This is a genomic window from Klebsiella grimontii (genome assembly GCF_042137965.1).
Taxonomy (GTDB): Bacteria; Pseudomonadota; Gammaproteobacteria; order Enterobacterales; family Enterobacteriaceae; genus Klebsiella; species Klebsiella grimontii.
Genome location: NZ_CP169721.1, coordinates 1,418,699 through 1,532,371 on the forward strand (window position 1 = coordinate 1,418,699; position 113,673 = coordinate 1,532,371).

Annotated in this window: 103 protein-coding genes, 7 tRNA genes and 1 pseudogene (2 of these 111 only partly in view); 68 read left to right on the top strand and 43 right to left on the bottom strand. The window is 55.9% G+C overall.

Annotation, left to right across the window (positions count from 1 at the left end):
• On the top strand, window positions 1-188 hold the final stretch of the coding sequence (locus tag ACE3MN_RS06855) for an EAL domain-containing protein (RefSeq protein WP_049131347.1). The gene continues 2,035 nt to the left of window position 1, outside the view; only the last 188 of its 2,223 coding nucleotides appear in the window; its start codon lies beyond the left edge, outside the window; the stop codon is at window positions 186-188.
• Between the two features lie 37 nt (window positions 189-225).
• On the opposite strand, the gene ppx is transcribed toward ACE3MN_RS06855, so the two are convergent.
• Both ppx and ppk1 read right to left on the bottom strand, forming a co-directional pair.
• Window positions 226-1,767 (bottom strand): exopolyphosphatase, encoded by a 1,542-nt coding sequence (gene ppx / locus ACE3MN_RS06860; RefSeq protein WP_004136480.1) that lies wholly within the window; start codon window positions 1,765-1,767, stop codon window positions 226-228.
• Between the two features lie 3 nt (window positions 1,768-1,770).
• Complete coding sequence (ppk1, locus tag ACE3MN_RS06865) at window positions 1,771-3,831, bottom strand: polyphosphate kinase 1 (protein ID WP_004123499.1); 2,061 nt, start codon at window positions 3,829-3,831, stop codon at window positions 1,771-1,773.
• A gap of 177 nt (window positions 3,832-4,008) precedes the next feature.
• Here ppk1 and ACE3MN_RS06870 point away from each other — a divergent pair, with 177 nt between their 5' ends.
• Complete coding sequence (locus tag ACE3MN_RS06870; RefSeq protein WP_024359338.1) at window positions 4,009-5,682, top strand: hypothetical protein; 1,674 nt, start codon at window positions 4,009-4,011, stop codon at window positions 5,680-5,682.
• 3 nt (window positions 5,683-5,685) lie between these two features.
• On the opposite strand, the gene ACE3MN_RS06875 is transcribed toward ACE3MN_RS06870, so the two are convergent.
• Together ACE3MN_RS06875 and ACE3MN_RS06880 are read right to left on the bottom strand one after the other, a co-directional pair.
• On the bottom strand, window positions 5,686-6,783 hold the full coding sequence (locus ACE3MN_RS06875) for a glycoside hydrolase family 105 protein (RefSeq protein WP_064410780.1): 1,098 nt from the start codon (window positions 6,781-6,783) through the stop codon (window positions 5,686-5,688).
• Window positions 6,758-8,212 (bottom strand): MFS transporter, encoded by a 1,455-nt coding sequence (locus tag ACE3MN_RS06880; protein WP_049088330.1) that lies wholly within the window; start codon window positions 8,210-8,212, stop codon window positions 6,758-6,760. Before ACE3MN_RS06880 ends, ACE3MN_RS06875 begins: the two co-directional genes overlap by 26 nt.
• A 422-nt stretch (window positions 8,213-8,634) precedes the next feature.
• Here ACE3MN_RS06880 and ACE3MN_RS06885 point away from each other — a divergent pair, with 422 nt between their 5' ends.
• Entirely contained in the window at window positions 8,635-9,993 is a 1,359-nt protein-coding gene (locus ACE3MN_RS06885; protein ID WP_024359335.1) for a glycoside hydrolase family 28 protein, read from the top strand.
• Between the two features lie 43 nt (window positions 9,994-10,036).
• Here the strand turns inward: ACE3MN_RS06885 and purN are convergent, their stop codons facing one another.
• Window positions 10,037-10,678: a phosphoribosylglycinamide formyltransferase gene (gene purN, locus ACE3MN_RS06890; protein WP_004853109.1), complete on the bottom strand. Its 642-nt coding sequence runs from the start codon at window positions 10,676-10,678 to the stop codon at window positions 10,037-10,039.
• A complete protein-coding gene (purM, locus tag ACE3MN_RS06895; protein ID WP_024359334.1) occupies window positions 10,675-11,712 on the bottom strand; it encodes a phosphoribosylformylglycinamidine cyclo-ligase in 1,038 nt (345 codons plus the stop codon). The genes purN and purM overlap by 4 nt, the downstream gene beginning before the upstream one ends.
• A 265-nt stretch (window positions 11,713-11,977) precedes the next feature.
• Between purM and bglK the strand changes: the two genes are divergently transcribed.
• From bglK to ACE3MN_RS06920, 5 genes are all read left to right on the top strand, one after another.
• Complete coding sequence (gene bglK, locus ACE3MN_RS06900) at window positions 11,978-12,871, top strand: beta-glucoside kinase BglK (protein ID WP_004136493.1); 894 nt, start codon at window positions 11,978-11,980, stop codon at window positions 12,869-12,871.
• Between the two features lie 9 nt (window positions 12,872-12,880).
• Entirely contained in the window at window positions 12,881-14,311 is a 1,431-nt protein-coding gene (locus tag ACE3MN_RS06905; protein ID WP_004136494.1) for a 6-phospho-beta-glucosidase, read from the top strand.
• Between the two features lie 182 nt (window positions 14,312-14,493).
• The gene (gene upp / locus ACE3MN_RS06910; protein ID WP_004123492.1) at window positions 14,494-15,120 is read left to right on the top strand and encodes a uracil phosphoribosyltransferase; all 627 of its coding nucleotides are present in this window, start codon (window positions 14,494-14,496) and stop codon (window positions 15,118-15,120) included.
• Between the two features lie 95 nt (window positions 15,121-15,215).
• On the top strand, window positions 15,216-16,505 hold the full coding sequence (uraA, locus tag ACE3MN_RS06915) for a uracil permease (RefSeq protein WP_024359333.1): 1,290 nt from the start codon (window positions 15,216-15,218) through the stop codon (window positions 16,503-16,505).
• A gap of 95 nt (window positions 16,506-16,600) precedes the next feature.
• The gene (locus ACE3MN_RS06920) at window positions 16,601-17,302 is read left to right on the top strand and encodes a DnaA inactivator Hda (protein WP_212739160.1); all 702 of its coding nucleotides are present in this window, start codon (window positions 16,601-16,603) and stop codon (window positions 17,300-17,302) included.
• Window positions 17,303-17,330: 28 nt separating this feature from the next.
• Here ACE3MN_RS06920 and arsC read toward each other — a convergent pair whose 3' ends face one another.
• The gene (gene arsC, locus ACE3MN_RS06925) at window positions 17,331-17,690 is read right to left on the bottom strand and encodes an arsenate reductase (glutaredoxin) (RefSeq protein WP_004136504.1); all 360 of its coding nucleotides are present in this window, start codon (window positions 17,688-17,690) and stop codon (window positions 17,331-17,333) included.
• Window positions 17,691-17,699: 9 nt separating this feature from the next.
• The gene (bepA, locus tag ACE3MN_RS06930) at window positions 17,700-19,163 is read right to left on the bottom strand and encodes a beta-barrel assembly-enhancing protease (RefSeq protein WP_148866027.1); all 1,464 of its coding nucleotides are present in this window, start codon (window positions 19,161-19,163) and stop codon (window positions 17,700-17,702) included.
• A gap of 229 nt (window positions 19,164-19,392) precedes the next feature.
• On the opposite strand from bepA, the gene ACE3MN_RS06935 reads away from it, so the two are divergent.
• Entirely contained in the window at window positions 19,393-20,460 is a 1,068-nt protein-coding gene (locus ACE3MN_RS06935; protein WP_004123481.1) for an AI-2E family transporter, read from the top strand.
• A gap of 78 nt (window positions 20,461-20,538) precedes the next feature.
• On the opposite strand, the gene bcp is transcribed toward ACE3MN_RS06935, so the two are convergent.
• Together bcp and ACE3MN_RS06945 are read right to left on the bottom strand one after the other, a co-directional pair.
• The gene (gene bcp / locus ACE3MN_RS06940; protein ID WP_004104423.1) at window positions 20,539-21,009 is read right to left on the bottom strand and encodes a thioredoxin-dependent thiol peroxidase; all 471 of its coding nucleotides are present in this window, start codon (window positions 21,007-21,009) and stop codon (window positions 20,539-20,541) included.
• Between the two features lie 3 nt (window positions 21,010-21,012).
• The gene (locus tag ACE3MN_RS06945) at window positions 21,013-21,582 is read right to left on the bottom strand and encodes a glycine cleavage system transcriptional repressor (protein ID WP_004123480.1); all 570 of its coding nucleotides are present in this window, start codon (window positions 21,580-21,582) and stop codon (window positions 21,013-21,015) included.
• 153 nt (window positions 21,583-21,735) lie between these two features.
• Here ACE3MN_RS06945 and dapA point away from each other — a divergent pair, with 153 nt between their 5' ends.
• The 6 genes from dapA to ypfH all read left to right on the top strand — a co-directional run bounded on the left by dapA (window position 21,736) and on the right by ypfH (window position 28,266).
• Entirely contained in the window at window positions 21,736-22,614 is an 879-nt protein-coding gene (gene dapA, locus ACE3MN_RS06950) for a 4-hydroxy-tetrahydrodipicolinate synthase (protein WP_004136508.1), read from the top strand.
• Between the two features lie 16 nt (window positions 22,615-22,630).
• Entirely contained in the window at window positions 22,631-23,665 is a 1,035-nt protein-coding gene (bamC, locus tag ACE3MN_RS06955) for an outer membrane protein assembly factor BamC (RefSeq protein ID WP_049130683.1), read from the top strand.
• A 108-nt stretch (window positions 23,666-23,773) separates the two neighbouring features.
• The gene (purC, locus tag ACE3MN_RS06960; RefSeq protein ID WP_024359332.1) at window positions 23,774-24,487 is read left to right on the top strand and encodes a phosphoribosylaminoimidazolesuccinocarboxamide synthase; all 714 of its coding nucleotides are present in this window, start codon (window positions 23,774-23,776) and stop codon (window positions 24,485-24,487) included.
• Window positions 24,488-24,607: 120 nt separating this feature from the next.
• Entirely contained in the window at window positions 24,608-25,477 is an 870-nt protein-coding gene (locus ACE3MN_RS06965; RefSeq protein ID WP_024359331.1) for a neutral zinc metallopeptidase, read from the top strand.
• Between the two features lie 12 nt (window positions 25,478-25,489).
• Complete coding sequence (locus ACE3MN_RS06970; protein ID WP_102649908.1) at window positions 25,490-27,490, top strand: tRNA(Met) cytidine acetyltransferase TmcA; 2,001 nt, start codon at window positions 25,490-25,492, stop codon at window positions 27,488-27,490.
• A 77-nt stretch (window positions 27,491-27,567) separates the two neighbouring features.
• Entirely contained in the window at window positions 27,568-28,266 is a 699-nt protein-coding gene (ypfH, locus tag ACE3MN_RS06975) for an esterase (RefSeq protein WP_004136522.1), read from the top strand.
• A 232-nt stretch (window positions 28,267-28,498) separates the two neighbouring features.
• Here the strand turns inward: ypfH and ACE3MN_RS06980 are convergent, their stop codons facing one another.
• From ACE3MN_RS06980 to ACE3MN_RS06990, 3 genes are read right to left on the bottom strand one after another with little or no spacing between them, the layout of a single operon-like run.
• Window positions 28,499-28,702 (bottom strand): YpfN family protein, encoded by a 204-nt coding sequence (locus ACE3MN_RS06980; RefSeq protein ID WP_004123464.1) that lies wholly within the window; start codon window positions 28,700-28,702, stop codon window positions 28,499-28,501.
• Window positions 28,703-28,729: 27 nt separating this feature from the next.
• Entirely contained in the window at window positions 28,730-29,857 is a 1,128-nt protein-coding gene (gene dapE, locus ACE3MN_RS06985) for a succinyl-diaminopimelate desuccinylase (RefSeq protein ID WP_004136523.1), read from the bottom strand.
• Between the two features lie 3 nt (window positions 29,858-29,860).
• The gene (locus ACE3MN_RS06990; protein ID WP_004136525.1) at window positions 29,861-30,214 is read right to left on the bottom strand and encodes an ArsC family reductase; all 354 of its coding nucleotides are present in this window, start codon (window positions 30,212-30,214) and stop codon (window positions 29,861-29,863) included.
• Between the two features lie 385 nt (window positions 30,215-30,599).
• Here ACE3MN_RS06990 and ypfM point away from each other — a divergent pair, with 385 nt between their 5' ends.
• Window positions 30,600-30,659, top strand: coding sequence for a protein YpfM (gene ypfM / locus ACE3MN_RS06995; RefSeq protein ID WP_100181659.1), 60 nt, complete (start codon window positions 30,600-30,602; stop codon window positions 30,657-30,659).
• Between the two features lie 137 nt (window positions 30,660-30,796).
• Here the strand turns inward: ypfM and acrD are convergent, their stop codons facing one another.
• Window positions 30,797-33,910, bottom strand: a complete 3,114-nt coding sequence (gene acrD, locus ACE3MN_RS07000) for a multidrug efflux RND transporter permease AcrD (protein ID WP_375364319.1) — start codon at window positions 33,908-33,910, stop codon at window positions 30,797-30,799.
• Window positions 33,911-34,282: 372 nt separating this feature from the next.
• Here acrD and aegA point away from each other — a divergent pair, with 372 nt between their 5' ends.
• The 3 genes and pseudogenes from aegA to ACE3MN_RS07015 all read left to right on the top strand — a co-directional run bounded on the left by aegA (window position 34,283) and on the right by ACE3MN_RS07015 (window position 38,036).
• Window positions 34,283-36,247, top strand: a complete 1,965-nt coding sequence (gene aegA / locus ACE3MN_RS07005; RefSeq protein WP_024359327.1) for a formate-dependent uric acid utilization protein AegA — start codon at window positions 34,283-34,285, stop codon at window positions 36,245-36,247.
• A gap of 58 nt (window positions 36,248-36,305) precedes the next feature.
• Window positions 36,306-36,903 (top strand): annotated as a pseudogene (gene nudK / locus ACE3MN_RS07010) (GDP-mannose pyrophosphatase NudK).
• A 65-nt stretch (window positions 36,904-36,968) separates the two neighbouring features.
• Complete coding sequence (locus tag ACE3MN_RS07015; protein ID WP_024359326.1) at window positions 36,969-38,036, top strand: DUF1176 domain-containing protein; 1,068 nt, start codon at window positions 36,969-36,971, stop codon at window positions 38,034-38,036.
• On the opposite strand, the gene tkt is transcribed toward ACE3MN_RS07015, so the two are convergent.
• Window positions 38,005-39,999, bottom strand: a complete 1,995-nt coding sequence (tkt, locus tag ACE3MN_RS07020; RefSeq protein WP_004136533.1) for a transketolase — start codon at window positions 39,997-39,999, stop codon at window positions 38,005-38,007. The genes ACE3MN_RS07015 and tkt overlap by 32 nt on opposite strands.
• 289 nt (window positions 40,000-40,288) lie before the next feature.
• Here tkt and maeB point away from each other — a divergent pair, with 289 nt between their 5' ends.
• From maeB to eutR, 18 genes are all read left to right on the top strand, one after another.
• Complete coding sequence (gene maeB / locus ACE3MN_RS07025; RefSeq protein WP_004136534.1) at window positions 40,289-42,568, top strand: NADP-dependent oxaloacetate-decarboxylating malate dehydrogenase; 2,280 nt, start codon at window positions 40,289-40,291, stop codon at window positions 42,566-42,568.
• A 159-nt stretch (window positions 42,569-42,727) separates the two neighbouring features.
• Window positions 42,728-43,063, top strand: coding sequence for an ethanolamine utilization microcompartment protein EutS (eutS, locus tag ACE3MN_RS07030; RefSeq protein ID WP_004123425.1), 336 nt, complete (start codon window positions 42,728-42,730; stop codon window positions 43,061-43,063).
• 12 nt (window positions 43,064-43,075) lie between these two features.
• Window positions 43,076-43,555 (top strand): ethanolamine utilization acetate kinase EutP, encoded by a 480-nt coding sequence (eutP, locus tag ACE3MN_RS07035; RefSeq protein ID WP_064343087.1) that lies wholly within the window; start codon window positions 43,076-43,078, stop codon window positions 43,553-43,555.
• Window positions 43,533-44,225, top strand: a complete 693-nt coding sequence (gene eutQ, locus ACE3MN_RS07040; RefSeq protein WP_024359324.1) for an ethanolamine utilization acetate kinase EutQ — start codon at window positions 43,533-43,535, stop codon at window positions 44,223-44,225. Before eutP ends, eutQ begins: the two co-directional genes overlap by 23 nt.
• Entirely contained in the window at window positions 44,222-45,025 is an 804-nt protein-coding gene (gene eutT, locus ACE3MN_RS07045) for an ethanolamine utilization cob(I)yrinic acid a,c-diamide adenosyltransferase EutT (protein WP_024359323.1), read from the top strand. The genes eutQ and eutT overlap by 4 nt, the downstream gene beginning before the upstream one ends.
• A complete protein-coding gene (gene pta, locus ACE3MN_RS07050) occupies window positions 45,022-46,038 on the top strand; it encodes a phosphate acetyltransferase (protein ID WP_024359322.1) in 1,017 nt (338 codons plus the stop codon). Before eutT ends, pta begins: the two co-directional genes overlap by 4 nt.
• Before the next feature lie 36 nt (window positions 46,039-46,074).
• Complete coding sequence (gene eutM, locus ACE3MN_RS07055) at window positions 46,075-46,365, top strand: ethanolamine utilization microcompartment protein EutM (RefSeq protein WP_000387720.1); 291 nt, start codon at window positions 46,075-46,077, stop codon at window positions 46,363-46,365.
• Window positions 46,366-46,478: 113 nt separating this feature from the next.
• Window positions 46,479-46,766 carry an ethanolamine utilization microcompartment protein EutN gene (eutN, locus tag ACE3MN_RS07060; protein WP_004123418.1) on the top strand — a complete coding sequence of 96 codons (288 nt, stop codon included), beginning with the start codon at window positions 46,479-46,481 and terminating at the stop codon, window positions 46,764-46,766.
• An 11-nt stretch (window positions 46,767-46,777) separates the two neighbouring features.
• Window positions 46,778-48,181 carry an aldehyde dehydrogenase family protein gene (locus ACE3MN_RS07065; protein WP_049088214.1) on the top strand — a complete coding sequence of 468 codons (1,404 nt, stop codon included), beginning with the start codon at window positions 46,778-46,780 and terminating at the stop codon, window positions 48,179-48,181.
• A 10-nt stretch (window positions 48,182-48,191) separates the two neighbouring features.
• Window positions 48,192-49,031: an ethanolamine utilization protein EutJ gene (eutJ, locus tag ACE3MN_RS07070; protein ID WP_049133136.1), complete on the top strand. Its 840-nt coding sequence runs from the start codon at window positions 48,192-48,194 to the stop codon at window positions 49,029-49,031.
• Window positions 49,021-50,208, top strand: a complete 1,188-nt coding sequence (gene eutG, locus ACE3MN_RS07075) for an ethanolamine utilization ethanol dehydrogenase EutG (RefSeq protein WP_375364320.1) — start codon at window positions 49,021-49,023, stop codon at window positions 50,206-50,208. The genes eutJ and eutG overlap by 11 nt, the downstream gene beginning before the upstream one ends.
• Window positions 50,209-50,378: 170 nt before the next feature.
• Complete coding sequence (eutH, locus tag ACE3MN_RS07080) at window positions 50,379-51,611, top strand: ethanolamine utilization protein EutH (RefSeq protein WP_375364321.1); 1,233 nt, start codon at window positions 50,379-50,381, stop codon at window positions 51,609-51,611.
• On the top strand, window positions 51,608-53,011 hold the full coding sequence (gene eutA, locus ACE3MN_RS07085) for an ethanolamine ammonia-lyase reactivating factor EutA (protein ID WP_049085972.1): 1,404 nt from the start codon (window positions 51,608-51,610) through the stop codon (window positions 53,009-53,011). The genes eutH and eutA overlap by 4 nt, the downstream gene beginning before the upstream one ends.
• An 11-nt stretch (window positions 53,012-53,022) precedes the next feature.
• Window positions 53,023-54,384, top strand: a complete 1,362-nt coding sequence (gene eutB, locus ACE3MN_RS07090) for an ethanolamine ammonia-lyase subunit alpha (RefSeq protein ID WP_004870740.1) — start codon at window positions 53,023-53,025, stop codon at window positions 54,382-54,384.
• A 20-nt stretch (window positions 54,385-54,404) separates the two neighbouring features.
• Window positions 54,405-55,298 carry an ethanolamine ammonia-lyase subunit EutC gene (eutC, locus tag ACE3MN_RS07095; protein WP_004870743.1) on the top strand — a complete coding sequence of 298 codons (894 nt, stop codon included), beginning with the start codon at window positions 54,405-54,407 and terminating at the stop codon, window positions 55,296-55,298.
• Between the two features lie 9 nt (window positions 55,299-55,307).
• Window positions 55,308-55,967 carry an ethanolamine utilization microcompartment protein EutL gene (gene eutL, locus ACE3MN_RS07100; RefSeq protein WP_004123400.1) on the top strand — a complete coding sequence of 220 codons (660 nt, stop codon included), beginning with the start codon at window positions 55,308-55,310 and terminating at the stop codon, window positions 55,965-55,967.
• A gap of 10 nt (window positions 55,968-55,977) precedes the next feature.
• Window positions 55,978-56,469 carry an ethanolamine utilization microcompartment protein EutK gene (gene eutK, locus ACE3MN_RS07105; RefSeq protein ID WP_004870745.1) on the top strand — a complete coding sequence of 164 codons (492 nt, stop codon included), beginning with the start codon at window positions 55,978-55,980 and terminating at the stop codon, window positions 56,467-56,469.
• Window positions 56,470-56,517: 48 nt separating this feature from the next.
• Window positions 56,518-57,570 (top strand): HTH-type transcriptional regulator EutR, encoded by a 1,053-nt coding sequence (gene eutR / locus ACE3MN_RS07110; RefSeq protein ID WP_004870747.1) that lies wholly within the window; start codon window positions 56,518-56,520, stop codon window positions 57,568-57,570.
• A gap of 133 nt (window positions 57,571-57,703) precedes the next feature.
• On the opposite strand, the gene hemF is transcribed toward eutR, so the two are convergent.
• Both hemF and amiA read right to left on the bottom strand, forming a co-directional pair.
• On the bottom strand, window positions 57,704-58,603 hold the full coding sequence (gene hemF, locus ACE3MN_RS07115; protein ID WP_004870749.1) for an oxygen-dependent coproporphyrinogen oxidase: 900 nt from the start codon (window positions 58,601-58,603) through the stop codon (window positions 57,704-57,706).
• Window positions 58,603-59,478: an N-acetylmuramoyl-L-alanine amidase AmiA gene (gene amiA / locus ACE3MN_RS07120; RefSeq protein ID WP_004870750.1), complete on the bottom strand. Its 876-nt coding sequence runs from the start codon at window positions 59,476-59,478 to the stop codon at window positions 58,603-58,605. Before amiA ends, hemF begins: the two co-directional genes overlap by 1 nt.
• 211 nt (window positions 59,479-59,689) lie before the next feature.
• Here amiA and ACE3MN_RS07125 point away from each other — a divergent pair, with 211 nt between their 5' ends.
• The 9 genes from ACE3MN_RS07125 to cysM all read left to right on the top strand — a co-directional run bounded on the left by ACE3MN_RS07125 (window position 59,690) and on the right by cysM (window position 67,244).
• On the top strand, window positions 59,690-60,115 hold the full coding sequence (locus ACE3MN_RS07125; RefSeq protein ID WP_004853033.1) for a GNAT family acetyltransferase: 426 nt from the start codon (window positions 59,690-59,692) through the stop codon (window positions 60,113-60,115).
• A complete protein-coding gene (locus ACE3MN_RS07130) occupies window positions 60,102-60,551 on the top strand; it encodes a DUF2919 domain-containing protein (RefSeq protein ID WP_004870752.1) in 450 nt (149 codons plus the stop codon). Before ACE3MN_RS07125 ends, ACE3MN_RS07130 begins: the two co-directional genes overlap by 14 nt.
• A 63-nt stretch (window positions 60,552-60,614) precedes the next feature.
• Window positions 60,615-61,190, top strand: a complete 576-nt coding sequence (locus tag ACE3MN_RS07135) for an RpoE-regulated lipoprotein (RefSeq protein WP_004870754.1) — start codon at window positions 60,615-60,617, stop codon at window positions 61,188-61,190.
• A 96-nt stretch (window positions 61,191-61,286) separates the two neighbouring features.
• Window positions 61,287-62,186 (top strand): Dyp-type peroxidase, encoded by a 900-nt coding sequence (locus ACE3MN_RS07140; protein ID WP_004870755.1) that lies wholly within the window; start codon window positions 61,287-61,289, stop codon window positions 62,184-62,186.
• 219 nt (window positions 62,187-62,405) lie between these two features.
• Complete coding sequence (gene cysP, locus ACE3MN_RS07145; RefSeq protein ID WP_004870758.1) at window positions 62,406-63,422, top strand: thiosulfate/sulfate ABC transporter substrate-binding protein CysP; 1,017 nt, start codon at window positions 62,406-62,408, stop codon at window positions 63,420-63,422.
• Complete coding sequence (gene cysT, locus ACE3MN_RS07150; protein ID WP_004123378.1) at window positions 63,422-64,255, top strand: sulfate/thiosulfate ABC transporter permease CysT; 834 nt, start codon at window positions 63,422-63,424, stop codon at window positions 64,253-64,255. Before cysP ends, cysT begins: the two co-directional genes overlap by 1 nt.
• The gene (cysW, locus tag ACE3MN_RS07155) at window positions 64,255-65,130 is read left to right on the top strand and encodes a sulfate/thiosulfate ABC transporter permease CysW (RefSeq protein WP_004870763.1); all 876 of its coding nucleotides are present in this window, start codon (window positions 64,255-64,257) and stop codon (window positions 65,128-65,130) included. The genes cysT and cysW overlap by 1 nt, the downstream gene beginning before the upstream one ends.
• Window positions 65,120-66,214 carry a sulfate/thiosulfate ABC transporter ATP-binding protein CysA gene (gene cysA, locus ACE3MN_RS07160; protein ID WP_049088208.1) on the top strand — a complete coding sequence of 365 codons (1,095 nt, stop codon included), beginning with the start codon at window positions 65,120-65,122 and terminating at the stop codon, window positions 66,212-66,214. Before cysW ends, cysA begins: the two co-directional genes overlap by 11 nt.
• Before the next feature lie 118 nt (window positions 66,215-66,332).
• Entirely contained in the window at window positions 66,333-67,244 is a 912-nt protein-coding gene (gene cysM / locus ACE3MN_RS07165; RefSeq protein ID WP_024359313.1) for a cysteine synthase CysM, read from the top strand.
• On the opposite strand, the gene ACE3MN_RS07170 is transcribed toward cysM, so the two are convergent.
• Genes ACE3MN_RS07170 through ptsJ form a run of 3 tightly spaced genes read right to left on the bottom strand, consistent with a single transcriptional unit; the run spans window position 67,241 to window position 69,711 of the window.
• The gene (locus tag ACE3MN_RS07170; RefSeq protein ID WP_004870769.1) at window positions 67,241-67,645 is read right to left on the bottom strand and encodes a YybH family protein; all 405 of its coding nucleotides are present in this window, start codon (window positions 67,643-67,645) and stop codon (window positions 67,241-67,243) included. The genes cysM and ACE3MN_RS07170 overlap by 4 nt on opposite strands.
• 45 nt (window positions 67,646-67,690) lie before the next feature.
• Window positions 67,691-68,398, bottom strand: coding sequence for a GMP synthase (locus tag ACE3MN_RS07175; RefSeq protein ID WP_004870773.1), 708 nt, complete (start codon window positions 68,396-68,398; stop codon window positions 67,691-67,693).
• Between the two features lie 14 nt (window positions 68,399-68,412).
• Entirely contained in the window at window positions 68,413-69,711 is a 1,299-nt protein-coding gene (ptsJ, locus tag ACE3MN_RS07180; RefSeq protein WP_049085971.1) for a transcriptional regulator PtsJ, read from the bottom strand.
• Window positions 69,712-69,793: 82 nt separating this feature from the next.
• Here ptsJ and pdxK point away from each other — a divergent pair, with 82 nt between their 5' ends.
• Window positions 69,794-70,660, top strand: a complete 867-nt coding sequence (gene pdxK, locus ACE3MN_RS07185) for a pyridoxine/pyridoxal/pyridoxamine kinase (protein WP_375364322.1) — start codon at window positions 69,794-69,796, stop codon at window positions 70,658-70,660.
• Window positions 70,657-70,896, top strand: coding sequence for a hypothetical protein (locus ACE3MN_RS07190; protein ID WP_004104337.1), 240 nt, complete (start codon window positions 70,657-70,659; stop codon window positions 70,894-70,896). Before pdxK ends, ACE3MN_RS07190 begins: the two co-directional genes overlap by 4 nt.
• 42 nt (window positions 70,897-70,938) lie before the next feature.
• Here the strand turns inward: ACE3MN_RS07190 and crr are convergent, their stop codons facing one another.
• The 5 genes from crr to cysZ all read right to left on the bottom strand — a co-directional run bounded on the left by crr (window position 70,939) and on the right by cysZ (window position 75,794).
• Window positions 70,939-71,448: a PTS glucose transporter subunit IIA gene (crr, locus tag ACE3MN_RS07195; protein WP_000522253.1), complete on the bottom strand. Its 510-nt coding sequence runs from the start codon at window positions 71,446-71,448 to the stop codon at window positions 70,939-70,941.
• Between the two features lie 42 nt (window positions 71,449-71,490).
• Complete coding sequence (gene ptsI / locus ACE3MN_RS07200) at window positions 71,491-73,218, bottom strand: phosphoenolpyruvate-protein phosphotransferase PtsI (RefSeq protein ID WP_004870786.1); 1,728 nt, start codon at window positions 73,216-73,218, stop codon at window positions 71,491-71,493.
• Window positions 73,219-73,262: 44 nt separating this feature from the next.
• Window positions 73,263-73,520 (bottom strand): phosphocarrier protein Hpr, encoded by a 258-nt coding sequence (ptsH, locus tag ACE3MN_RS07205; RefSeq protein WP_002913505.1) that lies wholly within the window; start codon window positions 73,518-73,520, stop codon window positions 73,263-73,265.
• A gap of 381 nt (window positions 73,521-73,901) precedes the next feature.
• Window positions 73,902-74,873, bottom strand: a complete 972-nt coding sequence (gene cysK / locus ACE3MN_RS07210; protein WP_004870789.1) for a cysteine synthase A — start codon at window positions 74,871-74,873, stop codon at window positions 73,902-73,904.
• A 159-nt stretch (window positions 74,874-75,032) separates the two neighbouring features.
• The gene (cysZ, locus tag ACE3MN_RS07215; RefSeq protein ID WP_004870791.1) at window positions 75,033-75,794 is read right to left on the bottom strand and encodes a sulfate transporter CysZ; all 762 of its coding nucleotides are present in this window, start codon (window positions 75,792-75,794) and stop codon (window positions 75,033-75,035) included.
• A gap of 230 nt (window positions 75,795-76,024) precedes the next feature.
• On the opposite strand from cysZ, the gene zipA reads away from it, so the two are divergent.
• The 3 genes from zipA to ACE3MN_RS07230 all read left to right on the top strand — a co-directional run bounded on the left by zipA (window position 76,025) and on the right by ACE3MN_RS07230 (window position 79,330).
• Window positions 76,025-77,020: a cell division protein ZipA gene (gene zipA / locus ACE3MN_RS07220; RefSeq protein ID WP_082236898.1), complete on the top strand. Its 996-nt coding sequence runs from the start codon at window positions 76,025-76,027 to the stop codon at window positions 77,018-77,020.
• A 74-nt stretch (window positions 77,021-77,094) separates the two neighbouring features.
• On the top strand, window positions 77,095-79,119 hold the full coding sequence (gene ligA / locus ACE3MN_RS07225; RefSeq protein WP_049099598.1) for an NAD-dependent DNA ligase LigA: 2,025 nt from the start codon (window positions 77,095-77,097) through the stop codon (window positions 79,117-79,119).
• Window positions 79,112-79,330, top strand: coding sequence for a DUF3820 family protein (locus ACE3MN_RS07230; RefSeq protein ID WP_004870796.1), 219 nt, complete (start codon window positions 79,112-79,114; stop codon window positions 79,328-79,330). The genes ligA and ACE3MN_RS07230 overlap by 8 nt, the downstream gene beginning before the upstream one ends.
• Here ACE3MN_RS07230 and ACE3MN_RS07235 read toward each other — a convergent pair.
• The gene (locus ACE3MN_RS07235; RefSeq protein WP_004870798.1) at window positions 79,327-80,325 is read right to left on the bottom strand and encodes a bile acid:sodium symporter family protein; all 999 of its coding nucleotides are present in this window, start codon (window positions 80,323-80,325) and stop codon (window positions 79,327-79,329) included. The genes ACE3MN_RS07230 and ACE3MN_RS07235 overlap by 4 nt on opposite strands.
• A gap of 89 nt (window positions 80,326-80,414) precedes the next feature.
• Here ACE3MN_RS07235 and ACE3MN_RS07240 point away from each other — a divergent pair, with 89 nt between their 5' ends.
• The 4 genes from ACE3MN_RS07240 (at window position 80,415) to ACE3MN_RS07255 (ending at window position 84,595) form a co-directional block, all read left to right on the top strand.
• Window positions 80,415-81,341: a LysR family transcriptional regulator gene (locus ACE3MN_RS07240; RefSeq protein ID WP_024359306.1), complete on the top strand. Its 927-nt coding sequence runs from the start codon at window positions 80,415-80,417 to the stop codon at window positions 81,339-81,341.
• A 122-nt stretch (window positions 81,342-81,463) separates the two neighbouring features.
• Window positions 81,464-82,297 (top strand): xanthosine phosphorylase, encoded by an 834-nt coding sequence (gene xapA, locus ACE3MN_RS07245; protein ID WP_024359305.1) that lies wholly within the window; start codon window positions 81,464-81,466, stop codon window positions 82,295-82,297.
• A gap of 60 nt (window positions 82,298-82,357) precedes the next feature.
• Window positions 82,358-83,614: a nucleoside permease gene (locus ACE3MN_RS07250; RefSeq protein ID WP_004870802.1), complete on the top strand. Its 1,257-nt coding sequence runs from the start codon at window positions 82,358-82,360 to the stop codon at window positions 83,612-83,614.
• A gap of 96 nt (window positions 83,615-83,710) precedes the next feature.
• Window positions 83,711-84,595 (top strand): LysR family transcriptional regulator, encoded by an 885-nt coding sequence (locus ACE3MN_RS07255; protein WP_024359304.1) that lies wholly within the window; start codon window positions 83,711-83,713, stop codon window positions 84,593-84,595.
• An 89-nt stretch (window positions 84,596-84,684) separates the two neighbouring features.
• Here ACE3MN_RS07255 and ACE3MN_RS07260 read toward each other — a convergent pair.
• From ACE3MN_RS07260 to ACE3MN_RS07275, 4 genes are all read right to left on the bottom strand, one after another.
• Window positions 84,685-84,760 (bottom strand) — tRNA-Lys (locus ACE3MN_RS07260).
• A gap of 4 nt (window positions 84,761-84,764) precedes the next feature.
• A tRNA-Val gene (locus ACE3MN_RS07265) sits at window positions 84,765-84,840 on the bottom strand.
• Between the two features lie 46 nt (window positions 84,841-84,886).
• Window positions 84,887-84,962: transfer RNA gene (locus ACE3MN_RS07270), tRNA-Val, on the bottom strand.
• A 44-nt stretch (window positions 84,963-85,006) separates the two neighbouring features.
• A tRNA-Val gene (locus ACE3MN_RS07275) sits at window positions 85,007-85,082 on the bottom strand.
• Window positions 85,083-85,341: 259 nt separating this feature from the next.
• Here ACE3MN_RS07275 and gltX point away from each other — a divergent pair.
• A complete protein-coding gene (gene gltX, locus ACE3MN_RS07280; protein WP_102649903.1) occupies window positions 85,342-86,760 on the top strand; it encodes a glutamate--tRNA ligase in 1,419 nt (472 codons plus the stop codon).
• Window positions 86,761-86,817: 57 nt separating this feature from the next.
• Here the strand turns inward: gltX and ACE3MN_RS07285 are convergent, their stop codons facing one another.
• Window positions 86,818-87,213, bottom strand: coding sequence for a YfeC-like transcriptional regulator (locus ACE3MN_RS07285; protein WP_024359302.1), 396 nt, complete (start codon window positions 87,211-87,213; stop codon window positions 86,818-86,820).
• A gap of 4 nt (window positions 87,214-87,217) precedes the next feature.
• Window positions 87,218-87,571 (bottom strand): YfeC-like transcriptional regulator, encoded by a 354-nt coding sequence (locus tag ACE3MN_RS07290; protein ID WP_004123321.1) that lies wholly within the window; start codon window positions 87,569-87,571, stop codon window positions 87,218-87,220.
• Between the two features lie 219 nt (window positions 87,572-87,790).
• Between ACE3MN_RS07290 and ACE3MN_RS07295 the strand changes: the two genes are divergently transcribed.
• From ACE3MN_RS07295 to ACE3MN_RS07305, 3 genes are all read left to right on the top strand, one after another.
• Window positions 87,791-87,866, top strand: a tRNA-Ala gene (locus ACE3MN_RS07295).
• A 41-nt stretch (window positions 87,867-87,907) separates the two neighbouring features.
• A tRNA-Ala gene (locus ACE3MN_RS07300) sits at window positions 87,908-87,983 on the top strand.
• Window positions 87,984-88,184: 201 nt separating this feature from the next.
• Window positions 88,185-90,365, top strand: coding sequence for an EAL domain-containing protein (locus tag ACE3MN_RS07305; protein ID WP_102649902.1), 2,181 nt, complete (start codon window positions 88,185-88,187; stop codon window positions 90,363-90,365).
• Between the two features lie 30 nt (window positions 90,366-90,395).
• Here the strand turns inward: ACE3MN_RS07305 and ACE3MN_RS07310 are convergent, their stop codons facing one another.
• Window positions 90,396-91,598: a NupC/NupG family nucleoside CNT transporter gene (locus ACE3MN_RS07310; protein WP_004104312.1), complete on the bottom strand. Its 1,203-nt coding sequence runs from the start codon at window positions 91,596-91,598 to the stop codon at window positions 90,396-90,398.
• Window positions 91,599-91,946: 348 nt separating this feature from the next.
• Between ACE3MN_RS07310 and ACE3MN_RS07315 the strand changes: the two genes are divergently transcribed.
• Window positions 91,947-93,182, top strand: a complete 1,236-nt coding sequence (locus tag ACE3MN_RS07315) for an Nramp family divalent metal transporter (RefSeq protein WP_004870823.1) — start codon at window positions 91,947-91,949, stop codon at window positions 93,180-93,182.
• A gap of 48 nt (window positions 93,183-93,230) precedes the next feature.
• Here the strand turns inward: ACE3MN_RS07315 and ACE3MN_RS07320 are convergent, their stop codons facing one another.
• Window positions 93,231-93,578, bottom strand: a complete 348-nt coding sequence (locus tag ACE3MN_RS07320) for a DUF2502 domain-containing protein (RefSeq protein WP_102649901.1) — start codon at window positions 93,576-93,578, stop codon at window positions 93,231-93,233.
• A gap of 130 nt (window positions 93,579-93,708) precedes the next feature.
• The gene (mgrA, locus tag ACE3MN_RS07325) at window positions 93,709-94,701 is read right to left on the bottom strand and encodes an L-glyceraldehyde 3-phosphate reductase (protein WP_024359299.1); all 993 of its coding nucleotides are present in this window, start codon (window positions 94,699-94,701) and stop codon (window positions 93,709-93,711) included.
• A 176-nt stretch (window positions 94,702-94,877) separates the two neighbouring features.
• Between mgrA and ACE3MN_RS07330 the strand changes: the two genes are divergently transcribed.
• A complete protein-coding gene (locus ACE3MN_RS07330) occupies window positions 94,878-96,539 on the top strand; it encodes an alpha-keto acid decarboxylase family protein (protein WP_203259920.1) in 1,662 nt (553 codons plus the stop codon).
• On the opposite strand, the gene ACE3MN_RS07335 is transcribed toward ACE3MN_RS07330, so the two are convergent.
• The gene (locus ACE3MN_RS07335) at window positions 96,536-97,771 is read right to left on the bottom strand and encodes an ion channel protein (protein WP_004870829.1); all 1,236 of its coding nucleotides are present in this window, start codon (window positions 97,769-97,771) and stop codon (window positions 96,536-96,538) included. The genes ACE3MN_RS07330 and ACE3MN_RS07335 overlap by 4 nt on opposite strands.
• Window positions 97,772-98,025: 254 nt before the next feature.
• Between ACE3MN_RS07335 and glk the strand changes: the two genes are divergently transcribed.
• Window positions 98,026-98,991 carry a glucokinase gene (gene glk / locus ACE3MN_RS07340; RefSeq protein ID WP_004870830.1) on the top strand — a complete coding sequence of 322 codons (966 nt, stop codon included), beginning with the start codon at window positions 98,026-98,028 and terminating at the stop codon, window positions 98,989-98,991.
• Window positions 98,992-99,036: 45 nt separating this feature from the next.
• Here the strand turns inward: glk and ACE3MN_RS07345 are convergent, their stop codons facing one another.
• The gene (locus tag ACE3MN_RS07345; RefSeq protein ID WP_203259922.1) at window positions 99,037-99,780 is read right to left on the bottom strand and encodes a LytTR family DNA-binding domain-containing protein; all 744 of its coding nucleotides are present in this window, start codon (window positions 99,778-99,780) and stop codon (window positions 99,037-99,039) included.
• An 11-nt stretch (window positions 99,781-99,791) separates the two neighbouring features.
• On the bottom strand, window positions 99,792-101,471 hold the full coding sequence (locus ACE3MN_RS07350; RefSeq protein WP_162685387.1) for a sensor histidine kinase: 1,680 nt from the start codon (window positions 101,469-101,471) through the stop codon (window positions 99,792-99,794).
• A 397-nt stretch (window positions 101,472-101,868) separates the two neighbouring features.
• Here ACE3MN_RS07350 and alaC point away from each other — a divergent pair, with 397 nt between their 5' ends.
• Complete coding sequence (gene alaC / locus ACE3MN_RS07355; RefSeq protein WP_004123291.1) at window positions 101,869-103,107, top strand: alanine transaminase; 1,239 nt, start codon at window positions 101,869-101,871, stop codon at window positions 103,105-103,107.
• Window positions 103,108-103,148: 41 nt separating this feature from the next.
• Here the strand turns inward: alaC and ypdK are convergent, their stop codons facing one another.
• From ypdK to ACE3MN_RS07375, 4 genes are all read right to left on the bottom strand, one after another.
• Complete coding sequence (gene ypdK / locus ACE3MN_RS07360; RefSeq protein ID WP_077777854.1) at window positions 103,149-103,220, bottom strand: membrane protein YpdK; 72 nt, start codon at window positions 103,218-103,220, stop codon at window positions 103,149-103,151.
• Between the two features lie 1,011 nt (window positions 103,221-104,231).
• A complete protein-coding gene (locus ACE3MN_RS07365; RefSeq protein WP_004870838.1) occupies window positions 104,232-105,005 on the bottom strand; it encodes a hypothetical protein in 774 nt (257 codons plus the stop codon).
• A gap of 483 nt (window positions 105,006-105,488) precedes the next feature.
• Window positions 105,489-105,560, bottom strand: a tRNA-Arg gene (locus tag ACE3MN_RS07370).
• A gap of 73 nt (window positions 105,561-105,633) precedes the next feature.
• On the bottom strand, window positions 105,634-106,530 hold the full coding sequence (locus ACE3MN_RS07375; protein WP_098362887.1) for a formate/nitrite transporter family protein: 897 nt from the start codon (window positions 106,528-106,530) through the stop codon (window positions 105,634-105,636).
• Between the two features lie 257 nt (window positions 106,531-106,787).
• Between ACE3MN_RS07375 and mlaA the strand changes: the two genes are divergently transcribed.
• Window positions 106,788-107,549 (top strand): phospholipid-binding lipoprotein MlaA, encoded by a 762-nt coding sequence (gene mlaA / locus ACE3MN_RS07380; protein ID WP_004870841.1) that lies wholly within the window; start codon window positions 106,788-106,790, stop codon window positions 107,547-107,549.
• 62 nt (window positions 107,550-107,611) lie between these two features.
• Here the strand turns inward: mlaA and fadL are convergent, their stop codons facing one another.
• Window positions 107,612-108,976 (bottom strand): long-chain fatty acid transporter FadL, encoded by a 1,365-nt coding sequence (gene fadL, locus ACE3MN_RS07385; protein ID WP_375364323.1) that lies wholly within the window; start codon window positions 108,974-108,976, stop codon window positions 107,612-107,614.
• Window positions 108,977-109,348: 372 nt separating this feature from the next.
• On the opposite strand from fadL, the gene ACE3MN_RS07390 reads away from it, so the two are divergent.
• The 4 genes from ACE3MN_RS07390 to sixA form a co-directional block, all read left to right on the top strand.
• Window positions 109,349-109,633, top strand: a complete 285-nt coding sequence (locus tag ACE3MN_RS07390; protein ID WP_004870845.1) for a YfcZ/YiiS family protein — start codon at window positions 109,349-109,351, stop codon at window positions 109,631-109,633.
• 160 nt (window positions 109,634-109,793) lie between these two features.
• Window positions 109,794-111,104 (top strand): acetyl-CoA C-acyltransferase FadI, encoded by a 1,311-nt coding sequence (fadI, locus tag ACE3MN_RS07395; RefSeq protein WP_375364324.1) that lies wholly within the window; start codon window positions 109,794-109,796, stop codon window positions 111,102-111,104.
• Entirely contained in the window at window positions 111,104-113,248 is a 2,145-nt protein-coding gene (gene fadJ, locus ACE3MN_RS07400; protein WP_375364325.1) for a fatty acid oxidation complex subunit alpha FadJ, read from the top strand. Before fadI ends, fadJ begins: the two co-directional genes overlap by 1 nt.
• Window positions 113,249-113,457: 209 nt before the next feature.
• A protein-coding gene (gene sixA / locus ACE3MN_RS07405; protein ID WP_004870849.1) for a phosphohistidine phosphatase SixA crosses the window boundary here: on the top strand, window positions 113,458-113,673 show its 5' portion. 270 nt of this gene lie beyond the right edge of the window; only the first 216 of its 486 coding nucleotides appear in the window; it begins with the start codon at window positions 113,458-113,460; its stop codon lies off the right edge, out of view.

The window sequence follows — 113,673 nt, forward strand, 5'->3', positions numbered from 1 at the left end:
GTAGTCTGGACTATCAGGCCGTTGCCTCTATTTGCCTTCTTGCGAGAATGAAAAATATGCAGGTGGTGGCTGAATATGTCGAAACGCCAGAGATTCGTCAGGCCGTGGTTTCACTGGGGATTGATTACATGCAGGGCTATGATATCGGCAAACCGGCCCCGCTTGAGGCGTTGGGTGAGGATGAATAAACGAATGGGCCGGAAAGTCCGGCCCACATGAGTGAAGCTAGCTTGTCGCGTCAGGCTTCTCTTCTTCGCTGATTTTCAGCCACCAGTCAGGCACGCCTTCCCAGTACTCCTGCTCTTTTTCCAGATCGAGTAATACCAGCGCATTCTGGCTAAACCAGTCATGCGGGAAGGTCAGCGTCCAGTGGTTCGCCTCGGTTTTCAGCGTAAGGGTTGGCGGCGTGGTCGTCGCCTGTCGCTGGTTATTCAGCAGCACCCCAAGGCGCAGCAGCTGTATTAACGGCAGAAACTGCTTTTTCTTAAACAGCGTGAAACGCGGTAAATCATCCAGCTTAATCGCTTTACGATGATAGCGAACTAAGGTGGCCATCAGCATCTGCTGTTCCTGATTAAAGCCCGGCAGATCGCTGTTTTGCAGGATATAAGCCGAATGACGGTGCATGCCGCTGTGGTTAATATTTAAGCCGACTTCATGCAGCATCGTCGCCCATTTCAGCAGCGCCGCCAGATGAGGGTTCGCAAGCTTAGGGTTCTGCTCCTGCCATTGCTCAAAAATATGCGTGGTGGTCTCCAGTACCCGACGCGCCTGCTCGCGGTCGATATTGTACTGGTTCGCCAGGCTTTGCGCGGTGCGGCTACGGATATCCTGGTGACGGAAACGTCCTTCCATCTCGTACAGTACGCCTTCGCGCAGCGCGCCGTCGGATAAGCGCAGCTCTTTAATCGCCAGCGCGTCAAACACCCCGCAGAGAATCGCCAGGCCGGGCGCAAAAACGGCTTTACGATCTTCCGAGAGCCCGGGCAGGCTCAGCGAGTCGAAGTTTTTATACTTCAGCAGCTCTTCGACCAGCATCTCGAGGCGCTCGGGAGTGATGAACCCGTCTTTCTCGCCCATGGCCACCAGCACTTCGTGGGCGGCTTTAATGGTGCCCGACGCGCCGAGGGCGACGTTCCACCCCTGGATGCGGAACTGCCACGCCAGGGTTTCCAGCTTTTGCACGGCCGACAGACGCGCGCGCTGGAAATTCTCTTTGTTGATGACGCCGCCAGCAAAGTAGGCCTGAGAGAAGCTCACGCAGCCCATACGGCGGCTTTCCACCAGGCGAGGCTCGAAATCCTCGCCGATCACCAGCTCGGTAGAGCCGCCGCCGATATCGATGACCAGCTTACGGCCTCGCTCCGGCTGCGTATGCTCCACGCCCATAAAAATCAGACGCGCTTCCTCGTTGCCGGGGATGATTTCAATGGGGTAGGGGATGACCTGCTCCGCGCGCTTGAGGAACTCTGCGGCGTTTGTCGCCTGGCGCAGCGTGTGCGTGCCGACGATGCACACGCTGGACGGGTCAAAACCCTGCAGGCGCTCGGCGAACAGCGACAGGCAGTTCAGCCCGCGCGTCATAGCCTCTTCGCTCAGTACAGAGTTTTCATCCAGACCGTCGGCCAGATGTACGCGCTGTTTCAGACGACCGATGATCTGCATTGCCCCGTCAACGACGCGGGCGATCACCATATGAAAACTGTTCGAACCGAGGTCGACCGCAGCGAACTCCTGCGGCCGAGGGGCATTATCGTTTATTGGCATAGGTTAGTCGGGCTGTTCAAGTGATTTGAGGTAGTCGTATATCGCCATCTGTGCACGGACTTTACGGCGATTGCCGCGCGGCACGTAGCGATTGCTCAGTTCTTTATCAAGATAGCGCGCTTTCACCGTATCGTTGAAGAGGAGATCGAAAATATCCAGCACCCGCTGTTTCAGCCGCGGATCCAGCAGCGGCGCGGCAACTTCGATACGATAGTCAATATTGCGCGTCATCCAGTCCGCCGACGATAGCCAAACCTGCTTATCGCCGCCGTTTTCAAAGCAATAAACCCGGTCATGCTCAAGGAAACGGTCAACAATGCTGGTCACGCGAATGTTTTCGCTGATGCCTTCGAGGCCGGGGATCAGCGAGCACATGCCGCGAATAAGTAAATTAACCGGCACGCCGGAGCTAGACGCGGCATAGAGACGGTCTACCAGGCCTTTATCGACGAGGTTGTTCAGCTTCAGCATGATCCCCGACGGCTGGCCATTCTGCGCGTTGGCTATTTCGCGATCGATCATCTCATAAAGCAGGCGACGCGAGTTTTGTGGCGACACCAGCAGATAATCGAAGCTGACCGGGCGGTAGGGGTTTTCAATAAAGTTAAATACCCGGCGGACTTCATTGGTGATGCGCGCATCGGCGGTCAGCAGCGAGTAGTCGGTGTAAAGCCGCGCGGTTTTTTCGTTGAAGTTTCCGGTACCGATATGCGCATAGCGAACGACTTCATCGCCCTCTTTTCGCGAAACCAGGAACAGCTTGGCGTGGATCTTGAGGCCCGGCGCGGAGAAGATAACGTGCACGCCGGCTTCGGTCAGGCGCTTAGCCCAATGAATATTGGCTTCTTCATCGAAACGCGCCTGCAGCTCCACGACCACCGTCACTTTCTTACCGTTGTGGGCGGCATGAATCATCGAATCGATAATCCGTGAATCTTTCGCGACGCGGTAGATGTTGATTTTGATAGCCAGCACGCTTGGGTCGAAAGAGGCCTGGCGCAGCAGCTCAAGGACGTGTTCAAACGTATGGTACGGGTAGTACAGCAGCACGTCGCGTTCGCGAATCGCGTCAAAGCCGTTACGGAATTTATCGAACCACAGATGGCGCAGACGCGGCATCGGTTTATTGACCAGATTAGCTTTGCCGACGTTCGGGAAGCCGATAAAGTCTTTAAAGTTGTGGTAACGACCGCCCGGCAGCATCGAATCGTAGTTGGAGATGGAGAGCTTATCGCGCAGCATTTCGACCATTGCGTCCGGCATGTCGCGCTGATAAACGAAGCGCACCGGCTCGGCGGTCAGACGCTGTTTCAGGCTGGAGGACATCAGCTCCATCAGGCTCGATTCCATCTCGTGCACCAGATCGTATTCGGCGTCACGGGTCATTTTCATCGAGTAGGCGTTCAGCGCGTCGTAATCGAAAAAGCCCTTGAAGATATCATCCAGGCAGTATCGCAGGATATTATCTAGCAAAATCATTGGCTTGCGCCGGCGAGGCGCTTCCGGCGGCAGGTTCACAAAACGCGGCACCTTGTCAGACGGAATCTCCAGCAGCGCGTAATTGATGGTATCCCCGCGAATAATTTCGACGGCCAGGTAGGTGTAATCATCCTTCAGAAACTGCACCAGATCCGTTTCGCGATTAATCAGAATTGGCGTGATGTGCTGACGAAGATACAGCTTGAAGTAGTTACGCAGCCAGGACTGCTGGTTGACGGAGAGCTGGCGTTCGTTGATCAGGAAAATCTGGTTACGCGCCATTTCCAGCAGCAGCTCGTTGTATAAGCCGTCAAATTCCTGATCGGCCTTAAGCACGCGAGCCTGGATTTTGCCTAGCAGGTGACGAGAGTGGGCGGTACTGCCTTGTTCTTCGCTAATGATGATGCGGCGCTTAAGTTCGGCGAACCGCACTTTATAGAATTCATCGAGGTTGTTGGAGTAAATTCCCAAAAAGCGCATGCGCTCAATCAGCGGGTTGCTTTTGTCCGCCGCTTCCTGAAGTACGCGTTCGTTAAAGGACAACCAGCTGAGTTCTTTTTCGATGTATAGCTTTTCCTGGCCCATTACAGCTCACACTCCGGTTGATGTATGTTGCTTTTTCATTATGGCGAGCTTTGCCACTGAATGTCCAATTATGTCAAAGAAGTATGACTGTTTTCTTGCAGTATATAGCGAAGAAAAACAGACGATTTTCACGACATACGTTATGGTCAAGGCAAGGTGAGATTCAGGAGCAAAACCATGTGGGAGACGCGGGCGTTAGAACTGAATAATCAGGATATATGGAACTGGTCATCGGTATGCAATCTGGTCAGGTATGCCTCTCAGCACGGCTTTAATACTATCGTGGTGGGGCAGGCAGATCTCTTCGGTAAGCTGGTGTCCCCGAAGGGATATACGCCTTTTCACTATAACGATAGCGTTTCCAGTCAGCAGCGAGCGCGCTGTGTCTACCTTAATCGTCTCGCCATGTATTGCCGCGAGCAGGGGCTGCGATTTTATTTACAGGCGAAAGAGCTGGGGTTCCCAACGGAATTGCTGTTGTCGCATAAGTATCTGCTGGATAACCAGCAAGGGATCCTTTTTGATGTCGATTTCTGGAGCCGCTGGCTGACAGACAAAATTCGCGGCGTTTGTCAGGGAATTCCAGCGTTAACGGGGTTAATTATTGCGCTTTCCAGCACCGATGGTTTATTGCCGATTACGCGTCCTAAATGGGATATAAACGCCAGGGATGAGCCTGAAAATGCCCGGCAACCGTCGCAAAGCTTTGTGCTCTATCGCCGTTGTTTTCAGGCGCTGAGCCAGGTGGTTAGCGCGCAAAATAAACATCTGGTTTTACGGGTTTTCCCTGCAAGTAATGATGATCTTGGCACCGTTCTCGATGCTATCGAGCCGCTTCCGCCAACCGTTTCGGTATCGATCAAGTTAACGCCAGAACGTTTCTGGCCAGCATTTCCAAATAATCCCGCGCTGCTTCAGGTCACTCTGCGCGACGTCTGGGTTGATATTGATTTAGCCGGCGAAGAGGTGGGTTGGGGCGTTATGCCTTTCTTGCGCATCGATGAGTTAAAAGGCCGACTGCTGTGGTGCCAAAGCGCGAATCCCAGAATCACCGGTGCGATATGCAAAACCAGTTGGGAGAGCGTTGATAACCACTGGATACCGGAAACGTTAAGCGAATGCAATTTGTTTGCCTGTAGCCAGCTGTTAGGTCATGGCGCGGGAAAGACCCAGGAGCAGCTGTTGGATCTCTGGCTGGCTGAGCGTTACGGCTGGTGCCCCGATGTTTCAGTCGCCCGCCGTTTTCAGCAGCTACTGGAGCAGGCAACGGAGCTGCTTTACCAGGCGATTTACGTCCGCGATCACGTTTTTCACCGCCATAGTCAGCTACCGGAAAGCTATGGTCAGGCCGTATGGAGTTTGTACAGCCAGCTGGCGCGCGATCACTGGCTGCCGGGGTCGGCCCAGGACATCCACTTCACGCGTGACGATCCGCAAAAATCGATGGAAAACCTCACGCGAATTGCGCAAGAGAAGGATGAGGTCGCGGCAGAGGCCCTGAAACTATGCGCGCAGGCGCTGGAGTTTGCCGAGAATGCCGCGTTTCCCGCGGCGCTCTATCGGCTCTGGCAGAATGAATGGCGAGGGCTGGCGCTCTACTGTCAGCTGTTCACGCATGCGCAGAAGGCTTTTTTTACGCTGCATTTTGCTCGTGAGGTGGAGAATAGCTGGAGTATGAGAGAAATCTGCCATATCAACGTGCAGGCGTTGTATCAGGGGGCATCCGAAATGGAGATGCTTTGCCAGCAGATGCGCGAAGCATCGCCTGGGTTTCATATTATGTTCGATGCGGGTCGGGTTCGTAGCCTGGCTGATAGCCTGAGCAGCGAACTGTCGGCGCTCAGGCATTAGGTATTACCGCGTGCGGTATAAAGCCTCGACCAGGCTGAGTATCGCCAGCGCCTGGCCATATGGCATCGCGGTCAGGGGGATCCGCCGGTAATGGTCAAGATCGTGTCCCATTGCCGTGCCAAATGAGACCTGGGTTAATTCCCCCTCCGGCGAGATATGCTCAATAATGCCTGCAATTGCTCGTTCGGCAACGGGCAGATAGCGGTCGTCGAGGTAGCCGAGACGTATCGCTTTCAGGATACCGGCTGCGAATCCCCCCGTTGCTGAGGCTTCAGCGTAGCTTGTGGCATCATCTAATAGCGTCGGCCATAGCCCGTTTTCACATTGATAGCGGGCGAGGGCGGATACCTGGCCCTGCAGGATGTTACAGAGCTGGCGATAGAAGGCGTCATGCTCATCAAGATTGAGCATTTCCAGCAGTTCAGGAATCGCCAATGTTATCCAGCTATTACCGCGAGCCCATAGCGCCCCGGCAAAATGGTGCCTGCCGTTGAAGTTCCAGCCGTGAAACCATAAACCGCTTTTTCTGTCCGTAAGGTAGTGAAGGTGCTGTAGAAATTGAAATTTTGCTTCTTCTACCCAGTAAGGTTTTTGCAATAAAAGCCCAAGCCTGGCCAGAGGCAGAACCGCCATCATCAAGGTGTCATCCCAGATTTGCTGATAATGCGCGTTTTCGTAGGTGACATGCTGCATGCAGCCTTCATCAGTACGTGGAATCTGACGATAAAGCGCATCTCCCCAAACTTCCAGATACGCGCGCCATTCGTGACGAGCGTCCTGCTGGTAGCGACCGGCAAGCGTCAAAAAAGGGATCGCGGTGTTAATATTTTTCTCTGGCGTTCCTTCGGCGAAGCGGGCGCTGAACCAGTCGTCAATAATCTGCCTGGCGCGAGACGATCCGGTAAGTTCATGGTAGCGGTAGAGACCAAACAAGCCGATGCCATGTGTCCATTCCCATCCCGCCCAGCCTTTTGTGTCAATCACGCGCCCGTCAGGCAGGCGCTGCAGGAATTGACCGCTGTCATCCTGAATAGCGGTGAGGCTATCGATCAGTTTTTCGATAAGAAGGATGAGTTCAGGATGGCTTATTTTCTGCGACATAGTGATTCCCTTGTGTTGTCGTTTCAGCAATGTGCTGCCAGTGGGTATTCATATGCGGATGTCCGGTAAGCAGCTCTACGGTTTGTCGTACCTGCGTTGATGCATCTTCTGGTTTACCGCCAGACCGCAGACGCTCTAGCTCGCAGGTCAGCGTCTGATGACACTCCTGGCTTAGACGAAAGCGAAACGCGCCGTACATCGCCAGCAGAGTGAGTAAACCCGGTCCGATAAGGAATACCCACCAGATGCCGTTTAGCGCGGCGGCATCTTGCGATTCAGCGCCTTTGGTAAAGCCAAACGCCTCCAGCGCCAGTCCGACAATAAACAGGGCTAGCGCCTGGGAAAATTTGCGCGTTAGCATCATGACGCCCGCGTAAATGCCTTCACGTCTGACGCCGGTATAAGCTTCATCCACATCAGGTAAAAAGTTGTAGACGTTCCATGGGATAAGATAGGTTCCGCCGCGTGCGATACCCATCACGATGGCTCCACCCAATAAGAGCCATGACAAATGACTTATGGAGGCGGAAAGCTGGCTGAACCACAATAAGGCGCACATAATCAATCCAATCGCCAATTTGTAGGCGTTGCCGTTGCCGATGCGAATACAAAGCCAGGTAAAGAAAGGGATGGCAAAAAATTGAAATAGCGTCATCAGGCTCATTGCCTGGGAAGCTAAGGATGCGCCGACCTGAAGTACGTAGGTGAGATAGTGCATAAACAGCGAGCCGAAAATATCCAGGGCGACGGCTCCGCCCACGTACATCATGATGTGAATGCGAAAAGTACGTAAACGGAAAGTTGAAGCCATCTCTCGATACAGCGAGATAAGTGTTTTTCCCATCCCGCGCTGAGCCGAAGGCGGCGGCAGATTCTCCCGCTCCCAGGTTCCCCGCCAAACGAAGATCCACGGTAGGGCGAAGAGTACGGAAAAGACCAGGCCGATATATAAAAATGCCTGCGATTTATCGGCGACGTGCGCCAAAATTTGTCCTGGGATAAGTGCAGATAAAAACGCTGTCGCCTGGGCAAATAGCATCCGCGCGCCAGACATTTTTGAACGCAGATCGTAACGCGATGTCATCTCCGCGGGCAGCGTATCGTAGGGCACCATCAAGAGAGTAAAAACGGTGCTGAATAACAAATAAGTGCCAAGATACCAGGCATAGCCAAAACCGCTTACCCACATCAGGGCAAAGCAAAAAGAGAGCGGCGCGCCGATAATAAAGAATAGTCGGCGTCGCCCCCAGCGCGTGCGAATATTGTCGGTGATATAACCCATGATCGGGTCGGTGATGCCATCCCAAATTTTGGCGATCGCAAAGATGGATGCGGCGGCGGCGGGAGAAAGACCCGCCACTTCAATATAAAAATAAAGCAGCCAAAGCCCGGTGATCGTCATTGCGCCGCTGCCGAAGATATCGCCCATCCCCCAGCAGAGAATATTGCGTGTTTTTACTTCCCGTGGTGCCGTTACTGTCCTCGTCATTTTTCCTGTCTCTTCTGTCAGTAAAGAGGAAGTAGCACAGTAAAAGAGGTGAAAATTTTGCGGAATCGTCATCAAGTCGCTTTTGTTAAGAACTGAGAGCGAGGCGTTGAAAGCGGATTAAATGAAATAAATAGCGTGATATGGCCAGCAGTATTCGCACGGGCGAAAAAATGAAATGTGATGTCCATCGCTATTTCTGCGGAAGATGGGAGAAGAAATGTGTGCTTAATCACAGATGAACAGCGGGAAAAAAGGGAGTTGTGAGAATGCCGACAGATTACCTATGTCAGGGCTGTTTTGCCCTACGGCGATCGATAATGACTGTGTTCAGATAGCTTTCCCGTTTCATCTCAGGAAAACCTATGAACATTTTTCTTTCAAACTGGCACCCGCACGCAGATGGTATGACTCGCGACACTGAGATTTTTCAAAAAGCGCTGGATACCTTATCGCAAGCGGGCGGCGGTACGCTGGTGGTGGAAAGTGGAAAATATTACCTTGGCGGGTTACGCATGGGGTCAAATACCTGCCTGTGGTTGTCACCCGGTGCGGAACTCATCGTCAGCGATAATTATGCTGACTTCACCCAGGCGGTGGCCTTAAGCCGCGCAGAGTGCTCCGACCGGGCTTTTCTCTATGCCCGGGATGCCGAAAATATCTCGATTTGTGGGGGCGGTACTATTTACGGTAATGCCGATGGTTGGTTCTCCTCATCGGTTGACGATATGGGCTATCGCACGCCCGCCGAACAGCGACCGCGCATCATTCTTCTGGAAAATTGCCAGCGGGTCAGGCTGGAAAATATCCGTGTACACCATGCGCCGATGTGGACCATTCATCTTGTTTCGTGTTCACAGGTGGTGATTGATGGCATTAGCGTTGATAACGATCTGACCATGGCGAATACTGATGCGCTGGATATCGATAGCTGTCAGCAGGTACATATTGCTAATAGTTTTTTTAGTGCGGCGGACGATGCAATTTGTCTGAAAACCACCGATAAACCGGCGGCTATCCAACGACCTTTACGTCAAGTGACAATCGTCAATTGTACCCTGCGCTCAAAAAGCTGCGCTTTTAAAATCGGCACGGAAACCTGGCAAGATATTGAAGATATTGTGGTCAGCAATTGCACTATCTTTGATTCGAATCGCGGTATTGGCCTGATTTCACGCGATGGTGGCCGGCTACGAAGAATGCTCTTTACCAGCATGACTTTTGCGTGTGTGGCGGCGCCAGCCTGTCACTGGGGGGAGGCGGACCCGATTTTCCTCTCCGCGCGTCGCAGGCATCCGCAGATCGAGCCCGGTGAGATTACGCAAATCCAGTTTCGCGGGCTTAGCGGAGAATGTGAAGGCGCCATCAATATGCACAGTGAAACCCCAGCCACGATCAATCGAATACGACTTGAGAATATTCAGCTTACCCAGCGGCTGCATCGCCACGGCTGGCAGGGGAATTATGATATTCGTCCGCCTTGTAATCCTCTTTCGCCAACAGGAATGGGTATCGATAACGCCTGGTGCCTCAATCCAGAGACGGGAAAGGCCTGGGGAGTCGAACCCTATCCTGGAGGGCTACCCGTCCTGTTTGCGCAAGGGGTTTCCGATTTGGTCGTCAGAGGACTTGATTGGCAGCGTCCAGTCCCCCTACCGGCAGGCTGGAACACGCAAGCGCTGTGTCTGGAAAAGTGCGAGCGGTCATCGGTGCGGGAAGCCTGAGCCAATGAAAAACGCCTCCAGCGGACGCCAGAGGCGGGAAAGTTTACTCTTCTGCCGCGTATCCCTGCGGCGGAAGAGGAACATTGTCAAGCCAGGCTTCGTTGCCCTCCGCGCGCAGGCGGCCGTCGACAAACCAGCTGATAGCCAGGGGGTAGATATCGTGTTCCTGAGCTTGTACGCGGGCGGTGATGTCGTCTTCGGTATCTTCAGCGAACACCGGTACCTTAGCCTGCAGAACCACCGGGCCTCCGTCCAATTCGTCAGTGACGAAATGCACCGATGTTCCGTGCTCTTCATCACCATTTTCCAGCGCCTGGCGATGGGTGTGCAGCCCCGGATACTTTGGCAGCAGGGAAGGGTGGATATTCAGCATACGCCCCTGATAGTGGGCGACAAAAGCCGGGCTAAGAATCCGCATGTAGCCGGCCAGCACCACCAGATCCGGCGCGTAAGCATCGATCTCGTGCATCAGCTCGCGGTCAAAGGCTTCCCGGTTGGCAAACTGGCTGGCGGCGAGCGCGTGAGCCGGAATATTGGCCGCGCGCGCGCGCTCAAGGCCGAACGCGTCGGCCTTGTTGCTGAAGACTGCACGCAGGGTGCCGTTGATTTTCTTCCGGGCGCAGGCGTCAATGATCGCCTGCAGGTTGCTACCGTTACCGGAAATCAGCACCACGATGTTTTTCATTCAATGACCACACGCTGTTCGGAATCAGAGGTTTTGATATACCCTATTTTCCACGCGCTTTCACCTTTGTCGTTCAGGAAGGCAACGGCTTTATCCGCCGCTTCCGCCGGCAGCGCGATAACCATGCCAACGCCGCAGTTAAAGGTGCGATACATTTCGTGGCTGCTGACGTTACCGGCGGTTTGCAGCCAGTTGAACACGTCCGGCCACTGCCAGGAGGATTCATCGATGACTGCCTGAGTGTTGTCCGGCAGGACGCGCGGGATGTTTTCCCAGAAGCCGCCGCCGGTCAGGTGGGCGATGGCGTGCACGTCGAGGTTGGCAATCAGGTCGAGTACGGATTTCACATAAATGCGGGTCGGCGCCAGCAGATGGTCGGCCAGCGGTTTACCGTTGAGATCGGTGGTTTGCGGGTCAACGCCGCTGACTTCGATAATTTTGCGCACCAGAGAGTAGCCGTTCGAGTGCGGGCCGCTGGAAGCCAGCGCCACCAGCACGTCGCCGTCGGCCACTTTGCTACCGTCGATAATTTCTGATTTTTCTACTACGCCGACGCAGAAACCAGCCACATCATAGTCTTCGCCGTGGTACATGCCCGGCATTTCCGCCGTCTCGCCGCCCACCAGCGCGCAGCCCGACTGCAGGCAGCCTTCAGCGATGCCGCTGATTACGCTCGCCGCGGTATCGACATCCAGTTTGCCGGTGGCGTAGTAATCCAGGAAGAACAGCGGCTCTGCGCCCTGAACCACAAGGTCGTTTACGCACATGGCGACCAGGTCGATACCGATAGTGTCGTGACGCTTCAGGTCCATCGCCAGACGCAGCTTGGTACCGACGCCGTCGGTGCCGGAGACCAGAACCGGTTCGCGATACTTCTGCGGCAGCGCGCACAGCGCGCCGAATCCGCCCAGTCCACCCATCACTTCCGGGCGACGGGTTTTCTTCACCACGCCCTTAATACGGTCGACGAGAGCGTTGCCTGCATCAATATCCACGCCGGCATCTTTATAGCTGAGAGAGGTTTTATCGGTCACTGCGAAGTCTCCACGCGTTTGCGGTAGCAATAAAAAACGGCGCAATTCTAACAGGGATAGCAAACGTTTGCGAGCCTGCTTTGCAGTCGACGTAAAACGGCCGTTAAGTGCGCAAATTTGATACTGTTCACGAAAATGAAACCGGGTACAGTCTTCTGCTTGCCAGCGTTGCCGGGAATAATCATCATGCCACTGAAACCGGTTTCTTTTGTGCTGCAAGCAGAGAGAAACCGTGAATTTGATGGATTCTGGAGGAAAGCTGAGGATGAAAATTGCCGCATTTGATATCGGTGGCACGGCGTTAAAAATGGGGGTAATGACGCGCGAAGGCACGCTGCTGGAGAAAGGAAAGCAGACCATCATCGACAGCGACGGCGACCAGATCCTGCAGGCGATGCTGGTGTGGATCGCCGCGCACCCGGCGTGCGAAGGGGTGGCCATCAGCGCGCCCGGCTACGTTAACCCGCATACCGGCTTTATCGAAATGGGCGGCGCCATCCGTAAATTCGATAACTTCGCCATCAAGGACTGGCTTGAGCAGCAGGTGCGCCTGCCCGTGGCCATTGAGAACGATGCTAACTGCGTACTGCTGGCCGAGCGCTGGCGGGGTAAAGCCGCCGACATGAGCAACTTTCTGGTCCTGACCATCGGCACCGGCATCGGCGGGGCGATTTTCTGTAATAACCAGCTGGTCCACGGCGCGCGCTTCCGCGCCGGCGAGTTCGGCTATATGCAAACCGCGCGTCCGGGTACCCGCGATGTGCGGCGCTATTCGATGAATGAAAACTGCACGCTGCGCGTGCTGCGCCATCGCTACGCTGAGCATATCGGTAAGGCGCTGGATGACGTCACTGGCGAAGAGATTTTTGACCGCTACGATGCGGGCGACGCCATCTGTCGACGTCTGGTCGCGGAATTCTTTAACGGCCTGGGCACCGGACTATATAACCTCGTTAACTTATTCGACCCGCAAACGATTTTGATCGGCGGCGGGATTGTGGAACGGCCGGGCTTTCTGGCGCTGCTGCGCGAACATCTGGCCTGGTTTGGCATTGCGGAATATATCGACACCGTTAGCCACGGCAACGATGCCGGGCTGGTAGGCGCGGTTTACCATTTCAATCAGCAATACCGGTCGCATAGCGGCGACTGCGCATAGGGAGAGAACATGTCTGGATTTAAAGAAGGTTTTCTGTGGGGCGGCGCGGTGGCGGCGCATCAGCTGGAAGGCGGCTGGAAAGAGGGCGGTAAAGGGGTTAGCGTCGCCGACGTGATGACCGCAGGCGCGCACGGCGTACCGCGCGAAATCACCGATGGCGTGTTGCCGGGGAAAAACTACCCCAACCACGAGGCGATCGATTTTTATCATCGCTATAAAGACGACATTCAGCTGTTTGCCGAAATGGGCTTCAAGTGCTTCCGTACCTCTATCGCCTGGACGCGCATCTTTCCGCTGGGCGATGAGCAAGAGCCTAACGAAGCCGGGCTGCAGTTTTACGACGACCTGTTCGATGAGTGCCGCAAGCACGGCATCGAGCCGGTGATTACGCTCTCCCACTTCGAAATGCCGTACCATCTGGTGACGGAGTACGGCGGCTGGCGTAACCGTAAACTGATTGATTTCTTCGTCCGCTTTGCCCAGGTGGTGTTTACCCGCTACCAGCATAAAGTGAAGTACTGGATGACCTTCAATGAGATCAATAACCAGGCCAACTTCCACGAGGATTTTGCGCCGTTTACCAACTCCGGACTGAAATATCTGCCGGGAGAGGACCGCGAGCCGGTTATGTATCAGGCGGCGCACTATGAACTGGTCGCCAGCGCGCTGGCGGTTAAAGCCGCTCGCGAAATTAACCCGTCATTGTGGGTTGGCTGCATGATCGCCATGTGCCCGATTTACCCGCTGAGCTGCGCGCCCAACGACATGATGATGGCGATGAACGCCATGCACCGCCGCTACTGGTTTACCGATGTTCACGTCCGCGGCCGCTACCCGCAGCATCTGCTGAACTACTTCGAGCGCCGCGGATTTGCGCTGGATATCACCGAAGAAGACCGCGTGGCGCTGACCCAGGGCTGCGTCGACTATATCGGCTTTAGCTACTATATGTCGTTCGCCACGAAAGCAACGGATGACAACCCGCAGCTGGATTATGATGAAAGCAAGAGCCTGGTCTCTAACCCGTACGTGCAGAAGTCAGATTGGGGCTGGCAGATTGATCCGGTCGGGCTGCGCTACTCCCTGAACTGGTTCTGGGATCACTATCAGCTGCCGCTGTTTATCGTCGAGAACGGCTTCGGCGCCATTGATGTTCGCGAAGCGGACGGTTCGGTGGATGACCAGTATCGAATCGACTATCTCTCTGCCCATATCGCCGAGATGAAAAAAGCGGTCGTTGAGGATGGCGTGGACCTGATGGGCTACACCCCATGGGGCTGTATCGACCTGGTCTCCGCGGGAACCGGTGAGATGAAAAAACGCTACGGCTTTATCTATGTAGATAAGGACAATGAGGGCAACGGCACGCTGGCGCGTAGCCGCAAGAAATCTTTTGCCTGGTATCAGCAGGTTATCGGCAGCAACGGCGACAAGCTATAAAACTGCCGTAAAGCCCCATCCAGCCCCGCCTTCGCGGGGTTTTTTTATTTTGTCTTATACTGGCTCAGGCAGCGTAAAGCATTTTGGTTGATCCCGGTCAAACATATCGGCTATGGCGTAAAAGGTAAAAGGCGGTATAATCCGGCGATTTTTTTGTGGCTGCCCCTCAGAGGAGAAAGAGAATGAAGATCGTGGAAGTGAAACACCCACTCGTCAAACACAAGCTGGGCCTGATGCGTGAGCACGACATCAGCACCAAACGCTTCCGTGAACTCGCCTCAGAAGTTGGCAGCTTACTGACTTATGAAGCAACTTCCGATCTGGCGACTGAAAAAGTCACCATCGAAGGCTGGAACGGCCCGGTAGAAATTGAGCAGATCAAAGGCAAGAAAATTACCGTTGTGCCGATTCTGCGCGCGGGTCTGGGAATGATGGAAGGCGTGCTTGAGCACGTACCCAGCGCGCGCATCAGCGTGGTGGGCATCTACCGTAACGAAGAGACCCTTGAGCCGGTTCCTTACTTCCAGAAGCTGGTATCTAATATCGACGAACGCATGGCGCTGGTGGTTGACCCGATGCTGGCAACCGGCGGTTCAATGATCGCCACCATCGACCTGCTGAAAAAAGCGGGCTGCAGCAGCATTAAGGTGCTGGTTCTGGTGGCGGCCCCGGAAGGCATCGCCGCGCTGGAAAAAGCGCATCCGGACGTTGAGCTGTACACCGCGTCCATTGACCAGGGCCTGAACGAGCACGGATACATTATTCCGGGGCTCGGCGACGCCGGCGATAAGATTTTTGGTACGAAATAATTGATGAAGTAGAAAAAGCCGACTTTGAGAGTCGGCTTTTTTTTGAATAAAACACACCAACAGCAATCAACAAACGACTCTCAGAGGAAAATGCCATGACGCGCCGTGCTATCGGGGTGAGTGAAAGACCGCCGCTTTTACAGACAATCCCGCTTAGTTTGCAACATCTGTTCGCCATGTTTGGCGCAACGGTACTGGTGCCCGTTCTGTTCCATATCAACCCGGCTACGGTACTGCTGTTTAACGGCATCGGAACGCTGTTATATCTTTTCATCTGCAAAGGCAAAATTCCGGCTTATCTTGGATCGAGCTTTGCGTTTATCTCTCCGGTGCTGCTTTTGCTGCCGCTAGGTTACGAAGTCGCTCTCGGCGGATTCATCATGTGCGGCGTGCTGTTTTGCATCGTCTCCTTTATCGTCAAAAAAGCTGGAACCGGCTGGCTGGACGTGATGTTCCCGCCGGCGGCGATGGGGGCGATTGTCGCGGTTATCGGCCTGGAGCTGGCGGGCGTCGCGGCGAACATGGCCGGTTTGCTGCCCGCTGACGGGCAATCGCCGGACAGCAAAACCATCATTATTTCGATGGTGACGCTGGCGGTGACGGTTTTCGGTTCGGTGCTGTTCCGCGGTTTCCTGGCGATTATCCCGATTTTAATCGGCGTGCTGGTCGGCTACGCGCTCTCCTTCGTGATGGGCGTCGTCGATACCACGCCCATCGCCGATGCCCACTGGTTCGCGCTGCCGACCTTCTACACCCCGCGCTTTGAATGGTTTGCGATTTTCACCATTCTGCCCGCCGCGCTGGTGGTGATCGCCGAACACGTTGGACATCTGGTGGTGACGGCCAATATCGTCAAAAAAGATCTGATCCGCGATCCGGGCCTGCATCGTTCAATGTTTGCCAACGGCCTGTCTACGGTGATCTCCGGCTTCTTTGGCTCAACGCCAAACACCACCTACGGTGAGAACATTGGCGTGATGGCGATCACCCGCGTCTACAGCACCTGGGTTATCGGCGGCGCGGCGATCATCGCGATTCTGCTCTCCTGCGTCGGCAAGCTGGCGGCGGCGATCCAGATTATCCCGCTGCCGGTAATGGGCGGCGTTTCGCTGCTGCTGTACGGGGTCATCGGCGCATCCGGGATTCGCGTGCTGATCGAATCTAAAGTCGATTACAACAAGGCGCAGAACCTGATTCTGACCTCCGTTATCCTGATCATCGGCGTCAGCGGCGCGAAAGTGCATATCGGCGCCGCTGAGCTGAAAGGCATGGCGCTGGCGACCATTGTCGGCATCGGCCTGAGCCTGATCTTCAAGCTGATAAGCGTGCTGCGTCCGGAAGAGGTGGTCCTCGACGCTGTGGATAGCGAAGAAGCAAAACATTGATCCCTATACCGGGCGGCGATCCCGCCCGGTTCTCTCCTTGCCTATTTCTGTGCTAAACTCTCCGCGTTTTTCTGCAAGCCTATGTTGAGGTCCATCTGAACGCACCGGCACAGCTCTCTTTGCCACTGTATCTTCCCGATGATGAAACTTTCGCGAGTTTCTGGCCGGGTGATAACCCTTCTCTTCTTGCTGCCCTTCAGAACGTGCTGCGGCAGGATCATAGCGGATACATCTATATCTGGTCACGGGAAGGGGCGGGGCGCAGCCATCTTCTGCACGCGGCCTGCGCGGAACTCTCCCAGCGCGGCGATGCGGTGGGCTACGTTCCGCTGGATAAACGGACGTGGTTCGTTCCTGAAGTGCTGGATGGAATGGAACAGCTGTCGCTGGTTTGCATCGATAATATTGAATGCGTGGCGGGCGATGAACTGTGGGAAATGGCGATTTTCGACCTCTACAACCGCATCCTCGAGTCTGGTAAAACCCGGCTGCTGATCACCGGCGATCGACCGCCGCGCCAGCTTAATCTCGGGTTGCCGGATCTGGCCTCGCGTCTCGACTGGGGGCAAATCTACAAGCTGCAGCCGCTGTCGGATGAAGATAAGCTCCAGGCGCTTCAGCTGCGCGCCAGGCTGCGCGGTTTCGAAATGCCGGAAGACGTCTGCCGCTTCCTGCTCAAGCGCCTGGATCGCGAAATGCGTTCGCTATTTATGACCCTCGATCAGCTCGATCGCGCTTCGATTACCGCCCAGCGCAAGCTGACCATTCCTTTTGTAAAAGAGATCCTCAAGCTTTAGCAGAGCTGCGGCTTGAGGCTCCTCCTGTTTAGTTGACGATCTCCAGTACCTGCTCCGGCGGACGACCGATACGGGCCTCGCCGTGGCTGACGACGATAGGCCGCTCAATCAGCTTTGGATTATCGATCATTGCCTGGATCAGCGCCTCTTCGCTGAGCTGCGGATTAGCGAGATCGAGGGATTTATAGAGATCTTCTTTCTGGCGCATTAAGTCGCGCGCGCTGGCCATTCCCAGCATCTTCAGCAGCTGGCGCAGCGTGGCGGCATCCGGCGGTGTCTCCAGATAGAGCACTACTTCAGGGTCGATGCCGTTAGCCTTCAGCAGGCTCAGGGTGTCGCGACTCTTGGAGCAGCGCGGGTTGTGATAGATTTTGACCGTATCGGACATGAGATCTCCTTACATTTTCTGGTACGGTTTGAAGCGTTCCTGCAGCTGACGCAGCTGATCGATACGCGCATCGTAGCGGGCCTGCTGCAGGCTGCCTAATTTCACCTGTGAGCTGGCGCTGCTGAGCAGGGTAATGGCCTGATCGAGTCGGCCAACCAGCGCCATGCCCTCCGCGCGCGCTGCCAGCTCCTGATCGCGATTTCCCAGTTTAGCTTCCGCTTGCGCCAGCAAATCCCAACCATTGACGTCATCTTTATTGTTAAAGGTATAGCGGTTAAGGATCGTCGCCGCTTCCCCCGGCTGCCCGCCTTCCAGCAGGGCGTTGGCGAGGTTGAGCTGTAGTACCGGGTTAGTACGCAGTTCCCGGGCGCCCTTCAGGCGGTTAATCGCGTCTGTGGCTCGCTTTTGTCCGAGATCGATATCGGTCGCCAGGTCAAGGTACCAGGCATTTTGCGGTTCGGCGCTCAGCAGCGGCTGTAGCGTTTTGCGCGCCAGATCGTAATTGTTGCTGCCCATCGCCAGCAGCGCGCGGCCGTACTGGGCGGCGTGCTGTTCGCGAATATTGCCTTTTTCCCAGTTGCTCAGCAGGTCGTTGCCCAGCTTATTGTCGCCGGAGGTGTACATTCCGAGCGTTCTGGCTTTCGCCAGGTAGAAGTCAGGCGAGGATTGCACGACCACCGGGCGCATCTGGTTCGCACGGTTGCGGGCGTCGGCGAGACGGCTTTCCGGTAAGGGGTGGGTCAGCAGCATTTCCGGCGGCCGGGTCGAGTAACGCGACTCGTCAAGCAGCTTGCCCATAAACGCCGGCATCGCCTGCGGATCGAAACCTGAACGTTGAAGGACCTGAATACCAATGCGGTCGGCCTCTTCCTCGTTTTGGCGGGTAAAGCTGATCAGCCCCTGCTGGCTGCCCGCCAGGGTGCCGGTCAGCGCGGCCATGCCGGCCTGCGGGCTGGCCATCGCCAGCAGAATCGACCCCAGCGCGCCAACCCAGGTCAGCGGAGCGTTGCGCTTTTGGTCTTCCATCGCGCGGGCAAGGTGGCGCTGGGTGACGTGAGAAATTTCGTGCGCCATGACCGACGCCAGCTCGCTTTCATTATCCGAGTAGCGGAACAGCGCCGAGTGCAGTACGACGTTACCGCCGAAGAAAGCAAAGGCGTTTATTTGATCGTTATTAATCAGATAAAAGTGGAACGGAGTGCGCACCGAATTGGCGTGCGACACCAGGCGCATGCCTAAACCGTTGATATATTGCACCAGCAGCGGATCGTTAATTAACGGCGCGCTGCCGCGCAGCTGGCGCACGTAATAATCTCCCATCTGCATTTCCTGGCCAATGGAGAGCGTGCTTCCTGCGGAGGTGCCCATGTCCGGCAGAGTGTCTGCGGTATCGGCAAAAGCAGGTAATATTGAACCCAGCGTCAGCGACGCTATGACGGTCGCCACCAGCGTTTTCTTCAACTGCCTGAACATAACCTCTGTCCTGTAATGTAGGTGTGCCAGTTTGACCGATTGTGCGGCGTAATGTTCCCTGACCGCAAGCAGGTTCAGCGAGTTTAGCCGTCGTTCGCGGCGTTGCAAATATGATATTCACCCGGTCATTAATGTTTGTGGTTTTACCCATAAAAAGCGAAGTCTTTTTTGTGACATTTCGATACAATTCCCGAGATTGTTACAGCTCCGCTCTTCAGGGAAGGGTTTTATGCTTCAGATGTTAATGCAGTGGTACCGTCGTCGGTTCAGCGATCCGGAGGCGATAGCGCTGCTGGTCATTTTGCTGGCTGGGTTCGGCATTATGTTTTTCTTCAGCGGCCTGCTGGCACCTCTACTGGTATCTATTGTTCTGGCCTATTTGCTGGAGTGGCCCACCGTCAGGCTGGAGCGTATCGGTTTTTCACGTACCTGGGCCACCTCGGTCGTTCTGATTTTGTTCGTTGGCATCCTGCTGTTGATGGCGTTTGTGGTGATGCCGGTTGCCTGGCAGCAGGGCATTTATCTGATCCGCGATATGCCGGGGATGCTGAATAAACTTTCCGATTTCGCCGCGACGGTGCCGCGCCGTTATCCGGCCTTAATGGATGCCGGCATTATCGACGCGATGGCGGAGAATATGCGCAGCCGCATGTTAACCGTAGGCGATTCGGTAGTGAAGTATTCGCTGGCCTCGCTGGTCGGGCTGCTGACCCTGGCGGTCTATCTGGTGCTGGTGCCGCTGATGGTTTTCTTTCTGCTGAAGGATAAAGAGCAGATGCTTAACGCCGTACGCCGGGTGCTGCCGCGCAACCGCGGGCTGGCCGGGCAGGTGTGGAAAGAGATGAACCAGCAAATTACCAACTATATCCGCGGCAAGGTGCTGGAGATGATCGTCGTCGGCGTGGCGACGTGGATTGGCTTTATCCTATTTGGCCTCAACTATTCGCTGCTGCTGGCGGTGCTGGTGGGGTTCTCGGTATTAATCCCCTATATCGGCGCGTTTGTGGTCACCATTCCGGTGGTGGGCGTGGCGCTGTTCCAGTTTGGCGCGGGAACCGAGTTCTGGAGCCTGTTTGCGGTGTACCTGATTATTCAGGCGCTGGATGGCAACCTGCTGGTACCGGTACTGTTCTCGGAAGCGGTTAACTTGCATCCGCTGGTGATTATTCTGTCGGTGGTGATTTTTGGCGGTCTGTGGGGATTCTGGGGCGTATTCTTCGCGATTCCGCTGGCGACGCTCATCAAAGCGGTGGTGCACGCCTGGCCGGATGGCCTGATCGTGGAAGACGAGCATTAGCGCGAAGCCGCAAGGAATGCCCTAAAAAAAGACGCCGGGTGGTTGAGAACGACCCGGCGTCTTGCGTTTGTCTTAGCGTCAGGCGTTTTCTTTCAGCCAGTTCAGCACCACGTCGTGGTGATTGCTGGTTTTGAAATCATCAAACACATGTTCGATTTTGCCGTTGGCGTCGATGAGGAAGCTAATACGATGGATACCGTCGTAGGTTTTCCCCATAAAGGTTTTTTCACCCCAGATACCAAACTGCTCGCATACCTGATGATCTTCATCAGACAGGAGAGTGAAGTTCAGCAGCTCTTTTTCGGCGAAACGGGAGAGTTTTTCTGGTTTATCCGTACTGATACCCAGTACTTCAACGCCTGCTTTTTTCAGGTCGTCCATATTATCGCGTAAACCGCACGCCTGTACGGTGCAGCCCGGGGTCATGGCTTTCGGATAAAAATAAACCAGAACACGCTGTCCCTGGAAGTCGGTCAAATTTACTTCCTCGCCGTCCTGGTCCGGTAAGCTAAATTTCGGTGCAATATCACCGGCTTTCAGTGGGTTCATCACTCAAACTCCATCCTGTTCATCATGCTGTGAATAATTAACAATGTTAATACTGCCTTGTGCATTCAGTTCTGTACATAGGGCTTTGAACGCTTGTTCGATATTTGATGCATTTTGCGTAGTCGGGCTGTGGGCGGTGATCTGGATAAAAAGCTGTGCTGACTCGTCGTTTGCACCGGGCTGAGTGCGGGAAACCAGCTCGGCAATGTTCATTTTCCACGTATCGCACAGCGCCGTAAATCGCTCAATGATATGCGGCGAATCCGGCACCTCAACCTGAACCCAGACGGTGTTCTGCATCGCCTGAGGCGGCCTCGCGGTTGTACGCTTCATCACGATAAGCAGATCCAGCTCGGCGCCTTTCAGCGGCAGAGTTGACTCAATCAGGTTAATTGCATTCCACGAGCCGGAAAGCAGCATGATAAACGTAAACTCATCGCCAAGCATGGCCAGCCGACTGTCTTCGATATTACAGCCGCAGCTGCTGACGTGACGAGTGATCGTATTCACGATGCCTGGGCGGTCAGCACCCAACGCGGTAATAACCAGATAGTGTTGTAATGAGGCTGTCAAACCTGTTCTTCCTTTAAAAAGGTGAGGTAACGTTAGGAAAGCATAAAAAAAACCGGCATACAACATCCCTGATGGCATCGGGTCTCTTGCTTTTATTGCGACTCCAAACGTAACATTGAGAATCTTGTCCCACTTATGCTCTGAGGATGGCCCATGTTTACGGGAAGTATTGTAGCGCTTGTCACGCCGATGGATGAAAACGGCAACGTCTGCCGGTCAAGCCTGAAAAAACTGATTGATTATCATGTCGCCAGCGGCACCTCGGCGATCGTTTCGGTAGGAACTACCGGAGAGTCCGCAACATTGAGCCATGAAGAGCATGGTGACGTGGTCATGCAGACGCTGGAACTGGCCGACGGGCGTATTCCGGTTATTGCCGGCACCGGTGCCAATGCAACCGCAGAGGCGATTAGCCTGACCAAACGATTTAACGATAGCGGCGTGGTTGGCTGCCTGACGGTCACGCCGTATTACAACCGTCCGACCCAGGAAGGGCTGTTCCAACACTTTAAAGCTATCGCAGAGCATACTGACCTGCCGCAAATCCTGTATAATGTGCCGTCCCGTACCGGTTGCGATATGCTGCCTGAAACCGTTGGCCGTCTGGCGGAAATTAAAAATATTATCGGTATTAAGGAAGCGACGGGGAACTTAAGCCGCGTTCATCAGATCAAAGAGCTGGTTTCAGATGACTTTATTCTGCTGAGCGGCGATGACGCGACCGGAATGGACTTTATGCAGCTTGGCGGTCACGGCGTGATTTCCGTAACGACAAACGTTGCGGCGCGCGAAATGGCCGAGATGTGCCGACTGGCGCTAGCAGGTCAATTTGCCGAAGCTCGTGCGATTAACCAGCGTCTGATGCCATTGCATACCAAATTATTTGTCGAACCCAACCCTATCCCGGTCAAATGGGCCTGTAAGGCGTTGGGTCTTGTGGCGACCGATACGTTACGCCTGCCGATGACCCCGATTACCGAAAACGGTACTAAGGTCGTTACCGCAGCGCTGAAGCATGCCGGTTTGCTGTAAAGTTTAGGGAGATTTGATGGCTTACTCAGTACAGAAGTCGCGCCTGGCGAAGGTTGCGGGTGTTTCGCTGGTTCTACTCCTCGCGGCCTGTAGTTCTGACTCGCGCTATAAGCGTCAGGTGAGCGGCGACGAGGCCTATTTGCAGGCAACGCCGCTTAGTGAACTTCACGCGCCAGCAGGGATGATCCTGCCGGTTCAGGTGGGTGATTATAATATTCCGGTTGCAACCAGCACCGGTAACACAGGCAAAGCCCTGGACATCCGTCCGCCGGCCCAGCCTCTGGCGCTGGTCAGCGGCGCGCGTACGCAGTTTAACGGTGATACCGCAACGCTGATGGTGGAAAACGGTCGCAGCGGTTCGCTGTGGGCGCAGGTGGCAAGCATCGTGCAGTCGAAAAACTACACTATCGCTAAACGCGACGATGCCAGCCAGACGCTGAATACCGACTGGGTCGAATGGAATCGCCTCGATGAAGACCAGCAGTACCGTGGTCGCTATCAAATCTCAGTTAAGCAGCAGGGCTATCAGCAGGCGGTGATCGTGAAGCTGGTGAATCTGGAGCAGGCGGGTAAACCTGTTGCCGATCCGGCTTCGCTGCAGCGCTACAGTACCGCCATGCTGAACGTCATTTCCGAAGGTCTGGATCTGAACGCCACCAGCGCGCAGAACGCCGCGCAGAAAAATGCCGGGGCGACCTTCGACGTGCAGAGCGGCGCTGATGATACCGGCCTGCCGATGCTGATCGTTCGCGCGCCGTTTAACCTGGTGTGGCAACGCCTGCCGGGCGCGCTGGAAAAAGTGGGTATGAAGGTCACCGATAGCTCTCGTTCTCAGGGCAGCTTCTCCGTCACCTACAAACCGCTTTCCGACAGCGGCTGGAGCGATCTGGGCGCTCGCGACCCGCAGCTGGTCTCCGGCGATTATAAACTGCAGGTCGGGGACCTCGATAACCGCAGCAGTCTGCAGTTCATCGACCCGAAAGGTCATACTCTGACGCAGTCGCAAAACGATGCCCTGGTTGCCGTATTCCAGGCCGCATTAAGTAAGTAATTAACAGGGCTGGAGCAATCCGGCCCTTTTTAATGTATAGTGACGCAAACGTGTGCGTCGGCAGAAAAGCACAAATTTTTATCGTTAATCATCACTGGAGTGACAAAGATGCAAAAGCAAGCTGAGTTGTATCGTGGTAAAGCGAAGACGGTATACAGCACCGAAAACCCGGATCTGTTGATACTCGAATTCCGTAACGATACGTCAGCAGGGGACGGCGCTCGCATTGAGCAGTTCGATCGTAAAGGCATGGTGAACAACAAGTTTAACCATTTCATTATGAGCAAGCTGGCGGAAGCGGGTATCCCGACCCAGATGGAAGCGCTGTTGTCCGATACCGAGTGTCTGGTTAAAAAGCTGGATATGGTGCCGGTGGAATGCGTGGTGCGCAACCGCGCCGCCGGGTCGCTGGTGAAACGCTTAGGGATTGAAGAAGGCATTGAGCTGAATCCGCCGCTGTTCGATCTGTTCCTGAAGAACGACGCCATGCACGATCCGATGGTCAACGAATCCTATTGCGAAACCTTTGGCTGGGTGAGCAAAGAGAACCTGGCGCGGATGCAGGAGCTGACCTTCAAAGCTAACGATGTGCTGAAAAAGCTGTTTGACGACGCGGGCCTGATCCTTGTGGACTTCAAGCTGGAGTTTGGTCTGTTCAAAGGCGAAGTGGTGCTGGGAGACGAATTCTCTCCGGACGGCAGTCGTCTGTGGGATAAAAAAACCATGGATAAAATGGACAAAGACCGCTTCCGCCAGAGCCTCGGCGGCCTGATTGAAGCCTACGAAGAAGTCGCCCATCGCCTGGGCGTGAAGCTCGACTAATCCCCCGACGCCAGAAGAAGTTTTCTTCTTCTGGCGCTCTTCTTGCTGTTTCCTGTGGTAATCCTTCGCTGAACCGCCTACGATCTTATTCATTGGTTAATATGATGAATTGAGGTGCTTATGCGCTGGCAAGGACGTCGCGAAAGCGACAATGTGGAAGATCGTCGTGGTCAATCAGGTTCACCGATGGGCGGCGGAGGCGGTTTTCGTCTCCCCAGCGGCAAAGGCGGCATCGTGCTGCTGATTATTGTCCTGGTGGCGGGCTATTACGGCGTAGATTTAACCGGCATGCTGACCGGCGAACCGGTAACACAACAGCAAACCACCACTCAACGCTCCATCAGCCCGCAGGATGAAGAGGCCGCGAAATTCACGAAGGTGATTCTGGCGGACACGGAAGATACCTGGGGCGCGATTTTTAAAGATATGGGCCGCCAGTACGCGCAGCCGAAGCTGGTGATGTATCGCGGCGCGACGCGGACCGCCTGCGGCACCGGCCAATCGGTGATGGGGCCTTTTTACTGCCCTGCGGACAGCACGGTGTATATCGACCTGTCATTCTACGATGAGATGCAAAGCAAGCTCGGCGCCGGCGGCGACTTCGCGCAGGGCTACGTTATCGCCCACGAGGTTGGCCATCACGTTCAAAAGCTGCTGGGTATTGAATCGAAAGTGCGCCAGCTGCAGCAAAACGCTTCGCAGGCGGAAGCGAATCGCCTGTCGGTGAAAATGGAGCTACAGGCGGACTGCTTCGCGGGCGTCTGGGGCTACAATATGCAGAAGCAGGACTACATGGAGACCGGCGATCTGCAGGAAGCGCTGAACGCCGCAGAGGCGATTGGCGACGATCGCCTGCAGCAGCAGAGCCAGGGGCGCGTGGTGCCGGACAGCTTTACCCACGGAACGTCGCAGCAGCGCTATACCTGGTTTAAACGCGGCTTTGATAGCGGCGACCCGGCGCAGTGCAACACCTTCGGCAACGCGCTGTAATGCTCTCCGGCCATGGATGAACTGCGTCACCTGACGGCGCAGATGGCGCGCGAAGGTATTCGTCGTCTGCTGGTTCTCAGCGGCGACGATGCCTGGACCCTGCGTCAGGCGCAAACAGTACGTACTGAGCTGGCCGCAGACGGACTGTGGGTCGGTCCGCGGCCGATGCCTGAACCATACGCCTCGCCTGCTGCCCTGAAATCGCTACTGGGCCGCGAATTTCAGCACGCCTTTTTCGATGCCCGCGAGGGTTTTGACGTCGCGGCGTTTGCCGCGTTAGCCGGTACGCTGCGCGCCGGGAGCTGGCTGGTATTACTCACGCCCGACTTCGCGCAATGGCCGGCTCGTCCTGATGCGGATTCTCTGCGCTGGAGCGACGCTCCCGACCCCATCTCCACGCCGAATTTTGTTTATCGTTTTTGCCAACAGAGTAGTGCGGATAACGCGTCCATTCTCTGGCGGCAGGGCGAAGAGTGCGTGGTGCCGGCGTTTGCCGCGCGTCCGCGATGGCGTCCCGCCGATGGTCATCCGCAGGCGGAGCAGGCCGCCGTGCTTGCCGAACTGACCGGTTTCCCTCCCGGTATTGCGGCGCTGACCGCCGAACGCGGACGAGGAAAGTCCGCTCTCGCGGGAATGCTTATTCGCCAGCTGGCAGGCGATGCCATCGTCACGGCACCGGCGCGCGCGGCGACGGAGGTCATGGCGGCTTTCGCCGGTGAGGATTTCCGCTTTATGGCCCCCGACGCATTGCTGGCTTCCAACTGCACCGCCGGATGGCTGATTGTCGATGAGGCCGCCGCTATCCCCGGGCCGCTGCTGCGCCAGCTTGTCTCCCGCTTCCCAAGGACGCTATTGACCACCACCGTGCAGGGGTACGAAGGGACCGGGCGCGGCTTTTTGCTTAAGTTTTGCGCCAGCTTTGCGCATCTGCGGCAGTTTAGCCTGACGGCGCCCATCCGTTGGGCGAGCGGCTGTCCGCTGGAGGCGGCGATTGCGCGGCTGCTGCTGTTCAACGACGAGACCTTTCAGCACGCGCCAGGCGGCGATATCGCGCTGGAAAGCGTCAGCCAGCAGAGCTGGCGGCGACAGCCTGCGTTACCGGAAGCGATGTATCAGCTGCTCTCCGGCGCGCACTATCGCACGTCGCCGCTGGACCTGCGGCGCATGATGGATGCGCCGGGGCAGCATTTTACCTGCGCCCGCAGCGGCAACCGCATCGCCGGGGCGCTGTGGCTGGTGGAGGAGGGCGGTCTTGAGCCATCCCTTAGCCAGGCGGTGTGGGCCGGCTACCGCCGTCCGCGCGGTAATCTGGTGGCGCAGTCGCTGGCGGCGCACGGCGGCAGCCCGCTAGCGGCCACGCTGACAGGGCTGCGTATCAGCCGTATTGCCGTGCATCCGGCTCGCCAGCGCGAAGGGCTGGGGCAGCGGCTGGTGGCCCAGGCGGCGTCGCAGGGTGCGGAGCGGGATTATCTGTCGGTGAGTTTCGGCTACACGCCTGAGCTGTGGCGCTTCTGGCAACGCTGCGGTTTTACGCTGGTGCGGCTGGGCACCCATCGGGAAGCCAGCAGCGGCTGTTATACCGCGATGGCGCTCTATCCTCTCAGCGAAGCGGGCCAGCGGCTGGCAAGCGAAGAGTCCGCGCGTCTGCTGCGCGATGAGTTCTGGCTGCGCGACTGGCGAGATGAGCCTTCGCCGTTGCCGGAGCGGAAAGCGACTATTCTTAGTGAAGAGGACTGGCTGGAAGTGGCGGGTTTTGCTTTTGCCCATCGTCCGCTGCTGACCTCGGCGGGTAGCCTCAATCGCCTGCTTATACGGGTGGATCTGCCGCTTCCGGCGCTGCGGGCCCGCCTGCAGCAGCAGGATGAGACCACGGTTTGCCGAACGCTAGGTTTATCCGGACGGAAAGCGCTTCTGGTCAGGCTGCGCGAAGAAGCGGCGCAGGCGCTATCAGGCGTGAATGCGGATCGTGCCAACGACCTGCGCCAGCAGGTTCAAATGCTGCAATTTTTTTAACTAACTCCTTCAGCTAAATGGCATGGTCATATTTCGCCTGCGGCGTAAACTTCCTTGCAGACATTAAGGAGACAGCCATGAAACACGATCATTTTATTGTTCAAAGTCCCGCGACACCTGCACAGCAACTGCTGCTGCTGTTTCATGGCGTCGGCGATAACCCGGTAGCAATGGGGCAAATCGGCAGCTGGTTTGCGCCGCTCTTTCCCGAAGCGCTGATCGTCAGCATCGGCGGCGCGGAGCCGTGCGGCCCGCCTCCGGGGCGCCAGTGGTTCTCCGTGCAGGGCGTCAGCGAAGAAAACCGCCAGCAGCGCGTGGATGCGATCATGCCGACCTTCATTGAAACGGTTCGCTACTGGCAACAGAAGAGCGGCGTCAGCCCGCAGGCGACGGCGCTGATCGGCTTCTCGCAGGGGGCGATTATGTCGCTGGAGAGCATTAAAGCCGAGCCGGGTTTGGCATCGCGGGTGATCGCCTTTAACGGCCGCTATGCGACGCTGCCGGAGACGGCGACGACCGCGACCACCGTGCACCTGATCCACGGCGGCGAAGATCGGGTGATCGATCTGGCGTGGGCGGTGGCGGGGCAGGAGGCGCTGCAGCAGGCCGGCGGTGACGTGACGCTGGATATTGTTGAAGATTTGGGGCACGCGATTGACGATCGCAGTATGCAGTTTGCCCTCGATCATCTGCGCTTTACCGTACCGAAGCACTATTTCGACGAAGCGCTCAGCGGTAGCACGCCAAAAGACAGCGATATTATTGAACTGCTGTAAATAAAAATCCCGGAGGCGATGCTGCGCATCTGTCCGGGCTACCGGACCTACAGACGGCAGTGAACTCGTAGCCCGGGCAAGGCGCGTCGAGCGCCGCCCCCGGGAACAAAGCGCGCAGGGGAACCGCGCATTCCAGGAGGCGATGCTATGCATCTGTCCAGGCTACCGGTCCCGCAGGCGGAAGCGTTGCGTGGACCGGGCGATGTCTTTGCTGCAATCTGAAATAAATTGCTTACTTCTTCTTCGACGGGTCGTTCTTCGGCCAGTCGTCGTCATCGTCCCACTTGTCGTTGAAGTCGCGATGCGGCGGCAGGTCCGGCTTATTGTTGAGGAATTTTTTGTGGTCAACGCGGGTCAGATCTTTAATCACGTTAATCATCACGCCCACCAAAAATACCAACACCAGAACCCACCAGTATTTCGTTAGCCAATCCATGCGCTTACCTCTTCTCTATTGATGCCGTCAGGCGACCAGCTGTTCCATGATGCGCTGGTACATCCGCGCTAGCAGCTGGAGGTCGGCGGCATTCACACACTCGTTTATTTTATGAATGGTGGCGTTCACTGGCCCCAGTTCAACCACCTGCGCCCCCATACGCGCGATAAAACGCCCATCGGAGGTGCCGCCGTTAGTCAGCAGCTGCGGTTTTATTTCATTATAGTGCTCAATGGCGTTAACCACCGCATCAACCAGCTTACCGCGGCTGGTCAGGAACGGCTGACCCGAGAGCCACCAGTCAACGCTGTAGCGCAGCGCGTATTTCTCCAGCAGCGCCACGACGCGCGCTTTAATCATTTCGTCGGTCAGCTCGGTACTAAAGCGGAAGTTGAACTGGACGAACATATCGCCGGGAATCACGTTGTTGCTGCCGGTCCCGGACTGCACGTTGGCGATTTGCATACTGGTCGGCGGAAAAAATTCGTTGCCCTTATCCCACTCGATAGTCACCAGCTCCGCCAGCATCGGCGCGGCGCGGTGAACCGGGTTATCGGCGAGGTGCGGATAGGCCACGTGCCCCTGCACGCCGTGAATGGTCAGGTTGCAGGTCAGCGAGCCGCGACGGCCGTTTTTCACCACATCGCCGACGACTTCGGTGCTTGAGGGTTCACCGACCAGGCAGTAGTCCAGACGCTCGTTGCGCGCCATCAGCGCTTCCACAACCTTAACGGTGCCGTTTTTGGCGCTGGCCTCTTCATCCGAGGTGATCAGAAAGGCCAGACGGCCTTTATGGTCCGGATACTGGGCGACAAAGCGCTCGGCGGCAACCACCATCGCCGCAAGCGAGCCTTTCATATCGGCCGCGCCGCGGCCAAACAGCATGCCGTCGCGAATAGTCGGCTCAAAAGGGGGGTTAATCCAGCGATCGGCATCGCCCGACGGGACGACATCGGTATGACCGGCGAACGCCAGCGTTTCCCCGCGCCCGCGCCAGGCCCAGAAGTTTTGGGTATCCCCGAAATCCATCGGTTCAACGGTAAAGCCAATCGCACGCAGACGTTCAATCATTAACGCCTGGCATCCCGCATCATCGGGGCTGAGGGAAGGGCGGCGAATAAGCTGCTGAGCCAGCTCAATGACCGGGCAAGACATAGACTACACCTCGTTAAACTGCTGATAACTTGATTCACTGAAACCCAGCAGCATAGGCTGACCGGGCGCGCAGAGCAATGGGCGTTTAATGATTGCCGGCATTTCCAGCATCAGTTTCGCCGCTGCGTCGGCGTTATTGATACCGGCGCGGACCGTTTCGTCCAGCTTGCGCCACGTTGTCCCTCGGGTGTTAAGCAGCGCTTCCCAGCCGAGTTCAGCGATAAAGGTGTCTAATAAACTGCGATCCAGACCGTCGACACGATAATCATGAAAACGATATTCTATCTGCTGGGCTTCCAGCCAGCGGCGGGCCTTTTTTATGGTGTCGCAGTTTTTTATCCCGTACATGGTGAGCATGATTAAACCTTTCCCGTTGAATTAAATGATTAGCTAAGATTCTTCCGAATATATAAGCCTTCAATAAATAATACGTGAATTGTTTTAATAAATATCATTTTTTCCCCCTGATATATATCCAGGTTTACACTCTGAACATTTTTTGCGCGCCGAACGGCGGCTACTGCTAGCGGCAGGGCGATCCTGGCACGATAGGCTGATGTGCAAATGTTGCTAAATGTTGCTGTTGGTCACATTAAATTGCTCAAATTAGGCTCATAGTACTTACGAATGAAAGGGGTATTCAGCAGGGGGGTAATGATAGTCATCAGAGCGATAGCGCAAACCATCTTTTAACCATCAATGAATTTGCATAAAATCACCCATAATAATAAGAGAGGCTATTATGATTGAACACGAACTGGGGAACTGGAAAGACTTTATCGAAGGCATGCTTCGTAAATAGTTTTCCGCAATAAAAGCATGGCGATTTCACAGGCAGAATAATAATGCAGTTGAAGCGACCACATGAAAAAGGCGACCTGTCCGGTCGCCTTTTCTGTTATTTGGCCCCGGCGAAAATATCGTCAGGGCGCGTCCCGATTATTGCGGCCGATCCTTGAGCGGGAAGCGGCGGCGCACCAGCACGAAGAACAGCGGCACGAAGAAGATAGCCAGCACCGTGGCGGAGATCATCCCGCCCATTACCCCGGTGCCGACGGCATGCTGGCTGCCGGAGCCCGCCCCGGTACTGGTGGCCATTGGCAGTACGCCGAAGATAAACGCCAGCGAGGTCATCAGGATTGGCCGCAGACGCTGGCGGCAGGCGGAGAGCGTGGCGGTAAGCAGATCTTCGCCTTTCTGATTCAGTTCATTGGCAAATTCGACGATCAGAATGGCGTTTTTCGCCGACAGGCCGATTACCGTCAGCAGGCCCACCTGGAAATAAACATCGTTTTCCAGACCGCGCATCCAGGTCGCCAGCAGCGCGCCGATAACCCCCAGCGGCACCACCAGCATCACCGAGAACGGCACCGACCAGCTTTCGTACAGCGCCGCCAGGCACAGGAACACCACCAGTAGCGAGATGGCGTAAAGCGCTGGCGCCTGCGCCCCGGAGAGGCGTTCCTGATAGGACATCGCCGTCCATTCGAGGCCAAAGCCGTTCGGCAGCTGCTGGGCCAGCTCCTCCATAAGCGTCATGGCGGTACCGGTACTGACGCCCGGCGCGGCTTCACCGACGATTTCTACCGCCGAGTAGCCGTTGTAGCGCTCCAGACGCGGTGAACCGGTCTCCCAGCGCGAGGTGGCGAAGGCGGAGAAGGGCACCATCGTGCCGCTGCTGTTGCGTACGTACCACAGATTGATATCGTCCGGCAGCATGCGATACGGCGCCGCCGCCTGAACGTAGACCTTCTTCACGCGGCCGCGGTCCATAAAATCGTTGACGTAGCTTGATCCCCACGCGGTCTGCAGCGTGTCGTTGATATCGTCAATAGAGACGCCCAGCGCCTGCGCTTTACGCTGATCGATATCCACCTGCAGCTGCGGGCTATCGTCGAGGCCGTTGTGGCGCACGCGGGTGAGCTGGTTATTTTTAGCGGCCAGCTCCAGCAGGGTATCGCGGGCGGCCATCAGCGCTTCGTGCCCGTTGCCGGAGTGATCCTCCAGTTCCATATCGAAACCGGCGGAGCTGCCCAGACCGCTGATGGCCGGCGGGCTGCTGGCAAAGACGCGCGCTTCTTTAATTTTGTTAAACGCTTTGGTTGCGCGTTCGATGATGGCGAAAGAGGAGCCGGTGGTGGGATCGCGTTGGTCCCAGTCTTTCAGGCGTACGAACATACGCGCCACGTTCTGGCCGTTGCCGCCGGGGCCGGAACCGATGGTCGCGAACACCGATTCAACATTTTGCTTCTCATTGTTCAGGAAGTAGTCTTCCGCCTGCTGCACCACCTTCAGGGTTTGCTGCTGGGTCGAACCGCTTGGCAACTGCACCGAGGTGGTAAACATGCCGCGGTCTTCCAGCGGCAGGAACGACGTAGGCAGATGCAGAAACAGAAAGACCATTCCGCCCAGCAGCAGGACGTAGATCATTATCCAGCGTAGCGAACGATGAAGAATTTTGCCGACCGCGGTTTCGTAGCGGCTGGCGTTACGGTTAAAGGTGCGGTTAAACCAGCCGAAGAAGCCCCGCTGTCCGTGGGTTTCGCCTTTGTGAACCGGTTTTAACAGCGTGGCGCACAGCGCTGGCGTCAGGATCATCGCCACCAGAACCGACAGCACCATCGCCGAGACAATGGTAATCGAGAACTGGCGGTAGATCGCGCCGGTGGTGCCGCCGAAGAAGGCCATCGGCACAAATACCGCTGATAGCACCATGGCGATACCGACCAGCGCGCCCTGGATCTGACCCATGGATTTTCGCGTCGCTTCCCGCGGCGAGAGGCCCTCCTCGCTCATGATACGCTCGACGTTCTCCACCACTACGATGGCATCGTCCACCAGCAGGCCTATCGCCAGCACCACCGCGAACATGGTTAAAGTGTTAATGCTGTAGCCGCAGGCGTAGAGGACGGCAAAGGTCCCCATCAGCACTACCGGAACGGCGATGGTCGGGATCAGCGTGGCGCGGAAATTTTGCAGGAACAGATACATCACGAGGAACACCAGCGCGATGGCCTCAAGCAGCGTTTTCACCACGTCGGTAATCGATGCCTTCACAAATGAGGTAGTTTCGTAAGCGACTTTATATTCCAGGCCGTGCGGGAAGTACTGGGAGAGTTCGTTCAGGCGGTCGATCACGCGTTCGGCGGTCGCCATTTCGTTTGCGCCAGAGGCCAGCTTAACCCCCAGCCCGGACGCCGCCTGGCGGTTGTAGCGGCTGAGGTAATCGTATTTTTCCGCTCCCATCTCGACGGTGGCGACGTCACCGAGGGTGACCTCCGAACCGTCCTGATTAACCCGCAGGGTAATATCACGGAACTGTTCCGGCGTTTGTAACAGCGATTGTGAATTAATCGTCGCGTTGAGCGCCTGTTTGTCCACCGATGGCGTGCCGCCCAACTGGCCGACGGCGATCTGCGCGTTCTGCGAAGAGATGGCATCGGTGACGTCTTTTGCCGTCATTTGAAAGCTGTTGAGCTTGGCCGGATCGAGCCAGATGCGCATCGAATACTGGGAACCATAAGCGTCAATGTCGCCGACGCCATTCACCCGGCTGAGCGGGTCCTGAATATTACTGGCGACGTAGTCGGCGATATCCTGTTTATCCATGCTGCCGTCGGTGGAGACGAAGGCGATCGTCAGGATATTGGTATCCCCGGTTTTACGTACCGTTACGCCCTGGTTCTGGACGGCCTGTGGGAGCTTACGCATCGCCGATTGCAGCTGGTTCTGCACCTGCTGGACGGCTTCATCCGGGTCGGTTCCGGCGGTAAAGCTCAGCGTCACGGTGGCCTGTCCGGTGCCGCTGCTCTGGGATGACATATACATCAGGTTGTCGAGACCGGTCATATTCTGCTCGATAACCTGAGTGACGGTATTTTCCAGCGTCTGTGCCGAAGCGCCGGGATAGTTTGCTGTGATCCGCACGTTGGGTGGGGCAAGTTCAGGATATTGCTCAACGGGAAGCGACAAAATTGCGAGGGTACCGGTCAGGCATAAAAGGATTGCCAGAACCCACGCAAAAATGGGGCGATCGATAAAAAAATTCGCCATCAGAATTAGGACCTCATTTTGCACATTTTTTTGTTATTGCACAGCCTGTGACACTCTAGCGGCAAGCCCTCAGGCAATCGTGGAGAAAATAAGGAGATAGTGTAATTTATCGTGTGCCTTTTATGGCAGCGTAAAGAACTCTCCTTCTATCTCTATCAGCGCCTGCTTTTCTGCGCGCCGCCGCAAACGTGATCATTATTACTTAGCTAAATAAAACGTAATTTCATTTAAGTCAAAAAAATTGATCCACCTCGGGTTATTACCAAAAAATCGGCAACCTGTGCAAATGCACATTGTTCCGGCACCGTTTTGTCGGGTAATAGATAGTCATGCGAATTGAGGGGTTATTCACCACGAAGACTGAAGGATGTCATGAACCACTTTATTTTAAGCGATAGTCATAAATGCATCGGATGCAAGGCTTGTGAGGTTGCCTGCGTCATGGCGCATAACGATGAGCAGCATGTATTGACCCCGCAGCGTTTTCTGCCGCGTATTACGGTTATCAAGCGCGAGCAAAAACGTAACGCCGTAACCTGTCACCATTGTGAAGGGGCACCGTGCGCCCGCAGTTGTCCGAATGGCGCTATCAGCCAGTTTAACGACAGCGTCCTGGTGAATCAGGAGAAATGTATCGGCTGTAAATCCTGTATGGTTGCCTGCCCGTTTGGCGTGATGCAGATCGTCCTGACGCCGGTAGAGGAGGGCAGAGTCAAAGCGACGGCGCATAAATGCGATTTGTGCGATGGTCGCGAAGAGGGCCCCGCCTGCGTGCAAAACTGTCCGGCCGAGGCGCTGCAGCTGGCGACGGACAGCACGCTGCTGAATCTGGCGAAGCAGCGGCGTCAGCGCGCGGCGCGTCTGGGTCATCCCGGCGCGGCGGTATTGGCGTGTTCCGCCGGAAAAGTCGCGCAGATGGCCGCGACGCCGCCGCGCGGCGAGCCCGACAAGCTATCCGCCGAGACCCGTAAGGCGAACTTTGACGAAATTTATCTGCCATTCAGCGCTGGTCAGGCCAACCGCGAGGCGGAACGCTGCCTGAAGTGCGGCGAGCACAGCATTTGTGAATGGACCTGCCCGCTGCATAACCACATCCCCCAGTGGATCGAGCGCGTAAAAGAAGGGGATATCTCCGCCGCCGTTGAGCTCTCTCACCAGACTAACTGCCTGCCGGAAATTACCGGCCGCGTCTGCCCGCAGGATCGCCTGTGCGAAGGGGCCTGCACGCTGCGCGATGAGCATGGTTCGGTGACCATCGGCAATATTGAACGCTATATCTCCGACCAGGCGCTGGCCAACGGCTGGCGGCCGGATCTTTCTCAGGTCGTTGAAAGCGGCAAGCGGGTGGCGATTATCGGCGCGGGTCCTGCCGGGCTTGCCTGCGCCGACCGGCTGGTGCGCAATGGCGTGAGTCCGGTGGTCTTTGACCGCCATCCGGAAATCGGCGGCCTGCTGACCTTTGGTATTCCGGCCTTTAAGCTGGATAAATCTCTGCTGGCCCGGCGGCGGGAAATCTTTACCCAGATGGGCGTGCGCTTTGAGCTGAACTGTGAGATAGGCAAAGATATCCCGCTGACGACGCTGCTTGATGACTATGACGCGGTATTTATTGGCGCCGGAACCTATCGCTCGATGAAAGCGGATCTGCCGAATGAAGACGCGCCCGGCGTATATGACGCGCTGCCGTTCCTGATCGCTAACACCAAACAGGTGATGGGGCTGCTGGAGCTGCCGGAAGAGCCTTACGTCAACACCGAAGGGCTGAACGTCGTGGTGCTCGGCGGCGGCGATACGGCGATGGACTGCGTGCGCACCGCGCTGCGCCACGGCGCGAAGCAGGTGACCTGCGCCTATCGTCGCGATGAAGCCAACATGCCCGGTTCGAAGAAAGAGGTGAAAAACGCGCGCGAAGAGGGGGCGCAGTTTGAATTTAACGTCCAACCGGTGACCCTGGAGCTGAACGAAGAGGGGCACGTCAACGGCGTACGCTTTCTGCGCACCCGGCTGGGCACGCCTGATGCTCAGGGGCGCCGCAGCCCGTCGCCGATCCCCGGAAGCGAGTTTGTCATGCCCGCCGACGCGGTGATCATGGCCTTCGGTTTCCATCCGCACGGTATGCCGTGGCTGGAATCCGTCGGCGTTAAGCTCGACAGCCGCGGGCGGATTAAAGCCAATGTGGAAAGCCGCTATCGCTATCAGACCACCCATCGTAAAGTGTTTGCCGGCGGCGATGCGGTGCGCGGCGCCGATCTGGTGGTGACCGCCATGGCGGAAGGCCGCCACGCGGCGCAGGGGATCATGGATTTCCTCGGCGTTAAATCGATTCCGCTTCACTGACGACAAAGCGGGTTCCGCAGCGTAGTATGATATCGTTATTTCACGCTGTGGGGCCCGTATGTCACTCAATATCAACGTTATCAAAGATAAAATCCTCTCCGAAAACTGGTTCGTTCTGCGCAACATGACCTATGAACTGACGCGCAGCGACGGCAGCGTGGTTCGCCATAGACGCGAAGTCTACGATCGCGGCAACGGCGCTACCATCTTGCTGTATAACCGCCATAAGCAGACCGTCGTGCTGGTTCGCCAGTTCCGCATCGCGACCTGGATAAACGGCAACGAAGACGGGATGCTGATCGAAACCTGCGCCGGGCTGCTGGACAGCGACGAGCCGGAGGAGTGCGTGCGTAAAGAAGCCATTGAAGAGACCGGCTTCGAAGTCGGTGAAGTGCGCAAACTGTTTGAACTGTTTATGTCGCCCGGCGGCGTCACCGAGCTTATCTATTTCTTTATTGCCGAATATGACGATACTCAGCGGGCCAACGATGGCGGCGGCGTTGATGATGAAGATATTGAGGTGCTGGAGCTCCCTTATCATCGGGCGCTGGAGATGATGGCGAACGGGGAGATCCGCGATGGCAAAGCGGTGATCCTGCTGCAGTATTTGCAAACCTCCGGGCTGATGAACGGGGATCTCTGATAAATCCGATTGAGTAAAACCTCGCCGCTGGTGAACATAGCCGCTGTGTATGGCGTTTTTTCCGGGGTTGTGCCGCTCATGTTGCATCGGGTTATTTTATTTCTGCTTTTCGGTTTACTGCCGACGTCGCTGGTGCGGGCGGCGCCGGCGCAACAGCTCTTCAATGACTGGCAGGTAACCTGCAACAATCAGAACTTCTGCGTGGCCCGCAACGTCGGGCTGCATCACGGCCTGGTCATGACCCTCACCCGCAGCGCCGGGGCGGCCACCAGCGCCAGCCTGCGTATTGAGCTCGGCGGCGTGGGCAACCCGGTCGCGGCGCTGGCGCCCATTGCGCCGCGCCTTCGCCTCGATGGTAAACCCCTGTCCCTGGGCGATAAACACTGGCAGATCGCCGACAAACTGCTTAAAACCGACGATAGCGTCACCATTGATGCTTTCCTGCAGCAGGTGCAGGACGCGCAGACGATGACGCTTGAAAATGGCCTACAGAGTATCTCTCTACAGGGGCTGAAAGCCGCTCTGCTGTTTATCGATAACCGGCAGAAGCGCGTGGGGAGCGAAACCGCGTGGGTGGGGAAGGGGGAAGAGCCGCCGCTCAGCGTTCCGCCTGCGCCGGCGCTGCGGTCGGTAGCGAGAATCGACGTCGCGCAATCGCCCCTCAGCCGCGATGAACTTAACGATTTAATGGATTACGGCAACGAGCGCATGAACAGCAGCGCCTGTTCGCTGGATCCGTTTCGCCGCGAGGTGCGGGTTGCCGCGCTAACCGACGATAAGGTTTTGCTGATGACCAGCTGTGAAGCGGGCGCCTACAACACCATTTGGCTGGCCTGGCTGGTGTCGCGTCAGCGACCGTATATTGCTCATCCGCTACGGCTTACGCTGCCTTTCCAGCCGCCCGGCGATGTGCCGCGTGACGTCGAGCTGGTGAACGCCCGCTACGACGATCGACGCCAGGAGCTGGTGACGCTGGATAAAGGGCGCGCGCCCGGCGACTGCGGGACGCAAACACGCTGGCGCTATGACGGCCAGCGCTTTAGCCTGGTACGCTACGCGCAGCAGCCGCAGTGTGATAACTGGCAGGGGCCAGACGCCTGGCCCACGCTATGGGTTACCCGTTCTGTACCTCGTCCCCTACGCTGACGATATGCTCAACGGTAAAGCCGAAGTAAGGGAAGAGCTTATCGGCCGGGGCCGATTCACCGTAGCCGGTCATGCCGACAATTTTTCCTTTTAGTCCCACATATTTATACCAGTAGTCGGCGATCCCGGCCTCCACGGCGACGCGGGCGCTGACGTCCGATGGCAGCACGGACTCCCGATAGGCTTCATCCTGGGCATCAAACACGTCGGTCGATGGCAGGGAGACTACGCGCACGTTCACCCCTTTGGCCAGCAGCTTCTCCGCGGCCAGAACGGTGATCTCGACCTCTGAACCGGTGGCTATCAGGATCAGGTCCGGCTTGCCGCCGGCGTCCTTCAGTACGTAGCCGCCGCGGGCGATATTCTGTACCTGCTCCGGCGTGCGCGCCATCTGGGTCAGATTTTGCCGGGAGAGGATCAGCGCCGTCGGCCCGCTATGACGCTCTACCGCCAGTTTCCACGCCACCGCGGCCTCGACCTGATCGCACGGTCGCCAGGTGCTGAAGTTTGGCGTCAGGCGCAGGCTGGCCAGCTGTTCTACCGCCTGGTGCGTCGGGCCGTCTTCGCCGAGACCGATGGAGTCGTGGGTATAGACCATTATTTGCCGCGCTTTCATCAGCGCCGCCATACGCGCCGCGTTGCGGGCATATTCGACGAACATCAGGAAGGTGGCGGTATAAGGTACAAACCCGCCGTGGTGGGCGATGCCGTTGGCGATGGCCGTCATCCCGAATTCACGTACGCCGTAGTGAATATAGTTACCCGCCGGATCGTCTTTCAGCGAAGTCGAACCTTTCCAGATGGTCAGGTTACTCGGCGCGAGATCCGCGGAGCCGCCCAACAGTTCCGGTAGATGTGGGCCGTAGGCATCGAGGGCATTTTGCGAAGCCTTACGAGTGGCGATTTTCGCCGGATTGGCCTGCAGTTCAGCGATATATTTCCGCGTCGTTTCATCCCACGACTCAGGCAGTCCGCCGCTCATACGCCGCGTAAACTCCGCTGCCAGCTGAGGATGGGCCTGCTGATAGGCGGCAAACTTCTCCTCCCAGCTTTTCTGCGCTTTTTGTCCCTTTTCACGCGCGTCCCAGGCCCGGTAAATCTCTTTTGGGATCTCAAACGCCGGGTGATGCCAGCCCAGCTGCTGGCGCGCCAGCGCTACTTCCTGTTCTCCCAGCGCGGCGCCGTGAGCCTCTTCTTTGCCGGCTTTATTCGGTGAACCAAAGCCTATCACCGTACGGCAGATAATTAGCGAGGGTTTGTCCTTCACGCTCTGGGCTTCCAGAATCGCTTTCTTCACGGCTTCGGGATCGTGGCCGTCAATTTCATGCACCACATGCCAGTGATAGGCCTCAAAGCGTTTTGCCGTGTCATCGGTAAACCAGCCTTTGGTTTCGCCATCAATGGAAATGCCGTTGTGGTCGTAGAAGCCGATCAGCTTGCCCAGTCCTAGCGTACCCGCCAGAGAGCAGACTTCGTGAGAAATCCCCTCCATCAGACAACCATCGCCCATAAACACGTAGGTAAAGTGGTCGACGATCTCATGGTCTGGCTGATTAAACTGCGCCGCCAGCGTGCGCTCGGCGATAGCCAGCCCCACCGCGTTCGCCAGCCCTTGCCCCAGCGGCCCGGTGGTGGTTTCAACCCCCGGGGTATAGCCGATTTCCGGGTGGCCCGGCGTTTTGGAATGCAGCTGACGGAAGTTTTTTATCTCTTCGATGGGCAAATCATAGCCCGTCAGATGCAGCAGGCTGTAGAGCAGCATCGACGCGTGGCCGTTGGAGAGAATAAAGCGGTCGCGATCGTACCATTGCGGGTTTTCAGGATTGTGCTTAAGGAAATCGTTCCACAGCACCTCTGCGATATCGGCCATGCCCATCGGCGCGCCGGGGTGGCCGGAGTTGGCTTTCTGGACTGCATCCATACTCAGGGCGCGGATGGCGTTAGCGAGTTCTCTACGGGACATAATGTGCTCCTGAAACAATAGGTTGTATGAGTTTTTATTGGTTTAGGATAGAGAGGATGATGAGTTGCATAACTAAAAAGCATAGCAGACGGGGCTATCATTGCTTCTGAAACTAAGTTACATAAACATTATAAATCGATAACAAATATAACTTTGTTATGGCGAGAGTTTGGCGGTGTTCAAAGTTTACGAAGCCGTCAGGCGAGATACTAGGTGACCCTTTAGGGTGAACACCAGGTAGGCCATTACGCTTCACCCCCTACGATCGATACGTGAAAGGAACGATAAAATGGATGAGCAGTTAAAACAAAGCGCCCTTGATTTCCACGAATTCCCGGTCCCCGGAAAAATCCAGGTCTCCCCGACAAAACCGCTGGCTACCCAACGCGATCTGGCCCTGGCCTACTCGCCGGGCGTCGCCGCGCCCTGTCTGGAAATCGAGAAGGACCCGCTGGCAGCCTATAAATATACCGCGCGCGGCAACCTCGTCGCGGTGGTCTCCAACGGCACGGCCGTACTGGGGCTGGGCAATATCGGCGCGCTGGCCGGTAAGCCGGTGATGGAAGGCAAAGGCGTTCTGTTTAAAAAGTTCGCCGGCATCGATGTGTTCGATATTGAAGTCGATGAGCTGGACCCGGACAAATTTATCAACGTCGTTGCGGCGCTGGAGCCGACCTTCGGCGGTATCAACCTCGAAGATATCAAAGCGCCGGAGTGCTTCTACATCGAGCAAAAGCTGCGCGAGCGCATGAATATTCCGGTCTTCCATGACGATCAGCACGGGACGGCGATTATCAGTACCGCGGCGATTCTCAACGGGCTGCGGGTGGTGGAGAAAAACATTTCCGACGTGCGGATGGTGGTCTCCGGCGCGGGCGCGGCGGCGATCGCCTGTATGAACCTGCTGGTGGCGCTGGGAATGCAGAAACACAACATCGTGGTCTGCGACTCGAAAGGCGTTATCTATAAGGGCCGTGAGCCGAATATGGCGGAGACGAAGGCGGCCTATGCGGTAGAAGACAGCGGCAAACGCACGCTGGATGACGTGATTGACGGGGCGGACATTTTCCTTGGCTGCTCAGGCCCGAAAGTGCTGACTCCGGAAATGGTGAAAAAAATGGCCCGCGCGCCGATGATTCTGGCGCTGGCCAACCCGGAGCCGGAGATTCTGCCGCCGCTGGCGAAAGAGGTACGCTCCGACGCCATTATCTGTACCGGACGTTCTGACTATCCGAACCAGGTAAACAATGTTCTGTGCTTCCCGTTCATCTTCCGCGGGGCGCTGGACGTCGGCGCAACGGCGATTAACGAAGAGATGAAGCTGGCGGCAGTACACGCGATTGCCGAGCTGGCGCACGCCGAACAGAGCGAAGTGGTGGCCTCCGCCTACGGCGATCAGGACCTGAGCTTCGGCGCGGAATATATCATTCCGAAACCGTTCGACCCGCGGCTGATCGTTAAGATCGCCCCGGCAGTGGCGAAAGCGGCGATGGACTCCGGCGTGGCGACCCGCCCGATCGCCGATTTTGACGCCTACATCGAGAAGCTCAGCGAGTTCGTCTACAAAACGAACCTGTTTATGAAGCCGATTTTCTCCCAGGCGCGTAAAGAGCCGAAGCGGGTAGTGCTGGCGGAAGGGGAAGATTCCCGCGTCCTGCACGCGACCCAGGAACTGGTCTCTCTTGGGCTGGCGAAACCGATTTTAATCGGTCGCCCGGGCGTCATTGAGATGCGAATCCAGAAGCTAGGGCTGCAGATTAAAGCCGGGGTTGACTTTGAGATCGTGAATAACGAATCCGACCCGCGCTTTAAAGAGTACTGGAACGAATATTACAGCCTGATGAAGCGCCGCGGGATCACTCAGGAGCAGGCGCAGCGGGCGGTGATCAGCAATACCACGGTGATCGGCGCGATCATGGTGCAGCGCGGCGAAGCCGATGCGATGATCTGCGGCACCATCGGTGACTATCACGAGCATTACAGCGTCATACAGCCGCTGTTCGGCTACCGCGAAGGGGTTCATGCGGCCGGGGCGATGAACGCGCTGCTGCTGCCGAGCGGCAACACCTTTATCGCCGACACCTATGTCAATCACGATCCGTCGCCGGAGCAAATTGCCGAAATCACCCTGATGGCGGCGGAAACCGTTCGTCGTTTCGGTATCGAACCGCGGGTGGCGCTGCTGTCGCACTCGAACTTTGGCTCCTCGGACTGCCCGTCCGCCAGCAAAATGCGCCAGGCGCTGGAGCTGGTGAAGGCGCAGGCGCCGGAGCTGATGATCGATGGCGAAATGCACGGTGATGCCGCGCTGGTGGAAAGCATTCGTAATGAGCGGATGCCGGATAGCCCGCTGAAAGGCTCGGCTAATATTCTGGTGATGCCGAATATGGAAGCGGCGCGTATTAGTTACAACTTACTTCGCGTCTCCAGCTCCGAAGGCGTCACCGTCGGACCGGTGCTGATGGGCGTCGCGAAGCCGGTGCATATTCTGACGCCAATTGCTTCGGTACGGCGTATCGTAAATATGGTCGCGCTGGCCGTTGTCGAAGCGCAAACTCAGCCACTGTAATTTTCATTTAATTATTTCAGGCGCGGGAATTCTCCCGCGCTTTTTTATTTCTGTTTATAAGTGATCTATCTCACCTTTCAAATCAACTTGCCGAATTTTGTTATTTACTCCCGCGGAAACTTGTCACGATAAGCGCAAGTTTTAGCGGAGCGGTGAGCCATGGATAAAGAACGCATCATTCAGGAATTTGTACCCGGTAAGCAGGTGACGCTGGCGCATCTGATCGCGCATCCGGGGGCAGAACTGGCGAAAAAGATCGGCGTTCCCGAATCTGGCGCTATCGGCATTATGACCTTAACCCCTGGAGAAACCGCGATGATCGCCGGTGATTTAGCGATGAAGGCCGCCGATGTGCATATCGGTTTTCTCGACCGGTTTAGCGGCGCGCTGGTGATCTACGGCTCGGTCGGCGCGGTAGAAGAGGCGCTGCTACAGACGGTAAGCGGGCTCGGTCGATTATTAAATTATACCCTCTGCGAGTTAACCAAAAGCTAATTAGGTGCGGCGATGAAACGTATTGCATTTGTCGGTACGGTGGGCGCGGGAAAAACAACGCTATTTAATGCGCTGCAGGGAAATTATTCCCTCGCGAGAAAAACGCAGGCCGTGGAATTTAATGAAGAAGGCGATATCGACACCCCGGGAGAATATTTCAGCCATCCGCGCTGGTACCACGCATTAATTACCACGCTGCAGGATGTCGATATGCTGATTTATGTCCACGCGGCCAACGATACCGAAAGTCGCTTACCCGCTGGGCTACTGGATATTGGCGCGAATAAACGACACATCGCCGCGATTAGCAAAACGGACGTGCCGGACGCCGACGTCGCCGCGGTGCGGCAACTGCTGTACGAGATGGGGTTTCAGGAACCGATTTTCGAACTCAACGGTCACGATCCGCAAAGCGTAAAGCATCTGGTGAATTACCTGAGTGAGCTCAGCCAAAAGGAGGAAGGGGCAGGTGAAGAAACTTATCACAGCTAACGATATTCGTGCGGCCCACGCACGAGGCGAAGCGGAAATATCGGTTGTGCTGCGCGCCAGCATCATCACCCCGGAAGCCCGCGAAGTCGCGGAGCTGCTGGGCGTCGCCATCCGGGAGTGCGATGAATCTGCGCCAGAGCCGGCGGCACCGGCGGCAGAGGATAAAACCGAAAGCCAGCGCATTCGCGAAACCATTATCGCGCAGCTGCCGGAAGGGCAGTTTACCGAAAGCCTGGTGGCGCAGCTAATGGAAAAAGTGATGAAGGAGAAGCAGTCGCTGGGGATGGACGCGATGCAGCCCAGCTTTAAGGCGGTTACCGGTAAAGGCGGCGTGAAGGTTATTGACGGCGGCAGCGTGAAGTTCGGCCGCTTCGACGGCGCGGAGCCGCACCGGGTCGGCCTGACGGATTTAATTACCGAGCAGGACGGCAGCAGCATGGCCGCCGGGTTTATGCAGTGGGAAAACGCCTTTTTCCCGTGGACGCTGAACTATGACGAGGTCGATATGGTGCTGGAGGGCGAACTCCACGTGCGCCATGAAGGCGAAACCATGGTGGCCAAAGCCGGGGACGTGATGTTTATCCCGAAAGGCTCCAGCATTGAATTCGGCACGCCGTCGACGGTGCGCTTCCTGTATGTCGCCTGGCCTGCGAACTGGCAATCGCTATGAAAGATTTCATCACCGAAGCCTGGCTCAGAGCGAATCATACGCTCAGCGAAGGGGCAGAAATTCATCTGCCCGCCGACGCCCGCCTGACGCCATCGGCCCGGGAGCTGCTGGAAAGCCGCCGTCTGCGCATCAAGTTTATCGACGAGCAGGGCAGCCTGTTTGTTGATGACGACGCGCAGCAGCCGCAGCCGGTACACGGTTTGACCAGCAGCGACACGCACCCGCAGGCCTGTTGCGAACTGTGCCGCCAGCCGGTGAAGAAAAAGCCGGACACCCTGACCCACCTGACGGCGGAAAAAATGGTCGCCAAAAGCGACCCGCGGCTGGGCTTTCGCGCCGCCCTCGACGCCACTATCGCCCTGGCAGTCTGGCTGCAAATCGAACTGGCGGAGCCCTGGCAGCCGTGGCTGGCGGATATCCGCTCGCGCCTCGGCAACATTATGCGCGCCGACGCCCTGGATGAACCGCTGGCGGCGCAGTCCATCGTCGGGCTGAACGAGGATGCGCTGCACCGGCTTTCCCACCAGCCGCTGCGCTATCTCGACCACGATCATCTGGTGCCGGAAGCCAGCCACGGCCGCGATGCCGCGCTGCTCAATCTGCTGCGCTGTAAAATTCGTGAAACGGAAACGGTCGCCGCGCAGGTCTTTATTACCCGCAGTTTTGAGGTATTGCGCCCGGACCTTCTGCAGGCGCTGAACCGCCTCTCCAGCACCGTCTACGTGATGATGATTTTAAGCGTGGCGAAACATCCGCTGACCGTCAGCCAAATCCAACAGCGTCTGGGAGGGGAGCAATGATTATTGAACGCGCCCGTCAGCTCGCTTTGCGTTCACCCGCCCGGGTGGTGTTTGCGGACGCGCTGGATATTCGCGTCCTCAAAGCGGCGCACTATCTCCAGCAGCAGGGGCTGGCAAAGCCGATTTTGATCGCCAGCCCTTTTGCCCTGCGCCAGTTCGCCCTCAACCATCGCCTGCCGATGGACGGTATGCAGATCGTCGACCCGCTCAGCAACCGGCAAATACGCGCAGCGTTTGCCCGGCGCTGGCTGGACCGCGCCGGGGAAAAAACGCCGCCGGACGCCGAGGAAAAACTCAACGACCCGCTGATGTTCGCCGCCGCCATGGTCGGCGCCGGTCAGGCCGACGTGTGTATTGCCGGTAATCTCTCCTCAACGGCGAACGTGCTGCGCGCCGGATTACGCATTATTGGCCTTCAGCCTGGCTGCAAAACGCTGTCGTCGATTTTTCTGATGCTTCCGCAGTACGCCGGACCGGCATTAGGGTTCGCCGACTGCAGCGTGGTGCCGCAGCCGACGGCGGCGCAGCTGGCGGATATCGCCATCGCCAGCGCGGAGACATGGCAGGCCATCACCGGCGAAGAGCCGCGCGTGGCGATGCTGTCGTTTTCCAGCAACGGCAGCGCCCGTCATCCCAACGTCGCCAACGTACAGCAGGCCACCGGGATCGTACGCCAGCGCGCCCCGCAGCTGATGGTTGATGGCGAACTGCAGTTTGACGCCGCCTTCGTTCCGGAGGTCGCCGCGCAAAAAGCGCCCGCCAGTCCGCTACAGGGCCGGGCCAACGTGATGGTTTTTCCCTCGCTGGAGGCGGGCAACATTGGCTACAAAATCGCCCAGCGCCTGGGCGGCTACCGCGCGGTCGGGCCGCTGATTCAGGGACTTGCCGCGCCGCTTCACGACCTCTCCCGAGGCTGTAGCGTGCAGGAAATTATCGAACTGGCGTTAGTGGCAGCGGTGCCGCGCCAGACTGACGCGAGCCGGGTAAACCGCTCGCAAACACGGGTTGTATAAACGGTCCCGTTCTGGACCCCATGAGAGGAAAACACAATGGAAGCATTAGGAATGATTGAAACCCGGGGCCTGGTTGCGCTGATTGAGGCCTCTGACGCGATGGTAAAAGCCGCGCGCGTGAAGCTGGTTGGCGTGAAGCAGATTGGCGGCGGTCTGGTGACCGCGATGGTGCGCGGCGATGTGGCGGCGTGCAAAGCGGCGACGGATGCGGGTGCCGCGGCGGCGCAGCGCATTGGCGAGCTGGTCTCAGTGCACGTTATTCCGCGCCCGCATGGCGATCTGGAAGAGGTGTTCCCCATCAGTTTCAAAGGCGACAGCAACATTTGACTCACGGCCGGATAGCCGCGCAAGCGCCGCTATCCGGCATTAACGCGCGCTATTGCCTGATGGCGCTGCGCTTATCAGGCCTACGACTCACCACGTAATCCAGGGAGGCGGGTATGAAACTGGCAGTCGTCACGGGACACATTGTCTGCACCGTCCGCCATCAGGGGCTGGCGCACGACAAGCTGCTGATGGTGGAGATGATTGATGCCGCAGGGAAGCCTGACGGGCAGTGCGCCGTCGCCACCGATAGCATCGGCGCGGGGGCCGGGGAATGGGTACTGCTGGTGAGCGGCAGCTCGGCGCGACAGGCGCACCGCAGCGAGGCGTCTCCTGTCGATTTGTGCGTCATCGGTATCGTCGATGAAGCGGTGGCCGGCGGTCAGGTGATTTTCCATAAATAGGACTGAACATCATGAATCAACAGGATATTGAACAGGTGGTGAAAGCGGTACTGCTGAAAATGACGGACAGCAGCAAGCCGGACAGCACCGTTCATGAAATGGGCGTCTTCGCCTCCCTTGATGACGCCGTCGCGGCAGCAAAAGTGGCTCAGCAGGGGCTGAAAAGCGTGGCGATGCGTCAGCTGGCGATTCACGCCATTCGCGAGGCGGGCGAAAAATACGCCAGGGAATTAGCGGAGCTGGCGGTGAGCGAAACCGGCATGGGCCGGGTGGAGGATAAATTTGCCAAAAACGTGGCGCAGGCGCGCGGTACGCCGGGCGTGGAGTGCCTCTCTCCGCAGGTGCTGACCGGCGATAACGGCCTGACGCTGATTGAAAACGCGCCGTGGGGCGTGGTGGCCTCGGTCACCCCATCCACCAACCCGGCGGCGACGGTGATTAATAACGCCATCAGCCTGATTGCCGCGGGCAACAGCGTGGTGTTCGCCCCGCATCCGGCGGCGAAAAAGGTCTCTCAGCGGGCGATTATGCTGCTCAACCAGGCGGTGATTGCCGCGGGCGGCCCGGCCAATCTGCTGGTCACCGTGGCGAACCCGGATATTGAAACGGCCCAGCGGCTGTTTAAGTACCCCGGCATTGGTCTGCTGGTGGTCACCGGCGGCGAAGCGGTGGTGGAGTCCGCGCGAAAACATACCAATAAACGTCTGATCGCCGCCGGGGCCGGTAACCCGCCGGTGGTGGTCGACGAAACCGCCGACCTGGCGCGCGCCGCGCAGTCCATCGTCAAAGGCGCCTCGTTTGATAACAACATCATCTGCGCCGACGAAAAGGTGCTGATTGTTGTCGATAGCGTTGCCGACGAATTGATGCGCCTGATGGAAGGCCAGCAGGCGGTGAAGCTCACCGCCGCTCAGGCCGAGCAGCTTCAGCCGGTGCTGCTCAAAAATATCGACGAGCGCGGCAAAGGCACCGTCAGCCGCGACTGGGTTGGCCGCGACGCCGGCAAGATTGCCGCAGCCATCGGCCTGAACGTTCCGCCGCAGACGCGTCTGCTGTTCGTTGAAACCCCGGCCAGCCATCCGTTTGCCGTCACCGAACTGATGATGCCGGTGCTCCCGGTGGTACGGGTGGCCAACGTCGACGAAGCCATCGCGCTGGCGGTTCAGCTGGAAGGCGGCTGCCACCATACGGCGGCGATGCACTCGCGCAATATCGACAACATGAACCAGATGGCGAACGCCATTGATACCAGCATTTTCGTCAAAAACGGGCCGTGCATCGCCGGACTCGGCCTGGGCGGGGAGGGCTGGACCACCATGACCATCACCACGCCAACCGGGGAGGGGGTGACCAGCGCGCGCACCTTTGTCCGCCTGCGCCGCTGCGTGCTGGTAGACGCCTTCCGAATTGTATAAGGGATGACCGATGGCACACGACGAACAACGTTGGCTCACGCCCCGGCTGCAAAAAGCGGCGGCCCTGTGTAACCAGACGCCTGCGCTCAGCGGTTCGCCGCTGTGGCTGGGCGTGGATTTAGGCACCTGCGATGTGGTGTCGATGGTGGTCGACGGCGACGGGCAGCCGGTTGCGGTGTGCCTCGACTGGGCGGACGTGGTGCGCGACGGCATCGTCTGGGATTTCTTCGGCGCCGTCACCATCGTGCGCCGCCATCTCGACGCGCTGGAACGGCAGCTTGGCTGCCGCTTCACTCATGCGGCGACCTCATTTCCGCCGGGCACCGACCCGCGTATTTCGATCAACGTGCTGGAGTCCGCAGGGTTAGAGGTGAGTCACGTACTCGATGAACCGACCGCGGTGGCGGACCTGCTGCAGCTCGATAACGCCGGCGTGGTGGATATCGGCGGCGGCACCACCGGGATCGCCATCGTGAAGCGCGGCAAGGTGACCTACTCCGCCGATGAAGCGACCGGCGGCCACCATATCTCCCTGACCCTTGCCGGTAACCGCCGCATCCCGCTGGAAGAGGCGGAGCAGTACAAGCGCAGCAACGCGCAGGAGATTTGGCCGGTGGTGAAGCCGGTGTACGAAAAGATGGCGGAGATCGTCGCTCGTCATATTGACGGTCAGGGAATAGCCGATTTGTGGCTGGCGGGCGGCTCCTGCATGCAGCCGGGCGTGGATGCGCTGTTTCGTAAGCGCTTCCCGGAATTACAGGTGCATTTACCGCAGCACAGCCTGTTTATGACCCCGCTGGCGATAGCCAGCAGCGGGAGAGAGAAAGCGGAGGGAATCAATGCAAGCTGAACTGCAGACGGCGCTCTTTCAGGCATTCGACACCCTGAATTTGCAGCGGGTGAAAACCTTCAGCGTGCCGCCGGTGACGCTGTGCGGCCTCGGCGCGCTCAGCGCCTGTGGCCAGGAAGCGCAAGCGCGAGGCGTAAACCATCTGTTTGTGATGGTCGACAGCTTCCTGCATCAGGCGGGACTGACCACGGGGCTTGCGCGCAGCCTGGCGGTGAAAGGCGTGGCCATGACCGTCTGGCCCTGTCCGCCAGGGGAGCCGTGCGTTACCGACGTCTGCGCGGCAGTGGCGCAGCTGCGCGAAGCGAAGTGCGACGGCGTGGTGGCCTTTGGCGGCGGTTCGGTGCTGGACGCGGCGAAAGCGGTGGCGCTGTTGGTCACCAACCCAGAGCAGACGCTAAGTGAGATGACGGAAAGCAGCGTACTGCGCCCGCGTCTGCCGCTGATTGCGGTGCCGACCACCGCCGGAACCGGCTCAGAAACCACCAACGTGACGGTGATCATCGATGCGGTCAGCGGGCGCAAGCAGGTGCTGGCCCACGCCTCGCTCATGCCGGACGTGGCGATTCTCGACGCCGCCCTGACCGAAGGCGTTCCGCCCCAGGTGACGGCGATGACCGGGATAGACGCGCTGACCCACGCCGTTGAGGCGTACAGCGCGCTCAACGCGACGCCCTTCACCGATAGTCTGGCGCTTGGCGCGATAGCGATGATCGGCCAGGCGCTGCCGAAAGCCGTGGGTTACGGCCACGACCTCGCCGCCCGCGAAAGTATGCTGCTGGCTTCCTGCATGGCGGGAATGGCTTTTTCCAGCGCCGGTCTGGGCTTATGCCATGCGATGGCGCATCAGCCCGGCGCGGCGCTGCATATTCCACACGGGCAGGCTAACGCCATGCTGCTGCCAACGGTGATGGCGTTTAACCGCATGGTATGCCGCGAGCGGTTCAGGCAAATCGGCCGGGCGCTCATCGCTAAAAAAACCGATGACCACGAGGCAATCGCCGCCGTTGAGGCGCTGATCGCTGAAGTCGGCCTGAGCAAACGACTCTCTGATGCCGGGGCGAAGCCCGAACATTTCAGCGCATGGGCGCAGGCGGCGCAGGAAGACATTTGTCTGCGCGCCAATCCACGCACCGCCACCCGGGAGCAGATTATCGATCTGTACGCGGCGGCGCACTAATGCGGCCTTAACACCGGCGAATTTTCCCGGAGGCGATGCTGCGCATCTGTCCGGGCTACAAGCCTGGCAAGCCGCGCTGAACCGGTAGCCCGGGCAAGGCGCTTTGCGCCGCCCCCGGGGGAAGACCGCAGAGTGTTAATACAAATCTTAAATGACAGGGAGTAAAGGCTATGGGAATTAACGAAATCATCATGTACATCATGATGTTCTTTATGCTGATTGCCGCCGTGGACAGGATCCTGTCGCAGTTTGGCGGTTCGGCGCGCTTTCTCGGCAAGTTTGGCAAAAGCATCGAGGGATCCGGCAGCCAGTTCGAAGAGGGCTTTATGGCGATGGGCGCGCTGGGCCTGGCGATGGTCGGGATGACCGCGCTGGCGCCGGTACTGGCGCACCTGCTCGGGCCGGTGATTATTCCGCTGTATGAAATGCTCGGCGCCAACCCGTCGATGTTCGCCGGAACGCTGCTGGCCTGCGATATGGGCGGCTTCTTCCTCGCCAAAGAGCTGGCGGGCGGTGACGTGGCGGCGTGGCTCTATTCCGGCCTGATCCTCGGGGCGATGATGGGGCCGACGCTGGTGTTCTCCATTCCGGTCGCGCTCGGCATCATCGAACCCTCCGATCGCCGCTACCTGGCGCTGGGCGTGCTGGCCGGGATCGTCACGATTCCGATCGGCTGTATCGCCGGCGGTCTGGTGGCCATGTACTCCGGCGTGGAGATTAACGGACAGCCGGTAGAGTTCACCTTCGCGCTGATCCTGATGAATATGATCCCGGTGCTTATCGTCGCGGTGCTGGTCGCGCTGGGGCTGAAGTTTATTCCGGAAAAAATGATCAACGGCTTCCAGATCTTCGCCAAATTTCTGGTGGCGCTGATCACCATCGGCCTGGCGGCGGCGGTCATCAAGTTCCTGCTTGGCTGGGATCTGATCCCAGGGCTTGACCCGATCTTTATGGCTCCCGGCGACCAGCCCGGCGAGGTGATGCGCGCTATCGAAGTTATTGGTTCGATCTCCTGCGTGCTGCTCGGCGCTTACCCGATGGTGTTGCTGCTGACCCGCTGGTTTGAAAAGCCGCTGATGCGCGTCGGTAATCTGCTGAAAATCAATAATATGGCTGCCGGCGGCATGGTGGCGACGCTGGCTAACAACATCCCGATGTTCGGCATGATGAAGCAGATGGATACCCGCGGCAAAGTGATCAACTGCGCGTTCTCCGTCTCCGCCGCATTCGCGCTGGGCGACCACCTGGGCTTCGCCGCCGCTAACATGAACGCCATGATCTTCCCAATGATCGTCGGCAAGCTGATCGGCGGCGTCACCGCTATCGGCGTGGCGATGCTGCTGGTGCCAAAAGATGAAAACGTACCCGCGGCAGCGAAAACCGAAGCGGAGGCGCAATCGTGAAAACTCGCCAGCTGCTGAGCGTAGGTATCGATATCGGCACCACCACCACTCAGGTGATCTTCTCCCGCCTTGAGCTGGTTAACCGTGCGGCGGTGTCGCAGGTGCCGCGCTACGAATTCATCAAACGCGAAATTAGCTGGCAAAGCCCGGTCTTCTTCACACCTGTCGATAAGCAGGGCGGTCTGAAGGAGGCCGAACTCAAGACGCTGATTCTGGCGCAGTATCAGGCCGCCGGCATTGCCCCCGAATCGGTGGATTCCGGGGCGATCATTATTACCGGCGAAAGCGCGAAAACCCGTAACGCCAGGCCGGCGGTGATGGCGCTCTCGCAGTCGCTGGGCGATTTCGTGGTGGCCAGCGCCGGGCCGCACCTGGAGTCGGTGATTGCCGGTCACGGCGCCGGGGCGCAAGCCCTGTCGGCACAGCGCCTGTGCCGGGTTCTCAACATCGATATCGGCGGCGGCACGTCAAACTATGCCCTGTTTGACGCCGGCAAAGTCAGCGGCACCGCCTGCCTCAACGTCGGCGGTCGCCTGCTGGAGACCGACGGCCAGGGGCGCGTGGTCCACGCGCATCAGCCTGGACAGATGATTGCCGATGCGGTTTTCGGCCCCGGAACCTGCGCCCGCTCGCTGAGCGCCGGGCAGCTTACCCAGGTGGCGCGGCGGATGGCGGAGCTGATCGTCGAAGTCATCGACGGCGCGCTCTCCCCGCTGGCGCAACGGCTGATGCAAACCGGCCTGCTGCCCGCAGGCGTTAAGCCTGAGGTGATTACCCTTTCCGGTGGAGTGGGCGAGTGCTATCGCCACCAGCCCGCCGACCCGTTCTGTTTTTCTGACATTGGACCGCTGCTGGCCACGGCGCTGCACGAGCATCCGCGCCTGCGTGAGATGAACGTGCAGTTCCCGGCGCAAACCGTGCGCGCCACGGTGATTGGCGCCGGCGCGCACACGCTTTCGCTCTCTGGTAGCACCATCTGGCTGGAGGGGGTTCAGCTACCGCTGCGCAACCTGCCGGTGGCGATCCCGCTTGATGACGCCGATCTGCTGAGCGCCTGGCAGCAGGCGCTGATGCAGCTCGATCTGGATCCTAAAACGGATGCTTACGTGCTGGCGCTTCCCGCATCGCTACCGGTGCGCTACGCCACCCTGCTGGTGGTGATTGACGCGCTACTGGCTTTTGTCGCGCGCTTTCCCAACCCGCATCCACTGCTGGTGGTGGCGGAGCAGGACTTTGGCAAAGCGCTGGGCATGCTGCTGCGCCCGCAATTACAACAACTCCCGCTGGCGGTCATCGATGAGGTGAGCGTCCGGGCGGGGGACTATATCGACATTGGTACGCCTCTTTTTGGCGGATCGGTTGTGCCGGTGACGGTGAAATCACTCGCATTTCCTTCCTGAGGGAACGACTTATGAAACTAAAGACCACATTGTTCGGCAATGTTTATCAGTTTAAGGATGTAAAAGAGGTGCTGGCTAAAGCCAACGAATTGCGTTCGGGGGATGTGCTGGCGGGCGTGGCGGCGGAAAGTTCGCAGCAGCGCGTGGCGGCGAAGCAGGTGCTCTCCGATATGACGGTCGCCGATATTCGTAACAACCCGGTGATTCCGTATGAAGAGGATTGCGTGACGCGCCTGATCCAGGACGACGTCAACGAAACCGCCTATCAGCGGATTAAAAACTGGACCATCAGCGACCTGCGCGAATACGTACTCAACGATGAAGTCACCAGCGACGATATTGCGTTTGTGCGCAAAGGGCTGACCTCGGAAGTGGTGGCGGCGGTGGCGAAGGTTTGCTCCAACGCCGACCTGATCTACGGCGCGAAGAAAATGCCGGTGATTAAAAAAGCCAACACCACCATCGGCCTGCCGGGCACCTTTAGCTGCCGTTTACAGCCAAACGACACTCGTGACGACGTGCAGAGCATTGCCGCGCAAATCTACGAAGGGCTGTCCTTCGGTGCGGGCGATGCGGTGATCGGCGTCAACCCGGTGACCGATGACGTGGAGAACCTGACCCGCGTCCTCGATACCGTCTATGGCGTTATCGATAAATTCAATATCCCCACCCAGGGCTGCGTGCTGGCGCACGTCACCACTCAGATTGAAGCCATTCGCCGCGGCGCCCCGGGCGGCCTGATCTTCCAGAGCATCTGCGGCAGCGAAAAGGGGCTAAAAGAGTTTGGCGTGGAGCTGGCGATGCTCGATGAGGCGCGGGCGGTCGGCGCCGAGTTCAACCGTATCGCCGGGGAGAACTGCCTGTACTTTGAAACCGGGCAGGGCTCGGCGCTGTCGGCTGGTGCCAACTTCGGCGCCGATCAGGTGACGATGGAGGCGCGTAACTACGGCCTGGCGCGGCACTACGATCCGTTCCTCGTCAATACCGTGGTGGGCTTTATCGGGCCGGAATATCTCTATAACGATCGGCAGATTATTCGCGCCGGTCTGGAAGACCACTTTATGGGCAAGCTGAGCGGCATCTCGATGGGCTGCGACTGCTGCTACACCAACCATGCCGACGCCGACCAGAACCTCAATGAAAACCTGATGATTCTGCTCGCCACCGCCGGCTGCAACTACATCATGGGCATGCCGCTCGGCGACGACATCATGCTCAACTATCAGACCACCGCGTTTCACGATACCGCCACCGTCCGTCAGCTGCTGAATTTACGGCCGTCGCCGGAGTTCGAACGCTGGCTGGAAACCATGGGCATTATGGCAAACGGTCGTCTGACCAAACGGGCGGGCGATCCGTCACTGTTCTTTTGATGACGCGGGGATGACACATGATGGATCAAAAGCAGATTGAAGAAATTGTACGTAGCGTGATGGCGTCAATGGGACAACCGCAAACGGCTACGCAAGCGCCTGAGGCGACGGTGGCGAAATGCGCCAGCCAGTGTGAGGTGGCGGCGGAGAGCTGCACGCTGGATTTAGGTTCGCCGGAGGCGAAAGGCTGGATTGGCGTGCAGCAGCCGCATCGCGCGGAAGTGCTGGCCGAACTGAAGCGCAGCACCGCGGCGCGCGTGTGTACCGGCCGCGCCGGCCCGCGTCCGCGCACCCTCGCGCTGCTGCGCTTTCTCGCCGACCACTCGCGCTCCAAGGATACGGTGCTGAAAGAGGTTCCGGAAGAGTGGGTGAAAACCCAGGGATTGCTGGAGGTACGCTCCGAAATTAGCGACAAAAACCTCTACCTGACGCGCCCGGATATGGGCCGTCGGCTGAGTCCGGAGGCGATTGAGGCGCTGAAGGCGCAGTGTGTGGCGAATCCTGACGTTCAGGTGGTGGTGTCCGATGGCCTCTCTACCGACGCGATCACCGTCAACTATGAAGAGATCCTGCCGCCGCTGCTGTCGGGGCTGAAGCAGGCCGGGCTGAAGGTCGGTACGCCGTTCTTCGTCCGCTACGGGCGGGTCAAAATTGAAGATCAGATTGGCGAAATCCTCGGCGCGAAAGTGGTGATCCTGCTGGTGGGCGAACGTCCGGGGCTGGGGCAGTCGGAAAGCCTCTCCTGTTACGCCGTTTATTCGCCGCGCGTGGCCACCACCGTCGAAGCGGACCGGACCTGTATTTCAAATATCCACCAGGGCGGCACGCCGCCGGTAGAAGCCGCCGCGGTGATCGTCGATTTGGCCAAACGCATGCTGGAGCAGAAGGCTTCCGGCATCAACATGACTCGGTAAGGAGGCATCATGCCTGCATTAGATTTAATTCGCCCTTCGGTGACGGCCATGCGCGTGATTGCTTCAGTGAATGACGGCTTTGCCCGCGAGCTTAAATTACCGCCGCATATACGTAGCCTCGGACTCATCACGGCGGATTCAGATGATGTGACTTATATTGCCGCTGACGAAGCGACAAAACAGGCGATGGTCGAAGTGGTATATGGCCGCTCGCTCTACGCCGGCGCGGCTCACGGTCCTTCGCCAACCGCAGGTGAAGTGCTGATTATGCTGGGCGGCCCGAACCCGGCGGAAGTTCGCGCCGGTCTGGATGCGATGGTGGCGCATATCGAAAATGGGGCTGCGTTCCAGTGGGCCAACGATGCCGAAGATACGGCGTTTCTGGCGCACGTGGTGTCGCGAACCGGCTCTTATCTCTCGTCTACCTCCGGTATCGCGCTGGGCGATCCGATCGCTTACCTGGTAGCGCCGCCGCTGGAGGCGACCTTCGGCATCGATGCGGCAATGAAATCGGCCGACGTTCAGCTGGTGACCTACGTGCCGCCGCCGTCGGAAACCAACTATTCCGCCGCGTTTTTGACGGGTAGTCAGGCCGCCTGTAAAGCCGCCTGCAATGCCTTTACCGATGCCGTTCTGGATATTGCCCGTCATCCAATCCAGCGCGCGTAAGGGGGAAGCGATGATCAACGCCCTGGGATTACTGGAAGTGGACGGTATGGTCGCCGCCGTTGACGCGGCGGATGCGATGCTGAAGGCGGCCAACGTGCGGCTGCTCAGCCATGAGGTCCTCGACCCCGGCAGGCTGACGCTGGTGGTGGAAGGCGACCTGGCGGCATGCCGGGCGGCGTTGGATGCCGGCAGCGCTGCGGCGCAGCGTACGGGGCGCGTTATTAGCCGTCGGGAGATCGGTCGCCCGGAAGAGGATACCCAGTGGCTGATCGGCGGCTTTCAACGACCGCCGAAAGCGCCCGAGCCGCCTGAGCGGTCCGAGGAAGCGGAATCCTCCGCGCCCTTACTGACGCTGCTGGCGTCGGCGCGTCAGGGAATGACGGCCGGGGAAGTGGCCGCGCATTTCGACTGGTCGCTTGAGAAAGCCAGGAAGGCGCTGGAGCAGCTGTTTTCTACCGGAGCGTTGCGTAAACGCAGTAGCCGCTATCGCTTAAAAAATTAACCTGTCGGAGGTGCCGGGAGCGTGAAAACGCTCCCGGTTTAAAAGATCATGAAAAAGAAAACACCGGTCAACCTGCACCATCTTTATCATGAAGCATTACCCGAAGACGTTAAGCTAACGCCGATGGTCGAGGTGGACAACGTCCACCAGCGGCGAACCACCGATGTCTATGAACATGCCCTGACGATTACCGCCTGGCAGCAGATTTACGATCAGCTTCATCCGGGGAAATTCCACGGTGAATTTACTGAAATCCTGCTCGATGATATTCAGGTCTTTCGTGAATATACCGGTCTGGCGCTGCGCCAGTCCTGCCTGGTGTGGCCTAACTCGTTCTGGTTCGGTATTCCGGCCACCCGCGGCGAGCAGGGATTTATTGGCTCGCAGTGCCTCGGCAGCGCCGAAATCGCTACCCGGCCCGGCGGCACGGAGTTCGAACTCAGTACCCCGGACGATTACACCATCCTTGGGGTGGTCATTTCAGAGGACGTGATTACCCGCCACGCGGGCTTCCTGCATCACCCGGAAAGAGTGCTGCATATGCTGCGTAACCAGTCGGCGCTGGAAGTTAAAGAGCAGCATAAAGCGGCGCTGTGGGGCTTCGTGCAGCAGGCGCTGGCGACGTTCAGCGAGAATCCGGAAAACCTGCATCAGCCCGCGGTGCGCAAAGTGTTGGGCGATAATCTGCTGCTGGCGATGGGGGCGATGCTGGAGGAGGCCCAACCGATCGTCACCGCCGAGAGCATCAGCCATCAGAGCTACCGGCGGCTGCTGTCCCGGGCGCGGGAGTATGTACTGGAGAATATGTCGGAGCCGCTGACCGTTCTCGACCTGTGTAATCAGCTGTACGTTAGCCGCCGCACGCTGCAAAACGCGTTTCACGCGATTCTCGGAATAGGGCCGAACGCGTGGCTGAAGCGTATACGGTTAAACGCGGTGCGCCGGGAGCTGATCAGCCCGTGGTCGCAGAGCGCCACGGTTAAGGATGCCGCAATGCAGTGGGGATTCTGGCATTTGGGCCAGTTCGCCACCGATTATCAGCAGCTGTTCGCCGAGAAACCGTCGCTGACGCTGCATCAGCGGATGCGGCAGTGGGCGTGATGGCGATTGATTTACCGGATGGCGTTTCGTGCCGTTATCGTAGGCCTGATAAGCGTAGCGCCATCGGGAAAAACAGCGCCGGATGGCGGCGTAAACCCCTTATCCGGCCTATGAACCGCGCCATCAGGCAATTTTATACCCAGTCGCGCACCTGAATGAACTCGCCTAGCGCCGCTTCCGGGCTATCCGCTGCCGGCTGGTAGTTATATTCCCAGCGTACCAGCGGCGGCATCGACATCAGGATGGATTCGGTGCGGCCGCCGGTTTGCAGGCCGAACAGGGTGCCGCGATCCCATACCAGGTTAAACTCCACGTAGCGCCCGCGACGGTAGAGCTGAAAATCCCGCTCGCGTTCACCCCAGGCTATTTCCCTGCGTCGCTCGACAATCGGCAAATACGCCTCGGTATAGCCGTTACCCACCGCCTGCATAAAGTTGAAGCAATGGTCGAAGCTGGGGGCATTCAAATCATCGAAAAACAGGCCGCCGATGCCGCGCTGCTCGTTACGGTGTTTGAGAAAGAAGTAGTCATCGCACCACTTTTTATAACGCGGATAAACGTCTTCGCCAAAGGGCTGGCACAGATCGCGGGCGGTACGATGCCAGTGAACGGCATCTTCTTCAAAGCCGTAGTAGGGGGTTAAATCGAAGCCGCCGCCGAACCACCATACCGGATCGGCGCCCGGTTTTTCCGCGATAAAGAAACGCACGTTGGCATGGCTGGTGGGGATATAGGGGCTGCGCGGATGCACGACCAGCGATACGCCCATCGCTTCAAAGCTGCGGCCAGCCAGCTCAGGACGGTGAGCGGTAGCGGAAGCCGGCATCGCATCGCCGTGCACGTGCGAAAAATTCACGCCAGCCTGCTCAAAGATCCCGCCATCGCGCAGCACCCGGCTGCGCCCGCCGCCGCCGCCTTCCCGCCGCCAGCTATCTTCGACAAATTCGTCGCCGTCAACGGCGCTGAGCTGTTGGCAGATAGCATCCTGGAGCTGAAGAAGGAAGGCTTTTACCTGGTGCGCATCGGGTCTCATTAACGTCTCTTCGAGTGGGCTTTCTGGTTATCGAACCAGTGGAAATAGCTGATAATGCCGTTGGCAATCGCCGTGGCGATTTTCTGCCGGAACGCGGTGGTGCCGAGCAGTTTTTCTTCGTTCGGATTGGTAATAAACGATGTCTCCACCAGTACCGACGGAATCGACGGCGATTTCAGCACCACGAACGCCGCCTGTTCGGTATTGCGGCTGTGCAGCTTATGCACCGGCTTAATCTTTTTCAGGATATGCGAGCCGAGCGTCAGGCTGTTTTTAATGGTATCAGTTTGTACCAGGTCGAACAGCACTTGCTGCAATAGATGGTCTTTATCCGTCGTTTTCTTGCCGGCCACTTCATCTGCCCGGTTTTCTCGATCCGAGAGATATTTTGCCATGGCGCTACTGGCGCCGCGGTTGGAAAGGGCGAAAACGGAGGCGCCGGCCGCGCTCGGGTTGGTGAAGCCGTCAGCGTGAATTGACATAAAGAGATCGGCGCCGTGCTGGTGGGCGATCTCCACGCGGTCATAGAGCGGAATAAAGGTGTCGCCGCTGCGCGTCAGGCGCGCATCGATACCGTTGCTGCGCAGGATGCTGCGTACGTTTTTGGCGATCGCCAGCACCACGTGCTTCTCTTTTGAACCGTTATGGCCGATAGCACCGGTGTCGATACCGCCATGGCCCGGGTCGAGCATCACGACGCGTTTGGCGCCTTTTTTCTTCGCTGCGGGTTTGCTGTGCCCATTGGATGTCTTCAATGGCTGTTGTTCTTTCGCGCTGGCCTGTGAGGCGATCCCTGAAAGCGTGATTGCTGCCAGCCCGGCTTTCAGCACCTGGCGGCGCGAAGCAAGTATTTTTAAAGGTTTAAAAGTGCTCATTCGGCCTGAATTGCAAACAAGTGGTAACCAATGTTATATCGTATCGTGTTTTCTGATACGACCATTCAAAATAAGAATTGTTTTACTTTTCATTTCAATACATGACAAAGTCATATTATGCCATTTTTTGCGGCTCATTGCGCCTGATATTGGCTATCGGGCACAATCGCGCCATAATCTCTGTTTTTAACCGTCAATGGTGGGGAATACCATGGAGATACGCGTTTTTCGCCAGCAAGATTTCGAAGAGGTCATTACCCTGTGGGAGCGTTGCGATCTCCTGCGCCCATGGAACGATCCGGAAATGGATATTGAACGTAAGCTGAATCACGATGCCAGCCTGTTCCTGGTCGCCGAGGTTAACGGGGAAGTGGTCGGCACGGTGATGGGCGGTTATGACGGTCATCGCGGGTCTGCTTATTATCTGGGGGTGCATCCTGAATATCGCGGACGCGGTATTGCTAACGCGCTGCTTAATCGGCTGGAGAAAAAGCTGATTGCCCGCGGCTGCCCGAAAATAAACATTATGGTACGCGAAGATAATGATGTGGTGCAGGGAATGTACGAACGCCTTGGCTATGAGCATTCAGACGTGCTGTGCCTCGGCAAGCGCCTAATTGAAGATGAAGAATACTGAGTTTATCCCCGCCGATTTTGATACCCACGGCCGCCTGCGTTTACCGTTTCTTTTTTGGTGCGTGCTGCTGCTTCAGGCGCGGACGTGGGTGCTATTTCTGATGGCCGGCGCGTCGCGCCAGCAGGGCGACGCGCTGCTGAATCTGTTTTATCCGGACCACGATAATTTTTGGCTGGGGTTGCTTCCCGGCATCCCGGCGGTGCTGGCGTTTATCATTAGCGGGCATCGTCAGCGCTTTCCCCGGCTCTGGCCCCTGATGCGCTGGCTGCTGGCGCTTTCCCAGCTATTGCTGTTGGTCTGGCAACCGCTGCTGTGGATGAGCGGCGAATCGCCCTCGGCGGTGACCATCGGCCTGCTGGCGGCGGATCTTTACGCGCTCTGGTGGCTGTTGAGCAGCCGTCGGCTGAAGGCCTGTTTTCGCGAAGAACAGGTTTAACGGCACTTTTTGCCGATCGCGCACTCCAACATGCGTTGAATAAATCAGAAAGGACACTCAGTCATGAAATCGCTACGTTTACTTCTCTGCGCACTACCGCTGGCTTTAACCGGCTGCTCGACGATGAGCTCGGTGAACTGGTCGGCGGCCTATCCGTGGAACTGGTTTGGCTCCTCCACGGAAGTGACCGAACAGGGCGTAGGCAACCTGACGGCGTCAACGCCGCTGAGCGAACAGGCGATCGGCGATGCGCTCGGCAGCAGCTACCGCCTGCGCAGCGGCATGAAAACGGCTAACGGTAATATTGTGCGCTACTTCGAAGCGTTAAAAGATGACAAGGTCGCGCTGACCATCAACGGCGAGAGCGGGACTATCAGCCGCATCGACGTGCGCGATAGCAATATCAAAGCCGCCAGCGGCGTGAAAATCGGTACCCCGTTCAGCGATATCTACAGCAAGGCGTTTGGCAACTGCCAAAAAGGCAGCAATGACAACGGTGCCGTGGTGGAATGCAAGGCCGAGGGCAGCCAGCATATTAGCTATGCTTTTACCGGCAACTGGAACGGTCCTGAAGAGTTAATGCCTTCCGACGACACGCTGAAGAACTGGAAAGTGAGCAAGATTATCTGGCGCCGCTAATTTGATCTGAAGTGATTCGAGGTCCTGAAAAAGCGGGTACAATAGCGCCTTAAAAAAGCCACAGCGTGGTGGCTGTCCTATTTTTCAGGAGGAGCGATGTCTCAGGTTCAGAGCGGCATTTTGCCGGAACATTGCCGTGCGGCGATTTGGATTGAAGCAAATGTCAAAGGCGATGTTGACGCCCTGCGTGAAGCCAGCAAAGTGTTTGTCGATAAGTTAGCCACCTTTCAGGCGAAATACCCGCAAGCGAAGCTGGGGGCGGTGGTGGCTTTTGGTCATAACGTCTGGCGTCAGCTGAGCGGCGGCGTTGGGGCCGAAGAGCTAAAAGACTTTCCGGCCTACGGCAAAGGTCTGGCGCCGTCGACCCAGTACGATGTGCTGATCCACATTCTCTCCGCGCAGCATGAACTGAACTTCTCTGTGGCGCAGGCGGCTATGTCCGCTTTTGGCGCAGTAGTTGATGTTAAAGAAGAGATTCATGGTTTTCGCTGGATTGAAGAGCGCGATCTGAGCGGCTTTGTCGACGGTACTGAAAACCCGGCCGGCGAAGAGACGCGCCGTGAAGTGGCGGTGATTCAGGATGGCGTCGATGCGGGCGGCAGCTACGTATTCGTGCAGCGCTGGGAGCACAACCTCAAGCAGCTTAATCGCATGAGCGTTCCTGACCAGGAGATGATGATTGGCCGCACCAAAGAAGCCAACGAAGAGATTGACGGCGACGATCGTCCGGACACCTCTCACCTGAGCCGCGTGGATCTGAAAGAAGAGGGAAAAGGGCTGAAGATTGTCCGTCAGAGCCTGCCGTACGGCACCGCCAGCGGTACCCACGGCCTCTACTTTTGCGCCTACTGCGCCCGTCTGTACAACATTGAGCAGCAGCTGCTGAGCATGTTCGGCGATACCGACGGTAAGCGCGATGCGATGCTGCGTTTTACCAAACCGGTGACCGGCGGATACTACTTCGCGCCTTCGCTGGATAGACTGCTGGCGCTGTAAGATTTCCCCTCTCCCCACAAGGGGAGGAAACCGTTCGGCGCGGCAGGCAAGCGTCGAACGGTTTCCGGTTCTGGATGCGTGATTCAGATAAGCTTTGCCATTTCCTTATTCTCTTTTCGACTTCCAAATCGCCAAACGGTATATAAAACCGTTACTCCTTTCATAGCCGTTATAAATATGATGATCAGCAGAAAATCATCATATTGATAAGGGTGCGCAATGGCCGTTAAATCATTAACAAAAGGATATCTGGCGCTGGCTGCTTCTGTGCTGCTGGTCGCGCAGGCGCAGGCGACGGAACTGCTGAACAGTTCTTACGATGTTTCCCGCGAGCTGTTTGCCGCCCTTAACCCGCAGTTTGAACAGCAGTGGGCGAAAGATAACGGCGGCGATAAGCTGACGATTAAACAATCTCATGCCGGGTCATCAAAACAGGCGCTGGCGATTCTGCAGGGGCTTAAGGCCGACGTGGTGACCTACAATCAGGTGACCGACGTCCAGATTCTGCACGACAAAGGCAAACTGATCCCGGCGGACTGGCAAAGCCGTCTGCCGAATAACAGCTCGCCGTTTTACTCGACGATGGGATTCCTGGTGCGTAAAGGTAACCCGAAAAATATCCACGACTGGAATGATTTAGTGCGTTCCGATGTGAAGCTCATTTTCCCGAACCCGAAAACCTCCGGCAATGCCCGTTACACCTACCTGGCGGCGTGGGGCGCGGCGGACAAAGCTGACGGCGGTGATAAAGCGAAAACCGAGCAGTTTATGACCCAGTTTCTGAAAAACGTCGAAGTGTTTGATACCGGCGGGCGCGGCGCAACCACCACCTTTGCCGAGCGTGGGCTTGGCGATGTGCTGATTAGCTTTGAATCTGAAGTAAATAACATTCGGAAACAGTACGAAGATCAGGGCTTTGAGGTAGTCATTCCTAAAACCAATATCCTCGCGGAATTCCCGGTCGCCTGGGTGGATAAAAACGTGCAGGCCAACGGAACAGAGAAAGCGGCGAAAGCCTACCTGAACTGGCTCTATAGCCCGCAGGCGCAGACCATCATCACCGATTACTCCTATCGCGTGAATAACCCGGACGTGATGAACAAACTGAAAGATAAATTCCCGCAGACCGATCTGTTCCGCGTGGAAGATAAATTTGGTTCCTGGCCGGAAGTGATGAAAACCCACTTTACCAGCGGCGGCGAGCTGGACAAACTGCTGGCGGCGGGGCGTAAGTAATGTTTGCAGTATCGACTAAACGCGTGCTGCCGGGCTTTACCTTAAGCCTCGGGACCAGCCTGCTGTTCGTCTGCCTGATCCTGTTGTTGCCGCTCAGCGCGCTGGTGATGCAGCTTGCCCAGATGAGCTGGGCGCAGTACTGGGATGTGGTCACCAACCCGCAGGTGGTGGCGGCCTATAAAGTGACGCTACTCTCGGCGTTTGTGGCGTCGATTTTTAACGGCGTCTTCGGCCTGCTGATGGCGTGGATCTTAACCCGCTACCGCTTCCCGGGCCGCACGCTGCTGGATGCTCTGATGGATTTGCCGTTTGCGCTGCCGACGGCCGTTGCCGGCTTAACCCTCGCGTCGCTCTTCTCCGTGAACGGGCTGTACGGCGAGTGGCTGGCGAAATTTGATATTAAAGTCACCTATACGTGGCTCGGTATCGCGGTGGCGATGGCCTTTACCAGCATCCCGTTTGTGGTGCGTACCGTGCAGCCGGTGCTGGAAGAGTTGGGCCCGGAATATGAAGAAGCGGCGGAAACCCTGGGCGCCACGCGCTGGCAGAGCTTTCGCAAGGTGGTGCTGCCGGAGCTCTCCCCGGCGCTGATGGCGGGCGTTGCGCTGTCCTTTACCCGCAGCCTCGGTGAGTTTGGCGCGGTGATTTTTATCGCCGGCAACATTGCGTGGAAAACGGAAGTGACCTCGCTGATGATTTTTATCCGTTTGCAGGAGTTTGATTACCCGGCGGCGAGCGCGATTGCTTCGGTGATCCTCGCGGCCTCGCTGCTGCTGCTGTACTCGATTAACACTCTGCAAAGTCGCTTTGGTCGACGCGTGGTAGGTCATTAATGGCGATCGTTGCTCAATTGAAGCGTTATGACGCTCCCCGCATTAACTGGGGAAAATGGTTTCTGATAGGTGTTGGGGTGCTGGTTTCTGCCTTCATCCTGATTGTGCCGATGGTCTATATCTTCGTGCAGGCCTTTAGCAAAGGCCTGATGCCGGTACTGCAAAACCTTGCAGACCCGGACATGCTGCACGCCATTTGGCTAACGGTCATGATTGCCTTGATTACCGTACCGGTAAACCTGGTTTTCGGTACGCTGCTGGCGTGGCTGGTGACGCGCTTTACCTTTCCAGGCCGTCAGCTGCTGCTGACGCTGTTGGATATACCGTTTGCCGTCTCGCCGGTGGTGGCGGGCCTGGTTTATTTGCTGTTTTACGGTTCTAACGGTCCGCTGGGCGGCTGGCTCGATGAGCATAACCTGCAGATTATGTTTGCCTGGCCGGGCATGGTCCTGGCGACCATTTTTGTGACCTGTCCGTTTGTGGTCCGCGAACTGGTGCCGGTGATGATGAGCCAGGGCAGCAATGAAGATGAGGCGGCGATTCTGCTCGGCGCGTCGGGCTGGCAGATGTTCCGCCGGGTTACGCTGCCCAATATTCGCTGGGCGCTGCTCTACGGCGTGGTGCTGACTAACGCCCGCGCGATCGGTGAATTCGGCGCCGTGTCGGTGGTTTCCGGCTCAATCCGCGGCGAAACCTTATCGCTGCCGCTACAAATTGAACTACTGGAGCAGGATTACAATTCCGTCGGTTCGTTTACCGCCGCCGCACTGCTGACGTTAATGGCTATTTTGACCCTGTTTTTGAAGAGTATGGTGCAATGGCGTTTGGCCAATCAGGAAAAACGCGCGCAACTGGAGGGAAATCATGAGCATTGAGATTGCCAATATTAAGAAGTCTTTTGGTCGCACGCAGGTGCTGAATGATATCTCGCTGGATATCCCCTCCGGACAGATGGTCGCGCTGCTGGGGCCGTCAGGCTCCGGGAAAACCACGCTGCTGCGTATCATCGCCGGGCTGGAAAATCAGTCCAGCGGCCATATCCGTTTTCACGGTACCGACGTCAGCCGCGTGCATGCGCGTGACCGTAAAGTCGGCTTCGTGTTCCAGCACTACGCGCTGTTTCGCCATATGACGGTGTTCGACAATATCGCCTTCGGCCTGACGGTACTGCCGCGTCGTGAACGACCGAATGCTGCCGGCATCAAGGCAAAAGTCACCAAGCTGCTGGAGATGGTCCAACTGGCGCATCTGGCGGAACGCTATCCGGCCCAGCTTTCCGGCGGGCAGAAGCAGCGCGTCGCGTTAGCGCGCGCGCTGGCGGTTGAACCGCAGATCCTGCTGCTGGATGAACCTTTTGGCGCGCTGGACGCCCAGGTCCGTAAAGAACTGAGACGCTGGCTGCGTCAGCTGCACGAAGAGCTGAAGTTTACCAGCGTATTTGTCACCCACGATCAGGAAGAGGCGACCGAAGTGGCCGATCGCGTGGTGGTCATGAGCCAGGGCAATATTGAACAGGCCGATGCGCCCGATCGGGTATGGCGCGAGCCGGCCACGCGTTTTGTGCTGGAGTTCATGGGCGAAGTTAACCGCCTGAAGGGAACCCTTCGCGGCGGTCAGTTCCACGTCGGCGCGCATCGCTGGCCGTTGGGCTATACCCCGGCGTACCAGGGGCCGGTCGATCTGTTCCTGCGTCCGTGGGAAGTGGACATCAGCCGTCGCACCAGCCTGGATTCGCCGCTGCCGGTACAGGTGCTGGAAGCGAGCCCGAAAGGCCACTACACCCAATTAGTTGTGCAGCCTCTCGGGTGGTATGACGAACCGCTAACCGTGGTGCATCAGGGTGAAGACGCGCCGCATCGCGGGGAACGCCTGTTTGTTGGCCTGCAGAACGCGCGTCTGTACAACGGCAATGAACGTATTGAGCCGCGCGAGGAGCTTGCTCTGGCTGAATCGGCCTGATAGCTTATTGCGTAGTTTATCGCCCGGTGGCGCTTCGCCTATCGGGCCTACAGTAATCACTGCGTCTTGTAGGCCGGGTAAGCGAAGCGCCACCCGGCTTTTTTATTGAGTAGAAATCGTGAATACACTCGAATATACCATCGGCAATACTCCTCTGGTCAAACTGCAGCGCATGGGGCCGGACAACGGCAGCGAAATATGGGTCAAACTCGAAGGCAACAATCCCGCGGGCTCGGTGAAAGACAGAGCGGCGCTGTCGATGATTGTCGAGGCTGAAAAGCGCGGAGAGATTAAGCCCGGTGATGTGCTGATTGAAGCGACCAGCGGCAACACCGGCATTGCGCTGGCGATGATCGCCGCGCTTAAAGGCTATCAGATGAAGCTGCTGATGCCGGACAACATGAGCCAGGAGCGCCGTGCCGCCATGCGCGCCTACGGCGCGGAGCTGATTCTGGTGACGAAAGAGCAGGGAATGGAAGGCGCGCGTGACTTAGCGTTAGCAATGGCCCAGCGCGGCGAAGGCAAGCTATTGGATCAGTTCAACAATCCTGATAACCCGTACGCGCACTACACCACCACCGGGCCGGAAATCTGGCGGCAGACTGACGGGCGGATCACCCATTTTGTCTCCAGCATGGGCACCACCGGCACCATTACCGGCGTATCGCGTTTTCTGCGCGAGCAGGATAAAGCGGTGAGCATCGTCGGACTGCAGCCGGAAGAGGGGAGCAGTATTCCCGGCATTCGCCGCTGGCCTGCCGAATATATGCCGGGCATTTTTAACGCGCAGCTGGTGGACGTGGTGCTCGATATCCATCAACAGGATGCCGAAAACACCATGCGGATGCTGGCGGTGAAGGAAGGGATTTTCTGCGGCGTCAGTTCCGGCGGCGCGGTGGCGGGCGCATTGCGCGTTGCCCGCGAAAATCCCGGCGCGGTAGTGGTGGCGATCGTTTGCGATCGCGGCGATCGCTACCTTTCTACCGGTGTATTTGGCGAAGAGCATTTTACCCAGGGCGCGGGAATTTAAACCTCGGGCGCGTCGAGCAGGTCGGTACCGTAGGAGTTATCCACGGTGCAGAGCCAGCGTTCGCCCTGCTGACGAAAGACATAGGTTGCGCGCCGCGTGACCTGTGTTATCCCGGCTTCCGTCGGGATATCCAGCCGGGTTTCCATAATCACCAGCGCATTGCCGCCGCCTTCGATGATCTCCATTTTTCCCTGCGTCACCACCAGCCGGTGCTGAAAATAGTCGGCAATGGCGATAAACGCGTTGCGGATATTTTCTTTGCCTCTGGCCACCATGCCTGGTTTGACGACCAGCGCGGCGTCTTCAGCGTAATACTCCATCAGTGTCGCGTAATCTTCCTGGGAGATAGCGCGATCGCAGGCTTCGATGGCGGCTTTAAGCTGTGGGTTGGGATTGTGCATTTGTGGCGATCCTCGCATTGTCGGGCTTGAATAAAAGCGTTTTGCTTACTTTGCCGTCAGCTTATCAAGGAACACCCATAGCTTCTCATTCATTTCGCGATAATCCCAGGCGCGCATCTCCTGTTCACTACGAATGAAACGCCTGCCTCGGGCGGCGCTAAGCTCCTGCTGTGAATGGGCGATAAGCAGCTCGATGACCTCAGCGTCAAACTCCATGTGGCACTGGAAGCCATAGACCCGGTCGCTGTATTTCACAATTTGCCGCGGGCAGCCTTCGCTGGAGGCCATCACTTCCGCCTCTGGCGTCAGGCCCGGCATATCGTTATGCCAGTGGCCGACGACCAGCGAGGGGCCAAAATGGGCCAGTTTGTCATCCTGCAGGCCCGCGGTGGTGAGCGTGATGGGATAGTGGCCGACCTCTTTTTCCGGGCTCTGCATGACCGGCGCGCCCAGCGCTTCACCGATAAGCTGCGAGCCGAGGCAAATCCCCACCACGATCCGTCCTGCGGCAATGGCCTGCGCAATCAAACGCTGCTCGGCGTGGCTATCAAACCAGGGGCACTCAGTTAATGTGGTGCGCGGCGACTGCGGGCCGCCGAGCACAACCAGCATATCAAAGGCGTTGGCGTTTTCCGGGAGCGCATCTCCCGCATATACCCGAGACCAGCTGATACCGTAGCCGCGCGCCTGCGCCCAGCGCAGGTAAGCTCCCGGCGCTTCAAAGACTTCATGGACGATAAAGTGGATCTGCATAGCGTTAACTCCCGTCACTGTTGTTGTAATATCTGGTATAAGTCATTGGCGAGCTTATTAATTTCATTCTCGCTTAGCGTCGCAAGCGACAGCCGTAGCCCGTGCGCTGGTTCGCGGATACCGAACGTTTCGCCTTCGCGAACCAGCCAGCCGGCGTGCGCCAGACGAAGCGCCACCGGCTGACTCGGCTCCTCCAGCGGGAACCAAAAATTAAGCCCGTCTCCTGGCGTCAGGTGGGTGATTCCGCGGCTGGCGAGGGCGGCAATCAGCTTTTCATGCTGTTGACGATAGTGGCGCCGGGTTTCCGCCAGAGAGGCCATAAAGGCGTTGTCGTTAAGGCAGGCGATGACCAGATCCTGCAACAGATGGCTGACCCACTGGCTACCGGAATTAAGCCTGAGGCGCAGCGCCGCCGACGTGTCGGCGTCGCTGGCGACGATGGCCAGACGTATATCCGGCCCCAGGGTTTTTGACAGGGAGCGTACCAGCGCCCAACGCTGGCTTTCCGCGGCGATAGGGGAGTACCAGGGCGTGGCGGAGAGCAGCGCGAAATGATCGTCAACAATCACCAGAACCTGCGGATAGCGGGCCAGTATTTCGCGTATTGCCCGGGCGCGGGATTCGCTGAGGCTACAGCCGGTCGGATTGTGCGCGCGCGGGGTGATAATGACCGCCCGGGCGCCGTTGCGCAGCGCCTCTTCAAGGGGCTCAGGCTGCATGCCTTCCCCGTCGACCGGCACCGGCGAAGGGTGAAAACCGGCATAGCGCAGCATATTGATGCTGCTGAGAAAGCAGGGATCTTCAATGGCCACGCTATCGCCGGGCAGCAACAGGGCGCATAGCAGGCGCTCAAGCGCATCGACGGCGCCGCTGGCGAGGTTAATCTCGGCGTCCATCTCCAGATCCGGGTTAACCCAGCGACTGGCCCACGCGGCCAGCCGGGGCTCAACCGCCGCATCGCCGTACAGACGTGGCGCTAAAGCAATCGCGCCGAGGGAGTGCTTGAGGTTCGCCAGGCGAGCGGGATCGGGATTGCCGCTGGAAATATCCTTCAGCGGGGAAGAGGGATCGCCCCCTTCAAGGGCGGGAAGAGTATTATGCGTTTTAATAGCGGTGCCATTACGCCCCTGACTGACGGCCAGACCGGAGGTTACCAGGCGCTTATAGGCGGCAGCGACGGTATTGCGGTTAACCGCCAGCTTGCCCGCCAGCTCGCGGACCGGCGGCAAAATATCGCCAGGCTTGAGCGCGCCGCTTTGTACCAGATGGCGGATATTATCGAAGATCTCACTGGCAGTTTTTCCAACGATCATTATTGACCTATGACAAAATGAATTTTAGCATAGGACGAATGATAATCAGAGTCTGACTCGCTGTCCAGCGGGAGGAGAAAGGATGGATCAGCAAGATGAAATACAATCGGTGCTCTTTAGCGATAAAAGCCGGGCACTGCAGGTCGATATCGTGGCCGTGCAGTCGCAGGTGGTTTACGGCAGCGTAGGCAACAGTATTGCGATACCGGCGATAAAGCAGCACGGCCTGCGGGTGATGGCGGTGCCGACGGTGCTGTTTAGCAATACACCGCATTACGATACCTACTACGGCGGGGTGATCCCGGAAGAGTGGTTTGCCGGTTATTTAAAGGCGCTGGAGGAGCGTGACGCGCTCCGCGAGCTGCGGGCGGTAACGACCGGCTATATGGGCAGCGCCGTGCAGATTAAGCGTCTGGCGCAATGGCTGCAGCTCATTCGCGAGCAGCGTCCTGAACTGTGTATTCTCGTTGATCCCGTCATTGGCGATGTGGATAGCGGTATCTACGTCAAGGCCGAGATCCCTGAAGCCTATCGTACGCATTTGCTCCCGCAGGCTCAGGGGATCACGCCCAATCTGTTTGAGCTGGAGACGCTAAGCGGCCTGCCTTGTCATCATCAGCAGGAGGCGATTATTGCCGCCCGTAGTCTGCTCTCTGATTCACTGCAATGGGTGGTTATTACCAGCGCGCCGGGAGCGGATAGCGCCACGATCAACGTGCTGGTGGTTAGCGCAGAGTCGGTCGAGGTGATCGAACATCCGCGTGTAGAAACCGACCTCAAGGGAACGGGCGACCTTTTTTGCGCCGAACTGGCGAGCGGCCTGGTTTGCGGGATACCGCTGGGCGATGCCGCTAAAGCCGCCGCGCAGCGGGTGCTGGCGGTCATGACATGGACCGAGGAACAGGGCTGCGATGAGCTCATTCTGCCGCCGCGAGGGGAGGGAGTATGAAGAGCTATCGCTTAGTGGTGCGCCAGCAGGGAAGAGTCGTCGGTCATTTTGAGACGACCGGCAGCGAAGCGCTGGAAGATGTTTGCGAAGTGGGGTCGCTATTTGGCGCCGTGGGCGGATATCAGTGTGATTTACAGGTTTCTGACAGCGAGAAGCGGATTCTGGAAAGCGGCCCTGAGGGGATGAAAATACTTTCGCGGGAGAAGTGCTATCGGCCGTTTAAAGCGGCGAGATAAAAAAATGGCGCCCTGAGAGGCGCCATTCTTCTGCGGCAAGAATTACTTCTTGATGCGGATAACCGGCGTTTCACCCACGGTTACGCTACCGGACAGTTTGATCAGCTCTTTGATCTCGTCCATGTTGGAGATAACAACCGGAGTCAGGGTAGACTTGGCTTTCTCTTCCAGCAGCGGCAGATCGAATTCGATAACCGGGTCGCCGACTTTCACACGCTGGCCTTCTTCAGCGATACGTTTGAAGCCTTCGCCTTTCAGTTCAACGGTATCAATACCGAAGTGAACGAACAGCTCGATGCCGCTATCAGATTCGATTGAAAAAGCATGGTTGGTTTCAAAAATTTTACCGATGGTACCATCTACCGGCGCAACCATTTTGTTGCCAGTAGGTTTGATAGCAATGCCATCACCCACAATTTTTTCCGCGAAAACTACATCCGGCACGTCTTCAATGTTGACGATCTCGCCAGAGAGCGGGGCAACAATCTCAATAGTTCCGGTGTCTTTTTTGTCATCAGAAACCAGAGATTTCAATTTATCGAACAAACCCATGATCTTCTCCTAAGCAGTAATTTGGGCCGCGCATCTCGTGAATTAGCAGATTGTTTTTTCTTCAATGAACTTGTTAACCAGCGTCATTAACTCGTCCGTTGTCGGTTGAGCAAGAGCCTGCTCTGCTAATACTTTCGCATCTTCGAAGTTCGTGTTACGGATAATCTTCTTGATGCGCGGGATGGAAATGGCGCTCATAGAGAACTCGTCCAGACCCATACCCAGCAACAGAAGTGTAGCACGTTCATCGCCCGCAAGCTCACCGCACATGCCAGTCCATTTGCCTTCAGCATGAGAAGCATCAATAACTTGCTTAATCAGCGTCAGCACGGACGGGGACATTGGCTGGTAAAGATGTGAAATCATATCATTACCACGGTCAACTGCCAGAGTATACTGCGTTAAATCATTGGTACCGATACTAAAGAAATCAACTTCTTTGGCTAAGTGACGAGCAATTGTCGCAGCGGCTGGGGTTTCCACCATCACGCCAATCTCAATGGACTCATCAAAAGCTTTACCTTCGTCGCGCAGTTCCTGTTTGTAGATTTCGATCTCTTTTTTCAGTGCACGCACTTCTTCAACAGAGATGATCATCGGGAACATGATGCGCAGTTTACCGAAAGCGGAAGCACGCAGGATTGCACGAACCTGGTCACGCAGAATCTCTTTGCGATCCATGGCGATGCGCACCGCGCGCCAGCCGAGGAACGGGTTCTCTTCTTTCGGGAAGTTCATGTACGGCAGCTCTTTGTCGCCGCCGATGTCCATGGTGCGAACGATAACCGCCTGCGAGCCGCACGCTTCGGCAACGGCTTTGTAAGCGGCGAACTGTTCTTCTTCAGTTGGCAGCGAGTCGCGGTCCATGAACAGGAATTCTGTACGATATAAGCCAACGCCTTCTGCACCGTTACGCTCGGCACCTTCAACGTCGCGTACGGTACCGATGTTGGCGCAGACTTCAACCTGATGGCCGTCCAGCGTGATGGCCGGCAGGTCTTTCAGCTTAGCCAGTTCCGCTTTTTCTTCAGCGACCTGAGCCTGCAGGTTGCGCAGTTCTTCGATTTGTTGGTCGCTCGGGTTAACCAGAACCTGATTATTCACCGCGTCGAGAACCAGATAGTCGCCGTTTTTCACCTGGCTGGTCACGCTGCCGGTGCCCACGATGGCCGGCAGTTCAAGGGAACGCGCCATGATGGAGGTGTGGGAAGTACGACCGCCCGCGTCGGTAATGAAACCCAGCACCTTGTTCAGGTTCAGCTGCGCGGTTTCAGACGGAGTGAGGTCAGCGGCAACCAGAATAACTTCATCCTGAATCGCGCTCAGATCGATGATGGCCAGACCGAGGATGTTGCGCAGCAGGCGCTTACCGATGTCGCGTACGTCAGCCGCACGCTCTTTCAGGTATTCGTCATCCAGTTCTTCCAGGGCAGTAGCCTGACCTTCGATAACTTCATTGGCTGCCGCATCGGCAGTCATATGCTTATCTTTAATCAGGGCTATGATTTCCTGCTCAAGCTCCTCATCTTCCAGCAGCATGATGTGCCCTTCGAAGATGGCTTCTTTTTCTTCACCGAAAGTTTCACCAGCTTTGGTTTTGATGACCTCCAGCTGGGCGGAGGCCTTGGTGCGGCCGTTCAGAAAACGTTCAACTTCCTGATCAACCTTATCGGCAGAAATTTTCTTCCGGTCGATGACAATTTCGTCTTCTTTCAGCAGAAGAGCTTTGCCGAAAGCGATACCCGGGGATGCTAAAATGCCTGAAATCATAACCCTACCTTACTTGTGACTGATATTAAAAAGAACCCGTGAACTTACTCGAGTTCAGCCATCAGTTTAACCAGATGCTCAACTGCTTTCTGCTCATCTTCGCCTTCGGCAGAGAGAGTCACAACGGTGCCCTGGGTCAGGCCCAGAGTCTGCAGTTTGAACAGGCTTTTGGCGCTGGCGCTTTTGCCGTTGGAGGTTACAGTGATCTCAGAAGTGAAGCCTTTTGCTTCTTTAACAAACTGAGCAGCAGGGCGGGTGTGCAGACCGTTCGGAGCGGTAATAGTAACTTCTTGCTGGAACATTATATTTCCCCAACTTATAGGTTTAGTGTTGTGGACCTAAAGTTTAGCCTAACGGCCAAACTTTAGCCTGTATCGTTAGCGCCGGCATCACGTATCCGGCTCCGGCACCAGCAGCAGCGAATCGCTGTGGAAACCTTCAGGCCGTTAACGTCTACCACGTCATTAAACATTATGCCGCTAAAGGAAGACTTGAACCAAATCATAAAATCGATTCAGCTTATGGAAATCCAAATCGGAATAATTTCGCGCATCGAAATAAATGTGCTGGTTAAATACCAGACCCAACGAAGTGAATCAATGCCAGGAGGGGTAAAAGTTTGATGTGCGCCACAAAAAAGCACCTGAAAAGGTGCTTTTTTACACGATATTAACAAGCTGGCATTACTGTTGCAGTTCTTTCTCAGTGAAAAGATCGGCAAACAATGCGGTGCTTAAATAGCGCTCACCTGAAGAAGGTAGGATAACCACAATATTCTTATTGGTAAAGGATTCATCCTGCTGCAGCTTCAGCGCAGCGGCAACGGCGGCGCCAGAAGAGATCCCGGCCAGAATGCCTTCCTCTTCCATCAGGCGGCGCGCGGTGGAAATGGCTTCTTCGTTGGTGATCGCAACCACTTTATCCACCAGCTTCAAATCCAGGTTGCCTGGGATAAAGCCTGCGCCAATACCCTGAATTTTATGCGGGCCGGGCTTCAGCTCAACGCCTGCCAGCGCCTGGGCGATAACCGGGGAATCGGTGGGTTCAACGGCAACGGTAATCAGATCTTTTTTACCCTTGGTGCCTTTGATATAGCGGCTCACGCCGGTCAGCGTACCGCCAGTACCGACGCCGGAGATGAAGACGTCAACCTGACCATCGGTATCTTCCCAGATTTCCGGGCCGGTGGTTTTTTCATGAATTTCCGGGTTGGCCGGGTTGCTGAACTGCTGCAGCAGCAGGAATTTCTCCGGATTGCTGGCGACAATCTCTTCGGCTTTCTGGATGGCGCCTTTCATGCCTTTAGCGCCTTCGGTCAGCACCAGATTGGCGCCCAGGGCCTTCAGCAGCTTGCGGCGTTCGATGCTCATGGTCTCCGGCATCGTCAGCGTCAGTTTATAACCGCGCGCCGCAGCCACGTAGGCCAGAGCGATACCGGTGTTACCGCTGGTCGGTTCCACCAGCTCAACGCCGGGTTTCAGCACGCCGCGTTTTTCGGCATCCCAAATCATATTGGCACCGATACGGCATTTTACGCTAAAGCTCGGGTTACGAGATTCTACCTTTGCCAGGATGCGCCCGTTACCGATGCGGTTCAGTCGTACCAGCGGCGTATGGCCGATAGTCAGGGAGTTGTCTTCAAAAATCTTACTCATGGCCCGTCCTTAACTGTATGAAATTTGGGAGTACGGCTTCAGCATACCCGCTTAAAGAATATGCGGAAGTAAGGATTTAGCATATCTATATTCGGAAGAGAAATAATGACAAGCCAGAAGTAATAAGGAGCGGCATAAGCCGCTCCGAAAGCGATAGCGCTACTTCCACATCGCGTGTTTGTCGCGGTAGCAGTCGACCCACATTGCCGTCGCGCCGCAAATAGCGACGGGCAGGATCACCAGGTTCAGTATCGGGATCATGGTAAACAGGCTGGTTAAGGCGCCAAACTGCATATTGGTCACTTTACGCGTGCGCAGCGCCTGGCGCATCGTTTTAAACGGCACCTTATGGTTATCAAAAGGATAATCGCAGTACTGAATCGCCAGCATCCAGGCGCTGAACAGGAACCACAGCACGGGAGCTATGGTCTGGCCGATACCGGGAATGAAGTAAAGGATCAGCAGAACGATGGCCCGCGGGAGATACCAGGCGAACTTCTGCCACTCACGCTTCATGATGCGCGGCACATCTTTCATGATGCCGAAAATCCCGACGTCCGGCGGCGTCGCGCCCGTCAGGCGCGCTTCAAGCTGCTCGGCCAGCAGGCCGCTAAAGGGGGCGGCAATCCAGTTGGCGATTGTCGAGAAGAAGTAGCCGAAGACAAGCAGTATAGAAATGACCACCATGGGCCACAGCAGATAGTTAAGCCATTGCAGCCATTCAGGAACATGGCTCATCAAAGAGGGGATCCAACTGCCCAGACGCGTGAACAACCACCAGAATGCGCCGCCCATCAGAATAATGTTGACGAGCAAAGGGAGGAATACGTATCGACGGATCCCCGGCAGCCCGATCAGCTTCCAACCCTGCGAAAAGTAGTAGACGCCACTGCGCGGGGTCGTTACGGATGATGAAACCATAGTCAGGTAATGCTCCTTTTTTGACATCCAGGCTGAATGCCGGGCTATTTTATCGGGTTAGCAGACAATAACCAGTTAGGAAATGTTCGAAAAAACAGCAAAAAGCACGATTTAGTTCATCTTTATGTAGTGAAAGCCCCAGACGCACTTGCACTTGATGTAATCGGCAAATACTCTTAGTGAGTAAATGTTTGCCGTGGTGGCAAGGTGTTAGAACAACAGAGAATATAATGATGCAGGATTTGCGTCTGATATTAATCATTGTTGGCGCGATCGCCATAATCGCTTTACTGGTGCACGGTTTTTGGACCAGCCGTAAAGAGCGCTCCTCGATGTTTCGCGATCGCCCACTGAAACGTATGAAGTCACGCGACGATGAAGAGTCGGAAAGCGACGACTTTAATGACGATGTTGAAGGCGTTGGTGAAGTCCGGGTTCATCGGGCCAGTCATGCGCCGAATGGCGTTCATGGGGAGCATGAAGCACCTCGTCAGCCGCAGCACCAGTATCAGCCTCCTTATGAGCGTCAGGCGCAGCAGCCACCTGTGCGCCCGGAAGAGCCTGTCCGTGCAGCGCAGCCGCCGCAACAACAGCCTGTTCGCCCGCAGGCCCCGGTTCAGCAACCGCATCACGCCGTGCCGCCTCAGCAGCCGGTAATGCAGCCGGTACAGCCTCCGCAGCCACAGCAACCCGTTCAGCATGTGCAGCAGCCGGTTCAACAACCCGCTGTCGCTCCAGAGCCTCAGCCGACGCCAGAACCTCAGGCCCCTGAGCCGCAGCAGGCCGCGCCGCAGCCTAAAGAGCGTAAGGAGACGGTCATCGTGATGAACGTCGCCGCGCACCACGGTTCGCAGCTTAACGGCGAGCTGTTAATCAACAGCATCCAGCAGGCGGGTTTCAAATTTGGCGATATGAATATCTTCCATCGTCACCTCAGCCCGGACGGCAGCGGTCAGGTGCTCTTCAGCCTGGCCAATATGGTTAAGCCCGGCACCTTCAATCCGGACAGCATGGCGGATATGATGACGCCTGGGGTAACTATCTTTATGCAGGTTCCGTCCTTTGGCGATGAACTGCAAAACTTTAAGCTGATGCTGCAGTCTGCGCAGTACATTGCCGATGAAGTCGGCGGCGTAGTGCTGGACGATCAGCGTCGGATGATGACGCCGCAAAAACTGCGCGAATATCAAGACCGTATTCGTGAAGTGAAAGAGGCTAACGCCTGATTCATCTTCTTGCGTTTCATCTACTCATCCTGAACCCCCGCCCGTCGGGGGTTTTTTATCATTGATGGTGTGATATGGAATCGAACGAACAAAAACTGACTGAACTGCGAACCACGCTTCGCCATCATGAATACCTGTACCACGTCATGGATACGCCGGAAATTCCTGATGCTGAATACGATCGGCTGATGCGTGAACTACGTGAACTGGAAGCTCAACATCCTGAATTGATTACGCCCGATTCACCTACCCAGCGCGTCGGCGCCGCACCGCTAGCCGCATTCAGCCAGATTCGCCATGAAGTGCCGATGCTGTCGCTGGATAACGTTTTCGATGAAGAGAGCTTCCTTGCGTTTAATAAGCGCGTTCAGGATCGGTTGAAAAATACCGATGATCTGACCTACTGCTGTGAGCTCAAGCTGGATGGCCTGGCGGTCAGTATCCTGTATGAAAACGGCTTGCTGGTACAGGCGGCGACCCGCGGCGATGGAACGACCGGTGAAGATATCACCTCCAACGTACGCACCATTCGCGCTATCCCTCTGAAGCTTCGCGGCGACAATATTCCGCAGCGGCTTGAGGTTCGTGGAGAGGTTTTCCTGCCGCAGGCGGGGTTCGAAAAAATCAATGAAGAGGCGCGGCGAACCGGCGGGAAGGTATTTGCTAACCCGCGAAACGCCGCTGCAGGTTCTTTACGCCAGCTCGATCCGCGGATTACCGCGAAGCGTCCACTCACTTTCTTTTGCTACGGCGTGGGCGTGCTGGAAGGCGGCGAGCTGCCGCGAAGCCACTCAGCGCGCTTGCAGCAGTTTAAGTTCTGGGGACTGCCGGTCAGCGAGCGCGTAAAGCTCTGCCATTCTCCAGAGGAAGTGCTTACTTACTATCGCAAGGTTGAAGAAGATCGGCCGAATCTGGGGTTTGATATTGACGGTGTGGTTATCAAAGTGGATTCGCTTGCGCTTCAGGAACAGCTTGGCTTCGTGGCCCGCGCGCCGCGCTGGGCGGTGGCGTTTAAGTTTCCGGCCCAGGAGCAGATGACTTTCGTGCGCGATGTCGAGTTTCAGGTCGGGCGTACCGGCGCCATCACGCCGGTAGCGCGTCTGGAGCCGGTACAGGTCGCCGGCGTCCTGGTCAGCAACGCGACGCTGCATAATGCTGATGAAATCGAGCGTCTGGGGCTGCGCATCGGCGATAAGGTGGTTATTCGCCGCGCCGGTGATGTTATCCCTCAGGTCGTGAACGTCGTTCTCTCAGAACGCCCGGAGGAGACGCGTGAAATCGTGTTTCCCACCCATTGCCCGGTATGTCATTCCGACGTTGAACGCGTAGAAGGCGAAGTGGTGACCCGCTGTACCGGCGGTCTGATCTGCGGCGCCCAGCGTAAAGAAGCGCTCAAGCATTTTGTCTCCCGTCGCGCCCTGGACGTGGAGGGAATGGGCGATAAAATCATCGATCAGCTGGTTGAAAAAGAGTACGTGCATACGCCTGCCGATCTCTTTCAACTGACGCCGGGTAAGCTTACCGGGCTCGATCGCATGGGGCCAAAATCAGCGCAAAACGTGGTGGATGCGCTGGAGAAGTCAAAAGAGACCACCTTTGCTCGTTTCCTTTACGCGCTGGGGATCCGCGAAGTGGGTGAGGCGACGGCAGCCGGTTTAGCGGCCCACTTTGGCACCATTGAGGCGCTGGAGCAGGCTTCAATTGACGATCTGCAAAAAGTGCCCGATGTCGGGATTGTGGTCGCCACGCACGTGCGTAATTTCTTTGCCGAAGAGAGCAATCGCGAAGTGATTGCTCAGCTGCGTAAAGAAGGCGTCCGCTGGCCGGCGCCGGTGGTGGTCAATGCGGAAGAGATCGATAGCCCCTTTGCCGGCAAAACGGTGGTTCTGACCGGTAGCCTGAGTCAGCTCTCCCGTGATGATGCGAAAGCCCGGCTGGTTGCGCTCGGCGCGAAGGTGGCGGGCAGCGTGTCGAAGAAGACCGACCTGGTTATCGCCGGGGAGGCGGCGGGCTCTAAGCTCGCCAAAGCGCAGGAGCTAGGGATTGCGGTGATCGATGAAGACGAAATGCTGCGTCTGCTCGGAGAGTCGCGTGGATAAAGAGCAGCTTATTGAGATTGCCAATACGGAAATGCCGTTTGGTAAATACAAAGGGCGGCGCTTAATCGATGTGCCGGAAGAGTATTTGCTGTGGTTTGCCCGTAAGGATCAATTTCCCGCCGGGCATCTTGGCGAGCTGATGGCATTAACGCTATTGATTAAAACGGAGGGGCTGACCAGCCTGGTCGAGCCCCTTAAGCGTCCGCGTTAGGCTTCGGAGGCGCGATTTTTCTCCTGCGCCTGTAACGCTTCGGCCTGGCGCTTATAGCGCCGCGCCAGCACCGCACAGACCATAAGCTGAATCTGATGGAAGATCATCAGTGGCAGCACCATTATTCCCAGAATTGAGGTCGGGAAGAGAATATTGGCCATCGGAATGCCGTTCGCCAGGCTCTTCTTCGACCCGCAGAAGACAATCGTAATTTCATCCGCTTTATTGAACCCGCACCGGCGCGCCACAAACACGTTGATAGCAATGACAATCGCCAGCAGCACGATGCTGACAATAACGATAAACAGCAGCGAACCAACGCCGACTTTGTGCCAGATACCGTTAACCACCGCCTCGCTGAACGCCGAATAGACCACCAGCAGGATGGAGGTCTGGTCGGTTTTCGAGATCCACTTTTTATGTTTTGCCACCCAGTTGCCAATCCATGGACGCGAGAGATGTCCCAGCACAAACGGCAGCAACAGCTGCAGCATAATCTTGCCGACCTGCTCCAGACTCCCGCCCGCGCCGTGCAGATTCATCAACAGGCCGACCAGCAGTGGCGAAATGAAGATCCCCAGCAGGCTTGAGGCCGAAGCCGAGCATACCGCAGCCGCCACGTTGCCGCCCGCCAGAGAGGTAAACGCAATGGCCGACTGGACGGTGGCGGGAAGAATGCAGAGATAAATAAACCCGGTATAGAGCGCCGGATCGACGTTAACGGGCGCCCACCAGGCGAACAGCACGCCAAGCACGGGAAAAACGATAAACGTGCTGCACATAACCCAGAGATGCAGACGCCAGTGGCTGCCCCCGGCAACGATCGCCTCACGGGAGAGCTTGGCGCCGTGCATAAAGAACAGCAGCGCGATGGCGGCGGTGGTTAAATGTTCAAAGAAGGGGACAAATCCGCCGCGCGCAGGAAAAAAGGAGGCCAGCAGGACGACGGTGACTAACGTTAGGGTGAATGGATCAAGAATGCGGAAAAATTTCATAAACGCTCCTGAAAATCGATGTCGCTATTGTGCTTTCTTTAGTTTGAGAAATAAAATCGATTTATTGCATCTATTCATGAAAAAAAGAGATGAATTATTCGCTGCGTCAGTTAAAAGTTTTTGTGACCGTTGCCCGCGTTAAAAGCTTTAGCCGGGCAGGGGAGAGCATTGGTCTTAGCCAGTCTGCGGTCAGCCATAGCGTAAAAGAGCTGGAGCACCAGACCGGCGTACGCCTGCTTGACCGAACGACGCGTGAAGTGGTGCTCACGGAGGCAGGACAGCAGCTGGCGGCCCGGCTTGAGCGCTTGCTGGATGAACTCAATAGCACGCTGCGTGAGGCCGGTCGCGTCGGGCAGCAGCTGATGGGCACCGTCCGGGTGGCGGCCAGCCAGACCATTTCCGCCCATCTGATCCCGCAGTGCATTGCCTACAGCAACCGGCGCTATCCGGAGATAGATTTCGTTCTGCACGATCGCCCCCAGCAGTGGGTGCTGGAGAGCATTCGGCAGGGAGAAGTGGATTTTGGTATCGTTATCGATCCCGGCGCCGCGACCGATTTACAGTGCGAGACGGTTCTCGCTGAACCATTCCTGCTGCTTTGCCGCAGCGATCACCCTTTTGCCGGACGGGACGCGGTGAGCTGGCAGGACCTACAGCACCAGCGGCTGGTTTTGCAGGATTATGCTTCTGGCAGCCGTCCGCTGATTGATGCTGCGCTTTCAGGATTCGCCGTTACCGCGAACATCGTGCAGGAAATCGGGCATCCGGCCACGCTATTTCCGATGGTTGAGTCGGGGATAGGCATCAGTATATTACCCGCATTAGCGCTGCCGCTCCCGCAGGGGAGCCGTTTGCAGGTGAAGCGGCTGACGCCGGTAGTGGAACGCCAGCTGATGCTGGCGCGGCGTAAAAACCGCTCCCTATCGACAGCCGCAGAGGCGCTGTGGGAGGTGGTGCGGCTGCAGGCGGCCCGGCTTACCGCCTTACGCGAAAACGATCCCTTGTATCAGAAATGAAATCAATAGCTTTTTGATATCAAACGTCCGGGAAAACTGTATTGGTAATCGATTGCGTCGCATCGTTATAACAAGATGGTAGCCAATCATTTTATCCATTCTTCAGTTTTTAAGGACAGCTTATGAGCGACACGCTTTTCTCACAGAACCCCTGGTATAGCGCCGATATTATTCGCGGATATAAGCCGGATTTTACGCCGCGCGTGGCTTTTATTCTTGGTTCTGGTCTAGGGGCGCTGGCGGAACAAATTGAAGATGCGGTGGCGATATCTTACGAGAAGCTGCCCGGCTTCCCGGTGAGTACGGTTCACGGCCATGCCGGCGAGCTGGTGCTGGGAAATCTGGCCGGCGTACCTGTTGCCTGCATGAAAGGGCGCGGGCACTTCTATGAAGGACGGGGCATGCCGGTGATGACCGATGCTATCCGCACGCTAAAGCTGCTGGGGTGTGAACTACTGTTTTGTACTAACGCGGCCGGTTCGTTGCGCCCGGAGGTCGGGCCGGGTAGCCTGGTGGCGCTCAGCGATCACATTAATACGATGCCGGGCACGCCAATGGTTGGCCCGAATGATGAACGTTTCGGCGAGCGCTTTTTCTCTCTGGCCAACGCCTATGATGCGGATTATCGCGCCGTTCTGCAGAGCGTGGCGGCGGAAGAAGGGTTTCCGCTGACCGAAGGCGTATTTGTTTCCTATCCCGGGCCGAATTTTGAGACGGCGGCAGAGATTCGCATGATGCAGATTATCGGCGGCGATGTGGTGGGGATGTCCGTGGTGCCGGAAGTGATTACCGCCCGTCATTGCGGGTTAAAAGTGGTGGCAGTCTCAGCGATTACCAATCTGGCTGAAGGGCTGGGCGATGTGAAATTATCTCACGCGCAAACCCTGGCGGCGGCCGAACTCTCCCGGCAGAACTTTATCAACCTGATCTGCGGCTTCTTGCGCAAACTGGCCTGAAAAAAATAATAAATATGACCCCGCTTGCGGGGTTTTACTTTAATGGCAAGGAACGGAAAAATGGGTATCGCCTCTCGCTTAAAGCTCATGTCGTTTTTGCAATATTTTATCTGGGGAAGCTGGCTGGTCACCCTGGGTTCTTACATGATAAACACGTTGCATTTCACCGGCGCAAACGTCGGTATGGTCTATAGCTCCAAAGGGCTGGCGGCTATTATCATGCCCGGCGTTATGGGAATTATTGCCGATAAATGGCTACGTGCAGAACGGGCCTACATGCTCTGCCATCTGGTCTGCGCAGGAGTGCTTCTTTATGCGACGACCGTTACCGACCCGGATACCATGTTCTGGGTAATGCTGATTAACGCGATGGCCTACATGCCGACCATCTCCTTGTCTAATAGCGTCTCCTACTCCTGCCTGGCGCAGTCCGGTCAGGATCCGGCGACCGCGTTTCCGCCTGTTCGCGTGTTTGGCACGCTCGGCTTTATTGTCGCCATGTGGATGGTGAGCCTGATGGGTCTGGAGCTGAGCAGCGCGCAGCTGTATATCGCCTCTGCCGCGTCGTTATTGCTGGCGCTCTACGCGTTTACGCTACCGAAAATTCCCGTGACCGAGAAGAAAGCCAGCACCACATTGGCCGCGAGACTGGGGCTGGATGCATTCGTATTGTTTAAAAATCCGCGGATGGCCATTTTCTTTTTCTTCGCAATGATGCTCGGGGCGGTACTGCAAATCACCAACGTCTTCGGTAACCCCTTCCTGCATGATTTCGCCCGCAACCCGGCGTTTGCCGACAGCTTTGTCGTGCGCTATCCCTCTATTTTGCTTTCTGTTTCGCAGATGGCGGAAGTCGCCTTTATTCTCACTATTCCGTTCTTTCTGAAACGCTTTGGCATTAAAACGGTCATGTTGATGAGTATGCTGGCGTGGACGCTGCGCTTTGGCTTTTTTGCCTTTGGCGATCCGTCTCCGTTCGGTTTTGTACTGCTGTTGATGTCGATGATTGTTTACGGCTGCGCATTCGACTTCTTTAATATTTCAGGGTCGGTATTCGTTGAGCAACAGGTGGGAGCGAATATTCGCGCCAGCGCGCAGGGGCTGTTTATGACCATGGTGAACGGTGTCGGCGCGTGGGTTGGTTCGGTTCTCAGCGGCTTGGCCGTGGACTACTTTTCTCTGGACGGCGTAAAGGACTGGCAAACCATCTGGCTGGTGTTCGCAGCCTATTCATTAATGCTGGCGGTCATTTTTGCCCTGTTCTTCCGCTATAAACATGAACCTGAGCAGCGAATGGAGAAAGAGCTGGCCCATTAATCCTCTTCAGCGGCGGGGCATGTCCCGCCGTTTCATTTTCTCTGATGTAATGTGGTAACTTTGCGCATTATCCTTCGCCCCAGGAGCGCATGAGCCATGGAACGCACGCATCGTATCGATCTGAAGTTATTGCGCTATTTTCTGGCTGTCGCAGAAGAGCTGCATTTTGGTCGTGCGGCGGCGCGGCTGAATATGTCGCAGCCTCCGCTCAGCATTCACATCAAAGATCTGGAGCAGCAGCTCGGCACGCTACTGTTTGTTCGTCACTCCCGCAGCGTGGCCTTGACCCACGCAGGAAAAATCCTGATGGAGGAGTCCCGTCGTCTGCTTTCCAGCGCGAATCAGGCTCTGGCGCGCGTGGAACAGATTGGGCGGGGTGAGGCCGGGCGGGTGGAGTTGGGCGTGATAGGCACGGCAATGTGGGGAAAAATGCGTCCGGTGATGCGTCGTTTTTTGAAAGAGCATCCTAACGTGGAAGTGCTTTTCAGAGAGAATATGCCCGCGATGCAGATGGCGATGCTGGAACGACGCGAGCTGGACGCCGGCGTCTGGCGAATGGCGACGGCGCCTTCTCCTGGCTTTACCAGCCTGCGCTTGCATGAGTCCTCTTTTCTGGTGGCCATGCCGGAAGAGCATCCGCTAGCTGCGCGTAAGGCGATCCCGCTTGCGACGTTGCGTAACGAATATTTTGTCACTATGCCCTCAATACATACCGACTGGACGTTTTTACAACGCGTGTGCCAGAGTGCCGGATTCTCGCCGATGATTATCCGTGAGGTAATGGAGCCGCAAACGGTGCTGGCGATGGTCAGTATGGGGATCGGCATTACGCTCATCGCCGATAGCTACGCGCAGATGGCATGGCCGGGGGTTGCGTTTCGTCCGCTGGAAGAGCGGATACCCGCTGATTTGTATATCGTCTATGACCAGCATCAGGCGACGCCTGCGCTGGAGAAACTGGTTGCGGCGCTAGTGAATTAAGCGTCATTGCCGGATGGCAAGGTAAAAGGCTGCTCCGGCTTTGTGTATCGCAGATAGCAAAAAAGCGCCTTTAGGGCGCTTTTTTACATTGGTGGGTCGTGCAGGATTCGAACCTGCGACCAATTGATTAAAAGTCAACTGCTCTACCAACTGAGCTAACGACCCGAAGTGGTGGGTGATGACGGGATCGAACCGCCGACCCCCTCCTTGTAAGGGAGGTGCTCTCCCAGCTGAGCTAATCACCCACTTCGGTACTTCATTTTACGGCAAGAAATCCAGCTGGCGAGAAAGTGGTGGGTGATGACGGGATCGAACCGCCGACCCCCTCCTTGTAAGGGAGGTGCTCTCCCAGCTGAGCTAATCACCCACTTCTCAATTTCTTGCTACACGGCGGAGACTACGTAAAGTAGTTGGTGGGTGATGACGGGTTCGAACCGCCGACCCCCTCCTTGTAAGGGAGGTGCTCTCCCAGCTGAGCTAATCACCCCCGCTGTGTGGAGTCGCATTATAGGGAGAGTTGGAAATGAGTCAACGCCTTTTCTAAATAATTTGTTTGTTCGTCGTAAAATTAAACAAAACGATCGCAATGTCATCTGTGGCGCATGATTTATAAACAAAAAGGGGAAAGCGTGACGTTGAAACGGTAACAACATTGAGGAATCAGCCCACGGTGTTAGAATATTCCCCCATAAAATCTAACGAACGCTGCCGCGTGTCGGCACCTTTATCAAACGTAAGGCCACTTCATGAAAATCAAAACTCGCTTCGCGCCCAGCCCGACAGGCTATCTGCACGTTGGCGGCGCGCGTACTGCTCTCTATTCCTGGCTTTTTGCACGTAACCACGGCGGTGAGTTTGTGCTGCGTATTGAAGACACCGATCTCGAGCGCTCAACGCCGGAGGCCATTGAAGCCATCATGGATGGTATGAACTGGCTGAGCCTGGAATGGGATGAGGGTCCGTACTTCCAGACCAAGCGTTTTGATCGCTACAACGCCGTCATTGATGAAATGCTGCAGGCGGGCACGGCCTATAAATGCTACTGCTCCAAAGAGCGCCTGGAAGCACTGCGTGAAGAACAGATGGCGAAAGGTGAAAAGCCGCGCTACGACGGTCGCTGCCGCCATGGCCACGAGCATCATGCTGACGACGAACCTTGCGTTGTCCGTTTTGCCAACCCGGAAGAGGGTTCCGTTGTTTTTGACGACCAGATCCGCGGTCCGATCGAATTCAGCAACCAGGAGCTGGACGATCTGATTATCCGTCGTACCGACGGTTCCCCGACCTACAACTTTTGCGTGGTGGTTGACGACTGGGATATGGAGATCACCCACGTTATCCGTGGCGAAGACCATATCAACAACACCCCGCGCCAGATTAACATCCTGAAAGCGCTGAATGCGCCGGTGCCGGTTTACGCCCACGTCTCGATGATTAACGGCGACGATGGTAAAAAACTCTCCAAGCGTCACGGCGCGGTCAGCGTTATGCAGTATCGCGACGACGGCTACCTGCCGGAAGCGCTGCTGAACTATCTGGTGCGTCTGGGATGGTCCAGCGGCGACCAGGAGATTTTCTCTCGCAAAGAGATGATTAAACTGTTCAGTCTGGGCGCGGTGAGCAAATCTGCCAGCGCGTTCAACACGGAAAAGCTGCAGTGGCTGAACCACCACTACATCAATTCGCTGGCCCCGGAATATGTGGCAACGCATTTACAGTGGCACATTGAGCAGGAAAATATCGACACCCGTAACGGGCCTCAGCTGGCTGAACTGGTGAAACTGCTGGGCGAACGTTGCAAAACGCTTAAAGAGATGGCGGCGAGCTGCCGCTATTTCTATGAAGATTTCGCCGAGTTTGATGCCGATGCGGCGAAAAAACATCTGCGTCCGGTTGCCCGCCAGCCGCTGGAAATGGTGCGCGACAAATTAGCCGCCATGAGTGACTGGACGGCCGAAAACGTCCACCACGCGATTCAGGCGACGGCCGATGAGCTGGAAGTGGGAATGGGAAAAGTGGGGATGCCGCTGCGCGTCGCGGTGACCGGTGCAGGCCAGTCTCCGGCGCTTGATGTCACCGTGCATGCAATCGGTAAGTCACGTAGCGTAGAACGAATCAATAAAGCGCTGGCCTTTATTGCTGAACGGGAAAGTCAACAATCCTGATAGTAATATCGGGATTTATAAAACGGTGGGGCAAGCTAACCCCGCCGTTTTTTTTGCCTATTTTTTAGCATCAGCAATACCCAGCCGGGATAGAAACCCGCTGATCCCTTCGCGGGCAAGAAGATCGCGCAGGTGCAACTGCTCTGCGGGGGTCATCAGGTGCATGGTCTCGACAATCTGGCGCCAGATCGTATCAGCATCATTCACAAAGTATTTAACGACTGGTTCCGCCAGCTGGTTATCAAGGGTTAAATGGCGCAGCGCCGGGATATTTGCCAGGAAATCGATTACCGCTTTGTCGATGACAATCACGCGAGCGCGCCCGCCTTTCACACCGGGTATGGCTTCCGTCCGCCAGTTTTGCTCTCTGGCCCAACGGTTAATGGTTTGCCGGGCGAGATTAAGGCACTCGGCAAGCTCCGCTGGCGTCATTTTTTCTTTGAGTTTCATCATGATTTCACCGATCGCGGATACCCAGTCGGTTGAGTAGCCCGGTGATCCCCTCGCGTAGCAACAGCGACATAAACAGCTTTTGCTCACCCGGCGTCATCTCTTTACATAGCGTAAGCAGCAGAGATTCCAGATCGTTATCCGTTGCGGAATAGGGGACGGGGTTTTCGGCCACGCGCTGTGCGCTGCGGATAAACTCGCGAACCTGCTCATTAACGTGTACGAGGCGCGCTTTACCGCCCTGTACGCCGGGTCGTGGGGAAGTTTGCCATCCCTCTTTGCGTACCCATTTGTTAATCGTTTGCCGACTGAAGCCAGTCAGATGCGCTATTTCTTCAGGTGTCATTCGTTCCTTGAGCATACTATTTCCTGAGTAAATATGTGGGAATTAGTTGCACATGTTATAGCATCCTTTTAAAGGAAAGCGTGACATGTTTAGCTTCTGGCTGCGATAAGGCTCGCAATGTCAGCCGTTTGCCTGCTTTTTCAGCGATCAAATAGCTGGGATTGATTTTGCCGTTGACACCTGGCGAAGGAATTCATATTATGCCGCCCGTCAACACGATACGCTTTACGTTACGGGGCTATAGCTCAGCTGGGAGAGCGCTTGCATGGCATGCAAGAGGTCAGCGGTTCGATCCCGCTTAGCTCCACCAAAACCTGCACCCATCAGGTTTGGTTCGTAAAGAGGTCCTGTGGGGCTATAGCTCAGCTGGGAGAGCGCTTGCATGGCATGCAAGAGGTCAGCGGTTCGATCCCGCTTAGCTCCACCAAATTCGGAACCCTCGCTACGGCGGGGGTTTTTTGTTTGTCTGCTGGAGGAAATGTAAAGCATTCTTTGAATAAGTCAGCAAACCTCTGCGTTAAGTAATTTCAGATTTTTTCACTATTTAAAATCTTGCCTGCCTTTATTAAGCAACATAATATCTGTTGCCTAAATATATTTATTGCAGCCGGAGTTTTAATTAACAATAATGATTGATCATCTTAACATTAAGATCAAAAAAACTCTGCTGGCTCTCCTGGTCTGCCTTATCGCAATTCCGCTGTCCCGATTTATTTCGCCGCAAACCATTATTGACGGAAATCAAATTTATTTGGCATGGTTACCGCTGAGCTTAATGTATTCGGTGCTTTTTATTTTTGGGCGCTACGCCGTTGCGCCATTGATAATCGCGTTTGCGATCACCAACGCCTGGATAATCGATCTGACGCTAGCCCAGGCGCTGATCCTGCTATTCTGCCAGCTCTTTTCGGTTTTCGTCTCCTGCGCTATTGTCCGCTTTCAGCTTGGAAGGCGCTGGCGCGCCGGGCTGACGGCAAAACATATGGGCGCGAGGATTTTTTGGGGAGGCTTTTTCGCTCCCCTCCTGTTGAAGGTCACTATGTACCTGGCGGGGCGTTTTTTTTCGTTTCCGCTGGCGATCTCCAGCTATTTCGGCAATATGTCAGTTATTTACACCATTATCGATATACAAAGCCTGATTAGCGCCGCATTAATTTTTACGACATTCTTTTATTATCCGTTGCGGATGATTATCAGTCCGCATTATGCGCGAGCATTCTGGCGCAATCTTTGTCACGCGTGGCGGACGCGCGAGCAGCGGGTATTTACGTTGTATTGGTTTGTGGCCCTGGCGACAATATTACTGGTGCTGTGTACGCCTTATGATTCTGTTTTTATTGCCGGTTATTTAGTCCCGCTTATTTTCATTTTATACTTCATTGGTATTAGCCGCCTGGGACATACGCTGATTCGCATTTCATGGTCCGTTTCCGCCTTTTTACTCGTGGCGTATAACCAGAATTTTTTACATGGGGTACAAACTGAATATTCACTATCATTTGTTCTTTCAGTACTAATTTGTTTCACTATCTGCCTGTTTTATATGGCGGATATCTATGCTCGCAGTGAAAGAATGAAGCTCAGGTGGCGAGATCAGGCGGAAGAAGATCCGCTAACCGGTTTACCGAATCTACGCGCGCTGGAGAGCCACCTGCAGCGAAACCCTGCTGTTGCCATCAGCAGCCTGCGTATTCAGAATCTGGATTTTCTGAGTCGTCATTACGGCATGATGATGAGAGTAGAGAGCAAAAGGCAGATTGCCCGCAAACTACAGCCGCTATTGGCTCAGGGAGAGCGCATATATCAGCTCCCCGGCAGCGAGCTGTTGCTGGTGCTTAATGGCCCGGAGCCAGAGGCGCGTTTAAATCATATTGTTTCCACGCTTAACCATAAAAAGTTTAGCTGGAACAACCAGGCGTTGGATCTGGAATTTGGCGCATCATGGGGCGGCTACGGCGGTAAAGAATCCGAGCTTCATCCGATGCTCGGTCAGCTTAGCTGGTTATCGGAGCAGGCCGGGGCGGGGCGGCGCGTATTAGCGCTGGACGCGGCGCAAGAGCAGATATCCGATCAAACAAGCGAACAGGTACGGCTGCTGGCGAAAATTAAACAGGCGCTTAGCGAGCGTGGAGTGGTGCTGTACGCCCAGCCTATCCGGAATGCCTGCGGAGAAGGGTACTATGAGATACTTAGCCGTATGCGCTGCGGTAATACCATCATTACGCCCGATAGGTTTATTCCACTGATTGCGCAATTTAACCTGAGCCAGCGTTTTGATATGCAGGTACTGGAAACGCTGTTTAGTTCGCTCAAAAACCACCACGGTCGGCATTTCTCCGTTAACCTGCTGCCCTATACGCTGATGCAAAAGGATAGCGCGGCGCAAATCATCGCTCTGTTTAAACGCCATAACCTGTCGGCAGAGGCGATAACGATTGAGGTTACCGAGGAGCAGGCATTTTCCGATGTTGAGACCAGCATGCATAACATCCAGCTGCTGCGAGATTTCGGCTGCGGCATCGCGATTGATGACTTTGGTACCGGCTACGCTAACTACGAGCGCCTGAAAAGCCTGCAGGCCGATATCCTGAAAATTGACGGCTGCTTCGTGCGTGATATCGAGACCGATCCGCTGGATGCCATTATGGTCAAATCTATTATTGAAATGGCCAAGGTTAAGAAAATGAAGGTGGTGGCGGAATATGTTGAAACGCCTGAGCAGCGGGAAAAGCTTCTTGAGTTAGGCGTTGATTATTTGCAGGGGTATCTGATCGGTAAGCCGCTGCCGTTGAGCGAACTGCGGACATGAAAAAGCCGGGACTTGCCCGGCTTTCGCTAATTACAGTACCAGCGCGGCGATAGACGCAGAGAGCACGCTCACCAGCGTAGAACCGTACACCAGCTTCAGGCCGAAGCGGGAAACCACGTTACCTTGCTCTTCATTCAATCCTTTAATTGCCCCGGCGATAATACCGATAGAGGAGAAGTTAGCGAAGGAGACCAGGAAGATAGAGATGATGCCTTCCGCACGCGGAGAAAGCGTGGCGGCAACTTTCTGCAGATCCATCATGGCGACGAATTCATTAGAAACCAGTTTGGTGGCCATAATACTCCCTACCTGCAGCGCTTCACCCGCCGGTACGCCCATAACCCACGCTACCGGATAGAAGATATAGCCGAGGATCCCCTGGAAGGAGATGCTATAGCCGAACCAGCCGGTGACGGTGGCGAACAGGGCGTTCAGCGCGGAAATCAGCGCGATGAAGCCAATCAGCATGGCGGCAACGATAATCGCCACTTTAAAGCCCGCCAGGATGTATTCACCCAGCATCTCGAAGAAGCTTTGGCCTTCATGCAGGTTGGACATCTGCAGGTTTTCTTCGCTTTCGTCGACGCGGTACGGGTTAATCAGCGACAGAACGATAAAGGTGCTGAACATGTTCAGTACCAGCGCCGCGACCACATATTTCGGCTGCAGCATGGTCATATACGCGCCCACGATAGACATGGAGACGGTAGACATCGCGGTCGCCGCCATGGTGTACATGCGGTTGCGGGACATCTTGCCAAGAATATCTTTATAAGCGATGAAGTTTTCGGACTGGCCCAGAATCAGGGAGCTGACAGCGTTAAAGGATTCCAGCTTGCCCATGCCGTTGATTTTGGACAGTACGGTACCGATAGCGCGAATGACGATAGGCAGAATGCGAATATGCTGCAAAATACCGATCAGCGCGGAAATAAAGACGATCGGGCACAAAACTTTCAGGAAGAAGAACGCCAGACCTTTGTCGTTCATGTTGCCGAAGACGAAATTTGTCCCTTCATTAGCGAAACCGAGGAGTTTTTCAAACATCTCGGAGAAGCCCTTCACAAAACCCAGGCCAATGTCAGAGTTCAGGAAGAACCAGGCCAGCAGCACTTCAATGACCAGCAGCTGAATGACATAACGAATACGAATCTGCTTACGGTTGTGGCTGACCAACAGGGCCAGAATGGCCACCACTACGATCGCGAGAATAAAGTGCAGGACGCGGTCCATATTTGCTCCAAATATGAGGCAGGTTAAATTTCTGTGCACATTCTATGTAACAAGCGCAAAGAAAACGAGAGCTAGCACACACTATTGCAAGGATATGTGACTAATGGCAAAAATAGTGATCAACCATGCATTTTTGTTATGTTACGTAAAGGTTTTAAAAGTTGCTCTCTTGTACTATTCTGGTGATTAATTAAAAGCGTTTATCAGTTCCCCCGGTTTTTCAGTTGCCGACCCGCTATCGTTCCCTCCTATCATAGCAATCATTATCACCATTCCAAATGAACTTGATAATCATTCGCATTTTGATAGCATAAAACATAGCAAAGGCTATATTTCCAGAGGCAGAAAATGACAAACAGTCGCGTTGAGAATAGCAGCGGTCGCGCAGCGCGCAAGATTAAGCTCGCCCTGATGGGGCCGGCGTTCATTGCTGCCATCGGCTATATCGATCCGGGTAACTTCGCCACCAACATCCAGGCCGGCGCCAGCTTTGGCTACCAGCTGCTGTGGGTGGTGGTATGGGCTAACCTGATGGCGATGCTGATTCAGGTGATGTCGGCGAAGCTGGGCATCGCCACCGGAAAAAATCTGGCGGAGCAAATTCGCGACCATTATCCGCGTCCTGTGGTGTGGTTTTACTGGGTGCAGGCCGAAATTATCGCGATGGCGACCGATCTTGCCGAGTTTATTGGCGCGGCTATCGGATTTAAGCTGGTTCTCGGCGTGTCATTGCTGCAGGGCGCGGTGCTGACGGGGATTGCGACGTTTCTGATTCTGATGCTCCAGCGTCGCGGTCAAAAGCCGCTGGAAAAAGTGATTGGCGGGCTACTGCTGTTCGTCGCGGCGGCGTATGTCGTAGAGCTTATCTTCTCTCAGCCCGCGCTGGCGCCGTTAGCGAAAGGGATGCTCGTGCCATCTCTGCCGACCAGCGAGGCGGTGTTTCTTGCCGCCGGGGTGCTGGGAGCGACCATTATGCCGCATGTCATCTATTTACACTCGTCGCTCACTCAGCACCTGCATGGAGGCACGCGCAAAGATCGCTATAACGCCACGCGCTGGGATGTGGCGATTGCCATGACCATTGCTGGTTTTGTCAACCTGGCAATGATGGCGACCGCCGCCGCGGCCTTCCATTTCAACGGCCACACCGGAGTTGCCGACCTCGATCAGGCCTATCTGACGCTTGAACCCTTGCTGAGCCACGCGGCAGCCACCATCTTTGGCCTGAGTCTGATTGCGGCGGGTTTATCTTCTACGGTTGTTGGGACCCTGGCGGGGCAGGTGGTGATGCAGGGCTTTATCCGCTTTCATATCCCGCTGTGGTTTCGTCGGGCGATCACCATGCTGCCGTCGTTTATCGTGATTTTAATGGGCCTGGATCCCACGCGTATTCTGGTGATGAGCCAGGTATTGCTGAGTTTCGGTATTGCCCTCGCGCTGGTGCCGCTGCTGATATTCACCAGCGACTCCCGCCTGATGGGCGATCTGGTCAATTCCCGGTGGGTAAAACTGCTGGGGTGGGCGATTGTCGCAGTCGTTGTGGCGCTTAACGGCTGGCTGATTGTTGGGACGATATTTAGTTAAACGCGACAACGAGAAAGGGAGCCGGATGGCTCCCTTTTACAATGAATATTAATGATGACCGTGGCCATGTCCGCGACCGCCTGGTCCACGACCCCAACCGCCGCGTCGGTCATCACGATCATTCCAGCCTTCACGATAGCCGCGCTCGTAGGCTTTACGTTTATCCCAGCCGCGATGCCAGCCGTTATCGTGACGACGCCAGCGGTTATCGCGCCATTCATAGTGTCTACGCCAATAATCACGGTCGCGCCAGCCGCCACCGTCCCAGTAGTTACCATAATTGTCGCGATCGCCAATTTGTAATTTTATTGATGGCAACAGGGTGATTTCACCAGCATTAGCGACCAATGGCGCTGAAGCCAGAAGCACTGCAGCCAAAATCAGTGACCTGAACATACTCTTCTCCTTCACGATCGGGGCCGTTGTCGGCCTGTTAACCTGATATTACGGGGCGGTAAAGCCCCGTCGTATCGGAGGAACTCCTAAATCGCCAGTGAGAGCACTTTTTGCTAAAGTAACAATGAATTTACACCGCAAGGATCGCGTCGATGGTTGCCCGCTCTTCGGCGCTGAAATGGCGGTTTTCCAGCATGCCAACCGCATCGTCGAGCTGCGAGGTTTTACTGGCGCCAATCAGTACCGAAGTGACTTTCTCATCGCGCAGCACCCAGGCCAGCGCCATCTGCGAAAGCTTCTGTCCGCGGGATTCGGCCAGCGCGTCCAGCTGGCGAACTTTTTCCAGTTTGCTTTCGGTAAGCTGATCCGGTTGCAGGAACCGGCTACCGCTGGCGGCGCGGGAGTCAGCCGGAATGCCGTGCAGGTAACGGTTGGTTAACTGGCCGCCCGCCAGCGGTGAAAACGCTATACTTCCCACCCCCGAGGTGTGCAGGAAATCCAGTAATCCCTCTTCGACCCAGCGTTCAAACATCGAATATTTTGGCTGATGAATCAGGCACGGCGTGCCGAGATCGTTAAGGATGTTGACGGCTTGCCGGGCCTGTTCGAGCGGATAATTAGACAAGCCGACGTACAGCGCCTTGCCCTGGCGGACGATGTGGTCCAGCGCGCGCATGGTTTCCAGCAGCGGCGTTTCGGGGTCAGGGCGGTGGTGGTAGAAAATGTCGATATAGTCCAGGCCCATTCGTTTAAGGCTTTGATCGAGGCTGGCGATCAGGTACTTGCGCGATCCCCAGTCGCCATAGGGGCCGTCCCACATGGTGTAACCGGCTTTGCTGGAGATGATCAGCTCATCGCGATAGGGCAAAAAATCCTCTTTCAGAATACGGCCAAAATTGCTCTCCGCCGATCCCGGCGGTGGCCCGTAGTTATTGGCTAAATCGAAATGGGTTATGCCGAGATCGAATGCGTGACGCAGAAGCTGACGGCTGGTTTCCACCCGCGTTTCATCGCCAAAATTATGCCAAAGCCCCAGAGAAACTGCCGGTAGCTTTAGTCCGCTATGACCGCAGCGGCGGTATTCCATCGTTTGATATCGCGTGGCGTTTGCCTGGTAAACCATACTTCCTCCGCAGATAAAACAGGGTTGTGTATACGTTTACACTAAAGAATCTTTGGCGCCGAGTATACTCCCTGAACGCGTAAATTTTACTTGCCACCGCATTTGTTGGGTGCAATGTGGACAGCGCAACTGCTTATTCAATACTCAACTTATCTGCATGAGAGGAGAGTGGGGATATGCAACCGACTTACACCATTGGCGATTATCTGCTGGATCGTCTCGTAGACTGCGGTATAGACCGCTTGTTTGGCGTACCTGGTGATTACAATTTACAGTTTCTCGACAGCGTTATTGCGCATCGGAATTTAGGGTGGGTGGGTTGTGCAAACGAGCTAAACGCGGCCTATGCCGCTGATGGCTATGCGCGTATCAAGGGCGCAGGCGCGCTGTTGACCACCTATGGCGTCGGCGAGCTGAGCGCGCTGAACGGCATCGCCGGGAGCTACGCTGAACATGTACCGGTCCTGCATATCGTCGGCGCTCCCTGTACCGGCGCCCAGCAGCGCGGCGAGCTGCTGCACCATACGCTTGGCGATGGCGATTTCAGCCATTTTTCGCGTATGAGTGAACAAATTACCTGCTCTCAGGTGGTGCTGGCGGCGGGAAATGCCTGCCATGAAATAGACCGGGTTCTGAGCGAAATGCTCACCCATCATCGTCCTGGTTATCTGATGCTTCCGGCCGATGTGGCGAAGGCAAAGACCACGCCGCCTGCTCATCGTTTGCTTATTCAGGGGCTGCCCGCCGATGAGAACCAGCTGGCGGGTTTCCGCGAGCACGCCGGACGGATGCTAAGAAGCAGCCGTCGCGTATCGCTGCTGGCCGATTTTCTCGCCCAGCGCTATGGGTTACAAAACGCTCTTCGAGAGTGGGTGGCGAAGGTACCCGTTGCTTACGCCACGATGCTCATGGGCAAAGGGCTTTTCGATGAGCAACAGAGCGGTTTTGTCGGGACGTATAGCGGGATAGCCAGTGCGGAGGAGACTCGCGATGCTATCGAAAACGCGGATACCATTATTTGTATCGGTACGCGTTTTACCGACACTATTACCGCCGGTTTTACCCAGCACCTTCCACTGGAAAAAACGATAGAAATACAGCCCTTTGCCGTTCGGGTTGCCGATCGCTGGTTCAGCCGGATTCCCATGGAAAAGGCGCTCGCCATTTTAATCGAGCTCTCTGCCAGCCTGGCGGCAGAATGGGTTTCGCCGAATATTCAGGCGCCCGGCGTGAGCGGCGCGCCAGAGGGGAGCCTGACGCAGAAAAACTTCTGGAATACGGTACAGAAACAGCTCCGTCCTGGAGATATTATCCTTGCCGATCAGGGTACCGCCGCTTTTGGCGCCGCTGCGCTTAAGCTTCCGGTTGACGCGACGCTGATCGTCCAGCCGTTATGGGGATCGATAGGCTTTACCCTTCCTGCGGCCTACGGGGCGCAAATCGCGGCAGCGGAGAGAAGGGTGGTGCTGATTGTTGGCGATGGCGCTGCGCAGTTAACTATTCAGGAGCTGGGATCGATGCTCAGAGATAAGCAGCGTCCGCTGATTTTGTTGCTCAACAACGAAGGCTATACGGTCGAGCGCGCGATTCACGGTCCCGAGCAACGCTACAACGATATTGCGCTCTGGGACTGGAATCGTCTGCCTGATGCTTTCGCTCCCGACGTCCCCTCCCGCTGCTGGCGAGTGACGCGCACGCAGGAACTACAGGAAGCGATGAATAGCAGCGTCGCCTCAGACAGGCTGACGCTGGTGGAGGTGATGCTGCCAAAAATGGATATTCCCGATTTTCTGCGTACGGTCACTCAGGCACTGGAAGAGAGAAACAGCCGCGTTTAATCGTTGGGGCGTTTGGCGATCATCAGCGGTTTCCCGGCAAGTAATAGCCAGGCGGGAAGCATAACGATGCACAGCAGCGGAAGTAACGTGGAGTCTGGCACCACGACCGCTGCCATAAACAGGCTCAACCAGCCATCGCGCGTCACCACCAGCGTCAGTCCGAGGATCGCGCAGGAAACGGTGATAGCGGCCGGGACGGCATCCACGTGCGCGTGAAGCATCAGTCCGAGCGCGACGCCGACGAACACCGCCGGGAAAATCCGCCCGCCGCGAAAGCCGCAGGCGGCAGCCAGCACCAGCGCCGCCATCTTCACCAAAGCAATAAGCATGAAATCGCTGGCGGTCAATGTCTGGCTAAAGGCTAATTGCTGCATTTCTTCGAGGCCTTTGAACAGGGTAATATGTCCACCGATGACGCCCAGGATCCCCAATAAAAATCCGCCAATACCGAGGGTTAAGATCGGATTTTTCAGCCGTTGCATCAGCGCGTGTAAACGCGGTAAGCACCAAACGCCAACCATGCCGACGGCAATAGCAATAAGCGTAACGATAGCCCCGCTAAAGATATCGACAAGCTGCCACTGATTGTACTGCGCGATAGGTAACGAAAAATTGGGGTGGAAAAATAGCCCGGTGGTCAAAGAGCCCGCCGCCGCGGCAAGCAATGGTGCGAAGAGCCGGTCCCAGAGCGGGACATCGTTACTGCTGTTCAGCGTTTGCGAAAAGATCAGCGCCGCAGCAACAGGCGTACCGAATAGCGCTCCGATGGTGCCGGAAGAGGCGAGGATCGTCCAGTCGAGCGCGCTGACGCGGGGGAAAATGCGTGAACCAAGGGCCACCGTCAGAGCGATATTAATTACCATAATAGGATGTTCCGGCCCCAGGCTAACGCCGCCTGCCAGGCCAATTATCAGCGCCGCGAGCAGGCCGGGCAGCGCGCTGGGGCTCACCGGGGCGCCAATGAGCGACTCGGTGGCCGGATCGGGTCCGGCGTGCCCTGGGCTAAAACGTACGACCAGACCTACGGCAATGCCGGTGCAGGTGAGAATAGCGATCGTCCAGAAAGGGCCGCTGGCGTTCATGCCCAGAGCTCCTGGCAGGTTACTCCAGAGAATCTTCTGCAACATGGCTGCCGTTTTCATCGCCACAATCAATACCAGGCTGGCAGCAATACCGATCACGATTGCGGGTATCGATAATAACAGCATCGTTCTGGCGCGCGGGTGCAGCATGAAAATATCCTTCTGAAAATTTCGAAGCACTACTTTGCCCGTACGCGTTTAGGACGTTGGCGCAAATGGTGCTGAAACGATAAAGTAACGAGGTAGCCTGACGATCGTGCCGCACAATATTTTCATAAATTACAGCCTAACTGTGACATGGGTCGCTAAACAAAGGGCACTTATACGTTGGTCGTTGTTGTTAGGTCGTCATGAATTTAGAGTGTGCCAAAGAATCATTTTGACTTTAGCGGAGCCGTAACGGAATGACAAAATTTGCTTTAGTAGGGGACGTTGGCGGAACGAATGCCCGTCTGGCGTTATGCGATCTTACAAGCGGGGAAATATCCCGTGCCAAGACCTATTCCGGGCTCGATTATCCCAGTCTTGAAGCCGTTGTTCAGGTCTATCTGGAAGAGCATAACGTCCAGGTAGAAGACGGCTGTATTGCCATCGCCTGTCCGATTACCGGCGACTGGGTGGCGATGACCAACCACACCTGGGCATTTTCTATCGCTGAGATGAAAAAGAACCTGGGTTTCTCGCATCTGGAAATCATTAACGATTTTACTGCGGTGTCGATGGCAATCCCCATGCTGAAAGCTGAACATCTGATTCAGTTTGGCGGCGCGAAGCCGGTGGAAGGTAAGCCGATTGCCGTCTATGGCGCAGGTACCGGGCTGGGCGTTGCTCATCTGGTACATGTTGATAAACGCTGGGTGAGTCTGCCGGGCGAGGGCGGCCATGTGGATTTCGCGCCCAATAGCGAAGAAGAAGGCATTATTCTGGAAGAGCTGCGTACCGAGCTGGGGCACGTCTCCGCCGAACGCGTATTATCTGGGCCCGGGTTGGTCAATCTTTATCATGCGATCGTAAAGTCTGATGGGCGTCTGCCGGAAAACCTGCAGCCTAAAGATGTCACCGAACGCGCGCTGGCCGATACCTGCATCGACTGTCGTCGCGCCCTGTCGCTGTTTTGCGTCATTATGGGGCGATTTGGCGGTAACCTGGCGCTGACGCTCGGTACCTTTGGCGGCGTGTATATTGCTGGCGGCATTGTGCCGCGTTTCCTCGAATTCTTTAAAGCGTCCGGTTTTCGCGGCGGATTTGAAGATAAAGGCCGGTTTAAAGCCTTCGTCCAGGATATTCCGGTGTATCTGATCGTTCACGACAATCCGGGACTGCTGGGCTCCGGCGCGCACCTGCGTCAGACGCTCGGGCAGGTTCTGTAAGCGCCGAATCTTACCCGAATAAAATGTTTATTTGGGTAAGAAATCCTACAGATGCATGAGCTGGCGAAACTCTTTCACCTTGCTGCGGCTCACCGGAACCTGAAACTCAAGGTCACGAAGCCGCAGAATATAGGTGTTGTTGAACCAGGGTTCGATTTCGCGAATTTTGTTCAGATTGACGCAGTACGAGCGGTGACAGCGAAAAAAGTGTGCGGGCGGCAGCTTGTTGCAGAATTCCGTGATATTCATCGGCATCACGAACGATTCCTTCCGGGTATAAACAAACGTCATCTTTTCATGTGCTTCCGCGTAGTAAATATCGTGGACGCTGGTGACGATAATCCGCTCATCTTTAATCAGATTAATCGTGTCGTTTTCCCGGGTCGGATTGGGCGCTGCTCCGGTAGCTGTGCTAGCCTGCTGCTGTTGCAGCCAGGCGCCGGTCAGCTTTTGCAGCATGTTGATAATGCGCGATTCCTGGTAGGGTTTAAGGATGTAATCGAACGCCTCCAGCTCAAAGGCTTCCACCGCATGCTCTTTCCACGCGGTAATAAAAACGATAAAGGGCTTATGCGCGAACTGGCTGATGTTTTGCGCCAGCAGTACGCCATCCAGCGACGGGATGTTGATATCGAGAAAAATAGCGTCGACTTTGTTGTGCTGTAAAAACTTCAGCACATCGAGTCCGTCGTCAAAGGTACCGACAATCTCCATTTCGCTATGGGTATTAATCAACCAGGTGAGCTCTTGCTGCGCGAGGAACTCATCTTCCACAATGATGACTTTCATTTTATCTCCGCTCATGACAGCAGCGACTCCGTAGCCACCTGAGGCGCGTATTGGGTTGGCACATAGAAAGCGATTTCGGTCCCCGGCGTCAGGCGTCGGATATGCAGGCCTTCTCCGTACAGTAGCTTGACCCGGTGATGAACGTTGAGTAAACCGATTTTATTTCCCGGCATTTCGTCAGCTTCTACCCTTGCTACCACCGCGGGGTCGATACCGTTCCCCGTATCGCGAACGCTAATCCGTACTCGATTCCCGCACTCATTAATGCCGATGGTCACCACGCCTTTTCCTTTGCAGGGCTGAATTCCGTGGACGATAGCATTCTCCACCAGCGGCTGAATAAGCAGGCTGGGGATCATAAAACTGACTTCATCATCAATATCATAAATCACCGTCAGCTTATCGCCGAAGCGAGCCTGTTCAATCGCGATATAATCCTTGATTTGATACAACTCCCTTTTGATATCTATTTGTTCATCATCTTTTAATTCAATGTTGTAGCGTAAATAGCGCGACAAATTAAAAATTAGCTGACGCGCGGTGTCTGGATTCATGCGAATCGACGACGAAATGGCGTTCAGGGCATTAAATAAGAAATGGGGATTAATTTTACTCTGCAGCGCGCGCAGTTCGGCTTTATTGGCCATTTCTCGGAGCTGTTCAGCGCGGGAGACCTCCAGCTGCGTGGAGATGATTTGCGACAGGCCAATCGCCATTTCCTGCAATGAAGAGGTGATGCGGTGCGCGTGGCAGTAATAGATTTTTAGCGTACCGGTGACGACGCCTTTTTCCCACAGCGGAATGACCAGCATGGAGTGTATTTCCGGCGTCCGATGAGCTTCATCATTGTTTTTGATAATGATTTTTCCATAGCGGATCGCCTGCTGCGTCGTCGGGCTGATAACGTCGTCGTTATCGCGGTAGTTGATTTCCCCGACACCGACGTAGGCCATCACCTGCTGGGTATTGGTAATGGCGACAGCATCGGCATTGATATCGCGGCGGATAATATCGCATACCTGACGCAGGGACTCGCTATTGACGTGGCGAAACAGCGGTAGCGTTTTGTTGGCGATGTCGAGCGCCAGTTTTGCCTGGCGGGCGGCGCTGGCTTCCTTTTCTCCCTCAACGCTCTGCACCAGCAAAACGATAAAGCCGATACATACGCTGCCGAGGATCATCGGAATACCGATTTTTGACACGATATCGATCCCCAACGCCAACGAAGGCGCCCATACGACCACGAGGATCATGGTTAACGTCTCACATAGCATCCCGGCGAGGATCCCCGCTTTCCAGCGCTGCGCTTTCGGCACTTTACGACTGATAAAACCGGAGAGCAGACCGGCGACGATGCTGGTAATAAAACAGGGGACGGCGGTGACGCCATCGATATCGATCAGGTAGCGATGTATCCCGGCGATCGCGCCGACAATCGCCCCAACCCAGGGACCGAATAGGATCCCGCCGGACATGACTGCGATAATACGCACGTTGACCAGCGATCCTTCGACCGGTACGCCTGACCAGGTACTGAACAGGGCAAAGAGAGAGAAGATCGCGGTAACGGCCAGCAGCTCTTTTGGCGTATGCGCGGATTTATGCAGAAGTTCACGAAACAGGCGCAGGCGAATGAGGAAAAAGAGACAAATCAGCATTAATGCCGCACGGTCAAAAACCGCCAGCAGCATAGTAAATATTTCGTGCATGTGTGCGCCGTGTTAATCGCGAGAAAGCAATATGATAGAAAACCTCGCGGCAGAAGGCCAGCTGAAGGGATGAATAGGGAAAAGTATTACAAATAAAAGGGGATTAATGATAAAGGCCTGAGATTCAACAGCGTCTACCGATGAGAAATGATTCAAGTAAAATTATAGATATCAATATGTTAATTTTAATGAGTTAAGCGAGGTGGGTAAAGAACATTGCTGCCCTATTTTGCTGAACTGATGCCCGTTTTTAACGCCAGAATTTTTTTTTGCCTTTCCCCTCGACAGCGGGAATTTTTTCGGGTTATTTTCTAAACGTGCTGCACATGCAGCAGCGTCGCTCGGACGGTCCGGGCGCTAACGTTAATCCGAGGAATCTATGGCTGAATTCAGTCCTGAACGCCGTTTTACGCGTATCGATCGTCTCCCCCCGTACGTTTTTAATATCACCGCTGAACTGAAAATGGCTGCGCGACGCCGCGGCGAAGATATTATTGATTTCAGCATGGGTAACCCCGATGGCGCGACCCCGCCGCATATCGTCGAGAAGCTATGCACCGTTGCCCAGCGTCCCGATACGCACGGCTATTCCACCTCTCGCGGAATTCCGCGCCTGCGCCGGGCGATTTCACGTTGGTATCAAGAGCGTTATAACGTTGAGATCGATCCGGAATCAGAAGCGATAGTGACCATTGGTTCAAAAGAGGGCCTGGCGCATCTGATGCTGGCGACGCTTGACCATGGCGACACCGTACTGGTGCCCAATCCCAGCTATCCTATTCACATTTACGGTGCGGTGATCGCCGGAGCCCAGGTGCGCTCGGTACCTCTGGTTGAAGGCGTAGATTTCTTTAACGAGCTTGAGCGCGCCATTCGTGAGAGTTACCCGAAGCCGAAAATGATGATCCTCGGTTTCCCTTCCAACCCGACCGCGCAGTGCGTCGAACTGGAGTTCTTTGAGAAAGTCGTGGCGCTGGCGAAGCGTTATGACGTACTGGTTGTGCACGATCTGGCCTACGCCGATATTGTTTATGATGGCTGGAAAGCGCCCTCTATTATGCAGGTTCCCGGTGCGCGAGATGTCGCCGTCGAATTCTTTACGCTATCGAAAAGCTACAATATGGCGGGCTGGCGTATCGGCTTTATGGTTGGCAACAAAACGTTGGTTAATGCGCTGGCGCGTATTAAAAGCTACCACGACTACGGCACCTTCACCCCTCTACAGGTTGCAGCCATTGCGGCGCTTGAAGGCGATCAGCAGTGCGTTCGCGACATTGCCGAGCAGTATAAGCGCCGTCGCGATGTGCTGGTGAAAGGGCTGCATGAGGCCGGATGGATGGTGGAATGTCCGAAGGCGTCAATGTATGTATGGGCGAAGATCCCTGAACAGTATGCGGCGATGGGCTCGCTGGAGTTCGCTAAAAAGCTGCTGCAGGATGCTAAAGTCTGCGTTTCGCCGGGTATCGGCTTCGGGGATTATGGCGATACCCACGTACGCTTCGCTTTAATTGAGAATCGCGATCGTATCCGCCAGGCGGTGCGCGGTATTAAATCCATGTTCCGTGCAGACGGACTGCTGCCCGCATCGACGAAGCTAACCAGCGAAAGCAACGAATAAAAAAAGGAGCCGAGAGGCTCCTTTTTTTAACACCGTTACAGCTAGATCATCAGGGCGAAAGTCCCGGCCCAAACGATGACCATAAAAGAAATGCCCATTAAAAAATATTTCACGACTCATCACTCCGCGATCTCGGCGAGACGCCTTAAATGAATTTGACCTTCGTTGTTTGTTCAACTATCGCTCACAAAAAATTCACTTTTTCCGATGGCGATAGCTGTAAATTCTGAGCTCAAACTGCTCCAGATGGCGCTAATGTACGCCTAAAAAATGAGGGAAACAAGAGCCATTTTTTTATTAATTTTTAGTTACTTACGAGTGTCGTGATTCGACGACACATTAATTTCATTCGGTATTAAATTTTATTCTGGCGACGGCCATCAACGATGATTTTCGTATTGATATAGTTGTTTGATTTTGGGTTTTTTTCTGCCTGAAAGCGGGGGAGGGATAGCGGGCGGATTCAGGAAGTTAATCATTTCGAAAGGCGCTATTCGTACGAAGAGCGTGCGAGGGTGAAAAGTAATGCTAAGACACAAGCGCGAAATAAAACCGTAGAGCCGATAAGCGATTAGGCCAGTGCCTTTAAGCCTGACCAGGATAGGTAACTGAAGCGCTCCGTTAGTTTGGCCGCTGCCCTCTGTACCAGCAGGATGCCGCTGACCAATACCCCTTCGCTTCGTCTGCGGAGTATGACGATGAAACAGGCAATGCTTGCTTCTTCCCGCAATAAGCGTACGCCAACTGAAGATTTGACGGCTTCTGAGCGACTGGAAAGATCCGTCTGGTTGATACAACGTTCAGGGAGTCGGAGGCCATGCTGGTATGCACGAATTTGCCGCTATCGCCAGGCAAAGCGCTATGCTAGTTGATACGAGATAATTTAACTGAAGTAGTTAAAGATCATAAAAACAGGGGAGTGAAGTATAAAGCCAGCTAGCAGATGAAAAGATACTCCTGTCCGCATTTTCAGCTATAAATTACCTTCTCTTCGGCAGCAGAGTACGGACTATTCTAATTGACATTTTTGTAATATCAGAGGGCGGCTATGGATCATTTATTGTATTTTTCAGCGCCGCGTTAACACTATCTATCTCATTTTTACTCTTTTCGCAAACCTCATATTACACATCAAGATTCTCATTAACGTAGAGGGATTTCTTATCGAGCTCAGGGTTTAATTTCATGAATTCATCAATGAAGTCAGTAAGGGTTTTATTTTGTAAAGTGAATTGAGGTTCATTAATGATCTTTTTATTTAAAATAATCGTGGGCTCCCTGGCGAGCTCAAGGGGGCGACTGCTTATGGTATGCTCATAAATCTTCTCTACATCCTTGCTGATAATGTAAATTTTATTGATCGATATTGGCAGATTACTACTATTATCTGGAGAAAAATGGCAAAAAAGAGTGTTGTTAGCAGGATTTATTGCACTAACCTCTTTTGCTAAATGGTTGTGTTCGGGGCATTCTAGCAGTTCTCCAAGATTTTTTGAGGTAACATACCAAAGCCCAGAAACAATCGCTTTAAGCTGGATTTGTATTGCATGGTTACCTTGCTGCGTCTCTATAGCCGAAACGCTATCTTTCAGCTCTAAAACTCGATCTACCCTGGAATAATACGACCATGTCGCTTCGTTTTTTTTTAAAGTATCGCTTTGATTCACACTATAAAGAGAGCGTTTGTTTATGCTTTCTTTATTCTGAGTCAGAGCAATATTTAACGTTCCTGTGATGCTAGTTAATTTTACGCACAGGTTTATTGCACCGATATCATGCCAGTGGAGTAAATCTTCAATCTCACAATCTAGCAGCTTTTGCGCGCGGGAAATGGAACAATATTCTAACGGCGGGATATTGTTTTGTTTCCATATATTTCTTTCGGTTTTACTAATCATAATTACTTTCTTCTTACGAGATGGTTACTTTTGTGTTGTTGATGTTAATTTGGCAGTGAAAATATCTTATACGGTATTTGTTAGTAATGCTTTGATGAATTAGCACGATTCATATGATTTTTAGCTTGAATTCACATTAATTCGAAGTCCTATAATTTGATATGAGCTATATGCTTATTATAATTCATATTATATATTTTTATTATGAATGATTTGTTTGTTATTTATTTGTTGAGGGCATTTAAATCTCATCAATAGCGCGTTCCTTGCTGGAACAACTCAATATTAGATGTTTATTTCCACTAACCGCTCTTACGGCCTGTGGCATGATAATATTCATCTGCCCTGAAGCATCAGGTCTGCAAGAATTTGTAGATCGGTTTCTTAAATCACCACCGGCCAGGCTTTGCTGGTGCGCTGAAAGCGAAAAATGAAGGGCGTTACCTGAAGGGCGTAACTGTTGGTCTGGAAAACTGATGAGAATGTCCCCTGCAGGAATCGAACCTGCAACTAGCCCTTAGGAGGGGCTCGTTATATCCATTTAACTAAGGGGACGACGCGCCGCATTATAGCGTTATTTTCGGCGCGCGTTAAGCTTGTGCGGGCCAACTGCTTAATCTATAGCCACTTAGCGTTTATTTCTCTCTTCAGCGGCACGGGCTTTCTTCTCATGGCTCATGTCATTGCGGATCTGCGCATGGCTTAATAAAGCGAAAATAAAGGTCCCGCCGCATATGTTGCCGGCAAGCGTTGGCAGAGCGAAAGGCCAGATAAATTCCTGCCACGGTAGCGCTCCGTTGAACACCAGATAGAAAATTTCGACGCTGCCAACCACGATATGAGTGGTGTCTGCCAGGGCGATAAGCCACGTCATCAGGATGATGACGATAATCTTTGCGGAACCCGCGGCAGGAAACATCCATACCATGGTCGCGACCAGCCATCCGGAGATAATCGCATTGGCAAACATCTCCAGCGGCGGATTTTGCATCACCTTCAGGCTAATTTTGAGAAAAGCCTCGCGAGTGGGGTCATCAAACACGGGCATGACATCGAACGCCCATGCGGCGATAGCGGTTCCGATTAAGTTACCCGCCAGTACGACTCCCCATAGACGCAACAGCAGGCCGATATTGCCGAGCGTGGGCTTATGCATAATCGGCAGGACGGCGGTCACGGTGTTCTCGGTAAACAGCTGTTGGCGAGCGAGTATGACGATTACAAAACCAAAGGTGTAGCCGAGATTTTCCAGCAAAAAACCGCCGGGAAGTTCGCTAAGATGAACATGGAAGATACCTTTGGCGACCAGCGAAGCCCCCATTGAAAGTCCGGCGGCAATCGCTGACCATAGTAGCGCCATAGCATCGCGCTCAAGCTCTTTCTCACCTTCCTGGCGAATCACTTCATGGGTAGCCATTGCCTGTGAAGGCAGCCGTTCTTCATTAACCTCAATTTCTTCACCATTCTGTTTTTCATCACTTTCTACCTCAACATCTTCACTATCATGGTGAGTTTGCGGTTTCATCACTTTTCCTCAACGATGGGTCTTTATTATAATCGTAGAGCGGTTTCGGCTGTTCGGGTCGGATAAGCTCCTAAATTCTTCACAATGACAAGATTAGCAATACGGAAATTGCAAAATGTGTATAGAATCGGGACATCAACAATGATGCTAAAAAAGGCTATGCTGAAAGCAGGCACATGCTTACGGGCGATATCTTAATGGAGGCAGCTGTCCCCCGATAACCCCCAGCGATAGCTAAAATTAACAGGGAGACACCTATGAATTTTCGCCTGTCGGCGCTTGCGCTTGGCGCCACATTGCTGGTGGGATGCGCCAGTTCTAGTTCTGGCGATCAACCGCAGGGGCGTTCAGATCCGCTTGAAGGCTTTAACCGTACCATGTTCAACTTCAACTTTAATGTTGTCGATCCCTATGTCCTTCGCCCGGTCGCGGTGGCGTGGCGTGATTATGTTCCGCAGCCTGCGCGTAATGGTCTGAGTAATTTTACCAGCAACCTTGAAGAGCCGGCGGTAATGGTGAACTCCTTCCTGAAAGGCGATCCCTATAAAGGAATGGTGCACTTTACGCGTTTCTTCCTGAACACCATCCTTGGGATGGGGGGCCTGGTTGATGTGGCCGGGATGGCGAATCCGAAACTGCAGCGCGTTGAGCCTGCGCGCTTCGGTAGCACGCTGGGTCACTATGGCGTCGGTTATGGTCCATATGTGCAACTGCCTTTCTACGGCAGCTTCACCCTGCGTGATGAGGGGGGGGATATGGCGGATGACTTGTATCCGGTTCTTTCCTGGCTGACATGGCCGATGTCTATCGGTAAATGGATGGTTGAGGGCGTTGAAACGCGCGCGCAGCTGCTGGATTCAGACGGCTTGCTTCGTCAGTCCTCCGATCCGTATATCTTAATGCGTGAAGCCTACTTCCAGCGTCACGACTTTATCGCCAACGGCGGTAAACTTTCTCCGAATGAGAACCCCAACGCCCAGGCGATTGAGGGCGATCTTAAAGATATCGATTCACAGTAACCGACGGGTTGAAAGTAAAAAGGGTGAACATGATGTTCACCCTTTTTTGTTGCTGCTGAGGATCAGAAACGGTAGTTGAAGTTCGCACCGTAGAGCCAGGCTTTACCTTCTGATTTAAAGGTATATGGCCCTTCTGTAAATTCAACGTGCTGACCGTGCATATAGGACACACCGACATCGACTGAGGCATCTTTATTAAAGGCGTAAGTCGTACCGGCGCTGAGCCACAGGCGATCCTGGTCCGGAATAGAGATAGAGCGATTGGAAGCCGGTACCGGGCTATCATCAAAGGCGATACCGGTACGGAAGGTCCAGTTATCGTCATGATAATAAGTGGTACCCAGCGCGATACGGTAGGAATCTTTAAAACCTTCGTCTTTATAGAACAGTGTTTCGCCACCGCTGGTTTTGGTTGCTTTCAGCTCCTGGAACTGGCTCCAACTGGTGTAAGCCAGACTGTAGTGAACGGCCCATTTTGGCGCCACGCGGTTATACCCTGAAATTTCCCACATTTCTGGCAGATTCAACGTCAGAGAACCGCCAATCGTGGAGCCGCCGGTGCCGTACGGCAGGCCCAGGCCCAGAGCAGAGTTGATGGGGTTGAGGGAAGACGGCAGGCTGCTCTTATAATCCCCATCAAAATCAACTTTAATTTCAGAGCGATAGGTCAAACCGTAGCGGTTGTTTTTATCGACTTCATATAAAATACCGGCATTCCAGCCGAAGCCCCATTCATCACCCTTCAGACGAGCAATTTGGGTGTCGCGGCTGATACCGCCGGCCTGTTGACCAATTGCCGCCGCCTGAGCCGGGGAGAGTTTGCCTGCTTTCACCATTCCCGGTAGCTGAGCGCCGATGATATCCGGTAAATCGCCCGCATAGCGCTCTAATTTCGCCCGCGCGTAAACGGCGTCAAAGCCCAAACCAAAACTCCAGTGATCACTGAGGCGATATGCGCCGCTCAAATTCAGGTTGAGCGTTTCGAGATCGGTCGTACCGCCCATCGAGCCTGCGGCAAAATCGTTGTTGAACTCGGTGGCTAAACCATAGTTCGACGTGAGGGAGGCCCCCCAACCGAACTGGTCGTTAATCGGCGCCACGAAGTGCAGATTCGGCACCCATGCTGTTGGCGCGATATTGTCCTGGCTGGCGTCGTTACCGATAACTGAACTGCCGGTGACGTTGACATCAGGATCGACGAAAATGGCGCCGCCCGAGAAGGTTGGGCGATCGAACATCATGATTAACGCCGGGTTACGGCTGGCGTTGCCCGCATCATCAGCAATAGCGCCTTCACCTGAATAGGCGCGACCAAGGCCCGATGAAGAGAATTCATTAAGCTGAAAGCCTGCTGACCAGGCGTGGGTTGAAACCATTGCTACAGCCACTGCAAGGGCAGATTGGGTAAGGCGGGTTTTCTGGCTCATGCCCATAACCTCATAGAGTTATTTTTTATTTAAACAATGTTACATGCTGTAACAGGAGCGCGAAGTGTAGGGTCTGCTTTACAACAGAGAAATCAGACCAGTGCGCTGAGTATAGGTCTGACCAGATGATATGTTGCAAGTTTGTTTAGAAGTTTTTTCAATTGTGATCTAAGAAACGCGATCCAGTTGGCAATTTTGCTGGGGCAGCTGATACCCAAAGTGGGCGGTTTTTGTTTTGGATCATTTTTAAGTGTGATTTCGGTCACTTATCCCGTTTGTCGCCATTAACGACTGGAGGCTGGCATGCCCTGGGCGTAAAATAAGCACATTGTTTGTCTGGCACTTTGAGTGCATATACAGAGGAAATCTACGATGAGTAAATGCAGTGCTGATGAAACCCCGGTTTGCTGCTGTATGGATGTTGGCACCATTATGGACAACACCGATTGCACCGCATCCTATAGCCGCGTGTTTGCGAACCGTGCCGAGGCAGAAGAAACGCTCGCCGCATTAAGCGAAAGAGCGCGTAACGTTGAATCTGAGCCGTGCAAAATCACCCCGACCTTTACAGACGTAGAGGGTGGCGTGAAGCTGGATATCGATTTCGTGTTCAGCTGTGAAGCTGAAACCCTGATTTTCCAGCTCGGCCTGCGTTAATCCTTCCCCCGGACGCCCCTCATGGCAGGGGCGTTACCTTTTCTAATCAATGTGTTTTGGCTCCCACTTTTTCGCTTCCCCGATTGGCTTAATGTAAAATATTAGTTAAAACTGTTATCAGGTCAGACCACTTTGTTTTATCGGTTAACAGGGGAGCGTTATGAGTCAGGCATTACCGCTAGTCACCCGCCAGGGCGATCGTATCGCGATAGTCAGCGGTTTACGTACTCCGTTTGCCCGACAGGCGACGGCTTTCCACGGCGTGCCGGCCGTTGATTTAGGTAAACTGGTGGTCGGCGAAATGCTGGCTCGCAGTACTATCCCCGCGGACATAATAGAACAGCTGGTATTTGGTCAGGTGGTGCAGATGCCGGAAGCGCCGAATATTGCCCGGGAAATTGTACTGGGGACCGGTATGAGCGTGCATACTGATGCCTACAGCGTCAGCCGCGCCTGCGCGACCAGCTTTCAGGCTGTGGCCAACGTCGCGGAAAGCCTGATAGCAGGCACTATTCGCGCGGGTATCGCCGGCGGGGCCGACTCCTCTTCCGTATTACCCATTGGTGTCAGCAAAAAACTTGCCCGAACGCTGGTGGATGCCAATAAAGCCCGTACGCTGGGGCAGCGCCTTAAGCTATTTTCCCGTCTGCGTTTTCGCGACCTTTTGCCCGTACCGCCAGCCGTTGCCGAATACTCAACCGGCCTGCGAATGGGGGATACCGCCGAACAAATGGCGAAAACCTGGGGTATCACCCGCGAACGGCAGGATGCGCTGGCGCTTCGTTCGCACCAGCTTGCCGCCAAAGCCTGGGAGGAAGGGAAGCTATCGGCAGAAGTGATGACGGCGTATACGCCGCCGTTCCGTGAGCCGCTGGAACAGGACAATAATATTCGTAAAAATTCAACCCTGGCGGATTACCAAAAGTTACGCCCGGCCTTCGATCGCCAACACGGGAGCGTGACCGCCGCTAACAGTACGCCGTTGACCGATGGGGCAGCGGCGGTGATTCTGATGACCGAGTCCCGGGCGAAAGAGCTGGGTCTTGTCCCGTTGGGCTATCTGCGAAGCTACGCTTTTACCGCGATTGATGTTCGCCAGGATATGCTGCTGGGCCCGGCCTGGTCGACGCCGCTGGCGCTGGAAAGAGCGGGGCTGACGCTGGCTGATTTGACCCTGATTGATATGCACGAAGCTTTTGCCGCGCAAACGCTGGCTAACCTGCACTGTATGGCCAGCGATCGCTTTGCCCGCGAAGTGCTTGGCCGCTCTCAGGCGATCGGGGAAGTGGACGAGAGTAAATTTAACGTGCTAGGCGGCTCGATTGCCTACGGTCATCCGTTTGCCGCCACCGGCGCGCGGATGATTACCCAAACGCTGCATGAGCTGCGCCGTCGCGGCGGAGGATTTGGGCTGGTCACCGCCTGTGCGGCGGGTGGATTGGGTTCAGCGATGGTTCTGGAGGCCGAATAATGGAAACCGTATCGGCATTTACGCTTGAGGTTCGCCCGGACAATATCGCCGTCATCACCATTGACGCGCCCGGCGAAAAAATGAATACCCTGAAAGCTGAGTTCGCCAGCGAGGTTCGGGGGATCATCCGTCAGATCCGTGACAATAAAGAACTGCGCGGCGCGGTGTTTATCTCGGCAAAACCGGATAATTTTATCGCCGGGGCGGATATCAATATGATTGCCCGCTGCCATTCCGCTCAGGAAGCCGAAGCGCTGGCCCGCCAGGGTCAGCAAATCATGGCCGAGATCCACGGGCTGTCGATTCCGGTGATTGCCGCTATCCACGGCGCATGTCTGGGCGGCGGGCTTGAGCTGGCGCTGGCCTGCCACGGGCGGGTATGTAGCGATGACGATAAAACCCGGCTTGGTCTGCCGGAGGTTCAGCTAGGGCTGCTGCCCGGCTCCGGAGGAACTCAGCGCCTACCGCGATTAATTGGCGTCAGCGGCGCGCTGGAGATGATCCTCACCGGTAAGCAGCTTCGCCCGCGTCAGGCCCTGAAGGCGGGGCTGGTCGATGAGGTGGTGGCGCAGACTATCCTTCTGCAAACCGCGGTTGAACTGGCGCTCAAAGGTCGCCCGGCAAGCCGCGCTGTTCCGGCGCGCGAACGTATTCTCGCAGGCCCGCTTGGCCGCAGCCTGCTGTTTCGTCTGGTAGCGAAAAAGACGCATCACAAAACCCAGGGAAACTACCCGGCAACTGAGCGCATTCTGCAGGTGATGGAAACCGGGCTGGCGCAGGGCTGCAGCAGCGGCTATACAGAGGAGGCTCGCGCTTTTGGCGAACTGGCGATGACGCCGCAATCGCAGGCGCTACGGTCGATTTTTTTCGCCAGCACCGATCTGAAAAAAGATCGCGGCGCGGATGCTGAGCCCGTCGCGCTGCGCAGCGTGGGCATCCTTGGCGGAGGACTGATGGGGGGCGGTATCGCTTACGTCACCGCATGCAAAGGCGGATTACCGGTACGCATTAAGGACATTCAGCCGCGCGGGATAAATCACGCGCTGAAGTACAGCTGGGATCTGCTCGACAAACAGGTGCGTCGCCGCTATCTGCGCGCCAGTGAGCGCGATCGCCAGATAGGATTAATTTCCGGCTCGTTAGATTACCAGGGATTCGCACATCGCGATGTGGTGATCGAGGCGGTATTTGAAGATCTTGCGCTCAAGCAAAAAATGGTCAGCGAAGTTGAACAGCACTGTCGTCCGGAGACGATCTTTGCTTCTAATACATCGTCTTTACCGATCGGCGAGATCGCGGCGCAGGCAAGCAGGCCGCAGCGGGTCATCGGGCTTCACTTCTTTAGTCCGGTAGACAAAATGCCGCTGGTGGAGGTGATTCCCCATATCGGTACGGATCGGCAGACAATTGCGACAGCGGTTAAGCTGGCGAAACTGCAGGGGAAAACGCCGATTGTCGTCGCCGATAAAGCGGGCTTTTATGTTAACCGCATTCTGGCCCCCTACATAAATGAAGCCATGCGCCTGTTGATGGAAGGCGAGCCGGTAGAGCATATTGATAACGCTTTGGTTAAATTCGGTTTTCCGGTTGGCCCGATTCAGCTCCTTGATGAAGTGGGGATCGATACCGGTACCAAAATTATCCCGGTGCTGGAAGCCGCATGGGGAGAACGTTTCAGCCCGCCTGCAAACATCATTAGCTCGATTCTGAATGACGATCGCAAAGGGAGAAAAAATAACCGGGGTTTCTATCTTTATGCGGCAAAAGGGCGTAAAAGCAAAAAACGGCCCGACCCGGCGATCTACTCTTTACTGGGTATTTCCTCTCCGCAGGCGCGCTTGTCAGAACAGCAGGTGGCGGAACGTTGCGTGATGATGATGCTTAACGAAGCGGCGCGCTGCTTCGATGAGCGAGTGGTTCGCAGCGCCCGCGATGGCGACATCGGCGCCGTGTTTGGCATTGGTTTTCCGCCGTTTCTTGGCGGCCCGTTCCGCTATATGGATACCCTGGGAGCGGGGGAGGTCGCGGCGATACTGCAGCGCCTGGCCGCTCAGTACGGCCCGCGTTTTACACCATGTGACACTTTGTTACACATGGCCGAGCAGGGGGCGACCTTTTGGCCCGCTGAGGAACGTAGGACCTAAGTTATGGTCAAAGAAGGTAAATCCGGCAACGTACGGCGCTGCGCTTTGGCGATTTTGTAAGCAATAGTTGACTATACTTACGCCATTGAGGTAAAAAACAGCGTTTCATTCGTTGAATGGATCAGGCACAATGCCCGGCCACCGGGTCACCTGCGTATCATCTACGTCGGTAAGACCGCGGTGCTTCTGGTTAACAAAAGCGGTGCAATATGCAAGTTTTTATCATGCGTCACGGCGACGCTGCCCTCGATGCAGCCAGTGACTCGGTTCGTCCATTAACCGTCTGCGGTTGCGATGAGTCTCGTCAGATGGCAACCTGGCTGAAAGGTCAAAAAGTGGATATTGAGCGGGTTCTTGTGAGTCCCTTCCTGCGTGCAGAACAGACGCTGGAAATTGTTGGGGAGTGCATGAATCTGCCAAAAGAT

What these genes read in the sequence shown, in the direction of transcription:
- ACE3MN_RS06965 (WP_024359331.1), top strand. Translation starts at nt 24,608, where the DNA reads ATGCGCTGGCAAGGACGTCGCGAAAGCGACAATGTGGAAGATCGTCGT.
- bcp (WP_004104423.1), bottom strand. Translation starts at nt 21,009, where the DNA reads ATGAACCCACTGAAAGCCGGTGATATTGCACCGAAATTTAGCTTACCG.
- cysK (WP_004870789.1), bottom strand. Translation starts at nt 74,873, where the DNA reads ATGAGTAAGATTTTTGAAGACAACTCCCTGACTATCGGCCATACGCCG.
- eutP (WP_064343087.1), top strand. Translation starts at nt 43,076, where the DNA reads ATGAAACGTATTGCATTTGTCGGTACGGTGGGCGCGGGAAAAACAACG.
- upp (WP_004123492.1), top strand. Translation starts at nt 14,494, where the DNA reads ATGAAGATCGTGGAAGTGAAACACCCACTCGTCAAACACAAGCTGGGC.
- eutB (WP_004870740.1), top strand. Translation starts at nt 53,023, where the DNA reads ATGAAACTAAAGACCACATTGTTCGGCAATGTTTATCAGTTTAAGGAT.
- ACE3MN_RS07015 (WP_024359326.1), top strand. Translation starts at nt 36,969, where the DNA reads ATGTTGCATCGGGTTATTTTATTTCTGCTTTTCGGTTTACTGCCGACG.
- ACE3MN_RS07235 (WP_004870798.1), bottom strand. Translation starts at nt 80,325, where the DNA reads ATGAAATTTTTCCGCATTCTTGATCCATTCACCCTAACGTTAGTCACC.
- ACE3MN_RS07315 (WP_004870823.1), top strand. Translation starts at nt 91,947, where the DNA reads ATGACAAACAGTCGCGTTGAGAATAGCAGCGGTCGCGCAGCGCGCAAG.
- ppx (WP_004136480.1), bottom strand. Translation starts at nt 1,767, where the DNA reads ATGCCAATAAACGATAATGCCCCTCGGCCGCAGGAGTTCGCTGCGGTC.
- ptsJ (WP_049085971.1), bottom strand. Translation starts at nt 69,711, where the DNA reads ATGATCGTTGGAAAAACTGCCAGTGAGATCTTCGATAATATCCGCCAT.
- purN (WP_004853109.1), bottom strand. Translation starts at nt 10,678, where the DNA reads ATGAAAAACATCGTGGTGCTGATTTCCGGTAACGGTAGCAACCTGCAG.
- ACE3MN_RS06880 (WP_049088330.1), bottom strand. Translation starts at nt 8,212, where the DNA reads ATGGGCGATATCTTCGGCAGCGGCGCAATGACGATCACCGGGCTTTGG.
- cysA (WP_049088208.1), top strand. Translation starts at nt 65,120, where the DNA reads ATGAGCATTGAGATTGCCAATATTAAGAAGTCTTTTGGTCGCACGCAG.
- ypfH (WP_004136522.1), top strand. Translation starts at nt 27,568, where the DNA reads ATGAAACACGATCATTTTATTGTTCAAAGTCCCGCGACACCTGCACAG.
- ACE3MN_RS06970 (WP_102649908.1), top strand. Translation starts at nt 25,490, where the DNA reads ATGGATGAACTGCGTCACCTGACGGCGCAGATGGCGCGCGAAGGTATT.
- ptsI (WP_004870786.1), bottom strand. Translation starts at nt 73,218, where the DNA reads ATGATTTCAGGCATTTTAGCATCCCCGGGTATCGCTTTCGGCAAAGCT.
- fadL (WP_375364323.1), bottom strand. Translation starts at nt 108,976, where the DNA reads ATGAGCCAGAAAACCCGCCTTACCCAATCTGCCCTTGCAGTGGCTGTA.
- ACE3MN_RS07320 (WP_102649901.1), bottom strand. Translation starts at nt 93,578, where the DNA reads ATGTTCAGGTCACTGATTTTGGCTGCAGTGCTTCTGGCTTCAGCGCCA.
- fadJ (WP_375364325.1), top strand. Translation starts at nt 111,104, where the DNA reads ATGGAAACCGTATCGGCATTTACGCTTGAGGTTCGCCCGGACAATATC.
- ACE3MN_RS06875 (WP_064410780.1), bottom strand. Translation starts at nt 6,783, where the DNA reads ATGTCGCAGAAAATAAGCCATCCTGAACTCATCCTTCTTATCGAAAAA.
- zipA (WP_082236898.1), top strand. Translation starts at nt 76,025, where the DNA reads ATGATGCAGGATTTGCGTCTGATATTAATCATTGTTGGCGCGATCGCC.
- eutG (WP_375364320.1), top strand. Translation starts at nt 49,021, where the DNA reads ATGCAAGCTGAACTGCAGACGGCGCTCTTTCAGGCATTCGACACCCTG.
- cysW (WP_004870763.1), top strand. Translation starts at nt 64,255, where the DNA reads ATGGCGATCGTTGCTCAATTGAAGCGTTATGACGCTCCCCGCATTAAC.
- ptsH (WP_002913505.1), bottom strand. Translation starts at nt 73,520, where the DNA reads ATGTTCCAGCAAGAAGTTACTATTACCGCTCCGAACGGTCTGCACACC.
- ACE3MN_RS07250 (WP_004870802.1), top strand. Translation starts at nt 82,358, where the DNA reads ATGGGTATCGCCTCTCGCTTAAAGCTCATGTCGTTTTTGCAATATTTT.
- ACE3MN_RS06905 (WP_004136494.1), top strand. Translation starts at nt 12,881, where the DNA reads ATGTCTGGATTTAAAGAAGGTTTTCTGTGGGGCGGCGCGGTGGCGGCG.
- acrD (WP_375364319.1), bottom strand. Translation starts at nt 33,910, where the DNA reads ATGGCGAATTTTTTTATCGATCGCCCCATTTTTGCGTGGGTTCTGGCA.
- ACE3MN_RS07335 (WP_004870829.1), bottom strand. Translation starts at nt 97,771, where the DNA reads ATGCTGCACCCGCGCGCCAGAACGATGCTGTTATTATCGATACCCGCA.
- crr (WP_000522253.1), bottom strand. Translation starts at nt 71,448, where the DNA reads ATGGGTTTGTTCGATAAATTGAAATCTCTGGTTTCTGATGACAAAAAA.
- bepA (WP_148866027.1), bottom strand. Translation starts at nt 19,163, where the DNA reads ATGTTCAGGCAGTTGAAGAAAACGCTGGTGGCGACCGTCATAGCGTCG.
- tkt (WP_004136533.1), bottom strand. Translation starts at nt 39,999, where the DNA reads ATGTCCCGTAGAGAACTCGCTAACGCCATCCGCGCCCTGAGTATGGAT.
- ACE3MN_RS07350 (WP_162685387.1), bottom strand. Translation starts at nt 101,471, where the DNA reads ATGCTGCTGGCGGTTTTTGACCGTGCGGCATTAATGCTGATTTGTCTC.
- ACE3MN_RS07345 (WP_203259922.1), bottom strand. Translation starts at nt 99,780, where the DNA reads ATGAAAGTCATCATTGTGGAAGATGAGTTCCTCGCGCAGCAAGAGCTC.
- dapE (WP_004136523.1), bottom strand. Translation starts at nt 29,857, where the DNA reads ATGTCTTGCCCGGTCATTGAGCTGGCTCAGCAGCTTATTCGCCGCCCT.
- ACE3MN_RS07140 (WP_004870755.1), top strand. Translation starts at nt 61,287, where the DNA reads ATGTCTCAGGTTCAGAGCGGCATTTTGCCGGAACATTGCCGTGCGGCG.
- cysP (WP_004870758.1), top strand. Translation starts at nt 62,406, where the DNA reads ATGGCCGTTAAATCATTAACAAAAGGATATCTGGCGCTGGCTGCTTCT.
- ACE3MN_RS07255 (WP_024359304.1), top strand. Translation starts at nt 83,711, where the DNA reads ATGGAACGCACGCATCGTATCGATCTGAAGTTATTGCGCTATTTTCTG.
- ACE3MN_RS07285 (WP_024359302.1), bottom strand. Translation starts at nt 87,213, where the DNA reads ATGATGAAACTCAAAGAAAAAATGACGCCAGCGGAGCTTGCCGAGTGC.
- ACE3MN_RS06990 (WP_004136525.1), bottom strand. Translation starts at nt 30,214, where the DNA reads ATGCTCACCATGTACGGGATAAAAAACTGCGACACCATAAAAAAGGCC.
- xapA (WP_024359305.1), top strand. Translation starts at nt 81,464, where the DNA reads ATGAGCGACACGCTTTTCTCACAGAACCCCTGGTATAGCGCCGATATT.
- ACE3MN_RS07175 (WP_004870773.1), bottom strand. Translation starts at nt 68,398, where the DNA reads ATGCAGATCCACTTTATCGTCCATGAAGTCTTTGAAGCGCCGGGAGCT.
- ACE3MN_RS07240 (WP_024359306.1), top strand. Translation starts at nt 80,415, where the DNA reads ATGAATTATTCGCTGCGTCAGTTAAAAGTTTTTGTGACCGTTGCCCGC.
- pta (WP_024359322.1), top strand. Translation starts at nt 45,022, where the DNA reads ATGATTATTGAACGCGCCCGTCAGCTCGCTTTGCGTTCACCCGCCCGG.
- maeB (WP_004136534.1), top strand. Translation starts at nt 40,289, where the DNA reads ATGGATGAGCAGTTAAAACAAAGCGCCCTTGATTTCCACGAATTCCCG.
- fadI (WP_375364324.1), top strand. Translation starts at nt 109,794, where the DNA reads ATGAGTCAGGCATTACCGCTAGTCACCCGCCAGGGCGATCGTATCGCG.
- hemF (WP_004870749.1), bottom strand. Translation starts at nt 58,603, where the DNA reads ATGAGACCCGATGCGCACCAGGTAAAAGCCTTCCTTCTTCAGCTCCAG.
- aegA (WP_024359327.1), top strand. Translation starts at nt 34,283, where the DNA reads ATGAACCACTTTATTTTAAGCGATAGTCATAAATGCATCGGATGCAAG.
- ACE3MN_RS06885 (WP_024359335.1), top strand. Translation starts at nt 8,635, where the DNA reads ATGAACATTTTTCTTTCAAACTGGCACCCGCACGCAGATGGTATGACT.
- eutT (WP_024359323.1), top strand. Translation starts at nt 44,222, where the DNA reads ATGAAAGATTTCATCACCGAAGCCTGGCTCAGAGCGAATCATACGCTC.
- cysZ (WP_004870791.1), bottom strand. Translation starts at nt 75,794, where the DNA reads ATGGTTTCATCATCCGTAACGACCCCGCGCAGTGGCGTCTACTACTTT.
- ppk1 (WP_004123499.1), bottom strand. Translation starts at nt 3,831, where the DNA reads ATGGGCCAGGAAAAGCTATACATCGAAAAAGAACTCAGCTGGTTGTCC.
- ACE3MN_RS07310 (WP_004104312.1), bottom strand. Translation starts at nt 91,598, where the DNA reads ATGGACCGCGTCCTGCACTTTATTCTCGCGATCGTAGTGGTGGCCATT.
- eutC (WP_004870743.1), top strand. Translation starts at nt 54,405, where the DNA reads ATGGATCAAAAGCAGATTGAAGAAATTGTACGTAGCGTGATGGCGTCA.
- ligA (WP_049099598.1), top strand. Translation starts at nt 77,095, where the DNA reads ATGGAATCGAACGAACAAAAACTGACTGAACTGCGAACCACGCTTCGC.
- ACE3MN_RS06870 (WP_024359338.1), top strand. Translation starts at nt 4,009, where the DNA reads ATGTGGGAGACGCGGGCGTTAGAACTGAATAATCAGGATATATGGAAC.
- ACE3MN_RS07130 (WP_004870752.1), top strand. Translation starts at nt 60,102, where the DNA reads ATGAAGAATACTGAGTTTATCCCCGCCGATTTTGATACCCACGGCCGC.
- ACE3MN_RS07390 (WP_004870845.1), top strand. Translation starts at nt 109,349, where the DNA reads ATGAGTAAATGCAGTGCTGATGAAACCCCGGTTTGCTGCTGTATGGAT.
- ACE3MN_RS07290 (WP_004123321.1), bottom strand. Translation starts at nt 87,571, where the DNA reads ATGCTCAAGGAACGAATGACACCTGAAGAAATAGCGCATCTGACTGGC.
- purC (WP_024359332.1), top strand. Translation starts at nt 23,774, where the DNA reads ATGCAAAAGCAAGCTGAGTTGTATCGTGGTAAAGCGAAGACGGTATAC.
- eutM (WP_000387720.1), top strand. Translation starts at nt 46,075, where the DNA reads ATGGAAGCATTAGGAATGATTGAAACCCGGGGCCTGGTTGCGCTGATT.
- mgrA (WP_024359299.1), bottom strand. Translation starts at nt 94,701, where the DNA reads ATGGTTTACCAGGCAAACGCCACGCGATATCAAACGATGGAATACCGC.
- eutL (WP_004123400.1), top strand. Translation starts at nt 55,308, where the DNA reads ATGCCTGCATTAGATTTAATTCGCCCTTCGGTGACGGCCATGCGCGTG.
- ACE3MN_RS07190 (WP_004104337.1), top strand. Translation starts at nt 70,657, where the DNA reads ATGAAGAGCTATCGCTTAGTGGTGCGCCAGCAGGGAAGAGTCGTCGGT.
- ACE3MN_RS07305 (WP_102649902.1), top strand. Translation starts at nt 88,185, where the DNA reads ATGATTGATCATCTTAACATTAAGATCAAAAAAACTCTGCTGGCTCTC.
- ACE3MN_RS07375 (WP_098362887.1), bottom strand. Translation starts at nt 106,530, where the DNA reads ATGAAACCGCAAACTCACCATGATAGTGAAGATGTTGAGGTAGAAAGT.
- ACE3MN_RS07170 (WP_004870769.1), bottom strand. Translation starts at nt 67,645, where the DNA reads ATGCACAATCCCAACCCACAGCTTAAAGCCGCCATCGAAGCCTGCGAT.
- arsC (WP_004136504.1), bottom strand. Translation starts at nt 17,690, where the DNA reads ATGTCCGATACGGTCAAAATCTATCACAACCCGCGCTGCTCCAAGAGT.
- glk (WP_004870830.1), top strand. Translation starts at nt 98,026, where the DNA reads ATGACAAAATTTGCTTTAGTAGGGGACGTTGGCGGAACGAATGCCCGT.
- mlaA (WP_004870841.1), top strand. Translation starts at nt 106,788, where the DNA reads ATGAATTTTCGCCTGTCGGCGCTTGCGCTTGGCGCCACATTGCTGGTG.
- cysT (WP_004123378.1), top strand. Translation starts at nt 63,422, where the DNA reads ATGTTTGCAGTATCGACTAAACGCGTGCTGCCGGGCTTTACCTTAAGC.
- ACE3MN_RS07135 (WP_004870754.1), top strand. Translation starts at nt 60,615, where the DNA reads ATGAAATCGCTACGTTTACTTCTCTGCGCACTACCGCTGGCTTTAACC.
- eutN (WP_004123418.1), top strand. Translation starts at nt 46,479, where the DNA reads ATGAAACTGGCAGTCGTCACGGGACACATTGTCTGCACCGTCCGCCAT.
- dapA (WP_004136508.1), top strand. Translation starts at nt 21,736, where the DNA reads ATGTTTACGGGAAGTATTGTAGCGCTTGTCACGCCGATGGATGAAAAC.
- bglK (WP_004136493.1), top strand. Translation starts at nt 11,978, where the DNA reads ATGAAAATTGCCGCATTTGATATCGGTGGCACGGCGTTAAAAATGGGG.
- ACE3MN_RS06935 (WP_004123481.1), top strand. Translation starts at nt 19,393, where the DNA reads ATGCTTCAGATGTTAATGCAGTGGTACCGTCGTCGGTTCAGCGATCCG.
- ACE3MN_RS06980 (WP_004123464.1), bottom strand. Translation starts at nt 28,702, where the DNA reads ATGGATTGGCTAACGAAATACTGGTGGGTTCTGGTGTTGGTATTTTTG.
- bamC (WP_049130683.1), top strand. Translation starts at nt 22,631, where the DNA reads ATGGCTTACTCAGTACAGAAGTCGCGCCTGGCGAAGGTTGCGGGTGTT.
- ACE3MN_RS07330 (WP_203259920.1), top strand. Translation starts at nt 94,878, where the DNA reads ATGCAACCGACTTACACCATTGGCGATTATCTGCTGGATCGTCTCGTA.
- ACE3MN_RS07365 (WP_004870838.1), bottom strand. Translation starts at nt 105,005, where the DNA reads ATGATTAGTAAAACCGAAAGAAATATATGGAAACAAAACAATATCCCG.
- eutK (WP_004870745.1), top strand. Translation starts at nt 55,978, where the DNA reads ATGATCAACGCCCTGGGATTACTGGAAGTGGACGGTATGGTCGCCGCC.
- ACE3MN_RS07065 (WP_049088214.1), top strand. Translation starts at nt 46,778, where the DNA reads ATGAATCAACAGGATATTGAACAGGTGGTGAAAGCGGTACTGCTGAAA.
- amiA (WP_004870750.1), bottom strand. Translation starts at nt 59,478, where the DNA reads ATGAGCACTTTTAAACCTTTAAAAATACTTGCTTCGCGCCGCCAGGTG.
- eutH (WP_375364321.1), top strand. Translation starts at nt 50,379, where the DNA reads ATGGGAATTAACGAAATCATCATGTACATCATGATGTTCTTTATGCTG.
- eutR (WP_004870747.1), top strand. Translation starts at nt 56,518, where the DNA reads ATGAAAAAGAAAACACCGGTCAACCTGCACCATCTTTATCATGAAGCA.
- eutS (WP_004123425.1), top strand. Translation starts at nt 42,728, where the DNA reads ATGGATAAAGAACGCATCATTCAGGAATTTGTACCCGGTAAGCAGGTG.
- eutJ (WP_049133136.1), top strand. Translation starts at nt 48,192, where the DNA reads ATGGCACACGACGAACAACGTTGGCTCACGCCCCGGCTGCAAAAAGCG.
- alaC (WP_004123291.1), top strand. Translation starts at nt 101,869, where the DNA reads ATGGCTGAATTCAGTCCTGAACGCCGTTTTACGCGTATCGATCGTCTC.
- pdxK (WP_375364322.1), top strand. Translation starts at nt 69,794, where the DNA reads ATGGATCAGCAAGATGAAATACAATCGGTGCTCTTTAGCGATAAAAGC.
- gltX (WP_102649903.1), top strand. Translation starts at nt 85,342, where the DNA reads ATGAAAATCAAAACTCGCTTCGCGCCCAGCCCGACAGGCTATCTGCAC.
- uraA (WP_024359333.1), top strand. Translation starts at nt 15,216, where the DNA reads ATGACGCGCCGTGCTATCGGGGTGAGTGAAAGACCGCCGCTTTTACAG.
- ACE3MN_RS07125 (WP_004853033.1), top strand. Translation starts at nt 59,690, where the DNA reads ATGGAGATACGCGTTTTTCGCCAGCAAGATTTCGAAGAGGTCATTACC.